The sequence below is a fragment of the Luteibacter sp. TLI7-4A genome, assembly GCF_056754745.1.
The window spans coordinates 4085001-4199584 of record NZ_JBPGWO010000001.1 but is presented as its reverse complement, the minus strand read 5'-3'; the positions used below and the strand labels follow the sequence as shown (position 1 = coordinate 4199584).

The window sequence follows — 114584 nt, the reverse complement described above, 5'->3', positions numbered from 1 at the left end:
CCGGCGGGGTGGTGTCGGCCGGCGGCGTGGCGGCCGGAGCAGCCTCGGGGGCGGCAGCGGCGGTCGAAGCGGACGACGGCGCGGTGGCCGAGGTGTCGTCGGACTTGTTGCAGCCCGACAGCATGGCAGCGGCGACAAAAGCCAGGGCAGTGATGGAAATGACCTTCATGATTTAGGGCTCCTCATTTGTTATGTATAGGGCAAGCGCTGCGGAGCATACCGCCGAAATGGCGAACCTTCCACGGCAATCGTCGCGCTTGCAGACAAAATAAAACTCGCATCCGGGGCGCACCCGTCCAAAGACGGACCCGCCTAGGGTGCAACGGCTATTGTGAAGCGTGGATGTCCGGCGGCGCATCGCAGACGGCGTTCGCAGACATTTTCAGAATAATCGCGTTCCGCCATTTGAAGCCAGTCCCTATCCTGTCACCCCGAAGTTGCTGTTGGGCACCCCTGCCCAGCCGCCTGACATGGAGTGACGCTTTGACCATACAACACCCCTCTCCCCGCCGATACCTCGCCGCCTTCGTGGCGGCGTTTTGCGCCCCGGCGGCCTCGGCCGAGCCCCCGCCGTTCGTGGCCGACGGCACCTGGCTGGATATCGACGCCGGAAGCTACGAAACCAACGAACCATCACGCTACGGGGTGTTGGCCACCCATGGCGGCAAGGCCGAGGGCAAGCACGTCGTCCTGCGTACCCACGGTGAATCCGCGTCCGCCATCCGCGTGACCGGCGCCTTCAGCGAAGTCACCCTCACCGGCGGCGAACTGATCACGACGGGCGATCTCGCCCATGGCCTTTATGTCACGGGCACACAAGGCACCGTCACCGCCCTTTACGGCGTCGACATCCGTACCGAGGGTGGCAGCGCCACGGGCGCCACCTTCGCGCTGGACGGCGCGGCCGGCCGTATCGAGGGTGGCAGCATCCATACGCTGGGCACGGTCGCCGCCGGCATCGTGGCCGAGGATGGCGGCCAGTTCCTGGTCGAGGGAACGAGCATACGCACCGAAGGGAACAACGCCGCCGGCTTGATCGCCCGCGACGGCAGCTCCTCGCTCTCCGCGCGCCGCACGCAGATCGAGACCTTGGGCAGGGAAAGTCATGGCGTCCATACCCAGGACACCGCCACCGCCACACTGGAAGACGTCCAGGTAACCACGAACGGCGAGTGGGCGAACGCGTTGAACGTCAACACCGGCAGCGGCTTGTTCACCGTCACCCGCAGCAACCTCCTCACCCATGGCGAACACGCCGCCGGTGTGAGCGTGGCCAATGGGGGGCCTCTCTCATTGGCCGGCACGCGCATCGAAACCACAGGCGATTTCGCCTCGGGCCTGGACAATCGTGGCGGTTCGGTCGCCGCCGGAAACGTCGACGTCATTACACTTGGCCATCAAAGCCATGGCTTGCTCGCGCAGGGGGGCGATCATCCGGGTCGCCTCCCACAGATCGATGTCCGCGGCTCCCGCGTCTCCACGGCAGGCGCGTCGGCATACGGCGTGTTCGCGACCCTGGGCGGCACCGTGCAATTGCGCGATTCATCGATCGTCACCTCGGGAGCCAGCGCGCACGGCATCCACGCTTCCGGCGGCGACATCCGCAGCACGGGCAGCACGGTCGAGGTTTCGGGCATCGGCGCCTACGGTGCCATCGTGGAGGCGGGTGGCACGCTGCGCATGGATGGCGGCTCCCTGCATAGCCAGAACGGTGCCGCCTTGGGTCTCAACGATCCCGGTATCGTCCGCCTGGGTGGAGGTGCATCGCTGACCAGTGGAAACGGGGTATTCGCGGAAGTGGACCCGGCGTCCACGCAGGCGTTCACCGTGGTGCTGGACGACCGCACCGTCGCCGTGGGGGCTATCCGCCTTTCGGACAAACCGGATGCGCCTCCGTCCGACCAGACGAAGTTCTCGCTTTCCATCAAGAACGCCGCTACCTGGTCCGGCGCCACATCGATCGTGCGCCATGTTTCCCTGGAGAGCGGTGGCACCTGGAACGTCACCGGCGACAGTCGCATCGGCAGCCTGCGCAACGACCACGGCGTCGTCGCCTTCGCACCGAGTGCGCCAGGATCATTCGGGACGCTCACCATCGCCGGCGATTACGAGGGCAACGATGGCCTGTTCCGGATGCGTGGCCAGCTTGGCGACGATCACTCCCCGGCGGACCTCGTCCATGTCACGGGCAATACCTCGGGGGGCAGCCTGATCGCCGTCGACATGCTCGACGGCACAGGCGACCACACCGAGGACGGCATCCCCCTCGTCAGGGTCGACGGCCGCTCGGACGGCAGCTTTAAACTCGCTGGCCGCGCGGTCGCCGGAGCGCACGAGTACTTCCTGTACCAAGGTTCCCTGAGCCAACCCGACGACGGCGACTGGTATCTGCGATCGAGCGTGCGTGAGGTCATCGTCGATCCGCAAACACCGGATCCTGGCGGATGGGTCGATCCTGGCGAGCCACCCGCACCGGTGCTGCGTCCGGAAACAGGTACGTACCGGGCCAACCAGACGGCGGCGCTCGCCATGTTCCAGGCGGGCCCTGGCGCGGGTGAAGACGAGGAAGACGAAGGCTCCCGCCGCAGTGCGTGGGCACGCTTCGAACGCCAGCACACCACGTTCGACCTGCGCGATCAGATCACCACGACAACCTCCACGAACGAACTCACCGTGGGCGCCGACCTGCTTCGCGGCGACGGAGCCGCCGCGTCACACGTGGGCGTCATGGCCTCCGCAGGACAAGCGGATACGCGTGGCCATTCCCTGCTCACGCGGTATTCGGCCAAGGGGCGCGTGCGCGGTGCGGCCGCCGGCGTCTATGGGGGAGTCCGGGCCAACAATGGCATGTACCTGCGCGGCTGGACCCAATACGCGCACGTCAATCAGCGGGTGGAAGGCGACGCCTTGCGGAACGAGCGCTACGGTAGCGGCGTGCTCACCGCCAGCATCGAAGCCGGTCACCGGTGGCGCACCACACTGGGCACGGAATCCGACGCCTACCTGGAACCCCAGGCACAGTTGCTCGCCACCCGGATGCGCGGTGGCAGGCATACCGAAGCCAATGGGACCCGTATCATCCCGGCGCATACCAGCGGGGTCACCAGCCGTCTTGGCGCTCGTGCGGCGGCTCGCTGGAACACGCCGGGCGGGCACGTCGCCTCGCCGTACGTGGCCGCCAACTGGCTTCGCCGCCTCGGCAAGATGGATGCCACGCAACTCGATGGCGAAACCTTCGCAGGTGGCGTGCCGCGCAACAGCTACGCGCTGAAACTCGGCGTCGCCTTCCTGAGACATAGCGGCTGGCGGGTGTGGGGCGACGTGGAAACACGCTTCGGTGCCCGCAACTACCGGCGTGTCGCGGGGACGCTCGGGGTTCGCAAGGCCTGGTAACCGATGGGCGGGTCGCAGGCCGCGACCCGCCTGTCACGCCGCACCCGGTCGACCTCAGCCAACCACTTCCACCGATGGGGGCGCCGCACGCTTCGCCGTCACCGTGCTACCGATCGATGCCAGCACGATGAAGCCGATCGCCAGCCACTGCGACGAGATGAGGTGCTCGCCCAGGAGCGACATCGCCAGCAGGGATGCGACGGCGGGTTCCAGGCTCACCATGATGCCGAAGGTCTCACTGGGCAGGCGCTTCAATGCCATCATCTCCAGCGACATGGGAATGGCGCTGGAGACGATGGCCACACCGAGTCCGGCAGCCAGGATGCCGGGATTCAGCAAACTCGCTCCCGCATGCGCAATCCCATAGGGCACGACGACGAAACTGGCGGCAACGAGCCCCAGCGAGACCGAATGCCCCGCGTGCAGGTGTCCCGCCTTCTTGCCGAAGACGATGTAAAGGGCCCAGCACACGGCGGCGGCCAGGGCCAACGCGACGCCCACGGGGTCGAGCGGGCTGTCATGGCCAAGCGGCAACAACATGACCAGACCTGCGATAGCACAAGCAAGCCAGACGAAATCCACCGGTCGGCGCGACGACCACATCGCCACCGCCAAGGGCCCACTGAACTCGATGGCCACGGCGATGCCGAACGGGATCGTGCGCAGGGCGAGGTAGAACAGCAGGTTCATCACGCCAAGGGTCAACCCGTAACGGATCACCGAGCCCGCATCGCGGCGGCTCAACGGCCAGCGCCAGGGGCGCCACACGATCAGCAGCACCAGTGCGGAAAAACCGACGCGAAGCGCCGACGTGCCCTCGGCGCCGATGAGCGGAAACAGCTTCTTCGCAAAGGACGTGCCGATGCACAACGACGTAACGGAGCCGAGCACGGCAAGCGCCGGCAGCCATAGGGTGGAGCGCGTAGAGTTCATTGCGACACTGTATCCGCTGACCACGCATTTCTATAGGGAGGATGGACCCATGTGGCACATGCTTGGACATTATGTTTATATAAGACATATTGTCTACAAACAGGACCACGCCTGGTCATGACCGCCCTTCCCGACTTCCGACTCGAAAGCTGGTTCTCGCGCTGGGAATTCGCCGCGCGCTACCACCTCACGGCATCCGATGCCCAGAGCATGAGCCTCACCCAATTGCTCGCACTCGCGGAGCCCGCCGATCGCGAGGCCTTCGAGACCTTGCACCTGGGTTACACGCAGACCTATGGCGCCCCCACGCTGCGTGAAGCCATCGCGTCGACATACCAGCAACGCGACGCGGCGGATATCCTCTGCTTCGCGGGTGCCGAGGAGGGCATCTACATCGCCATGCGCGTGCTGCTGGAGCCCGGCGACCATGCCATCGTGGTCACGCCGAATTACCAGGCGGCCGAAACGATTCCCCTATCGATTTGCGAGGTAACCGGTGTCGCGTTGAATCCGGATGACCATTGGTCCCTAGATATCGACGACGTGGCGGCGGCGATCCGACCGAATACCCGCGTCGTATCGATCAACTTTCCGCACAATCCCACCGGCAAGATCCTGGAGCGCGAGCGTTTCGACGCCCTCGTGGCACTGTGCCGCAAACACGGCATCTGGCTCTTCAGCGACGAGGTGTACCACTCCCTCGGCCCCTCGGGATCGGCACACCTGCCCCAAGCCGCCGACGTCTATGAAAAGGGGCTATCGCTCGGCGTGATGTCCAAGGCCTATGGACTGCCGGGACTGCGCATCGGTTGGATCGCCTGTGCGGATCGCGCGGTGTTACAGCGCATGGAGCGCTACAAGCACTACCTGTCGATATGCAATGCCGGCCCATCGGAGGCCTTGGCCTTGATCGCGCTGAAGGCACGCTCGACGATCCTGGAGCGACATCGCAAGCGCATCGACCGCAACCTCGCCACGCTGGACGGCTTCTTCGCACGTTGGCCCGACCGCTTCCAGTGGTATCGCCCTGACGGCGGTTGCATCGCCTATCCGCGGTACCTGGGACCGGAGGGTGTCGACGCATTCGCGGCCGGCCTCGTCGAACAAGCCGGCGTACTCCTGCTCCCCGCATCCAACTACCGATCGGAACTCACGGCCACCCCCACCGACCGCTTCCGCATCGGTTTCGGCCGCGCGGACTGCGCAGAGGCGATCGACGCCCTGGACCGATACCTGGGGGAATAAAGGATGCTTCGCCGAAACTTCGGGGGTACGGCTCGGCTTCGCCATCGCGGATTTTTGCGTCGAGGCAAGGGGAGTCGCCGGGTGCCGTTCTCGTTCGCTAAGTCCTCGTCCGGCCTACGCCTCCCTGCGGAATCGCTCTGAGAACGGCACCCGACGCCTCCCCCTACGAACGACGCGGTTGGATTGCTTGACGAGCGGGGTGAGGGGCTTTGACACACGGCTTTTCCCGCGAACGCCACATGTCGACCGTTAGCGATTTCGCGCAGACCGGTGGCGACTTAAGGTGGGAGCCGACCTTGTCGGCGATGGGTGCTCGCGAAGACCTATCGCATCACACAACGCCGACGGCTCCCCCGGCTCCCCCGCCTCAAGGCAAGCAAAACACGATGGCGAAGCCGAGCCTGAGAGGGAGTTTCGTCACTGACCGCCGCCAGCGTCGTCCTGCGCCATCAACGCGTTGATCTGCGCCTTGTGTGCTTCATAGAAAGCGACGTTCTGCTTGTTCACCTTGGACTGGTCGACGTACGCGGCCATCTGCGGATTGTTCTTCGCTTCCGAAGCGATCGCCGCGTTGGTGACAGCCAGGTTCGCCAGCAGGAACTCACGCGGCGTGAAACCGTACTTCTTGATGAGCGGTTCGATCCGGGGATCGGCGGCGGTCACCTGCGCGGCGAGATCGTCGAGTGAATGGATCTTCGAGAAATCGGTTTTCGCATCCTTCGGCTTGATCCCTTGCTTCTTCGCATCCTGCGATACCTTCACGATACGGTTGAACACGTCGTCGTTGAGGTTGTAGTTCTGGATCGCCTGCTTGTCCGAAGCGGGAATCGCGCTGGCGGGATTCGCGGCCGGGGCGGCTTCCTGCGCAAAGGTGGCGACCGGCGCGACGGAGGCGGCGGCCAGCAGGGCGGCGAGGATATAACGTGACTTCACGGGCAACTCCTGGGTTGTCGGGTCCGTGCCGGACGGTGGACCAGCATAAAGCGCCAATTGTTACGTATGCGTCGGCGCGGTCACGTTTTCTTCAGGAATCTTCGGCGCGTTCCAACCCATCGCGTTATAGAAGTGGTAACGAGCCACGCCGATGTATTCGTGAATGGCGAAGTCCGCGAAGGAGAGGTTTTCCGAGGTGGGCAACCAGTCGTAGCGGGCAGTGACGTAGTCGCCCCTTACCGCTTCGCCACGGATGCCGAAGTGGGCGAAATAGAGCACCGCCCGCTTCAGGTGGACCGCCGAGGACACCAGCACCACCTTGTCCGCGCCGTAGGCCATCAGCAATGGCTTGCTGAACTGGGCGTTCTGGAACGTATTCATGCTTCGCGCCTCGAGCACCAGGTCGGCGCGCGGTATGCCGAGGCGGTCGAGGGTGATCGCGTAGACGTCGGCTTCGGCCTGGTGCAGCTTCATCGCGTCACCACCACTGACTTCCACCTTGCAGTCCGCGCCGGTGGCCTTGCAGGAACGGTAGAGCTCGGCCGCACGCAGGATTCGTCCATTGGCGTAGAGGCTCGGCTCCACGACGCCGGCCCCGCTGCGTACCGTACCGGCGCCCAGCAAGATGATCGCGTTACGCTGGCCCCATTGCGCCACGTCGGGCGCGAAGCCCGCCTGCAGCCGGCCTAGCAACATGCCTGTCAGGGGACCGCAACCGGCAAGGAACAGCCATGCCAATGAAAGGACGGCGAATACCACGCCGCTGCGCGAACGGCGCCTGACCAGGAGGACGAGGCCGACGGCCAGGAGGATGAGGAACACGATGAGGGTCATGGGCGCGGAGCGTAGCAAACCCCGGGGACGAAAAGCCCGTACTTACCGGCTGCGATCCAGTGCCCGTTCCAGGCAGGTGACCAGCTCGTCGCCACTGAACGGCTTGCCGATATAGCAGAAGGCACCCTCTTTCATGGCCCGTTCGCGCAGGCCTCCGTCGGGGAACCCGGTGACGAAGACGATGGGATAGGTATGGCCACGCTCGATGAGCCGCCGTTGCAGTTCGAGCCCATCCATGCCGGGCATGTTCACGTCGGTGACGAGGCAGTCGATGCCGTCGCCGCCATGGCGGAGGAACTCCTCGGCCGAGATGAAACCCCGTGCCTCGTGTCCCAGCGACCGAACCAGACTCACCGTAGCCGCGCGCACGGCCTCGTCGTCATCCACGATCGCCACAATCCTGTTAGCGGCCAACCTCGAGTCCTCGCCCGGGCACCTGCCGGGCCTGCCGACCATACAGTGCGCCGCGCGCCCCGGAATGGGAATCATACGGAAGTGTGCGGCGACCACCGGGTCAGGAGCGAATACCCAGTGCCTCCGCCTGTTTTACCAGTTCCGCCAGGGATTTCGCGCCCATTTTGCGCATGACATTGCCACGGTGGATCTTCACGGTGATCTCGGACAGGCCGAGCAGCCCACCCACCTGCTTGTTCATCAGGCCCGCCGTGACGTGGCCCATCACCTCTCGTTCGCGCGGCGTCAGCGAGGCGTAGGCCTGGCGCAGGGTGGCCAGCGCGTCGGCGTCGCGCCGTGCCGCCGCGTCCCGCTCGATGGCATTGGCCACGGCGTCGAGCATGTCCTGGTCGCGGAAGGGCTTGGCCAGGAAATCCAGCGCCCCCGCCTTCATGGCGCGGACGGACATCGGGATGTCACCGTGCCCGGTCATGAAGATGATCGGCAGGTGGTTATCCATCGACGCCAGCTGCGACTGGAAGTCGAGGCCACTGACCCCGGGCAGGCGTACGTCGAGCACGAGGCAGCCCGGGGCGTCGGCATGCTCGCGGGCGAGGAAATCGGCGGCGCTGCCAAAGCTGGCCACGCTCAGCCCCACCGAGCGGAACAGCGATGCGAGCGCCTCGCGCACCGAGGCATCGTCGTCCACGATGCATACGATCGGCGTCCGCGCGGCATTGGCGATGGGTACCCGTGTCATGCCCGGAGCTCCTCGGCCACCGTGACCGGCAGTGTGAAATGGAAGGTCGCTCCCCCTTCCGGACGGTTGGTCGCCCACAGGCGGCCACCGTGAGATTCGATCGTCGAGCGGCAAATGGCAAGGCCCATGCCCATCCCATCGCCCCGCGTGGTGACGAAGGCATCGAACAGGTGCGGCGCGATGTGTTCCGGAATGCCCGTGCCGCTGTCCTCGACTTCCACCAGCAGTCCATTGCCGCCCTCGGGCCGCGCGCGCACCAGCAATTGCCGGCGCCCGCACACCGCCGACATGGCGCGGATGGCGTTGCCCATGAGGTTCACCACCACCTGCTGCAGCTGCACGCGGTCGCCGCGTGGCATCGGCGCGTCGCGTGCGATATCCACGCGCAGGACGATGCGGTGCAGGGCGATCTCGCCGTCGAGCAACTGCGCGCATTCCTCGATCAGGGTGCCGAGGTCGAACAGCACGTGTTGGCGGGGCTCCTTGCTGGCCAGGCTGCGCACGCGATGCACCACCTCGCTGGCCCGGCGGGCGTCGCGCACCACGCGCTCGATGGCGTCGCAGGCTTCGCCCAGGTCCGGCTCGGGCCGGCGGAGCCAGCGCAGGGCGGCCTCGCCATGGGTGACGATCGCGGCCAGCGGCTGGTTCACCTCGTGCGCGATGGATGCGCTCATCTCGCCCAGGGCGGTGACCCGGGCGGCCTGCGCCAGTTCGGCCTGCACGGCGATCAGGGCGCGCTCGGCGCGCTTGCGGTCGGTGATGTCCACGACGCTCACCAGCACGCGGTCGTATCGGCTGGGACCCAGGGGCATGTTCATGCCGAACAGGACGGTGATCCGTTCGCCGCGCAGGTTCACCAGGTGCGTTTCGCCCTCGGCGATGCCGCCACCCTGGATGATGGTCAGCAGCACCTGGGCGAAGGTGCGTTCGGACGCGGGCAGGAAACGGCTGAGCGGGCCGATCAGGTCCTCGCGCCGCTGCGCGCCGAGCATGCGGACGGTGGCTTCGTTCACATCCGTCACGTAGGTGAGCGCGCAGGCCTCCGAAACGAACTCGGGATGGGCATCGAGGTAGGCGGCCAGATCGGTCACGCCTTCCTCGCGCAGTGCGGCCACCCGTTCCATCACTCGCGAATAGTCTTCTTCCCAGAACGAGAAGCGGGCCGTTTCGAACATGCTCCGGTAGCGGCGCTCGCTCTCGGCCGTGGCGGCGGCCGCGGCACGGCGCTCGGTCACGTCGGTGCCGGCTTCCAGGATGACCCTCGGCTTGCCCTGCTCGTCGCGCAGCAGGGCGCAACGCGCCTCGACGATCACGATGCGGCCGTCGCGATGGCGCTGGATGACCTCGCCTTCCCAGCGACCGGTGCCGGACAATTCGGCATCGGCGGCCTTGCGGTCGCCGGGGATAGCCGTGCCGAGCAGGTCGTTCGCACGGCGTCCCAGGGCCTCATGGGCCGTCCAGCCGTAGAGTTGCTCGGCGCCGCCGTTCCACAACACGATGACGTCGTCCATGTCGCGGACGAAGATGGAGTCGTGGGTCAGTTCGATCAGGCTCGCCTGGCCCGCGATGGTGATCAGGCGTTCCCGGTTGCGCAGCGCCAGCACCGCGGTGATCGCGATAGCGCCGAGGCTCACCGCACAGCGCATCATGGCCGCATCCATAGCGAGCCACCCATGGCCACGGAAATACGCTACGGCGGTGAGCACCATGCAGCCCGCGGCGGCGCCGACGATCGCCCGGCGACTGCCGCTGGCGGCGACCAGGAGCACCACGACGACGTACACCACCGCCACCGCGCTTTGCAGGGGGGTGAACGTGTCGACCAGGAACACGCCCAGCGCCAGGAGCGCGCCGAAACCCATGAGCAATGCGGCCACCAGCCGGCGCGGACGCGTGGCGGGAGCGTAGGCACGGCTTTGCATGGGTGCGAATCGGGACATCGGAAGATGGGACACGGGGTGTCTTGTAGGAATCCGCCCGGATCGTCATGGATAAATGTCATATCAGTCTTGCACGCCGGTGATGGTTTTTGACCGTTACGGCACAGCTCTTACAAGAAATGCGACATGGCGCTCCTATCCTTTGGTATGGAACGCCCTGACCGTATGTAGAATTCAGCCCACCCCGCATCGCGCATACGCTGCCTCCATGGGCAGTCCCGCCCATGAGCCGCCGCCGTGGAGCCGATGCAGATGCGATTCGAAACCAACGCTTACGCCGGGACGGGGGCCACGCTGGCTTCCGAAGCCATGCATGGCATGGCGCCCTCCAACGTCACCCGCCTGCTCGAGCAGGCCCTCACCGCCGCCGAGACCGACCTCGCCACCACCCGTGCCTGTGTCGCCCAGGTGGCCGCGCTGCTGGAACGTGAGCAGGCGCCGCCGGTCGTGGCAAAGGAGCCTGCGACGACGGGCCGTCGTGCCGGCGCGGGCCTGGCGCCATGGCAGGCCCGCCGCGTGGCGGCCCATGTGGACGAGAACCTGGGTTTCCCGATCACCATCGACCACCTGGCGGCGATCGCGGGGCTGTCCAGCAGCTATTTCTGCCGGGCGTTCAAGGACACCTTCGGCGATCCGCCGCACGCTTACATCATGCGCCGCCGCGTGGAACGCGCGCAGTCGTTGATGTTGCAGACCCGTGAACCGCTCAGCCAGATCGCCCTGGCCTGCGGCCTTTCCGACCAGGCGCACCTGTGCAACCTTTTCCGTCGCCTGGTGGGGCAAAGCCCCAGTCACTGGCGGCGCTCGCGCTGGCAGGAAGCCTGAGCCTCAGCCGAAGAGCTTCATGGCGACTTCGGCTATGTGCCTGCCCTGGAAACGGGCGCCGGCGAGTTCGTTTTCGCTGGGTTTGCGGGAACCGTCGCTGGCCGCGATGGTCGTAGCTCCGTAGGGGCTGCCACCGGTGATTTCATCGAGTCTCAACTGGCCCTGGAAACTGTAGGGCAAGCCCACCGGGATCAGGCCCAGATGAAACAGGTTCGTGATGATCGAGAACAGCGTCGTCTCCTGGCCGCCATGTTGCGTGGCCGTCGAGGCGAAGGCACCACCGACCTTGCCATTGAGCGCGCCCCGCATCCACAGCGCGCCGGTCTGGTCGAGGAAGTTGGCCATCTGCGACGTCATCCGGCCATAACGGGTACCGGTTCCGATGATGATCGCGTCGTAGTTCTCCAGTTCTTCCACCCGCGCCACCGGCGCGGCCTGGTCGAGCTTGAAACCGGACTTTTTCGCGACATCGTCGGGGACCAGTTCGGGAACGCGCTTGATGTCGACGCTGGCACCTGCTTCACGAGCGCCCTCGGCGACGGCGTTGGCCATCGTCTCGATGTGGCCGTATGCCGAGTAGTAGAGAACGAGGACCTTGGCCATGAGCGGAATCTCCGTCGGGAAAGGATCAGGACAGGAAAGGTAGGCACGTTGCCGTCTATGCAACGTGTCGGCGCACCATCGCCGCCGTATAGAGGTTGAGCCGTATGCCGCACGCCCGGATCGTCGATATCCATTCCACCGTCGCAGGTGCCGTGCGCAAGTCGCACGCCTGGCAAGTGCTGCGCGAGGCCGCCCGCGTCGAGCCGGACGAATCCGCCCGCATCGCCTGGTACCGCGACGACCCCATCGCCGGACTTGGGCTGCTGACGGCCGAGTCGCTCGTGGCCGCGGGCCGCTACGAGGATGTCCTGGCATTCCTGCGCGGGGTGAAGACGGATCTCGGACTCGAACCCGCCCGGGGCTTCGGCAGCTTCTGAACCTGCCTGGTGGGAGCCGACCCTGTCGGCGATCCCGCGGCAGCGGGCCAGGTCACGGCAAGCACCCATCGCCGCTGAAGCGGCTCCCACAGTAAAGCGGCTTCCAGAGTGAAGTGGCGTCGGCCGCGGTAAAGTCCGGACAGCCAGCAGCCCGGGAACCCGCACCGTGTCGATCGAAGAAGCGATCACCCCCCAACGCGACGAACGGCTCACCGCCGAGCGCGCCTACGAACTCTACTGGGCCGACCTGCTCGGCCACGATGCCACGTTCACCTGTGTCGGCACCGGTTGTTCCGCACCGCTTATCTGCGCCTGCCTGGACAAGCCCGAGCAGAACCTGCGCATTCGCCCGTATTTTCGATCGCGCCGCCTGGAAGACCATGCGGAAAGCTGCGAGGTGGCGCATGGCCGTGGTGAACCGGCCGCCGGCAAACGACCGGATGTCTTCGAAGCGGAAAGACCGGCCGATCATTTCCGCGCCACCACGGCGGCGGCGAAAGCGGACCCGGCTACGGGACCCGCGCGCCGCGTGGCGACCAGCGCCGGCACCGGGCTGAAGCCACGCCCCAGCCACTATTACCGACTGTCCTCGCTGGTGCAGAAGTTCCTCGAGCATCGCCGGGACAAGGACCTGGCCGAGGCCACGGTCGACATCGGCGGCGAGACCGTCACCTATGAAGCCCTCTTTCGCAACATCTACCGGCAGAAGGCGGCCGACCAGCTCGGTACCCGCGCCGTGTGGTGGGGCACGGCGTCGCTGCGCGCCACCAGGGAAGGCGGCTATTACCTGCGCTTCTCGCGCCCCTTCCGCCACGACGACGGCGAACTGCGGCCGACGATCACCCTCACCGCGAAGGACATCGACGCCTATCCCGTGCGCAAGCTGCTGCGGGCGAGGCTCGACAAACTCATCGCGGAATCGGACGGCTATTGCGTCGTCTTCGTCTGGGCGAAGCCATGGATGCCGAAGGACGCGGAAAAGCCTTTCGTGCGGTTCTACGTGAACAACCTGGACCATATCGATGTGCGAGGTCCGGAGATACTCGAGGAACTGAAGAACACCTCGCGGGTAGGTACCTGAATCGGTAGCATGACGACATGCCAGCCAAACGCCGCAACCGCCTGCGCCTGCCTTTCGTCCGCCACCCGCGCGACGCATCGCATGATTATGACGATGCCAGCTACGACGGCGGCGCGTCCGGCGGGGCCTACCTGCGCCATGTGCTGATCGTGGTGCTCGTGCTCGCCGTGGTGGCGGCCATCGCGCGCTGGGTCCTGTGACACGCGGCCAAAAGGCCTAGTTGCGTGACCTACCTCTTAAGGGTGTAGGCTGCATTCCTTGCATGCGCAATCCTTGGCTCGTCATCCGATACCTCGAGAGGATCGGCTCATGTACCGCGCCGAACCAGCAGCCTGCACTACCCGACACGTGGGTTTACCCACCGTCATCGTCGACCTCGCCCAACGATCCGCCGCCGTGGATCGTGGCGACCGGCAGCGGGGGGTCAACCTCATCGCCGACCTGCGCGGGCGCGCCCAACTCACCGAGATCCTGCTCGACGACGCGGACGATGCCGAGGACGACCTGCTCCTGATCTATCGCGCCGCCTATGCGGCCGATACCGAGGGTGCGGGTGCCATCCTGTTTCGCCGGCAGGCGGAAGGCGATGTATGCGCCCAGCACCCGCCTGCCGTGCGCACCCTGGCCCAAGTGCTGTTCGACAGCCTGCGCGCCGAGGCACCCAATGCTCCCCTGCTCGCCCACGTCGCCCTGGCCCTGCGTGCCATCCTGACCTTCCGCCCCTCGCGGGAGGAGGCCACCCCTCGCGGGGGCCTCGCCAACTGGCAGGAACGCCGGGCCATCGCCTATATGGACGAGCGGCTGGACCAGTCCTTCCCGGTGTCCGCCGTGGCCGAGGCCTGCGGGCTGTCCGTCAACCATTTCTCGCGCGCGTTCCGCCGCAGCCTGGGCAAGCCGCCGCACCGCTGGCTGCTCGACCGCCGTATCGAACGCGCATGTGAATTGCTCCGCACCACGGAGATGTCGCTGGCCGACATCGCGCTGGGCTGTGGTTTCGCCGAACAGAGCCATTTCACGCGGGTCTTCACCCGCACGATCGGCATGCCTCCCGGCGCATGGCGTCGCGCGGCCGATTGACATGACCGGCGACGAGACGACGCCCTCGCCCCTGGGCCTGGGCCGTGACCTGATGCTGGCGGGATCGCGCCTGCGCGATGCCGTGCGCCGCCGTGCCCAACGCGAATTCGGGCTCACCGCCTTGCAGAGCGACATCCTGCTGATGCTGGCCTCGCGCGGCAGCATGATCTCCACCGAACTGGCCAGCGCCTGCGGCGTCAATGCCAGCACGGTGACCCACGCGGTCGATGCGGGCGTGGAGCGCGGCCTGGTGTTGCGCGTGCGCAACGAGGCGGACAGGCGCCTGGCCGATATCGCCCTCACTCCCGCCGGCAAGCGCATGGCCGAGCGCGTGCGGGCGCTCATCGCCGAGCTCGCCCGCGCGGCGCTGGAGGGCGTGGATCAACCCGGCCTGCTGGCGGAAAGCCTGGCCCAGGTGACCCGCAACCTCGAAAAGGGCTAGATCGCCCGGCGGCCGAAGATCAGGTGCAGGCCGAACAGGGTGAAGATCGCCCCCGCGCCGCCGTCGATCCAGCGGCTCGCGCGCACATAGCCGCGACGCATCGCAGGCAAGGCGAAGATGCCCGCCACGACGGCGAACCAGAGAAAGGTTTCCAGGGTGACCATGGCCCAGAGGCCCCAGCGCGTCGTGGCGGACATGCCGTCGCCGACAAAGGCCGAGAAGATCGAGGCGAAGTAGATCGCGGCCTTGGGATTGGCCAGGTTGGTGGCCAGCCCGCGCACCATCGCGCGCCACGGGCTGGAGCCACGCACATCGACCACCGGTACGGCGGCGTCCGGTTTCGCCTTCCACGCCGACCTGAGCATCTGGAACCCCATCCAGCAGAGGTAGGCGCCGCCGGCGATGGCGATTCCCCGCTCCAGCCAGGCCAGCCGGTGCAGGAGAATCTGCAAGCCGAGCAAGGCCAGCGCCGCCCAGACCGCCACGCCGAGCGCGATGCCGACCACACCCGCGAAGGCTTCGCGCCGCGAACGGCTGGCGGCGAGTTGGGACACGAAGAAGAAGTCCGGGCCGGGCGTGACCAGGGCCACGATCTGGACCAGGGCGATGGTAAGGAAGAGATTCATGCGTCGAGGGTAAGCCCGGACAGGGGGTGCGCGAAAGACGTCGGCCCGTCCCGATTCCGCAGCGCGCCTTGCCCCACAAGGCCACCTCCCGTAACCTCGCGTTTTTTAAAGTGGTCACGGGGCTGCCCCCGGCCTTCCAAGGGGTAAGTCACGATGCTGGGTCTGCTAGGCCACGTCCTTTTTGGCCTGTTCGGTTTGGCGGTGCTCGTCGGCATCGCGTTCTGTTTCTCCAACAACAAGCGCGTGGTCGACTGGAAGCTGGTCGCCACCGGCGTCGCCTTGCAGATCGCCTTCGCGGCCATCGTGCTCAAGGTGCCGCTCGGCCGCGACGTCTTCGACGCCATCGCCACCGGATTCGTGCGCCTGCTCGACTACGTCGACGTGGGCTCGCGCTTCATCTTCGGCAGCCTGCTCGACAGCAGCAAGTTCGGCGTGATCTTCGCGGTGAAGGTGCTACCGACCATCGTCTTCTTCGCGGCGCTCACCGGCGTGCTCTACCACCTCGGCGTGATGCAGCAGATCGTGAAGGGCATGGCCTGGGTGATCACCAAGGTGATGCGCGTGTCCGGCGCGGAAACCACCAGTGTCTGCGCCAGCGTCTTCATCGGCCAGACCGAGGCGCCGCTCACCATCAAGCCGTACATCGAGCGGATGACCCAGGCCGAACTGATGACCGTGATGATCGGCGGCATGGCGCATATCGCCGGCTCCGTGATGGCGGCCTACGTGGCCATGCTCGGCGGCGACGATCCGGCGCAACGCATGTTCTACGCGAAGCACCTGCTCACCGCGAGCGTCATGGCCGCCCCGGCCACCATGGTGCTGGCGAAGATCCTGGTCCCCGAGACGCAGGAACCGCTCACCCGCGGCACGGTGAAGATCGACGTCGAGAAGACCACGGCCAACGTCATCGATGCCGCGGCCACGGGTGCAGGCGACGGCCTGAAGCTAGCCATGAACGTCGGCGCCATGCTGCTCGCCTTCATCGCGCTGATCGCCCTGATCAACGGTCCGGTCCAGTGGGTCGGCACCGTCGGCGGCGAACACAGCCTCAACGCATGGCTCTCCGCCAGCACCGGCCACCCGGTGGTACTGAGCCTCGAGACCATCTTTGGCTGGGTCCTTTCCCCGGTGGCGTGGCTGATCGGCGTGCCCTGGAAGGACGCGACCCTCGTCGGCAGCTTCATCGGCCAGAAAGTGGTGATCAACGAGTTCGTGGCGTACGCGGACCTCGCCCGGCACCTGCCCGACCTGATGCCGGAAAGCCGCCTGATCGCGACCTATGCGTTGTGCGGCTTCGCCAATTTCTCCTCGATCGCGATCCAGATCGGCGGCATCGGCGGCCTTGCGCCCAACCGTCGAGGCGACCTCGCCCGCCTCGGCCTGCGCGCCGTGCTGGGCGGCTCCATCGCCACCTTCATGACAGCGACCATCGCCGGCGTGCTCGAACGCTTCTGAGCCAGCCGGGAACCCTGGTCTGGTTCCCCCTTGGTAGGGGGAACCAGACCAGGCAGGACCAGACCCTATGGGAGACCCTGTGGGAGCCGACTCTGTCGGCGATCCCGCGGCAGCGGGCCAGATTGAGGCAAGCACCCATCGCCGCTGAAGCGGCTCCCACAACGGCGATCGAGTAGGCCGGTTGGGAAAGACCTGGTGGGAGCTTGGGAGCAGCCCTGTGGGAGCCGACCTTGTCGGCGATCCCGCGGCAGCGGGCCAGGTTGAGGCAAGCACCCATCGCAGCTGAAGCGGCTCCCACAACAGCCAATCGAATAGACCGGTTGGGAAAGACCTGGCGGGAGCCTGGGGGCAGCCCTGTGGGAGCCGACCTTGTCGGCGATCCCGCGGCAGCGGGCCAGGTCGAGGCAAGCACCCATCGCCGACAGGGTCGGCTCCCAACAAAAAAAGCCCGCCGGTCTCGCGACCGGCGGGCCCATCACTCAAACGGTGCCGATCAGCCGTTCTTCTTCAGCCACGCATCGATCGCCGGCAGGCGTTCCTTGCGGACCATGGCGCGGTAGCGGATGTTCGCGATGCTGGTTTCCGCGTCGCGGCGCGAGGTCGCGGCGATGTACTTGTCGGCGAAGGCCTTGATCTTATCGATCGTGGCCAGGTCGAGCGAGCCACCGGCAAGCATCGGGTAGTAACGAGCGGACGACGTCGAGTCGACGAAATGATCGACGGTGTCCTTGTGCGCCACGGCGAAATCGAAGGCCAGCTCCGGATGCGCGCGAGAGACGGCGGAGATCATGCCGGCGCTGTTGGTCGCACCGGGCTCGTCGGTGAGCGCGAGTTCGAGTGCACGCTTCGCCAGCGCCTCGTCTTCCGTCGTTCCGAGCAGGGCGTACAGGCGATCCTTCACCAACGGGGTCTTCTCCGCCTTGGCCTCCGCATGCAGCTTGTCCCAGGTGGCGGCGTCCGCATGCGAAGCGACCACGGCGAGGATCGACTTGCGCAGCTCGGCCGGCATCGTGTTCGTCTCGTAGCGACGGCGCGCCTCGGCGATGACCTTCGCGTCGCCCAGGTGGGCCAGCGTGCCGATGAGGTGCGCACGCAGGACCGCCACCGGCGCTTCCTCGCCCGGCTTCGCTTCCCAGCCCACCTGCTCGAACTTCGGCGAGAGGCGGGAGATCGCGTACTTGCGCAGCGCGGCCTGGCGCTTCGTGTCGCCCTGGTAGTAATCGTCGAGCGTGGAGAAGTCGCTGGCGATGCCGTCCCACAGCAGCGGCGTGGCATCCAGTGGCGCGACCTTGATCAGGTCGAGCACGTCGGACGCGGGCTGCAGGCCACCCATGCCGAGCGCCCAGACGTCGGCGGTGAGGCCGAGCTGGTCGATCGGATCGAGCTTGGCGAACGCGCCCTGCAACGCCTTGATCTGCGCCGGCGCGTAGAGGGTGCGGTAGTAGCCGGTCTGGCCCGCGTTGACCAGCACCGGCGTGCAACCGGCGACAGTGAGCGTGCCGCTGCCGTCGGAAAGCAGCGTGGACGAAGCGGTGCCACCGACCGTCTTGGCGATCACCGGCACATGCCACGCAAGCGCCTTCTTCTCGGGACGGTCGCGGGTGAACTCACCCTGCGTCAGTTTCAGCGTGGTGGAGCCGTTCGCGCACGATACCGATTCCACGCGCACCAGCGGGATGCCCGGCTGCAACGTGAAGTCGTGGGCGATGGTGCTGACCGGCTTGCCCGCCGCCGCGTCGATTTCCTTCCAGAGGTCGTCGGACACCGTGTTCGAATACGCATGCGCCTTGATGTACGCCTGCACGCCCTTCTGCCACGTATCCGCGCCCACATAGGCTTCGAGCATGCGGATGACCGACTCGCCCTTGGAATAGGTGATCGAATCGAAGGCCTGGCTGGCCTGCTCCACGGTCGCCACGTGCTGCACCACCGGGTGGGTGGTGGCGACGGCGTCGCGCGACATCGCGGCTTCGCGGATGAACACCGCTTCGAGGTTGGTATGCCATTCCGGATGCAGGCGCTCGGTGGTGCGCGAGGCCAGCCACGAGGCGAAGCCTTCGTTGAGCCAGAGGTCGTCCCACCAGCGCATCGTCACCAGGTCGCCGAACCACTGGTGCGCCATTTCGTGCGCGGCCGTGTTGAACACTTCCTGCTTGTCGGACTGGGTGGAGATGGACGGGTCGAGCAGCAGCGCGTACTCGAAGGTGTAGATGGCACCCCAGTTCTCCATCGCGGAGAAGAACTGGCTCGAACCCGGCGAGGCGATGTTGTCGAGCTTGGGCAGCGGATACGGCACGCCGAAGTACGCGTTGTATTCCTGCAACACGGCCTTGCCCGTGTCGAGCGTGAACTGCGCCTGCGAGGTGAGGCCCTTCTGCGTGATGACACCGATCTCGACACCGTCGCTCTTCGTGGTGGCGCGATCGAATTCGCCCAGGCCGAAGAACAACAGGTAGGTGGACATCTTCGGCGACGGCTGGAACGAGACCTTGGTCAGGCCGTTACCGAGATCCTTCTTCGACGCGGCGGGCATGTTGCTCACCGCCATCTGGTTGCTCGGCACCGTCGCCGAGAGCGTGAAGGTCGCCTTGTAGGCCGGCTCGTCCCACGAGGGCACGAAGCGGCGAGCGTCGGAATTCTCGAACTGCGTGTACAGCGCGCGCTTCTTGCCGTCGGCCTTGGTGTCGTAGTCGATCGCGAACAGGCCGTTGGCCTGCGTGCCGATCTTGCCGGTGTAATCCATCGACAGCGTATAGCTGCCGGCGGGAACGGCATGGTCGAAGGTGAAGGTCGCCGTCTGCGCGTCCGCGTCGATCGCGACCTTGGGCGCCGTGAACTTCGCCTTGCCCTTCGCCGGGACGAGGGTCACGTTGGCGAAGGTCATGTCCATCGCATTGAGCGTGATGGAAGCGGTGGGTTCCAGCACATCGATGCCGATGGCGACCTTGCCGTCGAAGGCGAGCTTGTCCGCATGCGGTACGACGGAAACGTCGTAATGCGTCGGCCGCACGCTGCGGGGCAGCTGGGTGGTGGCAAGCTGGCTGGCGTCGTCGGCCGGCGCGGCGACGGCCACGGCGGATAGACCGGCGAGCGCGAAAGCGATCGCGCTGACGAGAGGTGTACGCATTCGGATGGGCCCTTGGGTTCGATCGATTCGCCCGATGGTCATCCGAGTCCGGCGGGAAAGGAAGCGCCGGAAGTCACGGCCGCAGGATGTTGCGGCGCGGGCGGAACCTACCAGACCCGCCACCAGGATCGCCGCTCCAGCTTGCGCAACGCCTTCAGGTGTCCGCGCGCGGCCGCCTTGCGGAACCAGGCCCGGGCGATCGCCTGGTTGCGCGGCACCCCGTCGCCACGGCCGTGCAGCACGCCTAGTTCGAACTGGGCATCGGCATGGCCCGCGCCGGCCGCGCAACGCAGCAGGCGGAGCACTTCCTCGATGTTGCGGGGTACGCCGCGACCGGCGTCGATCATGCGCGACAGGGCGTACTGGGCGGCCACATGGCCGCGTTCCGCCGCCAGCGCCAGCCAGCGGACGGCTTCACGGTCGTTGCGCGCCACGCCGTCACCGGACGCCAGGCGTTGGCCGAGCAGGAATTGTCCCGCCGCGTCCTGGGGACCGAGCTGGGCCAGCCGTTCCGGCGCGGGCGCTCCGCTTGCGGGGGTGCCTTCGGCCGGGGCGAGTTCGGTGTCCAGCATGGCGAGGTGCCGGCGCGCTTCCGCGTCGCCCTGCTCGGCGGCGCGGCCGAGCCAATGCCGGGCCTGCTCGCGGTCTTCCGGTTGCGCGCTGGCGTCGAGGTACAGCTTGCCCAGGGTGAACTGGGCGATACCGCTACCCAGTTCCGCCGCACGCCGGTAGTAGTGCGCGCCCATGGCCGGATCGCGGGCCACGCCGATACCGTCGCAATACATGTGCGCGAGGCTGCACAGCGCATCGCTATAGCCACGCGCGCCCGGCGCGCCACGTTCCACCGCCCGGCTGTAGAAGGCGAAGGCGAGTTCGGCGTCCCGCGGAACACCGCGGCCGAAATAATGCGAGACGCCCAGGTTCACGCACGCTTGCACATGGCCCTGCTCCGCCGCGCGGCCCCACCAGCGCAGCGCCTCCCTTCGATCCAGGGCGACGCCATGGCCGCGCGCGTAAAGCGTGCCCAAGGCAGCCTGCGCATCGGCCGAGCCGGCTTCCGCCGCGCGGCGGTACCAACCCGCCGCTTCGAACGGATCGCGCGGCACGCCGAGCCCTTCCGCGTAATGCGCGGCGAGGCGACACTGGCTTTCGAGGTGCCCTTGCTCCGCGGCGCGACGAAACCAGTGGGCCGCGCGCAGCCGGTCCTGGGCGACGTGGTCGCCTTCGGCAAACATCTGCGCCACCACGAATTGCGCCTGCGCATCGCCCAGCTGGGCTTCCCGCTCCATCCTGCCGAACTTCTGCAGGGCGTCCATCTCGGCGACGAAACGACGGTCGCCGAGCACGCTGCCCGTTTTCCCCTCCGACATACCGTTCCCCCTGAAACGCTGTCGATCGTGGGGCGCATCATAGGGGCAGACGTGGAACCTGGGTATCGGCCTTTTTGGCGGGGTCCCCCAGGGGCCTCCGGTGCCACCGGGGGCCCTGAAGCAACCGATCTTCAACGCAACGATGAAACTGATGGCGCGGTTCATGGGTTTTTCGCCCGGGCCGGAGGGAGGACGATGGGGCATTCCCAACGGAGAGCCCCCTGTGAAAGCGATCGTCTACACCCAGCACGGCCTGCCCATCGACGACCCGAACGCCCTGGTCGAGATCGATCTGCCGCAACCCGTGCCGGGCCCGCGAGACCTGCTGGTCGCCGTCCGCGCCGTGTCCGTGAATCCGGTCGACACCAAGGTCAGGAACAACATGCCGGTGACGGCGCCGCGCACCCTCGGTTTCGACGCCGTGGGTACCGTGGCCGCGGTCGGTACCGATGTCACCCTGTTCAAGGAAGGCGACGACGTGTTCTATGCCGGCTCCCTGCTACGCCCGGGCAGCAACGCACGCTTCCAGCTCGTCGACGAACGCATCGTGGGCCGCAAGCCGCGCAGCCTGGGCGACGCCGATGCGGCCGCCCTGCCGCTGACCGCGATCACGGCATGGGAGATGCTGTTCGACCGCCTGAAGATCGCCGAAGGCGGCAACCACGGCGAGTCGATCCTCATCATCGGCGCCGGTGGTGGCGTGGGCTCCATCCTCGTGCAACTGGCCCGTCGCCTGACCGGGCTCAAGGTCATCGGCACCGCTTCGCGCGAGGAGACGGCGAACTGGGTGCGCGACCTCGGCGCGCATCACGTGATCGATCACGGCAAGCCGTTGGCGCCACAGCTGGAGGCGCTCGGCATCGGACAGGTCGACCACCTCGTCAGCCTCACCCACACCGATGCGTACTACGAACAGATCATCGAGATCGTGAAGCCGCAGGGCCAGTTCGGGCTCATCGACGATCCGGCATCGCTCGACGCGACCAAGCTCAAGCGCAAGTCCATTTCATTGCATTGGGAATCGATGTTCACCCGTTCGACGTACCAGACGCCGGACATGGCCAGGCAGCACGACCTGCTCGACCGCGTGGCGGAACTGGTCGATAGCGGCGTGTTGCGCACCACGGTCGGCGAGCACTTCGGCGCGATCACGGCGGAGAACCTTCGCCGCGCGCACAAACTGATCGAAAGCCACAAGGCGAAGGGCAAGATCGTGCTCGAAGGATTCTGATCGCACCCGGGCCGGCGGTGCCGATTCTTGACATCGTATTCACGCGTTGCGGGGCTATGTGCATCGGAGACCTTCTTCCCGCAAGCGAGCGACATGGCCACTGCACGCCCCCTCGTCGTCCTTCTCGTGGAGGACGACGACCTCATCCGCGAACTCACCGCGATGATCCTCGAAAACGAGGGTCATCACGTGCATACGGCGCCCGACGGCGACACCGCCGAACGATGGTTGCAGACGGAAAAAGCGGATGTCCTGTTCACCGACCTGCGCATGCCCGGCTCGCTATCCGGCCAGGACCTGGCCATGCGCCACGCGGACATGGCTGTCGTGGTGACCTCGGGCGAACTGAAGGAACAGCATCCCTGGCTGGGCGAAGGCATGACTTATCTGGCCAAGCCTTACGACCGCAAGTCGTTGTTGGCGGCGGTGGAACGCGTGGTGGATTGATGCCGATGCGGCCCGGCCACGCGTCGTGATTTGAAACTTCCCCTTGCCCCGCTACGGGGAAGCCTTCATGGCCTCGCCGTTCAGGCCTTGTCGATAACCCGGGATATCTTCCCGGCCGCGAAGCGGAATTCCGATGTGCCACGCATTTCGATGACCGTGCCCGCGCCGGGACCGTCGGGAATATCGTCGGCGATCTCGCCATGGAACTGGATGTCCGCGATCACCGCGTCGCCGGCTTCGCCAACCTCGCGCAATTCGGTCACGAACTGCTGGCGCGAAGCGAACATCGCCGCGCCGACCCGTGCCAGCTTCTCGAAATCCGCCTTCCCATCGGTCGCGATGCTCAACTCACCGCCGCTGTGGTGCTCGAAGCGCACGTCGTCGGACAAGGTGGCAAGCATGCCCTCGATGTCGAAGCGGTTGTACGCGTCGAGGTAAGCCTCGATCAGCGCGATATGGGCGGGATCGATCATGCGGGGTGGCTCCGGGGCGGGATAAGTGTCGCCTTCTGGCGGGATAGTACAGGGCGCTGCGCGCCATCGCCGCTGAAGCGGCTCCCACAGAACTGATGGGAACCCTGTGGGAGCCGACCTTGTCGGCGATTCCGCGGCAGCGGACCGGCGGCGGCGAGCCCCAAGCGGCGATCCCCGCCTTGCCGTCACCCCACCCCTGCCCGTATGGTGCCCGCTTCCGTCCCGAGCCGAGCCGAATGCCGATGAGCCACGTGCCTGAGCAGTCACCCGAGCACCTCAGGCGTAGCCTGTCGAACCGCCACCTGCAGCTGATCGCCATCGGCGGTGCCATCGGCACCGGGTTGTTCATGGGGTCGGGGAAGACGATCAGCCTCGCCGGCCCGTCCATCCTTTTCGTCTACCTCATCATCGGCGTGATGCTGTTCTTCGTCATGCGCGCGATGGGCGAACTGCTGCTCTCCAACCTCGGCTACAAGTCCTTCATCGACTTCTCCACCGACCTGCTCGGCCCATGGGCCGGCTTCTTCTGCGGCTGGACCTACTGGTTCTGCTGGATCATCACGGCGATCGCCGACGTCATCGCCATCGCCTCGTACGCGCAATTCTGGTTCCCCGGCCTCGCGCCATGGATACCCGCGGTGCTTTGCGTACTCCTCCTGCTGACGCTGAACCTCACCACGGTCCGGCTCTTCGGCGAACTGGAATTCTGGTTCGCCCTGATCAAGATCATCGCCATCTGCGCGCTCATCGTCACCGGCTTCGGCATGGTCGCCTGGAGCTTCCGCTCGCCCGATGGCCACGTGGCCTCGCTGACCAACCTGTGGAGCGACGGCGGCATGTTCCCGATGGGCATCGGTGGGTTCTTCGCCGGCTTCCAGATCGCGGTGTTCGCCTTCGTCGGCATCGAGTTGGTGGGCACCACCGCCGCCGAGACGGCCGACCCGGAACGCAACCTGCCCAAGGCGATCAACTCGATCCCCGTGCGCATCATCCTGTTCTACGTGCTCGCCCTGGTGGTGATCATGGCGGTGACGCCGTGGCGCCAGGTGCTGCCGGGCAAGAGCCCCTTCGTGGAACTGTTCGTGCTGGCGGGCATTCCCGCCGCCGCCAGCCTGATCAACTTCGTCGTGCTCACCTCGGCCACCTCGTCGGCCAATAGCGGCATCTTCTCCACCAGCCGCATGCTCTACGGCCTGGCCGAGGAAGACCACGCACCGTCGACCTTCAAGCGCCTGTCGAAGGCCGCCGTGCCGTCGCGCGGCCTGCTGTTCTCGTGCATCTGCCTGCTTGGCGGCGCGATGCTGGTGTACGTGATCCCGAACCTGGTCACGGCGTTCACCCTGGTGACGACACTGGCCGCGATCCTCTTCATGTTCGTCTGGTCGCTGATCCTCATCGCCTACATCGCCTACCGGAAGAACCGGCCGGAACTGCATGCGGTGTCCAGCTACAAGATGCCCGGCGGCGTGGTCATGTGCTGGGTGTGCCTGGTGTTCTTCGCCTTCGTGCTGGTCTTGCTGGCCCTGGAAAGCGACACGCGCCAGGCCCTGATCGCCAGCCCGGTGTGGTTCGCGATCCTCGGCATCGGCTACGCGCTACGCCGTCGCAAGGCCTGACCGACAGAAGCATCGGTTTCCAGCGGGAACCGCTCTGATGGGATCAGCTCCGGTGGGATCAGCTCTGGTGGGAGCCGACCTTGTCGGCGATCCCGCGGCAGCGGGCCAGGCCGAGGCAAGCTCCCATCGCCGCTGAAGCGGCTCCCACAAGAGCGGCTTCCCAGGGCCGCAAGAGACAATCCAGTGGACCCAAACGGGTAGGAGGGCCCACGAGGGATAGTCCAGTGGACCCAAACTTGTGGGAGCCGACCTTTGTCGGCGATCCCGCGGCAGCGGGCCTGATGACGGCAAGCACCCATCGCCGACAAGGTCGGCTCCCACCATATCCCGTCAGCCGCCGCGTTTCGAGGGAGCGGCGGCGGCCAATTCGAGCCGCTGCTGCACGGCCGGCAAGCCGGACAGATCGAACGTCAGCGGGAAGAACGACTGCGTGCGCACATGCAACACCTTCCGCTCGGCCAACAACGCCTCGAAAGCGCGTTTCGCCGGTACGTTGCGCGGGATATAGGTCAAGGTGCCACGCACGCACTCCTTGCTGAAAGATATCCGCGTACCTTCCACGTCGTAGACCTGCCCCCGGCCCAGCGTGGCCGGCGCGCAGTTCATGCGTTGCGGGATGTCGCGAAAGCCATAGGTGACGCGATGCGTCGCGGGGTTCACGAAGGCGACGAGCGCCAGCTGCGCGCCGTCCTGCGCCGGCAGAAGAAAGCTGCCGCGGCGTTCCATCCAGGACGGCGATGGCGATGGCGATGCAGCAGGACTCGCCTGCGCGACGGTCGCCAGCAGGAGAGCAGGAACGACGATACGGAACATCCGTGATACGAGGAACATGGGCAACCTCCTTGGCTGGGCGTCACTCGCGGCCCCGCAACCGGGTGACGCCGCCGATATAGCACCAATTTCGAGGGGATGCCATGGAATCCGGGGAAGTAGGGCTTGCCGTGTGCGGCGCCACTTCCGATGGCAGCCGCTCTTGTGGGAGCCGCTTCAGCGGCGATGGGGGCTTGCCTCGATCTGGCCCGCTGCCGCGGGATCGCCGACAAGGTCGGCTCCCACAAGTTTGGGTCCACTGGATTATTTTTCGTGGGGCCCCCTACCCGTTTGGGTCCACTGGATTGATTGTCTCTTGTGGCCCTGGGAAGCCGCTCTTGTGGGAGCCGCTTCAGCGGCGATGGGTGCTTGCCTTACACTTGCCCGCTGCCGCGGGATCGCCGACAAGGTCGGCTCCCACCATGAGCCGTTTCCACCGAGGCTGCGGCGGTCGACGTGCGATCAATGCTGCTCCGGAGGCGGAGGCGGCACGATCGACGACAGCAACAACGGCCCGCGTTTCACCGCGATATAGGCCGAGGCCACCGGTTCCAGCTTGCCGTTTTTCAGGCGCCACGCCGACACCAGCCAGTCGTCGTTGATGCGCCAGCCGATATGGCCGTGGCCGATGAACCCCAGCAAGGACTCGCCGCGGAAGGTGATCGGGAAGAACGTCGCCTCGGGGCCATAGCCGGTCATCTGGTCGGACGCGATGCCGGTGCCGAAGGCCGGCAGGTCGGGATAGCTCGACGTATCTCCCTTCGGGGCGATGCCGGAAGGCGCGCGTGCGGCGGCGACCAGCGCGTCGTACGCCGACTTCTCCGCACCTTTGAGCGGCCGGTCGAGCGTGCCCTGGATCGGACTGCGCTCGTAGCGGGTGACGACCGCCATGGCCGCGGTGCTGAAGTCGTCGCAGGGTGACTGTTTGGGCGCGCAGGCACTGCCAACAGGGGCCAGCGCGTGGTCGAAGCGCAGGGTGAGTTGGGCATCCGGTCCGAACGCATGGCCTTCCCAGCGGCCGACCTCGATGTCCATTTCGTCGGGCGATGGATTGGACAGCACGGTCGCGATGAAGTCGTTGCCGACACGGGCCATGCCATGCAGCGACATGCAGTCCGATGCCCATGCCCCAGGCGCCTTGACCGTGATGGCTTTCTTGCCGTCGATCCGGAACGGCGCCTCCGTCCAGCAATGAGCCGTACCGCCGACGGAGAACAAGGAGCTGACCGGCGAGCCCTGCAGCTTGCGGTAGCCGGAGGACGCGTCGAGCCCGGCCAAGGCTTCACGCAAGCCCGCGTCCGGCTCGTAAGGAAAGGCCTTGGCGTCTTCCACCGGCACGTCGGTGGCGATGGCGACATCCACGCCCGCCTTCGCCAGGTCGCCGAGCACATCGTATGAGCCGGGAGGCAGGCGCGACGATGAAGCCTGGACCAGGTCCAGCGGCTTCGGCGCCTTGCTGTCGAGGCCACGCAAGAAGGCGATGCGCGACGGATACGACGCCACGTCGGCGGACAAAGGCTTGCCGGGGTGATCGCCGAGGAAGCCGGCCACCGCCTCGTCACGCTGGGCGAGCCAATGCCGCTGGTCGAGTTTCAGCGCGTCCGCCTTGGCGGGGTGGTTCGCCAGCGCGGTGCGGAAGGCATCGCCGAGTTGCCCATCGAGGGCGGAAATCTTCGGCGAGGCGCAGATGGCCTTCTCGACCGTCGTGGACGCCTTGGCGCAGTCGAAACCGGCCGCGTGGGACCCGAGTGGAAGCGCCAGGAGCAGCGCCGCGGAAACCGTTCGAACCGTCATCGTCATGGGCAGACCTTCCATTGCGCCGGGTGCCGGCTAGCGGCAGGCATTCTAAGAGTTGTCGATGAATCGCGCGGATTTAGATCGAGATGTAGTCTTTCGCCTACAGGAATCCGTCCGAGGTTTCGATATATTCGGCCGGTTCCGACCAGCCAGCCGGGGGGCCGCGCCGCGTCGGGAAAGGGAGAACCATGGCAGTGCTGACATGCATCCAGCGGGGCCGGCAACCGCTTCACCTGCCGGAAGCCGTCCGATGAGCGGCTTCAAACCGGTCAGCCATCGTCATGACGATGCCTTGAGCCGCGTCTCATGGGAAACCTTCGAGCGGTTGGTCGCCGACCACTACCGCGCCGCCGGTTTTCGGGTGGAGCACGTGGGCACCGGCGGCGCCGGCACGAACCGCACCGACGGCGGCATCGACCTCAAGCTGTTCCGCGACCAGGAAATCGTCCTGGTGCAATGCAAGCACTGGAACTGCTGGAAGGTGCCGCACAACGACGTGCACCAGCTCATCGGCGTGATGCACACGGCGGGTGCCACCGGCGCCATCGTCGTCACGTCCGGCGAATTCACCGCGGCGGCGATCGAGGCCGCGGCGAAGTTCCGGCACATCCGCCTGATCGATGGCAAGACGATACGCGCCATGCTCGGCCCGGTGGAGGAACCGGCCATGCCACACGCCTCGCTGGAGGACATGCCGGCCTGGATTCGCGAGACACGGCGAGCCCGCACATCCCGTACGAACCGCTCGCCGGTCATCGCCGCCGTGGGCGCTGTCGTCACCATGGCGGTGGCACTGGCGGTGCTGTACAGCTACTACATCCGCGAGATCCACGTGGCCCAGGTCGAGGCATTGCGCGCGACGATGGCGCGAACCGCCCATGAGGTGGCACAGGCGCGCCGTGCCCCGGCCACGCTCCCCGCGCTCACCTCGCAACGCCCCATGAGCACGATCAACGGGCGCCCGGCGATCGTCCACGACACACCGATGAACAAGGCCGATATCGCGGCATGGGAAGCGAAGAACGCCGAGTCGATGCGCATCATCGAGAAGACGACGCCTTCGCTTCCACCATGATCGTTAAATCGCTCAGGAGATCAACGCATGCCGCACGGCAGGCACGCGCTGAACGGAGGGCGCGAGGTCGAGCAGGTCTTTCAGTTGCCGCGTCTCGTCCACCGGGCTACGCCCGAACAGGCGCTTGAACTCGCGACTGAACTGCGAGGCGCTCTCGTAGCCGACGCGCTCGGATGCCGTGGCCGCGCTGAGGCCGCTGCGAACCATCAGCAGGCGCGCATGATGCAGCCGCATCGCCTTGATGTACTGAATGGGCGACGTGGTGGTCACCGCCTTGAAGTGCGTGTGGAAGGTCGGCACGCTCATGTTCGCCTCGCTGGCGAGGGTGGCGACATCGAGCGGACGCGCGTACTCCGTGTGGATGCGACGCAACGCCTTCGCGATCCGCCCGAAGTGACCGCCCTGTGTCAGTGCCGCGCGTAAGCCGCCGCCCTGCTCGCCGGTCAATACGCGATAGGTGATCTCGCGCACGATGCCAGGCGCCAGCAGGCGTGCTTCCACGGGATCGGAAAGCACTTCGAGCAGCCGCAACGCGGCATCGCCGAGACGGTCGTCCAGGGGCGTGGCGAACAGGGTGGCCGGCCGCACATCCGCTTGCGGACGAAGGTCGTCCACGGCAAGCACCAGTTCGGCGGTCGTCGCGAGATCGATGCGAATGGCGACACCCAGCATCGGTTCCTCCACGCTGGCCTCCGTCTCGATCTCGAAGGGCAACGGCACCGCCAGTGCGAGGTAGTGCTGCGCATCGTAGACGTAGGTCTGCCCGCCATGGAAACCACGCTTGCGGCCTTGCGCCACGATGACGATGCTCGGCTCGTACAAGGCCGGCGTGCGCACCAGGGGTCGGTTGGAACGCATGAAGGCGACACCGTCCACGGCGGATAGCGTATAGCCCTCCGAGGGCGCCAACCGGACGATCAGGTCGGCCATGCGGGCGCGGCGGGCTTCGGTGGAACCGGGCTGGGACATGACGAGACAGGGTGGTCGGAGGCGATAGGAATGGGATATACGCTCGCGCCATAGGCGAGTCAACCTTTCGCAATCCATAGGAATAGGCAAGAACAGGCAAGGATCCGGTCTTAGCGCCGCATGCCCTCCTGCCTAGCATGGCTCCATCGAAAACCACGGGGCCATCGCCATGAACATGCAAGCATCCAAGGTCATCCTCATCACCGGCGCCAGCAGCGGTATCGGCGAAGCGACCGCCCGCCACCTGGTCCGCCAGGGCCACCGCGTCGTGCTGGGCGCGCGCCGGATCGAGCGCCTGCAAGCGCTCGCCGAAGAACTCGCCAGGGAGCCTGGCCGCGTCGCCTACCGTGCCCTGGACGTTACCCGCTTCGACCAGATGCAGGCCTTCGCCGATTTCGCCGAATCGACCTTCGGCCCCGTCGACGTCATCGTCAACAACGCCGGCGTCATGCCGCTCTCGCCGCTCAACGCCCTGAAGCTGGGCGAGTGGAACCGCATGATCGACGTGAACGTGCGTGGCGTGCTGCACGGCATCGCCGCCGTATTGCCGGGCATGGAAGCACGGCGCCGCGGGCACGTCATCAACGTCTCGTCGATCGGCGGCCATGCCGTCTCGCCGACCGCCGCCGTGTACTGCGCCACGAAGTACGCCGTTCGCGCCATCTCCGATGGCCTGCGCCAGGAAACCGACTGCATTCGTGTCACGGTGGTGTCACCCGGCGTCGTCGAGTCCGAACTCGCCGATACGATCTCCGACGAAGCCACACGCGATGTGGTGAAAGCCTTCCGCCGCGTCGCCATCCAGCCCGATGCCATCGCACGCGCGATCGGCTATGCGATCGAACAGCCCGACGACGTGGACGTGAGCGAGCTTATCGTGCGGCCGACGGCGAGCCCTCATTGAGGTGCTGGCGGCCAGCGACCAATGTATGTACAATGTGTATACAACTAAGGATCTCACATGACCGCCACCACCCGCCAAACCACCATCAATCTGCGCGCCAAGGCGCCCCAGCGCAGTCTGATCGACCAGGCGGCCCGAGTCGCTGGAAAGAGCCGCACCGACTTCATGCTGGAGGCGGCCTGCGAGAAGGCCCAGCAGGTGCTGCTGGACCAAACCGTTTTTGATCTGGACGCCGCCCGCTTCAAGCGCTTTCAGGCTCTGCTGGATGCACCCGTCGAACAAGGTGCTGCTCTCCGTAAGCTGCTGCGCCGCCAAGCCCCGTGGGAGGCGTGAAACGGCCGAGGCTCCAAGCGCCGGCACCGCTTACCGAGACGCACCGGCTGGATAGCTTTCGCTGCGCCGAGCCTGTACTGGATAGTTGGCTTAAACAACGCGCCCGGCGCAATCAGCAGGACGGCGCCTCACGCTGCTTCGTAGTGTGCGCTGGCGAGGATGTGGTGGGTTACTACGCCTTGGCCGCTGGCGCCGTTTCACATGCCCAAGTTCCGGGAAGCGTCCGCCGCAACATGCCCGAGCCAATACCCGTCGTAGTGCTGGGCCGATTGGCCGTGCACGAGGACTGGTCCGGGCAAGGCCTCGGCGCCGGACTACTCAAGGACGCCGTGCTGCGCGCGCTGCGGCTGTCGGAGGAGTTGGGCATCCGCGCCTTGCTGTGCCACGCCCTCCACGACGACGCCAAAAGCTTTTACATGCACCACGGCTTCGTGGAATCCCCGATTGAGCCTATGACGGTGATGCTGAATCTGACAAAGGTGCCGGCGATCAAGTGACCGCCTTTAGTTAACGCGGCAATCCGTTTAATGACATAGACCCTATGCGACCAACGACGAGCCCCGTTAGGGGACTCGTTCTCATGACGGCTACAGAGTGTCATCACGTACTCGGACTCAGTAAATGCTGAACGATGTCGTGGAAGTGCTTTTCGGCCACGCCCACTCCGTGACACGGATGGCGAACGTACCATTTCCCTTACCGGTGGCATCCCATACGCGCTCTTCGCCTTGCGCCGCCTGACCGTTTCTACAAGTGGCCCAGCCGCTGCCGTTTCGGCAGACGAGACGTGACGAGACCTCTCGAAGCTGGGCCCCGTTCATGGTCGCATATGCCTGACCGCGTCCTGCCTCGCGCGTGGTCACAAGAACGGGATTTCCTCCATGGTGTCTCGAAACAGAATTCCCTCCGGCGATAAATTCGTTACCACCCAGGGCAGATTTCACCTGGATGACCTGCACACTAGCCGCACAGGGCAGGGCCATCGCACCGGACAACGCAAGACAGAACATTCGCTTCACGTGTTTCTTCCAAGAACCACAGCCGATTGCTGCGCGTGCACTCTATTAGTCCAAACCGCTAAACAAATTCAGAGATCGTCCTGTTCAAGCAGGAAGCATCGCCATATTTTTGGTAAGCCCGCCCCCACAGGATCACAACACGACGCCTTGGCTTGCCGTCGTGTAGGCCAAGGCCGCGTCGTTCTCTACATACCCCTCGAAGGCATCGCCTTTGCTTCCCTTGGAAGCCGCATAGGCGGCGTCAAGGAGACAACGCGTGTACACGAAGATGCCTGCGTCCGTTCCACCCAGCCCGTCACTCGAACCATCCGCGAACCGGACGGAGAAAAATAATGCAGTTCCGAAAGAAGATGCCACGACATCGGATGGGATCGAGCGCATCGACTTCGCGCACATGACGCTGAAGACAGTGGAAGCGACTGCGAATGACCTATATTTCAGTGGTCGCATTACGTTTGATGAGCTGTCCGCGATCATGCAAGTCGTGGTCCTCCCTATCGATGGGATAGCCGGCTCGGACGAATGGAACGCAACGCCAGCGCATATCAACCGTGACGATATCGATGCGTGGATCGATGCCGCGACCAAGCGGGGTTCACACCAGGAGGCTGCGACGTATCGACGAGCGAGGGCGCTTATCGATGCGCTCGATGGACAACCGCTGCGGTTGTCGGTGACGGCTTGATCGTTCACGGCAGGAAGGCGGCGCCACGCAGGCGCCGCCTTCCTTCGAGTTCAGAACGCCCAGCTAAGGCTCAACCGCGCCGACTGGTCCTTCGCGTCCCCCGCGAACTGCCCGCTATACGTCGCATCGATGGTGACGCTCGGCGCAGGCCGGAACCGCAGGCCCGCGGTGACCACGCCCGCATCGTCGGCGATGGGAACGCCCTGGATGTCGAAGCTCGTGCCGGTGCCGGCGAAGCGCATGCGTGCGGTGGAGTCGACGTCGCCCCAGGCATGGCGCCAGCCCAGGCTGCCGAAGACCGCCGTGCCGGTGTCGCCCAGCTTCGCCTCGCCGCGCAGGCCGAGCGTGCCGAAGGTCTGGTGCGAGCGGTCCGCGTCGACATCGAGGGCACCGATCGAACCGCGCTCATGGACGGTCGGCGTGCGCAGCTGTTGGTAAGCCACATTGACGAACGGCGCCCACGAGCCGCGCGTACCGTCGATGACGTAGGCGCCTTCGACGTAGCCTTGCGCGGCGTGCGCATCGTCATCGCTACCGATGCGGGTCGAGAGATCGCCTATGGTGGCCGTGCGATGCGTGCGGATCTTCTGCTGGCCGTACAAGGCGCCCGCCTGCCACTGGAACGCATCCTCGCGCCCACCGGCATACAACCCGGCGGTGCGCGTGCGTACGTCAGCGGAAGCATCGCGCGCAGGCGTCGAGGCCGATATCTGTCCCGTGCCGAGCGCGAAGCCGACGCGTGCGGTCGACCCCACGACGGTGTCCGCACCTACCAGCAAGCCGCCGCCATTCGTGCTCGTGCGCGCGGCATTGCCATCGCCGTCGTGATGGCCCCAGTGCCCCCAGGCGGATGCCCAGGCCGAGACCCCCTCGCCGTCGCGGGCGGCGTCGGCATCGAGCAGATGGTTGTTGATGGCTTCGCGCTGATAGCGCTGGTCGTCCGCAATGGCCGTGCGCGTGCTGGCGTGGATCTCGCCGGAAAGGCTGTCGAACGCGGCACGCGCACCGGCCGCGTCGAGCCGGAGGATCGCGTCGTAGATGGATGCACCGGCACCGAGCGCTTCCGTCGCGCCCGCCGTGGCACGCTGGTTGCGAGTGAGCGCCACATCCGGGAAGGCCACGGCATTCCGGCTGAGCGTGAGGTTCACGTCGTTCGCCGTATACGCCAGCGACGGGGTGAGGAAAGCGAGGTCCGTGGAGACGGCAGCGAACGTACCGCTTACGCCATCGGCCGCGGAGAGGATCGTATACGTGGTGGACGTGCCCCAGTTGCCACCCGTGCCCAGGCTCACCACCGAGCCGCCCGCGAGGCTGGCATGGCCGGCGACATCGATGCGATCGCCCTGCCCCGCATCCGTGACGTCCACGGTGTAGCGCGTGCCGGCTGCCATGGTGAAGTCACCCGTGAACGAGAGCGTCGCAGGCACGCCTGCACCGCCGGGCGACACTTCGGCACCCGATTGCAATGCGACACTGCCGCCGGTGCCCGTGCCGGTAAGGACGGTACCGCTGGCCATCGACAGGCTACCGCCGAGCTTGCCGTCCAACCGCAGCGTACCGCCAGTGAAGTCCGTGTCGCCGGTGAATGCGCCGCTGTCGCCGGTAAGGTGCAACGCGCCCGCGCCCACCTTGCGGAACGTACCCTCGCCGGACAATGCCCCCGCATACGTCACATCGTCCGAGCGATCCAACAGCAAGGTGCCATGGTCGACGATGTCGCCGACGACCGAACCATGCGTGCCGCCGTCGCCGACGTGCAACGTACCGGCATCGATCGTCGTGATGCCGGTATACGTGTTGTCGCCGGTCAGCAGGAGTTCGCCCGTGCCGGTCTTGGTGAAGCCACCCGCCGTGGTCCCGTCGGCGATGACACCGCCCAGGGTGGCCGTATCCGTTCCGCCAACGTCGATCGACGCGGTACCCGCCACGGTCACGGCATTCGCCACGGCGAGGCCATTCGCCGCGAACGCCAGCGTGCTGCCGGATGCCAGCGACAAGGTGCCGGAACCGATCGCACCGCTATCGCCGAGGCGCAAGGTTCCCGCGCTGACGAGCGTGCCGCCCGTATAGGCATTGGCATGGTCGAGTGCGAGCGTGCCCGCACCCTGTTTCTCCAGCGCACCCGTACCCGTGATGTCGCCGTTCCACGTGAACGTGTTAGAGGCATCGGCGATATCGACAGCGCCGCCGCCGGTCAACGCGAGATCGCGACCGGTCGCCGCATAGGTCGTGCCCGTGACGCGCAAGGCACCGCCATTCAAGGCGATGCCGTTCGCTACGTCACCGAGGTTGCGGTCGTCGCCGACGGACAGCGTGCCGCCATTGACGACCGTATCGCCGGTGTACGTGTTGATGCCGCCGAGCACGAGCGTACCCGCGTCGTTCTTCGCCAAACCCTGCGTGCCTTCCAGCACGGAGTCGATGGTGGCGACGTAACTGGCGCTCGTGGCGCTGCCGTCACCCACGCGGATGATGGGCGTGCCACTGGACGACGTGAGCAGGATCGGATCGCCGCTCAGGCGATAACCGTCGCTGAGAAACTGCATGCCCGTCGCACTCACCTGGCCCGATCCACCGTCGACGGCGACCGCTCCCGCGGCACCACCGAACACGGCGAAACCCGGCTGCGGCGACATGGCGCCGGTGATGCTGCCGTCCTGGTCGGTCCACGTCGGCGAGGTGGTGGACCAGGTGCCGTCACCACCGCCCATCTGCGTGGGACTGGCCAGCCCGTTGGCGTTCCAGAACTGCAAGGTGGTGTTGGTGACATCGAGGATATTGATCTGCTTCGCGCCGGTCAGCGTCTGCAATTGCAGCGCGTGGCCCGCAGGTGTCGTACCGAACGACAGGCCGCCATTGGTCGTCGTCAACGCGCCGGAGTACGCGAAGATGTTGTAGACGCCAGGGCCCATGCCACCGGCATCGGTCACGTCCAGCGTGACGCCGTTCAAGGCCAGGTCGCCGTTCACCACCACCTTGTCACCGTTACCGGCCGCGCCGAGCTCGACGTCCATCCGGGTGCCCTGGGCCATCGTCAGGTCGCCGTTGACGGTGAGCGTGCCGATGGAATTGCCCGGCGAAAGCACCGAGCCGGTGTTCATGGTCACGTCGCCATCGATGCGTCCATGTCCGCCGAGGGTCGCGCCGTTGGCCACGCTCACGTTGCCCGCCAGCACGGCGTTGCTGCCCGCGACACTGCCGACCACCAGCTTGCCGGCCTGCACCTGGGTGCTGCCGAGGAAGGGCGTCGCATCGCCATCGAACCATAGCGTTCCGCTGCCCTGCTGGATCAACTGGCCGTTGCCGCCCAGCGCACCGGTGAAGCTGACGATACCCGAGCGATTGAAGGTCAGGATGCCGTTGTTGGCTACGTCGGACAACAACGTGCCAGTGGCTCCCCCATTGCCGATGGTGAGCGAGTTTCCAGCGGTGATGTCCGTCACCAGGCCCGCATCGATCGAGCCGGTGACCACGACACTCGATGGCGCATCGAACGCGACACGCTGGGCGACGATCGCCCCCGACACCGTCAGTGGCGTCGAACTGGCCACGCGGAAGTCATTCGCGGCCACGTCGCCAATCACTCTGATGACGTTGCCCGCGGACGAGAGCGAGACGTCGCCGATGGTGTCAGCCGTCAAGATGTTGGTCGTGATCGCAGCAGCCGTCTGGGTGACATTACCGAAACTGTTCAACGACACCGATGAGGGCGCGCTGATGTTTCCAGTCAAGACCACGGCACTGTGGGCAGAGAGGGCAACCGAACCGGTGGCGGACACGGTGCCCAGGAAAAGGTTGTTACTACTGGACAGGCTGATGTCGTGGCCTTGCGCAGTGATGTAGCTGCCGAACGAGTTACCCGCGTTGTTCAGCGTCACGTCGCCGTTCGCGATGAACATGCTGTCGCCCGACACGAAGAAGGCACCCGATTGCGTGATACCCCCCGCGGTCGTGGACAGGTTGAGCGACGCGGCATTGATGTTGCTCGCCCCAAGGGTGCCCGAGGACACCGTCAGGTTCGTCAATCCCTGGCTGCCACCGATGTGCCCTGGCAGGGTCACGCCGCCCGGCGTTTGAATCGTCAGGCCATACAAACCATCGATATCGCCCTGCACGTCGATGTCAGCGGCGGTCGACCTGAGAACACTGTTGCCGGCCAGCGTGATGGGAGACACGTAGGTTTGCGATCCCGTGGACTGCACGGTCCCGCTCAGGGTCGTGCCACCGGCATGGCCGAAGGCCAGCAAGCCGTCGACATTGACGTCGTGCAAGCTCAGTCCATTTGCGTCGCTGCTGGTGACGTTGCCGGTACCGATGATCGATGCGATGTCGAGTACGCCGTTGCTGGGCATCAGCGTGATGGACGCGTTGCCAGGCGTGACGCCGTCGAGCTTCACGGCGTCGACCGATACGTCGCCTGCCGCGACGACCTGCGCGCTGCCGCCATCGGCCACTTCGAGGGCGCCGTGGGCGGCCGATCCGGGCTGGAATGTCAGCAGGTTGCCGGTGCCATTGAAGAGGACCGCCGTCGCATATCCGCCACCTGACGTGATACCACCGGCGATCGTTCCGAAGTTCTGGATGTGCGCATCCTGCTGGGTCACCACGCCGATACCTGCGGCACCGTTGCCGGTGGCATTCCCGCCTGCGATGAGTGCGCCGCTGAAGTTGGCAAGCTGGAACCGGACATTCTGGGCACGGATGCCGGCACCTGAAGCACCGTCCAGGCCGCTCGCCTGCGCCGTGCCGCCTGCGCCCCCTGCCCCACCACGGATCGTGCCGCGGTTGGATACCAAGGCGTCTGCGCCGAAGAGCAACGCACCGTCGCCACCGCCACCACCGCTACCGCCGAACGCGATGCCCGTGGCCTGCGATCCACCGGCGCCGCCAGCGCCGCCCACGAGCGACGAACCCGCGGCGACCTGGATCTGGTTGCCGTCACCCAGGATAACGGCGCCCGTGCCGCCACCACCGCCGCCACCGCCACCCGCCGCGCTGTTGGCGGCGGGAGCGCCACCCGTACCGCCCGCGCCGCCGGTGACCGGGGAATTCAACAGCACCGAGTAATTGGCGTTCGTATAGACGCCCGCGCCGCCACCGCCGCCACCGCCAGGAACGTGAATATCGTCGGTGCCGTCTCCGCCGCGACCTCCCACGATGGGCTGCGTGGTGGAAAGGGTACCGACCGCGCCACCGGCGCCACCGGTGACGAAGACCGAGCCGTTATCGTTACCCGTGGCGCCCGCCCCACCCGCGCCGCCGTTGGCCAGGCCACCAGTGACCGGGAGGATGCCGGAACCGCCCGTAATCCACCGCGCGAAGCCGCCTTGCCCATTACCCGCCCCGCCAGCACCCGCCCGGTCGATGATGGCCGCACCACCCTGCGCGCTGCATGTCGTCGTATCGGTCGGCTGGCAGACCTGGGCCATGGCCGGAACGCCCACGGCCCACAGGCCGGTGGCCAGCATCGCACCCCATAGCGGGTGCAGCCGCGGCGGGGCCGAACCACCTCCCTCCGTCCGGCCGGCACGCGACGACGAAAGCTCGGAAGCGACCTGCACGACACGCAGCGTTCCGTTCCACACGAGATGGTAAATGCGGTTCATTGGATTCCCCCATGACGTCAGCACCCCCTGCGGGGCTGGCGCGATGGCGCATCTTACCGTCGTTTGGGGTGCGGGGTGGCTCGGTAGAACGGCAACTTAGGGCGGGCACCATGCCGCATCAGGCGCCGCCCGCGAGACGCGCTGGCGGCGCGCGTGAATAGATCCATGAATAGATACTTCAATCCAATGCACTGAAGTTTCATGAAGTTAGCCAGTTCACCGCCGTTTTCGTGAATAGATTGGTGAATAGATTCTTTTCCTTATCGCTGCGTCACGGGCGGCTGCTCAAGTACCGCGCGCATACCGCGTAGGCGGTACCCCCACGTACCGCGTAAACGCGACACTGAACGTGCTCGCCGAGCTATAGCCCACGCGCTCGGCCACCTCCGCGACATTGCCTTCCTTGTTACGCAGCAGGTTCTTCGCCAAGGCCATGCGCCAGGCGAGCAGGTATTCCATCGGGGCGACGCCGACCGCGCGGTTGAAACGTTCGAAGAACGCCGAGCGTGACAGTGCCGCCTCTTTCGCCAGCTGTGCCACCGTCCATGAACGCGTCGGGCTCTCATGCATCCGCCGGATGGCCGTGGCGAGGCGCGTGTCGGCCAGGCCGCGAAGGAGGCCGGGCGATGCGGAGGTGCCCGCCGTGGATCGCAGGGCTTCGATGAAAAGCACTTCGAGAAGCCGCGCGAGGATCACGTCGCGCGCAGGGCGTTGCGCACGGGACTCTTCGCCCAACAGCCGCACGAGGGTCTCCAACCTCCACTCGCCGCGCACGTGCACGAGTTCCGGCAGGAGCGAGACCAGCAGCGCCGCATCCGGCGAGCCGAAGACGCAATGGCCGACCAGCATGCGCACCTCGGCGGGTACATCCGTATCGCCCAGCCTGTATTCGCCATCGTCCCGTTGAACGGGCACGGCCTGGGCGGCCTCCGGTTCCGGCGGATCGAGGCTCGTCACCGTGAAGCCGTGCGCCGAGGGAATCAGCACGAAATCGCCGTCCTGAAGGACGATCGCTTCACGGCCATCGATCACCAGGCGGCACGATCCGTCCAGGATCACGCAATAGAACGGCTGCCCGTGTTCCGCGCGGCGCACATGCCAACGGCCTGCCCCGCTGCTTACCTTCGAGAGCCGGGCGTCCGGCTGTAGCAGCGAGACGACTTCGGCGAGCGGATCGGTCATGTCCGGACTCCTGCAAACGTTTCGTGGACTTTACATCGTATCCAGTCCGGCGAGGGAGGCCTATCGTTCCAGCCCTGCACACCCCCACAGGAGTCCTCCATGAAAACCGTCCTCATCACGGGATGCTCGTCCGGCTTCGGCCTGGAGATCGCCCGCTACTTCCTCGATCGCGACTGGAACGTCATCGCCACCATGCGCACGCCGCGCGAGGATGTCCTGCCGCGCTCCGAACGCCTGCGCGTCATCGCCCTGGATGTCACCAACGAGGAAAGCATTCGCAAGGCCGTGGAAACGGCCGGACCGATCGACGTGCTGGTCAACAATGCCGGCATCGGCATGTTGAACGCGTTGGAAGGCACGCCGATGGATACCGCGCGGGAGATCTTCGAGACCAATACGCTCGGCACCATCGCCACGACGCAGGCGTTCGTGCCGCAGTTCCGGGAGCGGCAGTCCGGCGTGGTGGTGAATGTCACCTCGACCGTTACCCTGAGGTCGCTTCCCCTGCTGTCCGTCTACACGGCGAGCAAGGTCGCGGTGAACGCGTTCACGGAATCGTTGGCCCTGGAATTGGAGCCGTTCAACGTGCGCGTGCGGTTGGTGCTGCCGGGACGCGCACCGGATACGCGCTTCGCCGAAAACGGACGGACCCGCATGCAGCATGGCTTTCCCGAACCCTATGCCGGCTTCGCACAGCGTATTTTCGAGGGATGGGCGGAGTCGACCGAGATCACCCGATCCGTGGACGTGGCGGAAGCGGTATGGCGGGCGGCAACCGATCCGTCGAGCCCAATGCGCATCCCGGCGGGAGCCGACGCCGTGCGATGGGCTAACGAGGCGTGATGGCCGTGCCGCACGCCATGGCATCGGTTCGCGGAAGCGCCGACAGGCGACGCAGGTGACCCTCGCCCCATAGGCGTACGGATTCGATGATCGGCAGCAGCGTCTGCCCATAGGGCGTCAACTGGTAGATCACCGGCGCAGGGACCGCGCCGGTGGGCGTCCGCACGACGATGCCATCGGCTTCGAGTTCGCGCAGCTGCTCCGCGAGCACCTTGTGCGAGATGGGCGCGGCGCGTCGTTCCAGCCCGGCGAAGTGCAGCTCGCCATGCGCGAGCCAGTACAGGATCGTCAGCTTCCACTTGCCGCCGATGGCCGCGAAGGCCGCCGACAAGGGACAGCCCTCGATCGGTGCACGGTTACCTGAAGGTGCCTTCTTGTTCATGGTCCCCTCGCGCTCGCATCCTTCCCGCATCGCGCCGACCGGGAAGGACCATGCAAAACACCCTGCGAATCCGCTTCGCCAGTGCGTTGTTCATGCTGGCATGGCTGACTATGTACGCGTTCGCGATGCCCGCGCAAGCCGGTTCCGGCGCCACCCAGCCTGACGGCCAGCATGATTTCGACTGGGAAATCGGCACGTGGAAGACCGAACTGCGCCGCCTGGCCAAGCCGCTCTCGGGGTCCAACGAGTGGGTGGAGTACAGCGGAACCAGCGTCATCCGGAAGGTACTCGACGGCCGGGCGAATCTGGTCGAGTTGCGCGTGGAAGGACCCGGCGGGCGAATCGAGGGTGTGAGCCTGCGCCTTTACAACCCGCAGGCCAGACAGTGGAGCCTGAATTACGCGAGCGTGCGTAACGGGACCATGACGCAGCCGGTGTATGGAAGCTTTCGCGAGGGACGTGGGGAGTTCTTCGGGCAGGACAACCTTGATGGACGAATGATCCTCGTGCGATTCGTGGTGTCGAAGGTTTCGAACGATTCGGCGCGGTTCGAGCAGGCGTATTCGGCGGATGGGGGACGGACGTGGGAGACGAATTGGGTGGCGGTGGATACGCGAATCACCTCGCGCAATCCAGATTCGCCGTAAATCCAGGTTCACCGTACAACCGGTTCCTTGACGGGTAGCCAGGGCGCCCACAGAATCCGGAATACGCCCCACCATGGGGTTCATCAGTCGCTGCTCTCATGAAGAACGCCCCACCCGGATACGAGTGTCCGTTCTGCCGTATTGCCGAGACGCTTCCATCGCCGGCTTTAGAAGCCGCTGTTGTCTTGGTGGATGCCAACGTATTCGCCTTGGTTCCGACACACCACTACGCAGGAATAAAAGGCAACTGCCTAGTGGTGCCTCGGAACCACCATGAGAACGTGTTTGACATCCCGGACGACCTTGGCAACGACTTCTTCCGTGCCACGCGTCGCCTGGCACACGCCATGAGGAACACCTTCCAGTGCGAAGGAATCTCCACTCGCCAACACAACGGGCCAGCTGGCAACCAGGATGTGTGGCACTTTCATCTTCATGTATTTCCCCGCTACTCGAACGACGGATTGCATGCGGGACAAAAAGTGCCCTACATCACCGATGAGCGTATCGAGTTGGCAGCGCGTCTCCGGGCTGCCTTGCGGTAGTGCGCGCTTTTTGATCGGGTAGGCGCATTGTTCATGAACCAGAGTCATCGTCGGCGGATTCGACGATGCTTACGGTTACCGCCTTCGCCTGATCAGGTACGGGCAAGGAACTTACGTTATTGGGCGCATGCGGAAGATCTGGCCTCCGCTTAGGCTGTACTGGCAATGGCCAGCGCAATCGTGATCCCAACTCTCTGTATGTAAGCTCGTTGACGATCTCCAGGTCACGTAACAGTTGCTGGCCGTAAAGAGGGTCGCGGGTGGTTAGCTTGTGTACTGGAATAAGTGAGGACGGGGATGCGCCTTCGTCCGTGTTGTCGCCTTCCTTTTGCATGTTCTCTCCATGATTACGGGTGTTTCAGAGACGAACGCCGACCTGCGTTCGTCTCCCTGCTCTTACATCTTCATGACGGGCCCGCTCATGGACTGCGCCTGGTTCTCCGCCTGAGCGCGCTCCAGCGACCGCTGCTGGGTCTGCGCCAGTTCCTGCTCATGCCCCTGGAATTGCTGCATGGCTTCCGGCCACTTCGCGCCGCTCTGTTCCAACGGTGTGTTGGCTTCCGCCGTGGGCACCTTCGTGGTCAGATCGAAGACGTGGTCTTTTCGTCCTGCCGGCGTCTGCGAGGCCCATAGCGCTTTGCCGTCGGCCGATAGAGCGATCCGGTCGACGTGACTGAGACCGTCGGCACGGGCCTGTACGGCCAAGGCCGAGGCGATGTTGTCGGTGTATTGATCCGGGGAGCGGTTGAGGCTCTTGTCCAGTTCGACCACGTGTCCCCGGACTTCCTTGAAGAAGGCATGGTCCGGATGGCTGGGATCGTCCAGACGTGCCGGCAACCGAGGGGCGACGTGCGGATGGTCCAGGGCGGCGGTGTCCACGCCTTTTTTCAACCCCTGGGCGACGCGCTCGGACGCGTCCAGTTCCTCACGCAGATTCTCGTCCGCGGAGCGGCTTCCAAGGAGCGTGTCGCGGGACCACTCGCGGTCACGGCCATGTGTGTAGGTGTGCCCGTCCGATGCGAGGATCTGGTCGGCTGGCCTCGCCACGGCATGCACGACGGCCTCGGGCATCGGCCCATGGCGACTCCAGCCTTCCCGCTCGTAGGCAAGCTGATAGCGCTGTGCGACACCGAGCGACGACTCCGCGACGTTTTGCTGGATCGTCCTTTCGGCAACTCGATCCAGTTCCGCCGCACGCTGGGGATTGGCCACCTCCATGTGGGAGCGGGTCATGCCATGTTCGAGCCGCTGGTCCGTGACCTGCCGGGTCCACTGGTGCGTTTGCGCCTGGTGCGTCCAAGGCGCCTCACGGAGGCTGGGCGTGTCGTTTGGCGACGCCGGCTGGACGAAGGGATCGCGTGCCGGGTATTCATTGCCCAAGGCCAGCTCGACCGCCGTGTTGCTGGCCTGGTACGACAACTGGCTAGACAGGGCGGCATCCGCGACCAGTCGCTGCCCGCGCGGATGATCCGGCAGGGGCGGAACGTCGATCGTCCATCCCTGCCGGTCGTCGTGGTGCCAGGTATTGCCATGCGAATCGTTTTGATTGCGGATGCGGTACTGATCGTAGGCATCGGCGATCTTGTCGCCCGCGACGAACCCGGCCACGCCGCCGATGGCACCGGTGACGAACATGCCCGGGCCGGATTCGATGCCCAGGGCGGCGCCGGCTGACATGAGGGATTGGGCGCCGGCGATGCCGGCAAGGTTGCGGCCGCCGAAGTGAAACAGGGCAGACTGGGCGGCGGGGACGTTCCCGCTGCTCAATTGGGTTTCCGTCTTGTAAAGCGTCTGAGCGGTATCCAACACCATTGTTGCAGCTGCCGTCCAACCAATAGCCTTCGGACCGGACAGAGGCGGACGAGACGCACGCACATCATCGGCCGTCGTGAACGGAATTCGTGGCTCAGTCTGCACAGCGTCGAAAGGCACGAGCTTCGAATCGAATCGCGTGAGACTTTGCATCATGCGTAAGTCCGCAACCTCCGGGCCGTGTGGATGAGCCTTCAAGTTCGCCATGTCATGCGGCGCAAGCCTATAGTTGGTCCCGCTCGACTCACCACGAACGCCTACGCGGGGATCTAAGCGAAAAATATCCGCTCCCTTGTTGGAGTGATGAATCACGTTAAGACGATGATCAGTTGGGACAGCCTCCGTCCGCAAGAAAGGCTCATCGCTTAGTGCATTGCAGTAGTGCCGCATGAGATTGCCACAGCGGATCGACATCCCATCGCGAAGATAGCCCCCACCCACATCTGAATGAGCGCCTGAAACCATCACGTTGAGAAAACGACCATCCGCCGAGAGACCCGGTGGAATAATTTGGTCTGAAGGAAACGATATACGGCGCTCGTCAGCAGCAGTGATTTGAAAGCCGGAGACCACTGATGGCGGAAGCCGGCGGTCGAACTTCATCGGATGGCCGGTTGCGACCGGATCGAATAGGCCCACGGTCTGAACGACCCGTCCAGGGGCGCCAATATATCGTTCGTAGCGCCTAGTTCCGTCGCCGGAGACAAACTCGCTATCAAGATCAGGAATCCCCCGCTCATGAACCAATCTGGCAAAGCCTGGAACCTGGCTAGCTCCCCGACTGAAACCAATGCCATGCACACGAACGACTAGATCAGGATCTTCCCGGGCCCAGCGATTGGCTTGGTTCACCAGGTCGTCGTATGCCTCGCTGATCTTCGATTCATACGAATAACCTAAGGCGGCGTCGCTCTTTGCTACCAAAATATTGCCTTGCGTCCCCGGACCTTCGACATAGCGCGAGTAAATCTTAGCGCCGCCGAACTGATTCATTTCACCAATCTGACTGTCAATCTTTGCGACGTTCGTAGCGTGGTCCGGATCGGTGTATTTATTGTTTCCCGTACCATCGAAGGCCGCGACAAACAGCCTCTCATGGGAATCACTTGCGCGAATCAGAACTGGAATCTTGAATGACCCCAACGCATCTGCGGCTTCTCTGTAGCGAGCCAGGTGTCTCGCACTGACCAGTTCATGACCGACGCGATCGTCGGGAGCACCATCATAACTTGTACGAATATCATTCACTTAGAGCACTCCCTGCTCAGTAGGTTTGGGTCCACGCAAGCATCAGGTCATCTCGAAAATGACTTTTGCTATTCCCAGGGATCTGCTCCGCTTCTGTCGCGACCAGTGCACGCATAAATACATTCACGGTCCGGTCGTTTACTTCGACCAGAATGTCCGGCCTGACGGGGTTGGTCGACTTCGCGTTAAGCCAAGCCTCTTTGACCTCATCCCTGGCAACCCTGTGCAGAATGATTCGATCTCTGAAGACATCGTCAAAGCTCAGCGACAAGTCGTGATCACGCCCATCGAGCGACATCCACTCAATTTCGAGGGGTGTCGAGAACGTCTTACCATCTACCGGGGAGACGCTGTGATGCCCTGTCCAGCGCTCGCGCCATTGTGCGAAAGGCGGCTGCCCTGACGGACCGTCATGGTATTTGCCGTCATAGCCAAGTTTACGGGTACCGAACTGACGCTGACTGTAAATGATGCTGCAGGTCAGCGTATTGAAGCAGACGGCTCCGAATCCATGGGTATGGAATCGCAACGGCCAAGGGTCCTTTCCGTAAAGCGGCCCGACAAGCTCGGGATTTGGTTCGTACGATGTCATTTGCGATCCTCCAGATCAGCGATTCCTACTAGCTTGAGCCATGAATTCAAGCGAACGATCCTCTTGTCGTACTGGCGCTCCTCCCAGCGGAGGCGAGCACCACTTGCCATGGTGATGCCCACCCTACGCCATGTATCCACAGGGCATTCGTACCAGAAAGCCCCTGGATTCATCGCCAATCGATCGAGAAGTCAGCACGATAGACGCCTATAGCAATTCCCGCGGCGAGCCCGATACCGCCACCAATAAGACTACAGAATGACCAAGCGGCATCCACCTCAATACCGATGACTCTACCTATCACAAAACCCAAGAAAAACAGAGGCGCCACGAATCCTAGTACGAGCACCTGCCCCGCGCAAAAGAGAATATAAGCGGTAATCCATAATGCTGATCGCATACCTATCCCGATAATCAAGACGAAAGCCATTCTTGTGGTTCGCTGCACGTACCGGCCTATATTCCGCTTAGGAAACATACACGACCACCAACCCGACAGACCGACAGACGGTTCAATACGGTTTCCACTTCGGCGGGAGTGGTGTCCACTTAACCAACGGGAAGGGTCCCAATCGCAACCTTAGGCAACAACTTCGCCCTGAACCGCGTGTCCTTGTAATACCTGATCTTCTCGCACTTCACCGGATGCGCGATGCCTTCATAGAGGATCACTTCCTTGTCCGTCCCCATCGCCTTGAGCTCCTGCGGCAGCATCAAGGCCCGTCGCTCATCGGACCGACTGCGTGACACGTCCCTGCCCTTCGACACGCTCTCCTTGGACACCGTCGTATAGCCGAGCATGTCCGAGTAGTCATTCGCATCCTGCTGCTCGCGCGGCGCGAAGATGATCTGCAAGGCGTGATTGGTGATGATCGTGCGCGAAACGTCCTTGCCGTAGGTCGCGTCCAGCTGCGCCATGCTCTGGATGATGGGCAACAGGCGAAGGTTGTAACCGGCCATGTATGACACCGAACTCGCCAGGATGTCGACCTTGCCGATGGCGGTGAACTCGTCCATCAGCAGCAGACACTGATGCTTGAGTTTCGGGTTGTTCTGCGGCAGTTCCCGCGTGTTGACGTTGATCAGCTGACTGAAGAAAAGGTTGACGATCAGGCGGCTCTCGGCCAGCTTGTTCGGCTGGATGCCGATGTAGATGGTCATCTTCTTCTTGCGCACGTCCGTGAGCAGGAAATCGTTGCAACTGGTGGCGGCATCGAGCACCGGGTTTATCCACGCGTTCAGTGGCTCCTTGAAGCTGCCCATGATCGAGGCGAAGGTCTCGTCGGCCTGTGACAGCAGGTTGGCGAAGGCGGTCCTGGCGTCACTACTGAGGAAGTCTTGGCTCGACAGACGCTCCAGGTACTCGCGCAAGCTACCGCCGTCGCTGGTCGAAAGCCGGAAGATCCCACCCAGCGTGGGGAAGTGCAGCTCGCCGAAGGGGCTATCGTCCTTCGCGGCGGCGTCCAGGTTCTCGAACAGATAGAGGGCGAAGGCCGTGAACGCATTCCGCGCCTGGCTGATCCAGAACTTCTGGTCGCCGTTGCCATCCGGATACAGCATGGCCGCGATGGACTGGATATCGGATATGCGAAAGGCGGGATCGGACGAGACGTAGTGCAGGGGGTTCCATCGATGGGTCCGCCGATCCTCCGCGAACGGGTTGAACAGGTAGATCTCCTGGCCCTGCGACTTGCGCCATCCACTGGTCAGGTCGAAGTTCTCCTGCTTGATGTCCAGGACCACGATGGAACCCTGGTATTCGAGCAAGTTGGGGATGACCACACCGACGCCCTTCCCCGAGCGGGTCGGCGCGGCGAGAATCACGAACTGCTGGCCGCTGAGCCGGATCAACTTCTTGCCGAATTTACCTACGACGATGCCGTTCGGCGATTCGTTGAGCAGGCCTTCCTTCTCGAGATCACGACGCGTGGCAAAGCGCGCATCGCCGTGCAGGTTGCGCGACTTCGATTTCAGCAACAGGACGACACACGCGATCCACGCCAGCGCAGGCAAACCGAAGCCGACGATGCCACCGCACTTGATCTTCCAGACATAGGGCGCGAACTGCGGGTACGCCATCGCGTTGTAGTAGTCCCACCAGAGTCGCCATGTGAGCGGGGCGTCGACGCCAACCAGCAGGATGGTCAGGTAACCCGAGAGGTAGATGCCACCGCAGAAAGCGGCCAGCAAGATGACCATCGCGAGGATGATCTTGTTCGTTCCAGTCACTTAATGGCGCTCCGTGCCAATGGGAAGGAGGCGGAGTTTAGCCAACTTTTCGTGGTGTGGATCAACGTGAGGAAAGTTCTCACGCGACAGGCAAATCGTGCCCTTCACTACTACGCCTCCATGCGTTCGGAAGCGGTGTTGAAGTGACTCGCGTCCCTTGCCTGTTCCCACGACATTCGCGCATGCGCCTGTGCCGTGCACTGCACACCCATGTGCATCAAGGCGCCGACCGCTTCGAGCGATAGCGCCAGCTGCGCGCAGTCCACGCTATCCGATTCATGCACGAGATCCGCGAGGAAGACGGTGAGACCACGGGCGTACTGCAACCACTCGGTCGCGTCATTGAGCAGGTCGTGTGCCGACGCTTCGGGGTCGATGTAGTGGCGCGCGCGTCCATCCACGCGGGTGGTGTCGTAAGCAGGCATGAGCATTCCTTGGAAGTATTCGCCGCCGCTATCCAGGTGCGGCACGCCACGCACTGCGCAACGTGCCGCGGATCAAACGGACTCGCGGGTTCAGCGGCTGCCCGAGACCGGGCGCCGGGTGGCGTGATTGATGAAGTGGACGCGGCGTCAGCCGGTTTCAGTAGCCCGCACGGGCGCTTGCCCCACAGGTGCGGCCAAGAAACGTCTCAGATGAAGGGCTGAATCCGCGGTTCGTCAACCGTGTCTGCGAGGTCGGCAGACGGCCCGGTGACCGTTGGGGATGTCGCCGGGGGGATTCGGCGGGCGAGCGGGTGCCGTATGATCGGTGGTAGCCACTATCGACTCCTGGTTAGTTGGTTGTGGTCAGCAGGTCAGGGGTGTTGGTAGCACCCTTGGCCTGCGCTTTTCATCGCGTTGAGCGATGGTTGTCTGCGTTCATTGTAGTTGCAGCGCAGGCAACGGCATGACCGTATCAAATCAACACTCGGTTGTCTGTAGGGGTACCTCTGCTTACCTCAACCTGCGACAGCCCCGCCGTGGCGCACCCCCAGAAAGCCATATCTGAGAAACAGCGTCGACACGATCGAGAGGGTCGGATTACGACCACCTTCCATCTGTTCTCTCTTGAGCATATTCTTATCGCCAAGGGGGCTTAGGCCTAAGGATTTTCGTCAAAAGGCGCAGGGGCCGTCGTGGCGTTCTGGTGGGTCAATCACAAACAATCATGGAAGGCTGAGACCAGCCGAGGCGCGTTGTGGTCGCCGTTGACCAAGTCCGACGGAACGTACTATCGCGCCTACGCAAATATGGCGCTGGCTCGTACTGGCGACATCGTATTCTCATTCGCGAAGGGCAGGGTCGGCCACATTGGCGTCGTAGACGCAGAGGCCACCTACGCCGCGAAGCCCGATTACGCCACTGATGCGCCATGGGCCGATGACGGCTGGATGCTCCCGGTGACGTTTTCTGCGCTTGCGCGCCCTATTGATCCTAGGGAACATCTCGACCTCATTCAGCGCTATCGGCCGGAGACACATTCCCCAATTCGTAACAACGGGTACGGGACGATGAACTATCTCTCGGCCATATCCGAAGATTTCGGTAATGCACTTCTCCAAATTGCCTCGCTAGATGTAGATAAGTTAACCACATCGGTGAGCGATAGCACATTACTCGGCGACCTCAAGGAGGTCGACAAAGATTCCGCCATAAGCACAACCGTCAGATTGCAGCTTAGTAGTGCTCGCATAGGCCAAGGCGCGTTTCGAAAACGGGTCCTGGCAATGGAGCCCGCTTGTCGGGTAACAGGTGTTACGACGCCGTCGCTTCTCAGGGCTAGCCACATCAAGCCTTGGCGAGAGTCGACTAATGCCGAGCGACTTGATGGGGCAAACGGCCTCATGCTTGCGCCACATGCCGATCTTCTGTTCGACCGACACCTTATCTCGTTCAGCGATGAGGGGCGTCTTATCGTTTCTACGACGCTCGACATCTCTGTATTGAAGAGATGGCACATCTCAGATTCGGCAATTTCCAGACCCTTTCACGAAATGCAGAAAGCCTATCTGGCTGTACATCGAGCGCGCTTGGCCTAGGCGCCAAAGAGCAAATCGCCTACTTGCCCGGTAGCACTGAACAGAATTGCATCAGGCAAACACCCCACCATTTGCACACGTGAGAGCAAGAATGATAGATCCGGCCAGTCAGCAACAGCTCAAGGAAGCAATCGCGGAATGCATTGGCGCAGACCGAAATGTCCTAGACGACCTCCGGAATGAAATTCGACCTCTACGAGACGCCACACGTCGCATTCAACCGCGATCAACCACCTCAATATCGCTTGTCGGAACCGATGGGGGAAACAACCAGCTTCAGTTTGATCCTTTCCTAGTGCAGCTCATCCGTGTTGTCGACAGTAGCAACAACGAGTATTGCCTTGAGGCCGTATCGCCGACTACACCCATCCAAGTACTCAATAAACGCCAATTCTCCGCTGACCGACAGCCTTGCACCGCGCTAGGGGAAATGATGGCATTTCTCCAGGTGGAATCGCTCTCTGCGCTGTCCCATATGATTAGACCAGCCAGCTCAACAAAACCCATTTCACCAAGCTGGGTACAGGTTTACAGAGAGCTTGTTGAATGGTCCATCCTATTCTCGCTTCTGAAGAAGGATTTCGGAACTGACACACTTATTGTTTGTGACGGCTTGTTGCGAAGCAAGGTATTCGCGAAGGACAATTTTGCGAAGCTTCTTACAGGGATAAAAGATCGAATTGACTACCACTGGAAGAAGAGCCGACGGCGCATATTCCTCGCCGGCGTGGCAAAGCATAGCAAAGTCCTTACACGCTACCGCCTTGCAATGGCTCTCGAAAACGTACTTCAGACGGATTATCCAGCGTACGCCGAAGTTCCGCGAGACGTCGAAGAGAAAGCTTACATCTGGTCGGAGTTCGCGCGCGGAAACGACCGTGCTGCTGAGGGCGCCGAGGGAAACAAATTCGTCGGTGGCAAGATGTTTCTTGTCAAATTCGGCTCGGGCAGCCGTGACCCCGTATGGCCCGTGGATATCTTTGAACCCCAAATTAGTGAATCGCAAGTAATACTTGGTTCGATGCTTGCAGATGCCATCAACGGTTTCCCGGTACCTCATTATCCCCGGTGCCTTCAGAAGGCGCACGAAAATGCCGCATTGGTCGATTTTGACTTTGATGTCCTCCAGGACTTCATTTATGAAGGCGTCCGTGGAAGTCTTGGTGGAGACGCAGAGACGCTGGACGCCTTTCAGCTGCAAGACACTGATCCGGCGCAGCGCCGGTATAGCTAACGGAGATCTATATGACAGGAATTCAGCTCTTTCCCAAGGACCAGGTTGTTGGAATTTTCCGAGGGTTTCAGCAAGGAGGCATGGAATTCCACGCTGATCTGGTGCTTCCATACCGCAACGAATTTCAGAACATACCAATGCACGGGCAATTCTTGCTCGTACAACTAGAGACACCCGACGAAGCAGTCCTTGGACGAATCGCGTCCTTTTCCTCCGAAGGAAAATTATCCTTTGGCTCGGGTGAGGAGTTCAACATTCGAGCGGTACGCGAAGATCGACCTATCCCCGAGGATCTTCGGGAGCAGTACCTAAAATATCGTGTGAACATAAGGGTGCTCGGCGTACTTCGTCGCAATGGCCGGGGATTAACTTTTGTTCCATCGCATCGCCGCCTCCCTCATGTTGGCAGCAAGGTTGCCTTTCCCAATGATGATGTCCTTCGGGAAATCGCCGCGCACAATGTCGAAGGCGCGCCAATCGGCCATCTTGCTTTTGGTGAGTACATTTACGCTTCGGGTAATAAGTCGCTCGAGACGCAGGATTGGATGCAGATCGTTGAACCGGAGGTTCTGGTCAAATTCCCTGTGGAATCGCTTGTTTCACGCAGAAGCTTCATATTCGCTAGAGCCGGCTTCGGCAAGTCGAATCTCAACAAGCTGCTTTTCTCGAAGCTGTACGAAACTACCCCGTACGTCACGAAGCGAGCTGGCAAGAAGGTACCGGTCGGGACGGTCATCTTCGATCCGGACGGGGAGTACTTCTGGCCGGATGACAAGGGACGCCCTGGGCTTTGCGACGTACCATCACTGGAAGACAAACTCGTAGTCTTCACCGACAGAAGAAACCCAAGCCCCTTCTATCAGTCATTTGTGGCTGGCGGGATCAAGCTCGATGTTCGCCGACTACGGCCAGGTGATGTAATTTCAATCGCATTGGGTCCGGAGCGTCAAGAGCAACAGAATGTCCGCAAGCTCAGGGGACTTTCGCAGGAGCGATGGGAGTCTTTAGTTAATCTAATCGACGCAAATGGCAATGCCACACCCATGGATGATGTTTGCCGGCTTCTCGACCTCGATCCGCAGCGGCAAGAAGCCGAAGCTCTCGCGGCGAGAAGCAACATGACCTCAATTGTGCGAATGTTGCACGACAGAAGTAGCCAACTCATGGATATGCTGATACACGCGCTATCCGAAGGCAAACTGTGCGTGATCGACGTATCTCAAATGCGCGGCGGTCAATCGCTGGTTCTTTCCGGCCTCATTCTAAGGAGAGTCTTTGATAGAAACCAGCAAGAGTTCACCGCAGCGGATCCGAGGACGATACCGACGATCGCAGTTGTTGAGGAAGCACAATCGGTACTCAGTGAGAACTCGACTGCCGCGGAGCCTTATATATCTTGGGTCAAGGAAGGGAGAAAGTACGATCTAGGAGCGCTATTAATCACTCAGCAGCCTGGCAGTATCCCTGTCGAGCTTCTGAGCCAAGGCGATAATTGGTTTATCTTTCACCTTCTCTCGGCATCTGACCTGACCTCACTGAAGAGGGCCAACGCTCATTTTAGCGATGACTTGCTTAGCTCCTTACTTAACGAACCAATTCCCGGGCAAGGTGTGTTCTGGAGCTCCGTTGGCGGCAAGCCCTACCCCATCAGCCTGCGCGCGCTCTCGTTCGAGATGCTTTTTGCAATGCGTGACGAGGATTATGCTTTGCAAGCCGGCAAAACTTTTGCGGTTACACTTCGGGAAATTTTTGCCGGCATGCGCTCGCCGTCGGCAGCGAGTGATGCCTCCAAGACTGACGCAGAAGGAGCTCCTTCGGACGAGCAGCCAGGCATCGAGTCGATCGATATCTTAGCCAACATTGAAGAGCGAGCGATTAGAGAACTGAACACCGCGTCAGATCTGATTCAACGCATCGAATCAACGGAGGGGGCCCCCTGGGGCGCAGTGAAAGCTTTCTTCCTTCAACATCTACCAGAACATCTAGATGGCCGAGATGACTTGGCTTTCAAGTTGGTGAAGAAGGCACTTGATAGCCGTTACGGCGTCCAAAATCAGGGATGGGAGCAATATCGCCACACAACTCGGAATACCTCTTACGTCCGGAAGAGGAGCTAACCCGTGGCAACCATTGACAAAGCCCTGAATAGCGTCTGCCCCTACTTCACAATGTTTCCGCTCAGCTTTCCATATGAAATCCTTCGACGCCGTGCCTATCAGGGAGATGTTGTGCTTGATCCATTCTGTGGACGGGGCACTACAAACTTTGCAGCACGCTTACTTGGCCTAAACTCGCTGGGTGTGGACTCAAGTCCTGTGGCGAACGCGATTACGGCATCAAAGCTCGCAACAGCAACAGTAGAGGATATTCTTACTGAAGCGAGGAAGATCCTCGCCGGTCGCGCACCCAAAGAAGTTCCGGCGGGGGAGTTTTGGGAATGGGCGTATCACCCTGATGTCTTGTTTGGGCTATGCAAGCTGCGAGAGGCTCTACTCTTACGCTGCGATTCTGAGGCGCGGGTGGCTCTGCGTGGAATCGTGCTGGGTGCGCTACATGGACCACTTCAAGCTACCGCCAGCTACCTCTCAAATCAGTGTCCGCGGACTTATGCACCCAAGCCTGCATATTCAGTTCGCTACTGGCGCGAGCGGTCTCTCGCACCGTGCGCCGTCAGTATCATCGATGTACTCGCACGCAGAGCACGACGTTATTATTCGACGCCATTCTCTGCAGCAGGATCTGCGCGACTTGCGGATAGCAGAGCCAGCGGCTCACTTACTCCAGGGTCCCCTGAACAACGGTTTCGCTGGGTGATCACGTCGCCACCGTACTACGGAATGCGCACTTATATCCCTGATCAGTGGCTTCGCAACTGGTTCGTCGGCGGACCGAGTACCGTCGATTACAGTGCCCACAGCCAGGTCGCACACTCAAGCCCAGAGGCATTTGCGAATGATTTGCGCAAAGTCTGGATCAATGCAAGTGAGGCGTCGGATTCAGACGCAACGCTTGTCATCCGGTTCGGTGGAATCTCCAACCGCGCCATCGAACCAACAACGCTTATCAAGTCGTCACTGCAGGACAGTGGGTGGCGAATATCTACGATACGGAGCGCTGGCGTAGCTAGTGAGGGCAAACGGCAGGCGGATGCATTTCTTCGCAAACGATCGAATCCCGTTGTCGAATGCGACGTCTGGGCGAAATTGGCTCATTGAACTGGCAAATCCAATCAACCGACAGCCCGGCCGGGCCCCGCGGATCCGACCGTAACCGGATCGGAACTGAAAGCAGCGATGACGCTTGATGCTCTACAGCATCAGCGTCTATCGCCTGCGGCGATTGTGAATTGACCCCGTGAATCGATCCCTATTGATGGCATCGTTCACAGACGAATCACCGGAGCGGATTGCCTCCCAAAGGGACTCCACTATCGATACAACTGAAAGCGCGCAAAATGACGAAATAGCCAAAGGAAAGAACGGCGCGTACTCGTTGTAAAAGGTCAAGAGGAAAAGACATAAGGTGGAGAGACACAAGACGAGCCCCGAGCGATACAGAGACGATAACAGCGCTCGATAGCGATTTCCCTCAACAGACGACGCCGATTCACCACCCTTCAAGCCGTTAGCAAATCCTGGATAGATCACCGCGATCCAGATTCCGAAGACTGTCACGACAACCCCGGCCACAGCGATCAGCGCCCCAACTAATGCTGCAACTTTCGAGCCATCGACAGCTGGAGGCGCAGCCAAGAGCCACGCAAAAACCACCAGGCACTCTACAAAACGCTTTACGGTCCGACTACTGCACCCGTCGAACAATCTCCGCAAGGCGATCATTTAGCACCTCGACTAAGCTATCGATGTCAGCCATATCTGCGGCTGCATTCTTAACGGACAGGTCGAGCTTCTCTCTACAAATTGCACCACTCAGCCAATGCTTCTTTTGAGAGTCCCGCGCCATGATAAGCCCTACGTCGGTCCACGCATCATCGACACCCCGCGTCTCGAACTTTGAGATAATCTTCTCTAGCTTCTCTTCGTTCAAACGAATCTTAAAGTCATACTCAAAATCTATGTCTGCCTTGAGCCGCTTGTTTGGCTTGAGACCCAGCAATACAAATGTGCGATCTAGAAAGTCTCGATGCTCCTCGATCACCGGCCTTATTAGTTTCCGATGTACGATCTTTCGCACATCGCCGACATTTGCGCGAAGCCAGTCCAGGTTTGTTTGCCGACGCGATAAGCCTGTCTGGAATTGCGGCACATAACTTCCCTTAACACGACGGGCATCCTCCGCATACCCTGCGAGATCGCCATTTTTCTTCCACACGGCCCAGCGTGCGCCCTCCTGCATGAACCCGAGGACGTAGCGTTGGAAAGGTTGGGACCCATTGAGTCGATGTGATTTAAATCGCAAATTAAGTATCAGGTTTTGCGATGGGATCATCACAAAGAATGAAGGATATCCAGGAACCGACAACGCGTCGATTTCAGTAGTTGAGACTTCTGCCTCTCCGATCGCCGCGTTTGCAGCGACGACCTGAATACCCTCATCAGTGCCCGACACCTCGTTCCATGTAACCAAGAGCACTGCCCCTAGAACGCTAAGATTACGAACGTCGAGACAAAAGGTACGAAGAAACGTGCTGCCTTCGGACGGATCGTATGTACACGTTTCCCCGATTGTTGCCTGCTGACCAATCCATCGCTGAAGGTCAGCCACGACATCGGCGAAGCGGCAAAATGACTTATTCGAAGCTTCATCGTAGTACCGACACACAGAAACGCGATACAACGTTGCCGTTATTTCTGACATCCCTTCGCCCCCATCCCTTATCGCCACTCAATATAAGCAACGACGTCTAGCTCACCCGCACTTCGAATACCCACAATTCAAACAAGTCTGGCACCCATCCATCAACACCAGCGCCTGCGTATTGCACTTCACGCACAGCGTGGCGCCAGGCGGGAAGCCGGAGGCTTCGGTGGAGGCTGAGGCGGACTGGCTTTCGCCGGCGGAGCCGGCTCCCACAGGAGCGGCGGACTTGGCGGCGGGCTTGGCGTTCGCGTTTTCGTAGGCGGCGCGCTTTTCCGCGATGAGCTGGCGGGTGGCGTCGCTCATTTCGGGGTCGTGGATCAGGCCGATCGACTTCATGTGCTGTTCGATCACGCCGCCGATCTCGGCCACGATGCTGGGCATGTAGATGCCGCCGGCCTTGAAGTAGCCGCCGCGCGGGTCGAAGACGGCCTTGAGCTCTTCGACGATGAAGGTCACGTCGCCACCCTTGCGGAAGACGGCGGACAGGATTCGGGTGAGCGCCACGATCCACTGGAAGTGGTCCATGTTCTTCGAGTTGATGAAGAGCTCGAAGGGACGGCGCTGCTCGTGCTGGGTACCGGCGTTCAGGACGATGTCGTTGATCGTCACGTACAGCGCGTGCTCGAAGAGCGGCGACTTGATCTTGTACGTATTGCCGACGAGGGTCTCCGGTCGCTCCAGGCTTTCGTGCATCTGGATGACTTCGGCCACCGGCGCGGCTTCTTTCACCGGCGACGGGGCGGGGGCCGGGTTGGCCTTGTCCTCGGGCTTAACGACGTTGTAGCCCTTGATCTTCTTTTCGATCTTGATCGCCATGACTTTTCTCTCTTGGATATCCGGCCCGGCGCGTACGCCGGGCCGGATGGGTACTACTTACTTACGACGGCCACGGCCGGCGCTCTTGCGCGCCGACGTCCGGCCGGTCTTGCTGGCAGTGGACCTCTTTACCGCCTTGGAGGCGGCTTTCTTACCGACAGCCTTGCGGGCGGTCGTCTTGCCGGCGGCCTTGCGGACCGTCTTCTTCGTAGCCTTCTTGGCGACGCGGCCGGCGGTCTTGCGACCGGCTACCTTCTTCGCCACGCCCTTGCGGGCCGTCTTCTTGACGGCGACCTTGCGGCCGGCCGACTTCTTCACCGCGGCCTTGCGGCCCGCCTTCTTGGCGGCGACCTTGCGGGCCGGCGCCTTCTTGACGGCTTTCCTGGCAGCCTTCTTCGTCGCCTTCTTCGCGGCGACCTTCTTCACCGGTGCCTTCTTGGCCGCCTTTTTCGCAGCAACCTTCTTCGCCGGCGCCTTCTTGGCCGAAGCCTTCTTGGCGGCCGACTTCTTCACCGTGGCCTTCTTAGCCGCCGACTTCTTGGCGACCGACTTCTTGGCGACCGACTTCTTCGCGGCAGCCTTCTTGGCCGAAGCCTTCTTCGGCGCAGCCTTCTTGGCCGGAGCCTTCTTGGCGGCGGCCTTCTTCGTGGCCTTCTTGGCAGCCTTCTTCGCCGGGGCCGGAGCGGCCGGCTCTTCAGCCACGGCCTTCTTCGCCGGAGCCTTGCGAACCGCCTTCGTGGCCTTGGCCGCGGGCTTGCTGGTGGCGTCGGTGGACGGGGTCTCGCTGATCGGGGCCGGAGCCTCGATCACCTTCTTGGCGACCGGCTTGCGCTTGACGACTTTCTTGGCGACGACCGGTGCAGCTGGCGTCACGGGAGCGGCGACTTCCGTCTCCGCTGCCGGCGTGCTGTCGGTATCGATGGCGTCGATCGAGGGCAGTTCACCCTCGACGATCTGGTTTTCACTCGACATACGTATTCCCTCTCCGCGGGGTCAGAACTTGCCGTAATAGCCTTCCTTCAAGGCATCGAAGAGGTTCGCGGCGGTGTGCATTTCACCGTCGTACTCGACCTCGTCGTTGCCTTTCAGTTCGACAACGCTACCGTCTTCCAATTCGAAGCGATAGAGGGTGTTCTCAAGGTCGGTTTCCTTGACCAGCACACCCTGGAACGCGGCGGGGTTGAACCGGAAGGTGGTGCAGCCCTTCAGACCCTGCTTGTACGCGTAGAAATAGATGTCCTTGAAGTCTTCGTACGGGTAGTCCGTGGGGACGTTGGCGGTCTTGGAAATGGAGGAGTCGATCCACTTCTGCGAGGCCGCCTGGATGTCCACGTGCTCCTTCGGGCTGATGTCGTCGGCCGAGACGAAGTAATCCGGCAGGCGGGTCTTCGGGTCTTCGGAGAACGGCAGGGCGTCGCCGTTGATGAAGGCACGGTAAGCCAGCAGCTCGTAGCTGAAGACCTCGACCTTCTCCTTGGACTTCTTGCCCTCGCGGATCACGTTGCGCGAGTAATGGTGCGCGAAGCTGGGCTCGATGCCGTTGGAGGCATTGTTGGCCAGGCTCAGCGAAATGGTGCCGGTGGGGGCGATGGACGAGTGGTGGGTGAAGCGTGCGCCGGTCTCGGCCAGGGCCTCGACCAGGTTCGGGGCCACCTCGGCCACGCGCTGCATGTAGCGCGAGTACTTCGCGTGCAGCACGCTGCCCTTGATGGTCTGGCCGACCTTCCAGCCGTCCTTCACCATCTCCGGGCGCTTGCGCAGCATGTCGCCGGTGACTTCGTAGTCGCGGGCCAGGACGGGCGCCGGGCCCTTTTCCTTGGCCAGGTCCAGCGCCACTTCCCAGCCGGCCACGGCCATCTCGCGGGAGACTTCTTCCGTGAAGGCCACGGCATCGGACGCGCCGTAGCGCATCTTCAGCATGGTGAGGGTGGAACCCAGGCCGAGGAAGCCCATGCCGTGGCGGCGCTTGGACATGATCTCCTCGCGCTGCTGCGGCAACGGCAGGCCGTTGATCTCCACCACGTTGTCGAGCATGCGGGTGAACACGCGCACCACTTCGCGGTACTCGTCCCAGTCGAAGCGGGCCTTCGGGCCGAATGGGTCGCGCACGAAGGTGGTGAGGTTCACCGAGCCCAGCAGGCACGAGCCGTACGGCGGCAGGGGCTGCTCGCCGCAGGGGTTGGTGGCCCGGATGTGCTCGCACCACCAGTTGTTGTTCATCTCGTTGACGCGGTCGATGAGGATGAAACCCGGCTCGGCGTAGTCGTACGTCGAGACCATGATCATGTCCCACAGATGCCGCGCACGGATGTGGCCGTAGATCTTGCAGGCCACCAGGCCGTCGTCACGGGTGACGTAGTTTTCCTTGGTGGGCCACTCGCGCCAGATGACCTTGGCCGGATCGGTCAGGTCGATCTCGTGCTGTTCCTTCACGTGCACCGGGAAGACCGTGGGCCAGTCCTGGTCGTTCTCCACCGCGTCCATGAAGCCGTCGGTGATCAGCAGCGACAGGTTGAACTGGCGCAGGCGGCCATCCTCGCGCTTGGCGCGGATGAACTCCTTGGCGTCCGGGTGGGCGATGTCGAAGGTACCCATCTGCGCGCCGCGGCGGCCGCCGGCGGACGAGACGGTGAAGCACATCTTGTCGTAGATATCCATGAACGACAGCGGGCCCGAGGTGTGGGCACCGGCGCCGGACACGTAGGCGCCGCGCGGACGCAGCGTCGAGAATTCATAGCCGATGCCGCAGCCGGCCTTCAGCGTGAGGCCCGCCTCGTGCACCTTCTCCAGGATGTCGTCCATCGAATCGAGGATGGTGCCCGACACGGTGCAGTTGATCGTCGAGGTGGCGGGCTTGTGCTCCAGCGCACCGGCGTTGGACGTGATGCGGCCAGCGGGGATCGCACCGCGGCGCAGGGCCCAGAGGAATCGCTCGTACCAGTGGTGGCGCAGTTCGTCGGTGGCTTCCACGTCCGACAGGGCGCGCGCGACGCGCTTGTAGGTCTCGTCCACCGAGCCGTCGACGGGCTCGCCCGACTTGGCCTTCAGGCGGTACTTCTTGTCCCAGATGTCGTACGAGGCGGGCTGAAGCGGAATCGCCGCGGTCTCAAGCCCCATGGCTTGCGCACGTGCAGTGCTCATGTATGTCGTCCTCGAGTCTCGGCCCTTGTAGGCCTTCTTATAGGTATGCGATGGCGCAACCTGCCGGTGCCCCTCCCCCGGAGGTCTCACCGACCATCCTTGTACCCTCGCCGGCTCCGAAAAGCCTTTGCCGACGATGGTTTGACGCTTGTACCTGACGATCCGCAGCACCAGCACTTGGTAGATAGCGAACTTCGGAACACAAGATGTTGTGGTTGCGGCCGGAGTGAACCTTAAACCCGGAGGGTGTCGATGTAAAGTGTCGGCGAAGGCAATCTCAAGGATTGAAACCCGGGGGCGCGGTTGTGGTCGAATGCCCCCGAGAACGTGCCCGGAGCACACCAGACAAGGAGCTTTTCAATGCCTGCCAGCAGTTACCGGCGAACCACTTTGTTCACCCTAGGCGCCGCCCTGGCCTTGAGCCTGGCCTCGCCCGCGTTCGCTTCCCTGCCGCCATCCGTCGATGGCCAGCCGATCCCTTCGTTGGCACCGATGCTGGCCAAGGTTACGCCCGCGGTGGTGAACATCTCGACGAAGACACACGTGCGCGCACGCGATCCCTACTTCGACGATCCGCTGTTTCGCCAGTTGTTCGGCAACCAGGGGTTCCAGCGCGAGCGCGTGGAGCAGAGCCTGGGCTCGGGCGTGGTCATCGATGCGGCCAAGGGCTACGTGCTGACCAACAACCATGTCGTGGGCGGCGCGGACGACATCACGGTGACCCTGCAGGACGGCCGCGACTTCAAGGCGAAACTGCTCGGCAGCGATCCGGACACCGACGTGGCGGTGCTGCAGATTCCCGCCGACCGCTTGCAGGCCCTGCCGATCGCCGATTCCTCGCAACTGCGCGTGGGCGATTTCGTCGTGGCCGTGGGCGATCCGTTCGGGCTCGGGCAGACAGCCACTTCGGGCATGGTCTCGGCGCTGGGCCGTTCGGGCCTGGGCAAGGGTTTCCAGAACTTCATCCAGACCGATGCCTCGATCAATCCTGGTAATTCCGGCGGCGCACTGGTGAACCTGCGTGGCGAGCTGGTCGGCATCAACTCGATGATCTTCACGCCCTCGGGCGGCAACGTGGGCATCGGCTTCGCCATCCCCACCGACCTCGCCACCGGCGTGATGAAGCAGTTGCTGGCCTACGGCAAGGTGCGCCGCGGCAACCTCGGCATCGAGGTGCAGGACATCACGCCGCGCATCGCCCAGGCGCTGAACCTGAAGGACACCAATGGCGCGGTGGTCACCCGGATCAACGACGGCTCGCCGGCCGAGGGCGCGGGCGTGCAGGTCGGCGACGTGCTGACGGCGGTCGATGGCAAGCCGGTGCGCGCGGCGCAGGATGTGCGCAACGCGGAGGGCCTGCTGCCCCTGGGCGCGAAAGTGAAGCTCACGGTGAAGCGAGACGGCGCCACGCAGGATGTGCAGGCGACCATCGCGGCGGTGAAGCTCGCCACACTGGACGGCGCGGAGGTAGATGCGCGTCTGGCGGGGGTCACGCTGAGCGATCTCACACCGGAGCAGAAAGCGCAGGGCTTGTATGGGGTGGCGTTGAGCAGCGTGCGGCGCGGGTCGGCGGCGGCTTCGGCGGGGCTGCAGGACGGGGATATCGTGATCGGGATCGCGCAGCGGCGGGTGGCGGGGGTGAAGAGCCTGCCGACCACGGGGTCGCTGGGTGGGCGGCAGTTGTTGCTGACTGTCGTGCGGGACGATGCGGTGTATTACGTGGTGTTGTGAGGGCATCGCCGCTGAAGCGGCTCCCACAATGGCAGCGGCGACTCTGGGGAACCTATCGCCGACAGGGTCGGCTCCCACCGGGTTGCGGTAGCCTGCCACCGGGTTGCGGCTGCCTGGTGGGAGCCGACCCTGTCGGCGATGGTGGGAGCCGCTTCAGCGGCGATCGCGGAGACCCGCCTGCGCAGCGATCCGCCCTACAGCCTACGTTCCGTTTACCAGCGGCAGGATGCTGAACGACGTCAATGGTGCGCGCGGGCCCCCGATGGCCCACAATTGCGGCCTTGTTTGCCTACCCCGTCCCATCCCGAGGTTCTTGCCGTCCATGTCTCTTCGTTTCGCGCGACTGTTCACCGCCACGCTGATCGGCCTTAGCGCCTCCGCCACCGTTCTTGCCGCGGGACCGCAACTGGTCTGGCGCGGAGACATCACCACGGCCCGAGGCGTGGTCACCGACGTCGCCAAGGCGTGGGAAAAGGCCGGCAAGGGCAAGATCGAACTGCAGCCCTTCAACACCGCCTCCGGCATCGACGCGGTGGTCAAGGGCTCCGCCGACCTCGCCGGTTCCGCCCGCCCGGGTGTCGGCGGCGCCGAGCAGTCGCTCACCTTCACCCCGGTCGCATGGGATGCGCTGGTGATGGTCACCTACCCGTCCAACCCGGTCAGCAACATCACGCTCAAGCAGCTCCATGAGATCTACATGGGGCACATCACCAACTGGAAGGAGCTCGGCGGCAACGACGCCCCGATCAACCTCTACGCGGTGGCCAGCCCGGGCGACGGCGTGGAATACAGCCTGCGCAAGCTGCTTTTCGGCCGCGGCAACCAGCCGGTGGCCGCGCCGCGCCTCTACGTGAACGTGGCCAAGCTCGAAGAGGGCGTCACCCTCGACAAGCAAGGCCTCGGCGCCACCACGCTCGCCGGCGCATCGTCGAACAAGAAGGTGAAGATCCTCTCCATCGACGGCGTCGCCCCCTCGATGTCGACGGTCGGCAGCGGCACCTATCCGCTGTACACCGAGCTCTACCTGGTCAGCAACGAGTCCGGCCCGAAGGCCGCCGAGGTGAAGGAGTTCATCGCCTTCCTCACCTCCAGCCAGGGTAGTTCGCTGTTGCGCTCGCACAGCCTCATCCCGTACGCCGACGGCATGGCCCTCGCCTCGAAGGATGCCGCGCGCCGTGCCGCCATCGCTTCCACCGTCGGCACGCGTGCCAACGTGGGCCAGGCGATGACTACGCCGACCGCCGTCGCCGCCGCGCCTGCCGCCGTCGCCGCGAAGGAAACCGCGCTGGCCAAGGCACAGATCGCCGGCAAGGGCGCCAAGGCCGCGAAGGAGACCAAGGCATCGGTCGCCACCACGGCCGAGCCCTCGCAGTTCGCCAAGGTGGTCGCCAGCGTCAGCACCACGGCGCACATGGGCTTCGCGGGCGTGCGTTCGGATGCCTTCACCGTGTCGGACAACGCCAAGGTGGGTGGCAAGTTCGCCAAGGTGCTGGCCGACGCGGTCACCGTGAAGGGCAAGCCGGTGGCGAAGCCCGTCGCCGCCGCGCCGGCGGATGCCTCGGAGAAATCCACGGCCATCACCACGCCGAAGGTCGCCGAAGCCAAGCCGGCCGCGAAGGCCGCCAAGCCGATGGCCAAGGCCGCGGAAGAGAAGAAACCGGCCACCGCGCGCACCTACAAGGTGGCGCCGGGCGACACGCTCTATTCCATCGCCAAGAAGAACGCGATCGACGTGAACAAGCTGCGCGCCATGAACGGCCTGAAGGACAACAACGTCCGCCTCGGCCAGGTGCTCAAAGTGGGCGCCCGCTAAGCAGTGCCCGTTCGCGCCGTATCGCTCGACCTCGACGACACCCTGTGGCCGGTGCTTCCGGCCCTGATCGAGGCCGAGCACTGCGTCGACCGCTGGCTACGGCAACACCACCCCGATGTCGCAAACGCATGGCCGATCGAGGCCATGCGTGAGCTCCGCGAGAAGATCGCGCGGGAACACACCCATCTCTCCCACGATTTCAGCGAACAGCGCCGACTGACCATCCGTCACGCCTTCGCCGCCTGCGGTATCGACGACGCACCCGTCGACGAGCTGTGGCGCATCTACTTCGCCGCCCGCAACAACGTGGAGTTGTATCCCGACACCCTGCCCGCGCTCGAGCGCATCGCCGGGCACGTGCCCCTGGTGAGCATCTCCAACGGCAATGCCGATCTGGAAGTGATCGGCCTGCATCACCTCTTCCATACCCGCCTCAACGCCAGCGGCGTGGGCGTGGCCAAGCCGCATCCACAGATTTTCCTGGCGGCGGCGGAAGCGCTGGGCGTCCCGCCTGCCGACATTCTTCACGTAGGTGACGATCCGTTGCTCGACGTGATGGGCGCGCGCGAAGCAGGCATGCGTACGGTATGGCTCAACCGCACGGGCGAGCGCTGGTCGCATGGCCCTGCGCCGGATCTCGAATTCCCCGATATGACATCCCTTGCGGATTGGATTGAAGCGTCGGCTTTGACTGACGGCTAGAATAGGCGTCCACCGATAGCAACAATCCATTGACGCGGTTGCCAGCGACCGCGAGGCACGGGAGCCCTGATGTCGCCGCTGATCGAACGCAAGTCCGGAAAACGTACCGCCATCCCCATCGAGATGGTCGATATCGCCGGCATGCTCGCCACCGAAGCGCGCCTGGACGATGCGCAACGCCAATGGCTGGCGACGACCGGATTCCGCCCGATGCCCGGCGCACTCACCGTATTGCCGGATGCACGTGGCGGCATCACGCGCGTGCTGGTCGGCGTGGATCGCGGCAATCCGATGGCCGCGCTCGGCGCCCTGCCCTATCGCCTGCCCCAGGGCACCTATGAACTCGCGCCGGAAGGCGTGATCGACGACCGCGACCTCGTCGCCCTCGGCTGGGCGCTCGGCGCTTATCGCTTTGACCGTTACCGCGCCAGCGATCGTCCGCCCGCGCAGCTGGTGGTCGATGCCGCCACGCTGCGTACGTTGCAGCCGGTGATCGACGCCACCTGGCAGGTGCGCGACCTCGTGAACACTCCCACCGAGGACATGGGCCCCGAACACCTCGCCCAGGCCATCCACGCGCACGCCGCCGAGCACAAGGCGAAGGTGCGCGAGTGGGTTGGTGACGAACTGCTCGAAGCCAACTTTCCCACGATCCATGCGGTAGGCCGCGCAAGCCATCGTCCACCACGCCTGATCGAGCTCACCTGGGGCAAGAATTCCAATCCGAAGCTCGTGCTGATCGGCAAGGGCGTGTGCTTCGACACCGGCGGCCTGGACATCAAGCCATCCGACGGCATGCGCTGGATGAAGAAGGACATGGGCGGCGCGGCGCATGCCATCGCGCTGGCCGGCCTGGTGATGAAGGCGAAGCTGCCCGTGCGGCTCACGCTGCTGGTGCCCGCGGTGGAGAACGCCATCGCCGGCAACGCCATGCGCCCGGGCGAGGTCATCCGCACGCGTGGGGGTCACACCGTGGAAGTGGACAACACCGACGCCGAGGGACGCCTGGTGCTGTGCGACGCCATCGCCTACGCCGCCGAGCAGGCACCCGACCTGATCGTCGATTTCGCGACCCTCACCGGCGCGGCCCGCGTGGCGCTGGGCCCTGAATTGCCGGCACTGTTCACCAACCGCGACCAGCTCGCCGACCACGTGATCGGCGCCGCCGAATTCACGCAAGACCCATTGTGGCGCTTGCCGCTGTGGCGCCCGTACCGGCGCATGCTCGAATCGTACGTGGCCGACTTCGCCAACGCGGGGCCTTCGCGCCACGCGGGCGCGATCACGGCCGCGCTCTACCTCGAGCGCTTCCTACCGGACAGCCAGAACTGGATGCACCTGGATACGTATTCGTGGAACGACGGCGATCGCCCCGCGCATCCGCGTGGCGGCGAGGCGCAAGGCCTGCGCGCGTTCTTCCGCTTCCTCTCCGAACGCTATTCCTGACCCCAAGGAAATGGTGGAGCGGTAAGGTGGGGTGGGCATCGCGGCCCAGGCCGCTTCCCACCCGTTCCTCGTGTCTATTGCACGAACGGGATCTCTCGTTGCACCGGGCGGATGACATAACCGACCGGTAGCCATCCCGTGCCGCCCGGTGCCAGCGACACCGTTTCGAAGAGCACCGCGCGGGTGTAGTGGGCCACGAAGATCACGTTGAGGTAATCGCCGGCGGGGAGACCCACCGGATCGCGCACCCGCGTCACCTCGAACCATTCGCGGCCGACGAGGAGTCCACGATCCACCCGGATCTTGCGCAGATACCGCACCCATTCGGGCCGCGAGACCAGCTTCTGCATCATGGCACCTGCTTCGAGCCACATGGCGTCCGCGCGACGGCCGTCGGACATGCGGACCCAATGGGTGGCGCAACTCACCGCGTTGTCCAGCGAGTTCGGCTGCGGGCCGAGGCGCGGCGAATTGCTGATGCTCAGCAACGAGGCGAAGGGCTTTGCGCCGGAAATGCCAGCCACGGGAATTTTTCGTGCGGGTGCCGGCACCGAGGACATGGCGCGTTCTCCGTCATGGGATCTCAGCTTCCAGCGCCGCGCGGCCGGTGCCAAGTCAGCCGGATGGGATACGCGGTTGGTGGGGGGCGGCGATAGCTCGCTTGTGTGGGAGCCGACTTGTCGGCGATCAGCGCCGCCCGAAGGCGAGGACGTCGGACGTATAGGTCTCCACCACAAGGCTGAAAGGCTGGTTCGCCTCCGTATACAGCACTGCCCGGTGCCGCAGTACCTCGTGCGGAATGGCCAGCGCCGCCTTGTGCGACGGTGGCAGCGGCGCATCCATCTCCCAACCCGCGGGCAACGGCGACCACAACAGGTCGGCGCTGATCGTCTGCCGGCGGAAATGCAGCGCCTGGACCACCTTCCCGAACGGCTGGTCGGTGGTGTCGAGGATCTGGTTCATTTCCGGGGTGAGCCGCGCAGGCACGTACCAGTTGTCCGCCTCGGACAGCACGTGCTCACCGCAGGCCAGCTGCACGCGGCGATAGCGCACCGGCTCGTCCGGACCGATGCCAAGCGCCGCCCGTTCGTCGTCGGGCAGCGGCTTGTCCTGTCCCTTCACGCGACGGGCGACGATCTTCACCTCCGGCGCCAGCGCATGCGCGCCGCACCAGCGTTCCAGCGTCAGCGTGGCGCTGGGGTGGCTGAGCAGGTCGGCATTGAGCGACTGCAAGAGCGCCAGCGCCTGCGTGCGCGAGGTGACATCGTCCGTCCACGGCTCGCGCGCCTGCGCGGTGGCCGCCATGACGGCGAGGGAGGTGGCGGCGATGATCGTTCGGGTATTCATGGAAAAACAGGGACCTTGGAGGGAAGGCATCGCCGCCGAAGCGGCTCCCACATGTTGGTTTCGTGACGTGTGCGGGTCAGAGGCCCTTGGCTGCCTGGGCGACGGCGCGGAAGAGCGCGCGGCCCTTGTTCATGGTTTCTTCCCACTCGGCGGCCGGATCGGAATCGTAGACGACGCCACCGCCCGCCTGCACATGCAAACGGCCGTCCTGGATCACCGCCGTGCGGATGGCGATCGCGGTGTCCGCGTCGCCCCACCAGCCGAGGTAGCCGATGGCGCCGGCGTAGATGTTGCGCTTGAACGGTTCGAGTTCCTGGATGATCTCCAGCGCGCGGATCTTCGGCGCGCCGCTGACCGTGCCCGCCGGAAACGCCGCTTTCAGGACATCCATGTACGAGAGGTCGTCGCGGATATCGCCTTCCACCTGGGAGACGATGTGCATCACATGCGAGTAGCGCTCGACCACGAAGGAATCGGTCAGCTCCACCGTGCCGGTCTTGCTCACGCGGCCCACGTCGTTGCGGCCGAGGTCGATCAGCATGAGGTGCTCGGCGCGTTCCTTCGCGTCGGCGAGCAGTTCGGTTTCGAGGGCGAGGTCTTCCGCTTCGTCCTTGCCACGGCGACGCGTGCCGGCGATCGGACGCAACACCACGCGGCCATCCTTCAGGCGCACGAGGATCTCCGGCGACGAACCGACGATCTGCGTCGAGCCGATGTCGATGAAGTACATGTACGGCGACGGGTTCATCGCGCGCAACGCGCGATACACGTCCACCGGACGCGCGTTGAAGCCGATGCTCAGGCGCTGCGAGGGCACCACCTGGAAGATGTCGCCGGCGCGGATGTATTCCTGCGCCTTGCGCACCGTCGCTTCGTATTCCTCGCGCGTGAAGGAGGATTTGAAATCGGACTCGTCGAGCGCTTCCGGCTGCAGCATCTGCGGGTACGAGACGCCGCTCTGGCGCAGGCGGAAAGCCAGCGCGTCGAGGCGGCGCGACGCTTCGGCATAGGCTTGCGGTTTCGCCGGATCGGCGTGGACGATGAGGTAGAGGCGGCCCTTGAGGTTGTCGAAGACGGCCACTTCATCCGCGAGCATCAGCAGGACGTCGGGCGTGCCCAGCTCGTCCTTCTTGTCCCACTGCGCGAGGCGTTTTTCGATGTAGCCGATGGTCTCGAAACCGAAGTACCCGACCAGGCCGCCGGTGAAGTCCGGCAGGCCGGGCAGCTTGGGCACGTCGTACTGCTTGCGCAGGACCTCGATCTCGGCGAGCGGATCGTCGAGGTGGCGTCGTTCGACCACTTCGCCGTTGTCCTCGACTTCGAGTTCGTGCCCGCGCAGGCGATACACGCGACGCGCCGGCAGGCCGATGATCGAATGGCGTCCCCAGGTGGCGCCGCCTTCCACGGATTCGAACAGGAAGGTGTACGGGCCATCGGCGAGCTTGAGGTACACCGACAGCGGCGTGTCGAGATCGGAGAAGACCTCGCGCACCAGCGGAATCCGGGTATGGCCCTGGGCGGCGTAGGCGTCGAACTGTTCGCGGGAGATCATCGGGCGATGGGGGCATTGGAGTGATCGCCGATTGTAGCCGCTTAAGGTGGGAGCCGACCCTGTCGGCGATGGGTGCTCGCCGCGAGCTGGCCCGCTGTTGTGGGAGCCGCTTCAGCGGCGATGGGTGCTTGCCTCACCTGGCCCGCTACCGCGGGATCGCCGACAAAGTCGGCTCCCACAAGGCTCCTACAAGGTCGGCTCCCACCAGGGCAATGGCCACCCGAATGGGGCAACGGAGGACTCCCACCGCTCAGCCCAGGCGTTGGCGGGGGAGGCCCTTGAGGTGCAGGGTGAAGGCGACGCCGTCTTCGAGGTTGCGGGCGCTGGCGCTGCCCTGGTGGCGCTCGGCGACCAGGCGCACCACGTACAGGCCGAGGCCCAGGTGCGGCGCGTCGCCGGGTGTCGCCTTGTCGCGCAGGCTCACCAACGAATCGAACAGGCGCCCCTGCATCGCCGCGGGCAGCGGCGGGCCCTGGTTCGACAGTTCGATGTCCGCGCCCTCGGCCGTGGGTCGCAGGGCGATGCGTAGCCAGCCCCCGGGCGGCGTGAACGACAGCGCGTTGTCGAAGAGCTTGTCGAGCGCCTGCGCGATCAACTCCGGCGAGACGTGCATGAAGACCGGCGCCGACGGCAACTCGGCCTCCAGGCGACGGTCGCCGGCTAGTCCGCGATACCCCTCGGCGCAGCCGCGCACGATGTCGGCCAGATCCACGTCTTCGGCCTCCGCCGAGGCGATGGCGCGCTCCATGCGGCTGGCTTCGCTCATCGCGCGGACCAGCGCACCCAGCCGTGCCACGCCATCGCGTGCGCGGGCCAGGTAAGGCTCCGCCTCGGCGGGCAGGCCGGCGTGGTCGAGGTTGTCCAGCGACGACTTCACGATCGCCAGCGGCGTGTTGAGCTCGTGCGAGAGCTTCGAGGCCAACGTGCGCAGGTAATCGGTGTATCCGCCGACCACCTCGAACAGGCGCTCGAAGCTGCGCGCGAGATCGCCCAGTTCGTCGGTGGCGTCGGTCAACGGGAACGGGCCGTCCAGGCGGCCATCGTTGTCCTGCGCGCGTTCCGCTGCGTTGCGCAGGCGGCGCAGGCGGAAGGTGAGCCGCGTGGCGAACAGCAACAGCACGCTGCCGGCGATGAGCAGCACGGCGAAGCTGGTGAGCAGCAACCCGAACAAGGCGCGGTTGGCGAGCAGCGGCACCGCGCGGCTAGGCTGTTCGAGCAGCACCACGCCATGCAGCGCGCCACGCATCTGGATCGGCATCGCCGCGGCGAGCACCACGCTGCCGCGCGCCTCGCCCGCGCGCCACGCCGTGGCCGGCTTGCCCTGCAGCGCTTCGCGCACCTCGGGCAGGTCGATGCGCGGGGCGTCTTCGGCCCATGCGCTTTCGTCGTCGAGGCGTGTCGCCAGCAATGAGCGGTACACCAGGGAGGCGAACCAGCCCGGTCGTTCCGTCGCGGGGAGATCGGGCAATTCGAGCTTGCCGCTTTGCGCCACCAGCCATGCGTCGGCCGAGAGCACGCGTACGCGCACGCCGTCCGGCGCCAGCCTCGCCACTTCCTGCGAGAGCGAGGGAGAGAAGTCCAGCAACGGCCGGCTCTCGGCGGTGAGCGGTTCGTTGTCGCCGTCGGCGACGACGTGCACGCCCAGGCCGAAACGGTCGAGGCGCAGGCCACGCGGCAGGCGGAACTCCACGCGGAAACCGCTGCCGTCTTCCTGCCACTGCGCATTGATGCGGTCGGGCAGCACGCCTGCTTCCGCATCCAGTGCGATGGCGGTGGTAGGGCCGGGCGCGGCGCTGGCCATGAGGTAACGCTGCACGTCCTCGCCGCTGGCGATCGACACGATGAGGTGATCGGCGTTGAGGACGAGGCGGTCGCCGGCATCGGCGCGTCGACGGTGCGTGGCGCGCACGTCGACGTAGAAGTAGAGCCAGTGGTCGTCTTCGGCGAGCATCACGCGCGCGTTCTTGCCGAAGGCCTGCGCCCAGGGGCTGAGCGACGCCCAGTCGTCGGCGTAGCCATCGACGGTGATCGGCACCGGGGTGTGCTGGAGGTACCAGGCGGCACCGGCGGGCGGCAGCGGGGCGTCGACCACCACGAGGCTGCGTGCCATGGCGCGCGCGGAGGCGACGAGGGCCTGCGCCTGGCCTTCGCGCAGCAGCGTTTCCATCTGGCGCACGTAGAGCCACCCGGCGACGGGCAAGGCCAGGGTGCAGAGGGCGACGAGGAGGAGTTTCTGGCGGAGGGTCATGGGGAGAGCATCGCCGACAAGGTCGGCTCCCACCAAGTCGGTGGTGGATAAACTGCTTCGGCGATGTGTGTGGGAGCCGCTTCAGCGGCGATGGGGTGTATCACGGCGTCCAGCGATACCCCACGCCGTGCACCGTCTCGATGGCATCGAAATCCGGCGCCAGCGCCACGAACTTCTTGCGGATGCGCTTGATGTGCGAGGTGATCGTCGCGTCGTCCACCACCAGTTCCGCCTCGCGCATCAACTGGTCGCGGTTCTTCACGTGGCCGGGGAAGCGCACCAGCGTATGCACCATCCAGAATTCCGTGACCGTGAGCGGAATCTCGATGCCGTTCCACAGCACGCGCATGCGCTCCGATTCCAGTTTCAGCGGCCCGTGCTCGATCACCGTCTCGCTCGCGGCGGGCGCCTTCAACGACTCGATGCGGCGGAACAGCGCCGCGATGCGCGCGGCCAGCTGGTGCAGGCTGGTGTCCTTGGACAGGTAGTCGTCCGCACCCAGGCGCAGGCCCGAGATCACGTCGAAATCCGAATCGCGCGCGGTCAGGAAGATGATCGGCAACGTGGCCGACTTCGCGCGCAGTTCACGGCAGAGGTCGAAACCGCCCTCCGGCTCGTCGCCCAGGCCGATGTCGATGATGACCAGTTCCGGCAGGCGCATGGCGAAGGCCAGCGAGGCCTCCGCGCGCGAGCCATAGCCACGCGTTTCGTAGCCGAAGCGGTTCAGCGCCTCCACGTAGTTGGCGCGGATGAGCGGTTCGTCTTCGACGATGGCGATGCTGCGGGCCATGGGGCATTCCGTGGGAGTGTGGATCGGCGTGCGCAGCGTGCTATGGGGGCGCCCGCTCCGCAAGGGCGCGGGCGCGATTGCCCGCGTTTTGCCCCTTCTTACGCCGGTGGCTAGCCGTAATGGGCGCCCGGCCGGGCGTGGACGGAATTATTCCACCCGGTGAAATGATGAAGTGTCGAACCAGGTGATTCTCATCAGGAGCGGGGTACCGCAGTCTGGCCACGCGGTGCGGGAATTGGCCCGGCCGGACTCTCTCAGGACACCGACATGAAGCTCTATCACCATCCCCTGTCAGGCCACTCGCACCGCGCCCGGCTGTTCGTCTCCCTGTTGGGCCTCCCCCATGAACTGGTCGAAGTCGATCTCATGGCCGGTGCGCACAAGACCCCGGAGTACCTGAAGCTCAACCCGTTCGGCCAGGTGCCGCTGCTGGACGACGCCGGTGTCGTCGTCGCCGATTCCAACGCGATCCTGGTGTACCTGGCCAAGAAGGCCGGCCGCACCGACTGGCTTCCGGAAGATCCGGCGGGAGCCGCCGCGGTGCAACGCTGGTTGTCCGTGGCGGCTGGCGACGTCGCTTACGGTCCCGCTGCGGCACGACTCATCACGGTGTTCGGGGCGAAGTACGACGCCAATGAAGTGATCACCCGTGCCCATGTCCTCCTGAAACGGTTGGAAGCACGGTTGTCGACGCAGGACTGGCTGGCCAGCGAGCACCCGACGATCGCCGATGTCGCCATCTACAGCTACGTCGCGCGGGCGCCGGAAGGCAACGTCGACCTCTCGGACTATCCCTCCGTCAACGCGTTCCTACGCCGGATCGAGGATCTTCCCGGCTTCGTCCCCTTTGCCCGGAGCCCGGTCGGCCTCGCCGCCTGAGCTCGCCTTCTCGCCCCACACAGGACATCGCCATGACCGCGTCACTGAAAAAGCTGCCGACATGGCACGAGGGCGAGACATTCCTCCAGGAGAAGGTGGGCGTCGCCGAACGGATGGCGGCAGTCGGTCAGCGCGTGGTGCGCGACTTCATGCCGGAGCAGCACCGCGAGTTCTACGAACAGTTGCCCTTCGTCGTGCTGGGCAGCGTCGATGCGCACGGTGATCCCTGGGCCACGCTCCTCGCAGGCATGCCGGGTTTCATGTCGTCGCCGAATCCCACGACGCTGGATATCGACCTCCGCCCCGATCCGAGCGACCCCGCCGCGGAAGGCGTGCGCGCTGGCGAGGCCATCGGCCTCCTGGGTATCGAGATGCATACGCGGCGCCGCAACCGCATGAATGGTTTCGTCGCCGCGCCAACGGCGGGGTCGGGGTTCCGGGTCGACGTCGACCAGAGCTTCGGAAACTGCCCCCGTTACATCCAGCTACGCGACGCCAGATACGTGCGTGACCCTGCCCTGCCTTACACGGGCGTCGTGGAAGAGTCGACGCAACTGGATGCCGCGGCGCGCGACATGATCGAGGCGGCGGACACGTTCTTCGTCGCGACCTACGCCGACCGTGAGGACCGGCGGCAGGTCGACGTGTCGCATCGCGGTGGCAAGGCGGGCTTCGTCCGCGTCGACGCGGACGGCATGCTCACCGTGCCCGACTTCAATGGCAACCTCTTCTTCTCGACGCTCGGCAACATCGTGCTCAACGGCAAGGCGGGGCTGGTCTTCGTCGACTACGAAAAAGGCGACATGCTGCAGATGACCGGCGATGCCGAGGCGATCCTCGACTCGCAGGAGATCGCTGCGTTCCAGGGCGCGGAGCGGCTGTGGACGTTCCGGCCCCGTCGTATCGTGCGCCGCACCGGTGCCTTGCCGCTGCGCTGGTCGTTCCGCAAGGATGGCTGGTCGCCCAGTTCACTCATGACCGGCGATTGGGACCAGGCGGACGCGCGTTTGCAGGCGGCCGCGCTCGCCACGCGCTGGCGCCCCTACAAGGTGACGCGGATCGTGGAGGAAAGCCCGTCGATCCGCTCGTTCCATCTGCAACCGGACGACGGCGTGGGCCTCCTTTCCCATTCGGCCGGGCAACACCTGCCCGTGCGCGTGACCGTGACAGGCACGGACAAGCCCGTTATCCGCACCTATACGCTGTCCGTCGCGCCATCGGACGGCGCGTACCGCATCAGCGTCAAACGTGACGGCGCGGTGTCGCGCCACCTGCACGACACCGTGAAGGTCGGCGACATCATCGAGGCACGCGCGCCCGATGGGGGCTTCACCATCGATCCCCACGAGGCGAGGCCGGCGGTGTTATTGGCGGGAGGCATCGGCATCACGCCGTTGCTCGCGATGCTCCGGCACATCGTCTACGAAGGTTTGCGCAAGCAACGGATGCGTCCGGTCTTCCTCATCCAGGCGGCGCACTCGAAGGCCGAAAGGCCATTCGACAAGGAGATAGCGACACTCGTCGAAGCAGCGCAAGGCGCGGTGAAATGGGTCCGCGTGCTGAGCGATACCAGCGGCGCCGAAGAAGGCACCGACTACGACGTGGCCGGACGCATCGACATGGCCCTGCTGACACGCGTGCTGCCATTCAACAACCACGATTTCTATCTCTGCGGACCGCCCGCCTTCACGCAATCGCTTTACGACGGCTTGCGCACGTTCGGCATCGATGACACGCGAATCCACGCGGAGGCATTCGGACCATCGTCGTTGAAGCGAGTGATGGATGCTGGCGCCACCGCACCCGTTCGTCCTCCGGTGTCGACCCAGCCGGTGCCTGTCGCCTTCATGGATTCACTGAAGGAAGCACGTTGGACGCCGGCATCCGGCAGCCTGCTGGAACTGGCGGAGGCGCGTGGCCTGGAGCCGGAATTCAGCTGCCGCGAAGGCACCTGCGGCACCTGCCGGACGAAACTGCTCAAGGGTGCCGTCACCTATGTCAAGGAACCGACGGCGCGCGTCGCCGACGACGAGGTGTTGATCTGCTGCGCGGTTCCCGCCGAGCGCGAAGGCGACGAGGAAAACCGCATCCAGCTCGCGCTCTGATGCTTCTGGCACGGGTGCTATCATCCCCGCGCAACGGCCGAGGGGAACGGATGGATCGCTGGCAAGCCATGCGCATCTTCGTAAAGGTGGCGGAGACGGAGAGCTTTTCCGAGTCCGCGCGCCAGCTGCGCATGAGTGCGCCAGCGGTGACCCGCGCGATCGCCGCGCTCGAAGAACTCATCGGCGCACGGCTCTTCATACGCACGACGCGTTCGGTGAAGCTGACCGAACCGGGCAGTCGCTATCTCGACGATTGCCGCCGCATCCTGGCCGACATCGACGAGGCGGAAGCCGCCGCCGCGGGTTCGTACGCCACGCCCACGGGCACGCTCTCCATCACGGCGTCTTTGTTGTTCGGGCAGATGTACGTGCTGCCGGTCATGCACGAATACCTGGAGACCTATCCCACGGTGTCCGGCAGCCTTCTGTTCGTGGACCGGCCGGTGAACATCGTGGAGGAAGGCATCGACGTGGCGATTCGCATCGGCCACCTTCCGGACTCGGGGTTCTCCGCGATCCAGGTCGGCTCGGTGCGGCGCGTGGTCTGTGGATCGCCGGGCTACTTCGAACAGCATGGCGTTCCCGCCACCCCCGCCGATCTCAGGAATCACCGCATCGCCGTGTCGACCAGCGCATGGACGTCGCCACACTGGCGCTTCGCGAACGATCAGCGGGTGACGATCGACGCCTGGCTCCAGTGCAATACCAACGATGCCGCGATCGCGACGGCCACGGCGGGCCTCGCCTTGACCCGGGTGCTTCACTATCAGGTCGGCCCCGCCCTGCTCGATGACCGTCTCCGGGTCGTGCTCGCCGACTACGAAGAGCCGCCGCTGCCGATCCACGTGCTTCATCCGGAAGGCCGCCATGCGCCGGCCAAGGTACGGGCCTTCGTCGACCTGGCCGTATCGCGTCTTCGCGGGAACCCGCTGCTCAATTGAGCGAGGGTTTCGTCCCTGCACGAAGTCTTTGCCCGCGATTTGCCATAAACGATCCGCGGATTGCCCCACCGGGGACGCTCCGCCCGCCGCGCATGCCCTTCAAATGGCCATGACGGCGCGCCACCCGGCGCCGGAGGAGACACCATGAAAACCAAGCCCGACGCCGACAACACCGAACTGGACCGCGACTTCGAGCCGCTGCGCGTCGCCCTCGCCTTGGGCGCGCTGGTCCTGGGCCTGCTGTTCGGCCTGCACTGACGGGAGACGCACGCATGGATCTCTTCGACGACTTCGTGGAACCGGCCATGGAAGGCCTTGGGGCGATCGGCACGCACGGAAGCGCGCCGATCGCCGGGCCGGCGGAACCCGACCCGAACTGGCAACCCGTGTGATCGATTGACCCTCCTTCACTCCCCCGGCCCGATGGCCCGGGGAGCTTTTTCGTGCGTCTCGTCAGTCGGCCCGCGACTTGAGCGAGGCGACCTGGCCGATGGGCACCAGTTCCGCGTCGCCGACGAACACATGGCTGTCGTAGCCGTAGAAGTACATGGCCTTCTGCGTCTGCAACATGCGGCCGAGCGAGAAGCCGCTCTGCAGCGGTGCGCCTTCGACAAGGCCCGACGCGCCATAGGGCACGGTCACGCCGTCGATGAACACGCTGCCGCCGAAGTTGGTGGCCCAGGCGATCTGCTGGTATTCCCGGTCGAAGCGGCGTTCGGCGCGCGGAGCGGCGACGTCGTCGGCGTAGCTGGCCTTCAGGTCCTTCCAATAGGCATTGGCCTGGGCCAGTTCCTCCGGCGTGACCTGCTTGTACGCGGAGATGAAGGTGGGCTCGTACGACGGATCGTGCCGTTCGGCGGCCAGCGCCAGCCAGGCGAGGCCCAGCGGACGGTTCTTTTCGGCATGGTCGCCATTGAAGTACATGACGCCGAGCGCGTATTGCGCGGGCTTGCTGGCCCATCGCGCGGCGTTTTTCAGGCTTTCGCGGGCCAGGCCGTCATGGCCGCTCCAGTAGTTCCGCGCGGCCGAGCAGAAGTAATAGTCGCCGGGCAGGAAGCGCTCCAGGCCCCCGGGGCACGGCAGCAGCGACTTGGACACGACGCTTTGCTGGTCCGGCAGCGGCTGCGGGCGATCGCCCGCGGTGGCGGCGAGGGGCGCGGCGAGCGCCAGGGACAAGGCAACTACGGACAACGTCTTCATGAGCGCATCCTCCATCAGTTCCACCCCGAACGGCATTACAATACTACAGAGTTTGCTTTATTGCCGTGAAACCTTGTTTAGACGGCTGGCCGCTTACTTGCCGTCGATGGCCGCATGCATCCGGCGGATCACGTCGGCGTAGTCCGGAGCGTTGAAGATGGCCGAACCCGCCACGAAGGTGTCCGCACCAGCCGCCGAGATCTGGCCGATATTGTCGGCATTGACGCCGCCATCCACCTCGAGGCGGATCTTCCGGCCGCTGGCGTCGATGCGCTCACGCACATGGCGGATCTTGTCCAGCGCGCCCGGGATGAACTTCTGCCCGCCGAAACCGGGATTCACCGACATGATCAGCACCATGTCGATCTTGTCCATCACGTAGTCGAGCCAGTTCAGCGGCGTGGCCGGGTTGAACACCAGGCCGGCCTCGCAGCCCTCGCCCTGGATCAGCTGGATGGTGCGGTCCACATGCTCGCTGGCCTCGGGATGGAAGCTGATGCTGCGCGCGCCGGCCTTGGCGAAGTCAGGCACGATGCGGTCCACCGGCTTGACCATCAGATGCACGTCGATGTGCTCGGTGATGCCGTAGTCGCGCAGTGCCTTGAGCACCATCGGGCCGATGGTGAGGTTGGGCACGTAGTGGTTGTCCATCACGTCGAAGTGCACCCACTGCGCGCCGGCATCGAGGACCTTGCGCGTGTCCTCGCCCAGGCGGGCGAAGTCGGCCGAGAGGATGGACGGTGCGATGACGGGGGACTGCTTGGCCATGATGGGTACCGTGGTGTGACGGAAGGTGGTCAGGGTATACGGTTGTCGCTAAAGCTGGCGTGGACGGGAGTGCTTTGTGTCGCTGCCGCGACATCGCCGACTTGTCGGCGATGCTCTTACTTGAAGCCCCTCTCCGCCTTGATCCGCTCATACGCCGCGTTGATCTCGCTGGCCCGTGCCTCCGCACGCCGGCGCATGTCGTCCGGAAGGTCGCCCAGGCGATCGGGATGGTGCTCCGAGATCAGCTTGCGATAGGCACGCTTGATCGCACGGTCATCGGCGTCGCGCTGGATGCCGAGGATCGCGTACGGGTCCGGCCCCTGCGTGTTCCGCTGCGGCGGCGTGTAGCCGCCACCGCCACCGTACGAGCGGCCACTGGCGCCGGCGTTCCAGGCGTAGCCCTTCATCGCCATGAGCGCCATCAGTTCCATGTCGCTGACGCGAAGGGCGAAAGCGAGCTGGCGCAGGATGGCCATCTTTTCCGGCGACGGGTTGCCCTCGGCGAGCACCGTTTCGATCACCACGTCGATCACCGGGAAGGCATGGTCGCGGCGATGGCCGACCCATTGGCGCAATTCGTCGATGACGGCGGTGGCGTTGAATTCGGGCTGCTTGCCTTCGTTGAACGCATCGATGGCGACGCGCCGGGCTTCCTGGTCGAGGCCCATCCGCGCCATCAGGCGCTCGGCGATGGCGATTTCCTTCTCGGAAACGCGGCCGTCGGCCTTGGCCACGGCGCCGATCAGGGCGAACAAGGGGGCGACGTACCCGCCTTGCGTCGGCGTGCGGCGCCGTTGCTGCTGGCGGCTGGCGTCGAACATGAAGCCGAGCGCGCCGCCGACGAGGGCGCCGAGCAGGTTGTGCGTCAGCCACATGCCGAGCACGGCGCCGATGAGAGTGCCGGTGAAATTCATTGAACGGCCCTTGGAGGGTGCGGGGCGGCGGGATTCTGCGCGGAGAACCACTGCGCGAGCTGGTCGAGTTCGGCGTCGGAAAGCGGGCCGGTGGCGGCGCGCATCACGGGAATGTCGCGGCGGCCGTCGCGGTACTGGCGCAGGGCCTCGCGCAGGTAATCGAGCTTCTGGCCCGCGAGGTTGGGAGCGCCCGGGATCCGCGCCATGCCGTCTTCGCCATGACAGGCCGCGCACAGGCCCAGCCGCGCCGGCTTCGCGGGCGGTGCGGCAAGGACGGGGGCGGTGAAGGCCAGGGCTAATGCCGCGGTCGTGAGGATTCGCATGGCGAGGCAATGGGGGCGGTAACCTAAAATTCTAGCAGGCCGACCCGGCCACCACCGCTACAATGGGCGGATCGATCGCCTACCGGAGTCCCCGCCGTGCCGACCACCCTCTCGCAATCCGACCTGCCAGGCCTGGAGCTCATCCATCGCGGCAAGGTCCGCGACGTCTACGCCCTGTCCGGCAACCGCCTGCTGATGGTGGCGACCGACCGGCTGTCGGCCTTCGACGTGGTGCTGCCCGACCCGATCCCCGGCAAGGGCGAGATGCTCACGCAGATCTCCAACTTCTGGTTCGCCCGCACCGCGCACATCATTCCGAATCACCTCACGGGCGAGGATGTCGCCTCCGTGCTGCCCGCGGGCGTCGATCCGACGCTGTACGCGAAGCGCGCCGTGGTCACCAAGCGGCTGAAGCCGGTGCCGGTGGAAGCCATCGCGCGCGGCTACCTCATCGGCTCGGGCTGGAAGGATTACCAGGCCACCGGCGCCCTGTGCGGCATCACCCTGCCCCCGGGCCTGCAGCAGGCGCAGAAGCTGCCGGAGCCGATCTTCACGCCGTCGACCAAGGCCGCCGTGGGCGACCACGACGAGAACGTGAGCTTCGACGCCGTGGTGGCCGCCGTGGGCGAAGACCTCGCCAACGCCGTGCGCAAGGCCACGCTGGAGATCTACGCCTTCGCCGCCGCCTTCGCCGCGGAGCGCGGCATCATCGTCGCCGATACCAAGCTGGAGTTCGGCACGGACGAGAACGGCGTGCTGCACGTGATGGACGAGATGCTCACCCCCGATTCCTCGCGCTTCTGGCCTGCCGACGCGTACAGGGTCGGCATCAGCCCGCCCAGCTACGACAAGCAGTTCGTCCGCGACTATCTGGTGGACATCGGTTGGAACAAGTCGCCGCCCGCCCCGAAGGTGCCGGAAAACGTCATCGCCGGCACCGCCGCGAAGTACGCCGAGGCGCTCGACAAGCTGGCCGGCATCCGAGTGGACTAAGCTTCCCCCATCGAGGCATCACGGAGGGGAGCGCCATGCGCGACGCAGCCACCTGGTTCGGCAACTACAGCCGCGACCACCAGAACCCGACCAACCAGCTGATCCACTGGATCTGCGTGCCGGCGATCACCTGGACGGTGGTCGCGCTGGTCTGGCTGATCCCCGTCCCCGGTTGGCTGGGGCGGCCCGGGCTCTGGGCCGTGCTGGCGATGTTCCTGGCCTTCTGCTTCTACTACTACCGGCTTTCGCGAAAGATCGGCCTGGCCATGGCGGGCGCCTTCATCGTGCTGGCCCTGGTCACCGATACGATCTACCAGGCCATCGGGTCCACTGGCTTGCTGCGCCTGGCCATCGGCGTGTTCGTGGTGGCCTGGATCGGCCAGTTCATCGGCCACAAGATCGAAGGCCGCCGCCCCTCTTTCTTCACCGACATCCAGTACCTGCTGATCGGCCCCGCCTGGCTGATGAGCAAGGCCCTCGGCCGCTTCGGCGTGTCGTACTGACGGACACGCCGTGACCCAGTCCCTCCTGACCTTCCTCTCCGCCGCCATCTGGTGGGTGATCTATTCCAGCGCCGTCGCCGTCGTCCCCGCGCTCATCGTATGGCTCGCCCTGCGCTGGCTGGAGAAGACGCCCGTGGTCTTCAACCGGGCCTACATGGCCAGCCTGGTCTGGTCGCTCGCCGCCGTGTTGATGGGCGGCCTGGCGATCGCCGCGCAACACGGCCAGGCGCCGGGGCAATCGATCTTCGTGCTGCCATGGGTCCGCGCTTCGCTGGTGGCCGACATGCTGCTCGGGGCCTGGCTGATCTGGTGGCTGGTGCCCCGGGTCGACGCCCGCCGGGTGAAGCCGACCAGCGCGTGCATGGCCGTGGCCCTGGTGATGGTGGTAGCGATGGTGGTCGGAACGGCCATTCGTCGATAGAGACTTTCTATCGAAGCCATCCAGACGATCACTTGGACTCATGGCGCGGCGTCCCCATAATGAGATGCATTCCCATTGGAGGGTCCGGCCATGGCCAGAAAGATCAAATACGCCGCGACGCACTTCAGCATCGCGTTTTCCATGAGTTATGCGGTGAACCAGAACGTGGCGCTCAGCACGATCGTCGGCATCGCCGAGCCGATCGCCTTCGCCATGGGCCGGGGCGCCTCACGCGAGGCTCGACGCGGCCTTCCCCTAGCGCGCGCCGCCTGATCCACCGCCTGTGCGAGCGTTGGCATCGGTGACGGCGCGGGTAAACCCCTCGAACGGGATGTCGGTGATGCCGACCAGCCCGATATGTGCGTTCTCTCCGTCGAGGATGCGTCCGGTCACCGGCTGGTCCACGTACTGGAACCAGTGCGTTCCCACGATCACGCCCGACGCCACCGCGGCGTCGACGAAGCGCGCATAGGCCTTGCCGCGTTCCTCCTCGCTGGCGACCGCGGCGACGCCGTTGCCGAAGGGACCGCGATCCGCCGAGCCGAAGTGGAATTCCGTGATCAATACGGGCTTGTCCATCTTGCGGAAGGCGGCCACATCGAAGCCGTGCTCCGGCAGGTCGGTATAGGTGTTGATGCTGGTGACGTCGGCATGGGCCGCGCTGGCTTCTTCCACTTCCGGCGTTCGGACGGCCAGACGGCCGCCGAGGAACAGATGGTGCGGGTCGGCCTTCTTCAAGGTCTGCGCGACGGTGCGGAAATACTGGTTCGCATAGAGTTTCAGGAAGGCGATGTAGTCGGCCGCGATCGCCGGGTGCGCTTCGTCGGGGTCCGGCGCCTTGAATCCCTTGGCGGCCACCTGCTCCCAATTCGCCACGGGCACGCCCCAGGCTTTCGCGAACGTGGCGGCGTCGCCATGCGTCTTCTTGAGGTAGTCGAGGAACGCTTGTTTTGCCGGGCTTTCCGGACCCTGCGCGAGGCTGCCCGTGGCGAGCGCCCAGCGGCCTTGCGGCCCCCTTCCCGCCCACGAGAGTTCGTTGTCGGCGAAATAGCCCAGCAACCAGGGGTCATCGCGCACGCCCTTGGTCGCATGGGCGACTGCCGCTTCGGTGGCCTTGGCGAAACGCGGATCGAAAGGATCGGGCATGCGGCCCCAGTAGTCGAAGCCGGTGCCCACGGTGTTGAAGTCGCCATGGATCAGGATGGGCACCGTATAGGCGATGCGGTGATCGCCGGCGAAGGCCGGATCGCTCCAGTTGCCCAGGGTGTTGAACCGCCAAGCCTTGAGCCGGTCGACCGTGCGCTTGCGCCATGCGGATTCGTCTTTGTCGCCGCCGAACGAACGCGCGACGTTGTTCGCATAGACATCCCACCAGCGCCCGTGATTCATGCCGTTGTCGCGCTGCGAGCCCTGGTCGCTACGGCTGTCGGCCGTGCCGCCGAACGGACCGTTGGCGGCACCGGGGTCCGTGAACATGAACTCGCGGCCTTGCACGTAAGTACGTCCGTCGGTGAGGTTCACGGCGTTGACGCCGAGCGAGAAGAAGGCGTGGCCTTCGGGCGTCACCAGCCACCAACGGCCGCCTTGCTTCTGCGTGTGGAACCAGCCGGTGGCTTGCATCGCCGGGAGGTCGGTGCGGCCGCCGTATCGGTCGAGTCCTTTCGGCTCGACGACTTTCGGCGCGGCGTTGGCACGGGTTTTCAGGTCCGCGTCGCTGGCGATCTTCTCGGGCCAGTCGGCCCGCGTGTACTGGCCGTAGCGATCGACAATCGCCGTGTATGCGTGGCGCAAGTCGTCGTTACCGGCGACATCGTCGAGCTTGCCGAACAGCACGGTCTGCGGGGCGCCGGGCTGGGGCATGGAGAGCGTGACCGAGGTGACGGCGTGTGCGTCGATCGCGCCCTCGACCGAAGTGGCGACGATGTGGGCGTCGAACGGCATCGGCGGCCCTACCTGCATGCCGAATGCGCGAGGCGAGGTGGCTTGCAGCGGTAATGACAGGGTCTGCGGCGGTCCAGGCGGCACGCCCACCGTGGCCGTGAGGTGCTTCGATGCCGCGGCCACGTCGATCGTGAGCGTGACCGGCCACGGCATGCCGTTCTGCACGCGCAAGCGCAGGGTCCCGTCGGCCAGCCACGACCATGTGGTCTTCGCAGGAGTGAGCACGAGCGACGGCTTCGCCGCCGGCTTGAACGTCACCGCCACCAGCTCCTCCCCTGCGCTCTTGCGCACGGTGGGATCGAGCACGGCGTCCTGCGCGGCGATGTGCACGGATGCGCCAGGATGGACGAGATCGACAGCTGCCGCGGCGGCTACGCTCGTCGTGAAAACAGTCGCGGTGGTCAGCATGAAAAGAATGATTGGACGCATAGCCACAATCTGCCACGCCAGACATGAATATGTCCTCATCCCGCTCGGTGGGAGCCGATCCTATCGGCGATAGCCAGGTCGCCGCACCACCCATCGCGGACAAGGTCCGCTCCCACCAAGCAGGGCCTCCCTCAAGCCGCCGCCCGGCGGCGCCACAGGTAATACACCGGCACGCCGATGGCGATGATCACCAGGCTCATCCCCGCGTCCGCAGGCGCCGTCACCGCGGTGGCGGCGATCACGCAAAGCACCGTCGTGGTGAACACCAGCGGTAGCCACGGATAACCCGGCACCAGATAAGGCGACGGTTCCGACAGCAATTTCTTGCGATACCAGAAGATCGTCGCGATGCCGAACGCATGCGACAACCACTCCCCCACGGTCGTGTAGTTGAGCAAGGCATTGAAGCTGCCCGAAAGGATCAACACGATCGCCCAGGCGCCGAGCGCCACCAGCGCGAATTGCGGCGCGCCCGTGCGCGCGTCGATGCGCGCGATGGGGCGGAAGAACATGCCGTCGGCGCTCATCACCTGTAGCACGCGCGCGCCGCCCGCGATGGCGATGCTGCAGTAGCCGAAGGTGGAACAGGCGATGCCGACGGCGATGATCGTGGCGCCGGATTCGCCGAACACGCGACGCATCAGGTCGGCGGCGGGCGCGGTGCTCGCGGCGAGACCGTCATGGCCCAGGCCCGCCATGTAGGCGATGTTCACCAACACATAGCAAACCACCACGCTGGCCATGCCGAGCCCCAGCGCGCGAGGCAGCGTGCGTTGCGGATTGCGCACTTCGCCAGCCAGGTCGTTGAGGTAGTGGAAGCCGCCATACGCGAACATCGCCGGCAGCAGCGCGCCGATCACCGTGCTTGCCGGTACGTCGTGGGTCGGATCCGCGACGAAGGCCAGGCCGAGGTGTCCTCGGGCGAGGAACAGGCCGACCACGATCAGCAGCGCGACGGCGGCGAGCTTCAGGACGGTGAAGGTGTTCTGCACCCAGGCGCCAGCGCGGATACCGAACAGGTTCACCGCCACGATGAAGCTGATGGCACCGACCGCCAGCGGCTTCACCCATTCGTGCGGAAGGCCCATGGCGCGGCACGCGTAATCGGCGAAGGTGGTCGCCACCGCGGCGACGCTACCCGGGTAGTTGATCAGCGCCATCGTCCAGCCGAACAGGAAGGCCGGTAGCTGGCCGAATGCCTCGCGCAGGTAGACGTAAGTACCGCCGGCTTGCGGACGCCTGGCACCGAGTTCGGCGTAACAGAGCACCCCGGCGAGGGTGAGCAGGCCACCGAGCGTCCACAGCACGATCACCTCGGTGCCGGAGCTGGTCAACTGGGCGACGGTGGCCGGCGTGCGGAAGATGCCCGCGCCGATGACACCGCCAATGACGATCATCGCGGCATCCCAGATGCCGAGGCGACGGAGGTAATGAGCTGGCTGAGGGGCTGGCATCCGCCGACCATGCCATAACCGGCGATGCAGGGCGATATGGCCGTGGTCACGGGCCGGTTTGCGGGTCGGCTACCCCTCGCGGAAGCCGCTTCCTTGTGGGAGCCGCTTCCTAATGGGAACTGCCTCCCTGTGAGAACCGCCTCCCCTGTGGGAGCCGCTTCAGCGGCGATATCGCTCCAGGTTTACCTTTTTCTTTATCCGGCAGGCTATCGCCGGCATAGCCGGCTCCCACACAAAGCGGACTGGCATACGGGGTGGGCTGGCATCCATGCAGGCACACAACCGGGCAATCTATAACCAGACGGCATTCCAGTAGGGGTAATCGCCGATTCGGTCGACCAACCCGGCGCGCAACGGATTCGCGACGATGTATCGCGCCGCCGTCTTTATGTCGTCATCCTTGCGAAGCGCCCGGTCCTGGAAGGCCTTCTGCCAGACCGGGGAACGACGCCCCGTCGAACGCTTGATCGAGCTGGACACCATGGCCTTGTATCTCGCCATGACCCGCGAAATATCCCCATCGTGAAGTTCGATCAGTCCATGCCAGTGATCCGGCATCAGTACCCAGGCAAGGCAGCGGGCACCTTTCCAGGCCTCGGTGGAATGACAAATACGGGAGGCACGCCGCGCGCACGCGACATCGCGGAACAGCGGAGCGCGATTCCACGTCGTGGTCGTGATGAAGTAGATGCGGCCGGGTTCCGATAACCTGCCGTGGCGAAGATCGCGGGAATGAGGTGGTGAAGACATTCACCGACCATGCCCGGCCGCGACGGCCCGCGATGCCGTATGGCACCGCGGGCGTCGGTAGGTTATTTCTTCTTCGGGATGTACAGGTCGGTGATCGTGCCTTCATACACCTCGGCCGCCATGCCGACGGATTCGCCGAGCGTGGGGTGCGGGTGGACGGTACGGCCGATGTCGCCGGCTTCGGCGCCCATCTCGATCGCGAGGGCGAGTTCGGAGATGAGGTCGCCCGCGTGCGGGCCGACGATGCCGGCGCCGACGATGCGATGGGTTTCCTCGTCGAACAGGAGCTTGGTGAAGCCTTCGGTGCGGTCGATGCCGATGGCGCGACCGGAGGCCGCCCAGGGGAACTTGCCCACGCCGATCTTCAGGCCCTTTTCCTTCGCCTCGCGCTCGGTCACGCCGACCCAGGCGATTTCCGGATCGGTATAGGCCACCGACGGGATCACGCGCGCGTCGAAGAAGCTCTTCTGGCCGGCGGCCGCTTCGGCGGCGACCTTGGCTTCGTGCGTGGCCTTGTGCGCCAGCATCGGCTGGCCCACGAGGTCGCCGATGGCGAAGATGTGCTTCACGTTCGTGCGCATCTGGCGATCGACGGGGATGAAGCCGCGCTCGCTGACTTCCACGCCGGCCTTGTCCGCGCCGATCTTGTTGCCGTTGGGCGAACGGCCCACGGACACCAGCACGCGGTCGTACACGGTGGTCTCGGGGATGCTCTCGCCGTCGAAGGTGACCTCGATGCCCTTCTTCGTGGCCTTCGCCTCGACGACCCTGGTCTTGAGGTGGATGCCCTTGTAGCGCTTGGCGATGCGTGCCTGCAGCGGCTTCACCAGGTCGAGGTCGGCACCCGGCATGAGCTGGTCGGCCAGTTCGACCACCGTGACTTCCGAGCCCAGGCCGGCGTACACGGTGGCCATTTCCAGGCCGATGATGCCGCCGCCGACGACGAGCAATTTCTTCGGCACGTCGCGCAGTTCGAGGGCGCCGGTGGAATCGATGACGCGCTCGTCGTCCCACGGGAACGAAGGCAGCTTCACCGACTGCGAACCGGCGGCGATGATGGCGTTCTGGAAGCGGATGAGCTTCGTGCCTTCGGCCGTCTGGACTTCCATTTCGTTCGGCGAAATGAACATGCCGACGCCGGTGACGGTGCGTACCTTGCGCGCCTTCGCCATCTGGGCGAGGCCGCCGGTGAGCTTGCCGACCACCTTTTCCTTGAACGAGCGCAGCTTGTCCAGGTCGATCTTCGGCTTGCCGAACGTGATGCCGTGCGCCTCGATGGAGGCGGCCTCGTCGATCACGGCGGCCGCGTGCAGCAGCGCCTTCGAAGGGATGCAGCCCACGTTGAGGCAGACGCCGCCCAGCGATTCGTAGCGTTCGACCAGCACGGTATCGAGGCCGATGTCCGCGCCACGGAACGCCGCGGTATAACCGCCAGGGCCCGAGCCGAGCACGACCAGCTGGCACTCGATGTCCGCCTTGCGTCCCGAATCGCCCGCCGCCTTCACGCTGGCGGTGGACGCGGGAGCCGGCGCCGCGACGGCCTGTTTCGGCGGAGCCGGAGCGGGCGACGGTACGGCGGGCGCGGGCGCGTCCTTCGCCACGGACTGGCCGACGACCTTGCCGGCGGCCGGCTTCCCGGCGTCGCCTTCGGCTTCAATCAGGGCGATGACGCTGCCGTCGTTCACCTCGTCGCCGACCTTGACCTTCAGTTCGACGATCTTGCCCGCCTGCGTGGCCGGCACGTCCATCGTGGCCTTGTCGGATTCGAGGGTGATGAGGCTCTGGTCTTTCTCGACGGTGTCGCCGACCTTGACCAGGATCTCGATGACCGGCACGTCGTGCGAGCCGCCGAGGTCGGGAACCTTCAATTCGATGGTGTTAGCCATGGTCCGCCCCCGTCAGAGCAACAGCCGGCGGATGTCGCCGAGCTGGTTGGCGAGGTACACGGCGAAACGCGCGGCGAGCGCGCCGTCGATCACGCGATGGTCGTATGACAGCGACAGCGGCAGCATCAGGCGCGGCGCGAATTCCTTGCCGTTCCAGACGGGCTTCGTCTGCGCCTTCGATACGCCGAGGATCGCTACTTCCGGCGCGTTGATGATCGGCGTGAACGCCGTGCCACCGATGCCGCCGAGCGAGGAGATGGAGAAGCAACCGCCGGACATGTCGTTCGCGGTGAGCTTCTTGTCGCGCGCCTTCTTCGAGATCTCGCCCAGTTCCGCGGCGAGTTCGAGCAGGCCCTTCTTGTCGGCGTCGCGGATGACCGGCACGACGAGACCGTCGGGCGTGTCCACGGCGATGCCGATGTGGAAGTACTTCTTCAGCGTGAGCTTTTCGCCGGAGGCGTCGAGCGAGGCGTTGAAGGTGGGGAACTTCTTCAGCGCCGCGACCACCGCCTTGATCTGGAATACCAGCGGGGTGATCTTGAGATCCTTGTTCTCTTCGCCCAGCTTCTTGCGGAAGGCTTCCAGCTCGGTGATGTCGGCGTCTTCGTACTGCGTGACGTGCGGGATCATCGCCCAGTTGCGGGCGAGGTTCGCGCCGGAGATCTTCTGGATGCGCGACAGCGGCTTCTCGTCCACTTCGCCGAACTTCGAGAAATCCACCTTCGGCCACGGCAGCAGATTGAGCCCGCCACCCGCGGCGACGGTGCCGCCGGCGGCCACCGGCGCGCCGGCGGTCATCACCCGCTTCACGTAGGCGGACACGTCTTCGCGCTGGATACGGCCACCACGGCCGCTACCCTTGACCTGGGCCACGTCGACACCGAGTTCGCGCGCGAAGGCACGCACGGCCGGGCTCGCGTACGGGACGGCGTCGGGCATGACGACCGATGCATCGAACGACACCGGCGGCGTGCGCGGCGCACCGCCCACCGGCACGTCGGCCGACGGCGCGACGGCGGCTTCGCGACGCGGCGCCTCGGCCGGGGCTTCGGAAACGCCGGGTTTCTCGCTGGACGGTGCCGGCTGCTCGTCGGCGGCAGCTGCTTCGCCGCTCTCGCCTTCGAGAATCGCGATGACGTGGTCGTCGTTGACCTCGTCACCGACCTTGACCTTCAATTCCTTGATCACGCCCGCCGAGGGCGCGGGAATATCCATCGTGGCCTTGTCGGACTCGAGCGTCATGAGACTCTGGTCCTTTTCGACGCGGTCGCCGGCCTTGACCATGATCTCGATGATCGGCACCGGCTTGCCACCGATGTCGGGAACCTTCACCTCGACCGGACCGGAGGACTTCGACGCCGACGGCGCCTTGGCCGCGGCGGGCGCGGGCGCCGGAGCGGCTGCCTTCGGGGCCTCGGCCTTCGGGGCTTCGACCTTGGGCGCCTCAGCCTTCGGCTGCGCGGCCGGGGCATCGCCCTCGGCTTCCACCAGGGCGATGACGTGGCCTTCGTCGACTTCGTCGCCGACCTTGACCTTCAGCTCCTTGATCACGCCTGCGAACGGCGCCGGGACTTCCATCGTGGCCTTGTCGGACTCGAGCGTCACCAGGCTCTGGTCCTTCTCGACGCGATCGCCGACCTTGACCATGATTTCGATGACGGGGACCGCGCTACCACCGATATCGGGGACGCGGGCTTCTTTGACGTCGGCCATGGAACCTCCTAAAAACAGGCGCTTGCGGGCGGACGAACCCGCTGGCGGGGGAATGACGGGCGCCGTGCTGCGGCGCAACCGGTCGATTGTAATCCCTCGGGCCCGCCGGATGACCCGTTTTCGCTCGATTCAAACGGTCGTTCGGGAGGATTTCTGGTTTGCGGGACGGTTCTGGATGGCTCCGAGACGCACCGCTAACTGCTCATCGAAGGCCAATCCATCCTGTGAGGGCAGACTCCGCCCCTACCCTGCAGGGAGCCGACTCCGACCCGAACCTGTGGGAGCCGACTGTGTCGGCGATCCCGCGGCAGCGGGCCAGGCTACGACAAGCACCCATCGCCGACACAGTCGGCTCCCACCAGAGCGGCTCGCGGTACCTGAGCATCCCTATCCCGTTTTATTACCTCGCGGGCTGTAGCGGATTGCGATCGCCCTCGGACGGAGGGCCCACGAGGCGGATCTCGCTCTGCGGGTAGGGAATGGTGATGCCGGCCTCGTCGAAACCTTCCTTGATCCGGCGCAGGAGCGTCGTCTGTGCTTCCCAAAGGTCACCGGTGGTGGTCCATCCACGGATGACGAGGTTCACGCTGGAATCGCCCAACGCCTCGGTCCACACGCCGGGCGCGGGGTCCTTGAGGATGCGCGGGTCCGCGGCGAACAGGTCCTGCACGACCTGCATGGCCTTGCCGATGTTGTCGCCATAGCCGATACCCACCTTCAACTCGAAGCGGCGCGTGCCGCGCACGTTGTAATTGATGATCGCGTCGCCACCCACCTTGGCATTCGGCACGACCGCCTGACGGTTATCCGGCGTGATCAGGTAGGTGTGCATGAGGTTCACGCTTTCCACCGTGCCGTCGATGCCGCCCAGGCTGACGAAATCGCCCACGCGGAAAGGACGGAACAGGATCAGCAACACGCCCCAGGCGATGTTCGACAGCGAACTGTTGAGTGCGAGACCGATGGCGAGGCCGGCGGCGCCCAGCGCGGCGATGAACGATGTCGTCGGGACACCGACCGTACCCAGCACGTTGATGAAGAGCAGCGCCAGCAGCACGCCATAGATGAGGTTGCGCAGGAACAAGGCCAGCGTGATGTCGACGCGCGCGCGTTCGAGCGCACGGCGTCCGAAGTTGGCGATGCGCGCGGCAAGCCAGAAGCCCACGACCAGGAGCAGCAAAGCCAACCCGATGCGAATGGCGTAAGCGACGATCAGGACGCTCATGGCGTGTTCGATGCCGAGTCGATCGAGGAGATCCGTCATTTCCCTGCCCTTGTGCGATGAAAAAACGCATCGAGGCTATCAGGAAAAGGATGAATGCGTGCTCTGGTCTGGTGGGTGCCGCATAAAAAAAGGCGCCTTGCGGCGCCTTCTTGTTACGGGGTGGTGTCGGTCGGTGGTTTTGCCGGCACCTGCGCCGTTTGCGGGGCGTCGATCTTGCGGCCGCCGTAGGGGAGCACTTCCGCGGCGATCTTCGGATCAGCCTTGATCATCGCGACTTCGTCGCCGACGATGTGGGCGGCTTCGTCCAGCGGCGTGTCCTTGGCTTTCTTCGCCTCGGCTTCCTGCTTGATCTCGGACTTGATGCTGCGCTCGTTGGCGTTGAGGCCGTCGTCGGCCGTATTGCCATCGTCGCCCAGCTCCGCCGGGCTGCCGTCGCCGCCGAAGATCGCCTTGCGGCGGTTGCGGAAGTCGGTCTGGATGGCGTCGTACTGCTTGCGCTCGGCCTGACGCGCCGCGAAGTTCAGCGAGATATCGGTCTTGTCGCGCAGCTTCTGGTACTGCGCCAGCTCGTCGAGCATCAGCTTCCACGCCGGCGAGGTGGCCACGCGCGCCTGGTGCTTCTGGTTGAGCGGGCCGATGATCGGCTTGAGATCGGCCACCGGCTTGTAGTCGGCCGGATCGATGTGACGCCACGGCAGTGCGTTGTCGTAGGTGGATTCGCCGAATTCCTTGGCGTCGCCATTCTGCGGGAACTGCACGTCGGGCGTGACGCCATGCAGCTGCGTGCTGTCGCCGTTGATGCGGATGAACTCGGCGATGGTCATCTTGAGTTCGCCGTACTTGGCGTCCTCACCCGTCGTGGCCTTGCCGAAGCGGTCGAGGTCGACCAGGTTCTGCACGGTTCCCTTGCCGAAGGTGGGCTCGCCGATGATGATGCCGCGGCCGTAATCCTGGATGGCGGCGGCGAAGATCTCCGACGCCGATGCCGAACCACGGTTGACCAGCACGGCCATCGGACCGTCCCACGCCATGCCCGGCGCGTCGTCGCCCTGGGCGTCGACCTGGCCGCGAGCGTCGCGCACCTGCACCACCGGGCCGGTATCGATGAACAAGCCGGTGAGTTCGGTGGCTTCGTTGAGCGAACCGCCGCCGTTGTTGCGCAGGTCCATGATCACGCCTTCCACCTTCTGCGCCTTCAGCTCGGTGAGCAGCTTGGAGACGTCGCGGGTGGCGCTCTTGAAGTTGGCGTCGCCGTTACGGCGCGCGCCGAAGTCCTGGTAGAACGTGGGCAGTTCGATCACGCCGATCTTGCGCGTGACGTCGCCGTCCTTCACGTCGATGACCTTCGACTTGGCGGCCTGCTCTTCCATCGTGACCTTCTTGCGCACGAGGGTGACGATCTCGTGCTTGCCGTCCACGCCGGCATCGGCAGGAAGGGTCTCGATGCGGACGGTGGTGTCCTTCTTGCCGCGGATGAGCTTGACCACGTCGTCCTGGCGCCAGCCGACGACATCGACCATGGGCCCGGTCTCGCCCTGCCCGATGGCGACGATGCGGTCGCCGGGCTTCATCTTGCCGGACTTGATCGCCGGGCCGCCCGGGACGAGTTCGCGGATGGTGGTGTAGTCGTCGCGCGCCTGCAGCACCGCGCCGATGCCTTCCAGCGACAGGCGCATGGCGATGTCGAAGGCATCGGCGGCGCGGGGACCGAGGTAATCGGTGTGCGGATCGGTGGAGTTGGCGTACGCGGTCATGAAGGCCTGCGTCGCGTCCTCGTCGTCGAGCTGGCGCACGCGCGAGATGTACGTGGCGTAGCGCTTGTCGAGCGTCTTGCGGATGTCGTCGTCGTTCTTGCCGGCCAGCTTCAGGCGCAGCCAGTCGTTCATCGTGCGCTTGCGCCACACGTCGTCCAGCTCCGCCTGATTCTTCGGCGCGGCGGCCTTCTTGCGGTCGAAGTTGAAGCTCTCGTTGCCGCTGAAGTCGAAGCCCTGCTTGAGCAGGCTGCGCGCATAGTTCATGCGGTCGACGGCGCGAGTGACGTACAGGTTGAACACCGAGAACGGACCGGAGAGGTCCTGGTTCCAGATGGCATCGTCGAACTGCGTCTTCAGCGGTTCGAACTTGGCGAGGTCTTCCTGCGTGAAGAAGACTTTCTCGCTATCGAGCGATTCGATGTAGGCCTTGTAGATCTTGGCCGACATGGCATCGTCGAGCGGCTGGGCCTGGTAGTGGAAACGCGTGAGGAAGCGGGCTGACAGCTGCGACGCCTGCGCTTCGGCCTGGGTCGGTTTCAGCGGCAGGCTGGATTCCTTGCGCTGTGGCTCGGGCGAGGTCGCCGCTTCCGAGGCGTCTTTCGGTTGCGGCGCCGACTTGCCCGCCGGCGCGGTCGTGCCGGGCTGCTGCTGCGGCGCGGCAGCCTGTGCCTGGACACCCGCGGCCGACAAGGCCAGCAGGAGAGCGATCGCGGGGCGAAGAGTCATGTAATCGGAGCCTCGGAATGCGTTGGGGCGTTTATTCGACGACGCCGGCGGCGTGAGCCATCAGGTCGGCATGGTAGGAGGATCGCACCAACGGACCGGAAGCGACATGGGAGAAGCCCATTTCATCGCCAGCGACGCGCAGCGCCTCGAATTCGTCCGGCGTCCAGTAACGGACCACCGGATGGTGGTGCGCCGTTGGCTGCAGGTATTGCCCGATGGTGATCATGTCGACGTCATGGGCACGTAGATCCCGCATGGTCTCCAGCACCTGCTCCAGCGTCTCGCCCAGGCCCAGCATGATGCCGGACTTGGTCGGCACCGTCGGATGCTGTGCCTTGAAGTTCTTCAGCAGGTCCAGCGACCACTGGTAGTCGGCGCCCGGACGGACCTCGCGGTAGAGGTGCGGGACCGTTTCCAGGTTGTGGTTGAAGACATCCGGCGGGAAATCCTTGAGGACTTCCAGCGCACGCTCCATGCGGCCCTTGCCGCGGAAATCCGGGGTGAGGATCTCGATGCGGATATCGGGGCTGGCATGGCGCACGGCGCGGATGCAGGCCGCGAAATGGGCGGCGCCGCCGTCGCGAAGGTCGTCGCGATCCACCGAGGTGATCACCACGTACTTCAGGCGCATGTCGCGGATCGTCTCGGCCAGGCGAGCCGGCTCGAGCGGATCGGGCGCCAGCGGACGACCATGGGCCACGTCGCAGAACGAGCAGCGGCGGGTGCAGACCTCGCCGAGGATCATGAAGGTGGCGGTGCCCTTGGAGAAGCACTCGTGGATGTTCGGGCAGCTGGCTTCCTCGCACACCGTGGTCAGCGAGTTCTCGCGCAGGCGCGCCTTCAGCTGCTGCACGGCGTTGCCCTGGGGCAGGCGCACGCGGATCCAGCTCGGCTTGCGCAGCACGGGCTGATTGGCGTCGAAGCTCGCGCGGTTGAGCGCGATCTTGTCGTTGCCGAGCATCTTCTCGCCGGGCTTGTCGACGACGGCGATGGGGATGCTGCGGGAGGGGGAAACGGAGGATTGGCTCATAGGGCTACTGCCTCAGACCGCAAGGCGGGCGGGGAGTTCGGGGAGGATGGGCGCGGCGTCGACGGCGTGGAAACCGAACTGCTTGCAGAATTCCTGTACCAGGACGTCTTCCACGTCCGCCAACCGCGACGGACCACCCAAGTCTAGCACCTGGGTGACCTCCAAACCCTTGTAGCCGCAGGGATTGATGCGGTGGTAGGGCTCCAGGTCCATGTCCACGTTGAAGGCCAGCCCGTGGAAGCTGCAGCCGCGGCGGATACGCAGGCCCAGGGCGGCGACCTTGGCCCCCGCGGTGTAGACGCCGGGCGCGCCCTCGCGGCGCTCCGCGCCGATGTTCCATTCGCCGAGGGTGTCGATGATGGCCTGCTCGATGCGGTGGACCAGCTCACGCACGCCCACGCCCACGCGGCGCAGGTCGATCATCGGGTAGGCCACGATCTGGCCGGGGCCGTGATAGGTGACCTGGCCGCCGCGATCGACGCGGACGACGGGGATGTCGCCCGCCGCCAGCACGTGTTCCGCCAGGCCCGCCTGGCCCAGCGTGAACACCGGGTCGTGCTCCAGCAGCCACAACTCGTCGACGGTATCGTCGGTGCGGTTGTCGGTGAAGGCGCTCATGGCCTTCCAGGTGGACTCGTAGGGCACGCGCCCCAGCCGGCGGACGTTGAGCGGGAGGGTCATGGGAGGGAGGTCGGAGGGGATTCGGGGGAGTTGTGGGCGGGGGTCTGGGGTTACAAGAGTAACGCTGTGGCGGCCGGGTCGCCGGCATAGCCGGCTCCCACACGGACTGCTGATGCAGGAGGGCGGGGTCTTGCCGGGCTTCGCCCGGATCGCCGGCATAGCCGGCTCCCACAAGGGCTGCTGAGTGGGAGGGTGGGACCTGCCCTGCCGGGCTTTGCCCGGATCGCCGGCGTAGCCGGCTCCCACAAAATCGCCGACAGGGTCGGCTCCCACCAAGGCTCGATCCACCAAGCTCGGCTCGACCCACGAAGCTCGGCTCGACTCTTGTGGGATCGGCTCGACCCGCCGGGCTCGGCTCGACTCTTGTGGGATCGGCTCGACCCGCCGGGCTCGGCTCGGCCCTTGTGGGAGCCGGCTGGGCCGGCGATCCCGCGGCAGCGGGCCAGACCGCCGCGGCGATCCGGCCCCTCAACGACCTACATCGTGAAACGAATGTCCCGGTCGGCCCGCAACGTGCTGTGGGCTTCAAGGTACTTCTCGCGTGACGGGGCGACGAAGCTCACCGTCACCGACTGGTAGTTGCCGGCCGGGGTCAGCTTCGTGGAAAGCGTCTCGTGGAGCACCTCCAACCCGATGCCGTGCAACAACGCCGGCACGTGCTTGTCGAGGCCCGCGTTGGCATTGCCGATCGCGGTGATCTCGAACTCACCAGGAAACTGGAAGCCCTTCCCTTCCTTCTGCGCATCGCTGAAGTCGATTTCACGCATCGTCTCGCCCTCTTACTTCTTGTCGCCGTCGCTGTGGAACCACAGCATGATCGTGTCCCACAGGCGCGAGAAGAAGCCGCCTTCCGGCGCATCTGCCAAGGCCACCAGCGGTGCGGTGAGTACCGGCTGGCCGTCGAGGGTGACGCGCAGCGTGCCCACCTGCTGGCCCTTCTTGAACGGGGCGATCAGGGTGGCGGGGATATCGAGGTTGGCCTTGAGCTTGTCGTAGTCGCCGCGCTTGACCGAGACGAGGGCGTCTTCGGTGAGGCCCAGCGCGATGGTGTTCTCGGCGCCCTTCCAGAGCTTCGGCGTGGCCAGCGGCTTGTTGGCTTCGTAGAGCTTGTGCGATTCGTAGAAACGGAAACCGTAGTTGAGCAGCGCCAGCGCGGCGTCGGCGCGGCCCTTTTCGCTATTGGCACCCATGATGATGGCGATCATGCGCGCGTCGCCCTGCTTCGCCGATGCGGCAAGGCAGTAGCCGGCCGCGGCGGTGTGGCCGGTCTTGATGCCGTCGACGGTGTTGTCGCGCCACAGCAGCAGGTTGCGATTGTGCTGCTTGATGCCGTTCCACTCGAACTCCTTCACGGCCGAGATCGCGTAGTCCTCGGGGAAATCGTGGATCAGCGCACGCGACAGGATCGCGATGTCGCGGGCCGTCGTGTAGTGGTTGGCCACCGGGTAGCCGGACGCGTTCTGGAAATTCGAATGCGTCATGCCGAGTTGCTTGGCATACGCGTTCATCAGGTTGGCGAAGGCGGGCTCGGAGCCGGCGGTGTGCTCGGCCAGCGCGATGGCGGCGTCGTTGCCCGACTGGATGATCATGCCGTAGAGCAGGTCCTTCAGTGGCACCTGGCTGTTGAGCTTGAGGAAGCTGGTGGAGCCGTCGGTGCCCGCACCGCCGCCGCGCCACGCGTTCTCGCTGATGGTGACCGGGTCGGTCATGTGGATCTTGCCGTTGCCGACCTCGGCCGAGACCACGTAGTCGGTCATCACTTTCGTGATCGACGCCGGCTCGACCTGGAGGTCGGGATCCTTCGAGGCGATGATCTGCCCGGTGTTGTAGTCCATCAGCACCCAACTCTTGCCTTCGACATCCGGCGGCGGCAGCACCGGCGCCTCGGGAACCACCGGGCGCGGCACGGACGGACGGGGCGGCGTCTGCTGCGCCACGGTCACACCGGCGACGAGCGCGGCGGCGGCGAAAGCGAACAGGGAACGGGGCAAGAGCTTCATCGTTTCAACGGTCCAGTTCAAAGCAGGAAAAAGAAGGTCAGTCTACCGCGACCTGCGGCCTGGGCAGGCCCATGCCGGCAATCTGGTCGGTCACGCGGTCGGCCGTGTCCACGTCGGCCAACGGTCCCACGCGCACACGGCGCACGCTGCGGCCGCCGATCGTGGCCTCGACGACACTGACCGGCCCAAGGCCCGCACGGTTCAATTGATCGGCCACGCGATTCGCGTTCACGACATCGGAGAAGGCGCCGACCTGGAGGTAAATGCTGGGCTTGCCGGCCGAAGGAGCGGTGATCGGGCCCGGGTTGGCGGCGATGCCTTGGCTGGACGCCGCGCCCGGCGTGGACGGCGGTGCTTGCCGGACGGCCGCGGCCTGGGCCGGGACGGGAGCCGAGGCCGTGGTCGTGGTCGTGGCTGGCATCGTTGCCGGAGTCGAGGCCGGGACGTTCGCAGCGGCGGCCAGCGGCGGCAACGCTTCGCTCGGCGAAACACCGGTCATCCCGGGCACGTGACCATCATCGTCGACGGCGACGTCCTGGCGGGAGCCAACCCTGTTGGCGATGGGAGCTTGCCGCACGCCGTCATCGCCAACAGGGTTGGCTCCCACCGGGTTGGCCCGCACCGGGCCGGTCCCCACCGAAGCCGTGACCGCACGCTGCGGTGGCGGAGGCGACGCGGTGATCGGAGCCGGCTTCGGCGCCGTGTTCACATACGGTGCCCCGCGATCGCTACCCGGGTCGTTGGGGTCGATCGCCCGCACCTCCACCAGCCCCGTGCCCTTGGGCCACACGCCGATTTTCACGGCCGCGGCGAACGAGAGGTCGATGATGCGGTTTTCGTGGAACGGGCCGCGATCGTTGATGCGCACGATGACGCTCTTGCCGTTCTCGAGGTTGGTGACACGGGCATAGCTCGGCAGCGGCAAGGTCTTGTGCGCCGCCGAGAACTGGTACATGTCGTATTCCTCGAGGCTCGAGGTCTTGTAGCCGTGGAACTTGTTCCCGTAGAACGAGGCGATGCCGCGCTCCACGTACCCGCGCGGACTCGGCAGCACGTTGTAGGTCTGGCCGAGCACCGAGTACGGCGACTTGTTGCCGTAAAGAGAGCGCGGTTCCACCTTCGGCACCGGCTCCGGAAGCTTGTTCACGTCCGGGATATCGGTGGGAACGCTGTCCGAACGAGAGCGATAGCGCGAGCCTTGCGACTTGCGGATGTCGTCGTAGCGGCCGCCGCTGGGTGCCGTGGAGCTGCCGCCGCGCGACGAGGGGCGCGCGTTACGGGAGCCACCGCAGGCGGTGAGCAGCAGCGCGATGAGGACGATCGCGAGGAGCGAAGCGTGGCGTTTCAGCCTGGTGGGAGCCGACTCTGTCGGCGATTCAAGGTTGTCGCGAGCTCCCATCGCCGACAGGGTCGGCTCCCACCAGGCAGGGCAAATCGACAGGGTCGGCTCCCACCGAACCCGGGCATGCAGAAGCGGCTTCGGCCGAGCCGCGGGGGTCATCGTTCGCCGGGCCCGTGCGTGCGGGCGCGGATCTCGCGCGCCAGCTGGTCCACGGCCATGGCGTACATGGGGCTGCGGTTGTACGTGGTGATCACGTAGAAGTTCTGGAACACGAACCAGTATTCGTCACCCGCCGGCCCGTCCAGGCGCACCAGTTGCGCATCGCGGCCGGGATTGAGGTGTTGCAGCGGCGCGAAGCCGTCCGCGACGAACGATTCCACCGGCGCCACCGGCTTCCAGTCCTTGGGCACGGCCGGAGCCACGGCGCGCGCGTCGGGCTGGGCGCGCGCGGCGACCGGGCCACCGGCTTCCCAACCGTGCTGGGCGAAATAATTGGCCACGCTGGCGAAGATGTCGCCCATCGAGCCCTTCATGTCGATGCGGCCGTCGTGGTCGTAATCCACGCCCCAGTCGCGGATCGACGAGGGCATGAACTGGCCCCAGCCCTGCGCGCCGGCATACGAGCCGGTCAGCGTGTCGAGCGGGCCGCCCAGGTGGTTCTGCGGCAGTTCGAGCAAGGCCTTCAGCTGCTCGCGGAAGAACGGCGCGCGCTTGGGGTAGTAGAACGCCAGCGTGGTCAGCGCATCCAGCACCTTCCATTTGCCCGTGTTGCGGCCGTAGAAGGTTTCCACGCCGACGATGGCGACGATGTATTCGGGCGGCACGCCGTACTTGCGGCCGATGCCGTCGAGCAATTGCCGGTGCTGGCGATAGAAATCCGCGCCCGCCTGGATGCGCTGCTCGGTGAGAAAAATCGGACGGTAGTCGCGCCACGGCTTGCCCTCGGCCGGACGGCTGATCGCATCGAGGATGGCCTGCTGTTTCTTCGCGCCGTCGAGCAGCGCGTTCAGCGAGGCCTTGCTCTTGCCGGTGTCCCTGGCGACTTCGCGCACCAGCTGCTCCTGTCCCGGATGGGTTTCGGCGGAGGCCGCGGAGGCGAACATCAGGGGGAAGGCGATCATCGCGCCGGCAAGGCGCGGGAGGTGACGTGCGGGTCGTGCGCGGCGCGCGGCGAGAACTTCATCCATGCGTGGAAGCGTAGCACGCGCATATGGCGTATCCCGGGCGACCTTGTACCTGCGTTCAGCGATGGCACCTCGCCCGGTGGGAGCCGACCCTGTCAGCGACGGGGGAGGCGCGGCAAGCTGGCTATCGCCGACAGGGTCGGCTCCCACCGGGCACTGGCTCGTCCCGCTAGTCGTGCAGTTTCCGGTTCGCGTGGATCGACATCAGCACGCCGAATCCGGTGAGCAGGGAAACCGCCGAGGTGCCGCCATAACTCACCAATGGCATCGGCACGCCCACCACCGGCAGGATGCCCGCGACCATGCCGCCGTTCACCGCCACGTAGACGAAGAAGCTCATGCCGATCGCCCCGGCGAGCAGGCGCGAATACGTGTCGCGCGCGTTCATCGCGATCCACAGGCAGCGGCCGATGATGAAGGCGTAGAGCAGCATGATCGCGATCACGCCCACCAGGCCGAATTCCTCGGAGAACACGGCGAAGATGAAGTCGGTGGTGTGCTCGGGCAGGAACTCCAGGCGCGATTGCGTGCCGTGCTGCCAGCCCTTGCCGAACATGCCACCGGAGCCCACCGCGATCTTCGACTGGATGATGTGCCAGCCGTTGCCGAGGGGGTCGGATTCGGGGTCGAGCAGCGTGCGCACGCGATTGCGCTGGTATTCGTGCAGGAACTGCCACGCCACGGGGATCACCGCGCCCACGCCACCCACGAGCAGGCCGATGCGCCACCAGGCCATGCCGGAAAGGAACAACGCGAACGCACCGGCCCCGGCCACGAGCAAGGCGGTACCGAGATCGGGCTGCTCGGCGATGAGTCCGGCGGGCACCGCGATCAGCAGGCCGACCACGATGATGTCCTTCCAGCTCGGCGGCAACTGCCGTGGATGCAGGTACCAGGCGACCATCATCGGCATGGTCAGCTTGAGCAACTCGGACGGCTGGAAGCGCATGAATCCCAGGTCGAGCCAGCGGTATGCGCCGCGGCCTTCGCCGAGCACGGCCACGACCACCAGCAAGGCGGTGCTGCCGAGGTAGAGCCACGGCGTCCACGAGCGCAGCACCGGCGGCGGGATACGCGAGATGACCAGGAGCAGCACGGCGCCGAGGACGAAGCGCGCGGCCTGTCCGGTGACCAGCGAGAAGTTGCCGTTGCCCGCGCTGTAGAGCGTGGCGAGCCCCGCGCAGCCGAGCACGAAGAGCGCCAGCAAGAGCGGCAGGTCGAGCCGTGGCCGCGTGAGCAGGCGAAGGCCGAAGCGCTTCATGCGCATGGTGAGCTTCTGGAACATGGCTACTGGTCCTCCCCGTTGTCCTGGGGCGGCAGGTCGGTACTGGCGGCTCCGGCGGGCTGGGCATCCTGCACGGACGAGGCTTCGCCCGGCGCGGATTCCGGTACCGCGTCGGAGGTGACGATCTGGCCGGGCGTCGGGTCTTCCGGCCGTTGGCCGCCTTCGTCCACCACCCATTGGTCGAGGACCTTTCGTGCGATCGGGCCTGAATCCTGCGCACCCCAGGCACCGGCTTCCAGCACCACGGCCACGGCGATCTTCGGATCGTCGGCGGGCGTGTAGGCGATGAACAGCGCACGATGGCGGCTGGCGAGGTACGCGGTGTTCTTGTTGGTGTCGTAGGCGTCGGTCTTGCGCGAGAAACGCTCGGCCGTGCCGCTCTTGCCCGCGATGATGTACGGGAAGCCGGTGCCCAGGCGCTTGCCGGTGCCCTTGCCGGAGTTGATGACGGCTTCCATGCCTTCGTTCACGGCATCCCAGTCGGCCGCCTTGCGGATCACCGACGGGCCGGACGGCGGAAACGATTGCGGCACGCGTGGGCTGTCGACGCCGTCCTGTGTGTCGAGCAGGAAATGCGGGGTATAGGGGATACCGCGGCCGGCGAAGGTAGCCGTGGCGTGCGCCAGCTGGAGCGGCGTCACCGCCCAGTAGCCCTGGCCGATACCCGAGATGATGGTCTCGCCAGGGAACCAGCCCGCCTTGCTGCGCGTCGCCTTCCACTCGCGCGAGGGCAGCACGCCCTCCACTTCGCCCACGAGGTCGATGCCGGTCTTCTTGCCGAAGCCCAGCTTGCCCATCCAGTCGGAAAGGCGGTCGATGCCCATGTCGAGCGCGAGCCGGTAGAAATAGGTATTGGTCGAGAGCTCGATGGCCCGGATCATGTTCACCGTGCCGTCGCCACCGCGCTTGTCGTCGCGGTAGCAGCGCGACTGGCCCGGGATACAGAACTCGCCCGTGGACAGCACCGTGTCGGACGGCCGGCGGATGCCCATGGTCAGGCCACCCAGGGCGAGGAACGGCTTCACCGTCGAGCCCGGCGGATAGACGCCACGCAACGCGCGGTTGTACAGGGGCTTGTCGGGGGCGGTGGTCAGCGCCTTGTAATCGGCGGAGCTGATGCCGTTGACGAACAGGTTGGGATCGAAGCTCGGCACGCTGGCGAACGCCAGCACCTGGCCGTTGCGCGGATCGATCGCGATCGCCGCCCCGGAGCGGCCGTTCATCGCCTCCTCGGCCGCCTTCTGCAGGCGCACGTCGATGGAGAGGTAGATGTTCTTGCCCGGCGTGGGCGGCGTCGTGTCGAGCACGGCCTGCGTGCGTCCGTCGGCGTTCACTTCGACCAGCTCGTAGCCTGGCGCACCGTGCAACAGCTTTTCGTAGTAGCGCTCGATGCCGATGCGGCCGATGTGCGTGGTGCCCTTGTAGCTGGCTTCCTCGTCGTCGTCCATGCGATCGAGATCGTCCACGTCGATACGGCTGACATAGCCGATGACATGGGCCAGCAGCGGACCCATCGGATAGCGCCGGGTGAGGTACGGCACCACGTCCACGCCCGGGAACCGCCAGCGGTTCACGGCGAAGCGGCCGATCTCGTCCTCGGTGAGTTTCAGCTTGAGCGGAATCCCCTCGAACCGGCGTCCCTGTTTCACCTGTTTCTTGAAGGTGGCGATGTCCTCGTCGCTGAGCGGCACGACGGTGCCGAGCTTGCCCAGCATCTCGTCCATGTCGGTGACCTGTTCCGGGATCACTTCCAGCCGGAACGCCGGCACGTTGTCGGCCAGCAGCACGCCGTTGCGGTCGTAGATGAGGCCGCGCGCCGGCGGTATGGCACGCGGCTTCACGCGGTTCTGGTCCGAGCGTGCCACGAACTCGTCGTGGTGCAGCACCTGCAGGTATACGTAGCGTGCGCACACGGCGGCGAGGCCGAGCAGGATCAGCGCGAAGCCGGCCATGGCGCGGCGGCGGAACAGCGCCACCTCGCCACGGACTTCCTTGATCGAGGCGCGCCGCCGGCTCATGCCTCGTGGATGCGCAGGCGCGCGCGCAGGTCGTCGAGGATGAGGAACACGAACGGCCACAGCGCCGCGCCCACCAGGGGCGATATCCAGTACTCGGGCGGCGGCAGCGGATCGCCGCCGAACACGCGCACCAGCAAGAGCAGGATGCGGTCGTTCACCAGCAAGCCGAGGACGGCGAGCGATTGCTGCCACATCGGGAAGAAGCGCAGCCGCGAGCGGAAGCGCAACGCGATGAAGACCATCGCGGTGAGACGCAGCGCCTGCTCGCCCAGCAGGACGCCGTCGAAGAGATCGGCGGCCACGCCGACGCAGAACGCCAGGCCGAGGGTGACCCTGTCGCCGGATTGCAGGCACCAGTAGAGCAGGATCAGGGCGGGCCAGTAGGGCTTGAACGGCGTGAGCGGCCCCGGCAACGGGACCAGCATCAGGAACAGTGACATCAGCAAGGTGGCGGCGAACCACAGCTGGCGAACGCGAACCTTGTTCACGGCGTGCCCCCCGTCGATGGCGCGGCGGTGGACGGGCGCGCCGGGATCGGCGTCGCGGTCGGCGAGGTCACGGAAGGCAAGGCCTGCGCCGGCGGCGCACCCGGCACGGGCGCGAGGTCGGCGGGTGGCCCGACGTTCGGCGCGGGCGCCGGTGGTCCGGCGGGCTCGGCCAGGTCGTGCAGCAACAGGACGTCCTCGCTGCGATCCAGGTCGGCGGCTGGTTTCGCCTGCGCGGAAAGGAAGGTGCCGGAGGGCGTCTGTGCCACGTCGCGGATCTCGCCCACGGGAAAGCCCGGCGGGAAGCGGCCACCCAGGCCGGACGTGACCAGCTTGTCGCCCGCCTGCACGTCGGCGGAGACGGGGATATTGGGCAACGTGAGTGAATCGCCCGTGCGCGAGCCGTAGGCGATGGTCCGCAGGCCGGTGCGTTCGACGGTCACGGGAATCGCGTGGTTGGGATCGGTGATCAGCATGGCGACCGAGGTGGTGGGCATCACCTCGACGATCTGGCCCATGACGCCGCGCGCATCGATCACGACCTGCCCCGGCTGGACCTTGTCGCGGGCGCCCACGTTGAGCACGATGCGGTGACGGAAGCTACCCAGGTCGACGCCGATCAGGCGCGCGAGCTGCACGTTGAGCGAAAGGCTGTGCTGGGTATCCAGCAGTTCCTTCAGGCGCTGGTTCTGCTCGGCCACGGACGCCATGCGGTTGAGCTTGGCGTTGGCCAGGAGCAGGTCCTCGCGCAGGCGCTGGTTCTGCTCGGTGAGGCGCTGGCGGTCGGCGAACGCCACCGTCGCCGCCTGGAATCCCTGCGATGGCAGGCCGGCGATGCGATAGACGGGCTCGACCACGAGCGACAGGCCGTAGCGGACGTTGCCCAGCCAGCCGCCACGGTGGTCGAGCACCATCAGCACGCAGGCGAGCGCCAGGTAGACGATGAGACGCAGTGTCCCCGCCACGCCGGGCGCGAACAGCGGCGACGTGTCGTCGCGATTCAGGGCCATGGATCAGCGCGCTCCGGCCAAAGCGCCGCGCGCGCGGCCATCATTCGAACGCGAAGAAGTCGCTGCCGTGCTGGTCGATCATCTCCAGGGCCTTGCCACCGCCACGCGCCACGCAGGTGAGCGGGTCGTCGGCCACCTGCACGTGCAGGCCGGTTTCCTCGGAGATCAGGCGATCCAGATCGCGCAGCAGGGCGCCACCGCCGGTGAGCACGATGCCGCGCTCGGCCACGTCGGAGCAGAGCTCCGGCGGGGTCTGTTCCAGCGCCGCCTTCACCGCGGCCACGATGCCGGACAGCGGCTCGTGCAGGGCTTCCAGCACCTCGTTGGAGTTGATCGTGAACATGCGCGGCACGCCCTCGGCCAGGTTGCGGCCGGAGATCTCGATCTCGCGGACCTCGCTCTGCGGGAAGGCGCAGCCGATCTCGAGCTTGATCCGCTCGGCGGTGGACTCGCCGATCAGCGTGCCGTGGTTGCGCCGCACGTAGTTGATGATGGCTTCGTCGAAGCGGTCGCCGCCGACGCGGACCGACTGCGAATAGACGATGCCGTTCAACGAGATGACGGCCACTTCCGAGGTACCGCCGCCGATATCCAGGACCATCGAGCCGCGGGCCTCGTGCACCGGGATGCCGGCGCCGATCGCGGCCGCCATGGGCTCCTCGATCAGGAAGACGTCACGGGCGCCGGCGCCTTCGGCCGATTCCTTGATGGCGCGGCGCTCCACCTGGGTGGAGCCGCAGGGCACGCAGACCAGCACGCGCGGGCTGGGCCGCAGCATGCGCGAGCGGTGCACCTGCTTGATGAAGTGCTGGAGCATCGCCTCGGTCATGGTGAAGTCGGCGATGACGCCGTCCTTCATCGGGCGGACGGTGGCGATGTTGCCCGGCGTGCGGCCGAGCATGCGCTTGGCGTCGCCACCCACGGCCGCGACGGCGCGGGGGCCACCGGGGCCACGGTCCTGGCGGATCGCCACGACCGAGGGTTCGTTGAGGACAATGCCCTGCCCACGCACATAAATAAGCGTATTCGCCGTGCCGAGATCGATGGAGATGTCGTTCGAGAAAAGTCCGCGGAACTTCTTAAACATGATGCGGCGGGCGCCCATAGCGGGAAAAAGTAAGCGTGCGAGTCTAGATTGGCGCCCTCCCCCACGCAAGGGCGCATACGTTAAGAAAGCCTTGTAACTCCGGGTGATGCGAGCGGAACCCCCTCCCGGGCGGGAGGAACGCCGGATCGGTGGAGGTCGCCTCGGGGCCTGAATTTGGGTACGATCCGCAGGTTTGCCGGACCCGTCGCGGGCGGCGTTCGCGGCGGCCCTTCATGGCCGCGCCACTTACCATCCTCCAGGGTCACCCAACGCATGACTGCCGTTATCTGCGGATCGCTCGCCTACGACACGATCATGGTCTTCCAGGACCAGTTCAAGAACCACATCATCCCGGATCAGGTGCACATCCTGAACGTGTCGTTCCTGGTGCCGGCCATGCGCCGCGAGTTCGGCGGTTGCGCGGGCAATATCGCCTACAACCTGAAGTTGCTCGGCGGCGAGCCGATGCCGGTGGCGACGGTCGGCCAGGATTTCGCGCCGTACCGCGCGCACCTGGAGAAGTTCGGCATCCGCCTCGACGGTGTGCGCCAGTTCGATGACCAGTTCACCCCGCAGTGCTTCATCACCACCGACCTGGACAACAACCAGATCACCGCCTTCCATCCGGGCGCGATGTCGAGCGCGCACGAGAACCACGTGCGCGACATCAAGCACTGCGAGTTCGGCATCGTCGCGCCGGACGGCCGCGACGCGATGTTGCAGCATGTCGATGAATTCGCCGCGCGCGGCGTACCCTTCATCTTCGATCCGGGCCAGGCGATGCCGCTGTTCACCGGCGACGAGTTCCGTTCGATGATCGAGAAGTCAACCTATGTCATCGTCAACGACTACGAGTCGCAGCTGTTGCAGCAGCGCACCGGCTGGACCGCGGCGGACATCGCGTCGAAGGTCGATGCGTACATCGTGACGCTGGGACCGCGCGGCTCGCTGATCCACGTGAAAGGCGAAACGCTCGAAGTGCCGCCGGCACGCGAGCACAAGGTGGTCGATCCCACCGGCTGCGGCGACGCTTATCGCGCCGGCCTCATCTTCGGCATCATGAAGGGCTACGACTGGCCGACCGTCGGCAAGATGGCATCGCTCATGGGCGCGCTGAAGGTCGAGCATCCGGGCACGCAGAACCAGTACTTCACGTACGAGCAGTTCGCCACGGAATTCAAGGACCAGTTCGGCTACGCGCTGGCCTGATCCGTTCGCGAAACGCATGAAAAAGGGGGCGGCGCATCACTGCGCCGCCCCTTTTCATTGGCACCGACCTCATCGGCACCAACCGCCCGGTGTTCCGCAGCCCGGTGGGAGCCGACCTTGTCGGCGATGGGTGCTTGCCCCGACCTGGTGGGAGCCGACTTCGTCGGCGATGGGTGCTCGCCTCGACCTAGCCCGCTGCCGCGGGATCGCCGACAAGGTCGGCTCCCACCGGGCTACGGCAAGTTCAATCGCGGTTCGCTCCCACCAGGCCGGCCCGAACTAATTGCGCGGCTTGAAGCCCATCGTCGCGCTCACCGCCTGCTGCCAACCTTCATACAAGTCGTCGCGACGTTCCTTCGTCATCTGCGGCTTGAACTCACGGTCGACCGCCCAGCGCGTGGCGATTTCCTTCTTGTCCTTCCAGAAACCCACCGCCAGGCCGGCGAGATACGCGGCACCTTGCGCCGTGGTTTCCTGCACTTTCGGACGCAACAGCGTCACGTCGAGGATGTCGGCCTGGAACTGCGCCATGAAGTCGTTGGCGATGGCGCCACCGTCCGCACGCAGCTCCTTCAGCTGGATGCCGGAATCGGTCTGCATCGCTTCGAGCACGTCGCGTGTCTGGTACGCCATCGACTCCAGCGCGGCGCGAATGAACTGCTCCTTGGTCGTACCGCGCGACAAGCCGAACACGGCGCCGCGCACGTCGCTTCTCCAGTAAGGCGCGCCAAGACCTACGAACGCCGGGACGAAGTACACACCGTCATTGTCCTTGGCACGCTCCGCATAGGCCTGCGAGTCGGAAGCCTTGCCCAGCATGCGCAGGCCATCCCGCAGCCACTGGATCACGGAACCGGCGACGAAGATGCTGCCTTCCAGCGCGTACTCCACCTTTCCGTCGACACCCCAGGCGATGGTGGTGAGCAGGCCGGTCTTCGAGCGCACGGCCTTCTCGCCGGTGTTCATCAGCATGAAGCAGCCCGTGCCGTAGGTGTTCTTCGCCATGCCCTGCTCGAAGCATGCCTGGCCGAACAATGCCGCCTGCTGGTCGCCCGCGATGCCGGCGATCGGCACCTCGCGGCCGAAGAACTGCTTCGCCTGCGTGTTGCCGTAGATCTCGCTGGAGGATTTCACCTCCGGCAGCATCGCGCGCGGCACGTTGAGCATCTTCAGCAACTCGTCGTCCCACTCGCGCTTGTAGATGTCGTACATCAGCGTGCGCGAGGCATTCGTGTAGTCGGTGACGTGCACCTTGCCGCCGGTGAGGTTCCAGATCACCCAGGTATCGATGGTGCCGAACAGCAGGTCGCCCGCCTCGGCCTTCGCCTGCGCGCCTTCCACATGATCGAGGATCCAGCGCACCTTGGTACCGGCGAAGTAGGCGTCGATCAGCAGGCCGGTCTTCTCGCGGACCATTTCGTCGTAACCGTCGGCCTTGAGCTTGTCGCAGATCTCGGCGGTCTGACGCGACTGCCAGACGATCGCGTTGTAGATCGGCTGGCCCGTGTGCTTGTCCCATACCACCGCGGTCTCGCGCTGGTTGGTGATGCCGATGCCCTCGATGCAGGCGGGGTCGATCTGCGAGCTGCTGATGACCTCGGTCATGGTCGAGAGCACGCTGGTCATGATCTCGCGCGGATTGTGCTCGACCCAGCCCGGCTGCGGGAATATCTGCGGAAATTCCCGCTGGGCGGTGCCGGCGATGTTGCCGTCATGGTCGAACAGGATCGTGCGCGAGCTGGTGGTGCCCTGGTCGATGGCCAGGATGTATTTCTTCTTGGTGGTCACGATGAATCCTCGAGTCAGGCCGCGAGGGCGGTATAGGCGAAGGCGGCGAGCAAGGCGCCGATGATCGAACCGACGATGGGCACGGGCGCATAGGCGAAGTCGGAACCGCCCTTGCCAGGGATGGGCAGCAGCGCGTGTGCAAGACGGGGACCGAAGTCACGCGCGGGATTGATCGCATAGCCGGTGGGGCCACCCAGGCACATGCCGATCACCACCACGAGCAGCGCGACAGCGATCGGGGCCAGGCCCTTGGAAAGATCGTTGCTACCGATGGCGAGCACGCAATACACCAACACGAACGTGCCAATGACCTCGGTGACCAGGTTGGCCGGGATCGAACGAATCGCCGGAATCGTGCAGAAGATGCCGAGCTTCTTGGCCGGATCGGCGGTGCCTCGCCAGTGAGCCAGGTAGGCGAGGTAGACCAACACCGCGCCGGTGAAGGCACCCGCCATCTGCGCAGCGATATAGCCAGGAACGAGCGACCACGAGAGCTTGCCGATGGAGGCCATCGCCAGCGTGATCGCGGGATTCATGTGGGCACCGCTTTTCGCGGCGACGAAGATGCCCATGAGGACGGCGAGGCCCCAGGCCCAGGTGATCACGCCCCAACCCGCGTTCTCCGCCTTCGAATCCTTCAGCAGCACGCCGGCGACGACGCCATCGCCTAACAGGATCATCACCATGGTTCCGAGGAACTCACTCAGGTAGACCGACATGCTGAGTACTCCTATGTGTTGTGGGGCGCGGGCCGGTCAGCAGTACGGCACGCGTCTTGGAAATGCCCCGTGGCGCCTCAGCGCTTCGTGGACAGGTAATCGGAAAGGCGTTGGACATCCGGCGGGGTGACCCGCAGGCCGAGCTTGCTTCGACGCCAGAGGATGTCCTCGGCTTCGGTGGCCCATTCATGGCGCACGAGGTAGTCGACTTCCGCCTGGTAGAGATCCGCGCCGAAATGTTCGCCCAGGGCGTCCAGGCCATCGGCCTCGCCCAGCAGGTCGCGGGCCCGGGTGCCGTAGCTATGCACGAGCCGCCAGGCGAAGGTTTCGGGTAGCCAGGGACGCGACGCGCGGATATCGGCGAGCAACTCGTCGATATCGCGTTCGCCACCACCTGGAAGCGGGCGGGCGTCGGCGGTCCAGGCCGGCTGGTGGTTGCCCAGCAACGGGGCGAGCTTGTCCACGGCCTCTTCGGACAGCTTCCGGTAGGTGGTCAGCTTGCCGCCGAAGACGTTCAGCAGCGGCGGACCGTTCTGGTCGATGTCCAGCAGGTAGTCGCGCGTGACTTCGGAGGCGCTGCCCGCTTCGTCCTGCAGGAGTGGACGCACGCCGCTATAGCTCCAGACCACGTCGTTCGGCGTCAGCTGCTTCTTGAAGTAGCGGTTCGCCGCATCGCAGAGATAGCTCGTTTCCTCTGCCGTGATCGTCGGATGCGAAGGGTCGTCCTTGTACTCGATGTCCGTCGTGCCGATCAGGGTGAAGTCGCGCTCGTAGGGGATGGCGAAGACGATGCGGCGGTCGGGCTGCTGGAAGATGTAGGCGTAGCGGTGTTCGAAGATCTTCGGCACCACGATGTGACTGCCCTTGATCAGGCGCAGCGAGTGCTGGTGCTTCACATGGGCCACGTCGTCGAGAAAGCTGGCGGCCCACGGGCCGGCGGCGTTCACGAGCGCGCGGGCCTTTACGAAGTGGCGGCTGCCGTCGCGGGCTTCGAGTTCCGCGGTCCAACCCTCGCCGTCGCGTCGGGCGCTGACGCAGCGCGTGTGGGTCTCGATGTGCACGCCCCGTCGCGCGGCATCCATCGCGTTGAGGACGACCAGGCGGGCGTCCTGCACCCAGGCATCGGAATAGACGAACCCGACGCTGAAGTCAGCGCGCAGGGGCTCGCCGGTGACGTGCTTGCCGAAACGCACGCGGCGCGATCCCGGTAGCGTGCGGCGTCCACGGCCCAGGTGGTCGTAAAGGAACAATCCCAGGCGGATCATCCACGCCGGACGCAGATGTGGCTGGTGCGGCAGGACGAAGCGCAGTGGCCAGATGATGTGCGGCGCGGCACGAAGCAGCACTTCGCGCTCGGCGAGCGCCTTGCCCACGAGGGCGAATTCGAATTGCTCCAGATACCGCAAACCGCCGTGGATCAGCTTGGTGCTGGCACTGGAGGTATGCGCGGCGAGATCGTCGCGCTCGCAAAGCCAGACACTCAGCCCGCGCCCCGCAGCATCACGGGCGATGCCGACGCCGTTGACGCCACCACCGACCACCAAAACATCGACCTGCTCGACCATCGGGAACTCCGCTTATCGGGAGGCGAGGCCTGCTGAAGGGTGAAACCCTACGCTCGGGTATGTTCGTTTTAACTTGCGACGCGCGGGATCATTTGCGCTTACGAACATTTCACGGATCAGTCAGGCTTCGCCTGCGTGGAAATGAGCATATTCGAACACAAACGAACATCGCACGCTGCAGTGCAGCGTAGTCCGGGACATCGGGACCGGATGGAGGCTGTGGATGGGGCTGTATCGCCCTCAGGCTTCCGCGATATGCAGCTGGGTGCCGGCGGCTTCCAGGACGGGCAACAAGGCGTCCGGCGGCCGCCGATCGGTGAACCATGCATCCACGCGTGAGAAGTCGCCGAGGCGGACCATGGCGTTGCGGCCGATCTTGCTGTGGTCGGCACCCAGGAAGACCTGGCGGGAATGTTCGATGATCGCCTGGGCGACACGGACCTCGTGGAAATCGAAATCCAGCAGCGTGCCGTCGAGTTCGATGCCGGAGATACCGATGATGCCGAAGTCGACCTTGAACTGGCGGATGAGTTCGATCGTGGCCTCGCCCGTCACCCCGTGATCGCGTCCACGGACGACGCCGCCCGCGACGATCACCTCGAACGTGGGATTGTCGCTGAGCAGGATCGCGATGTTGAGATTGTTGGTGATGACGCGCAGGTCGCGATGCTCGAGCAACGCGCGGCCGACGCCTTCATTGGTCGTACCCAGGTTGATGAAGAGCGAGGAGCCGTCGGGGATCGATTTCGCGATCGCCGTGGCGATGCGGTTCTTCTCCGCGGTCTGCAGCGACTGGCGCGCGGCATAGGCGACGTTCTCGACGCTCGACGAGGACGCGCTCACGCCGCCGTGGTAACGGCGGATGAGGCCTCCATCGGCCAGGAGATTGAGATCGCGACGGATCGTCTGCGGGGCCACGTCGAAATGCGTGGCCAGTTCGTCGACACCGACGAAGCCTTCCCGCTGGACGATGGCGATCAGTTCTTCCTGTCGCCGGTTGAGTCGTGGATCCATCGATCGTTCCCATTGCTACATGTCGCTTGAGCATGATGACGCGTTGCCACGCGAGTGTCATGCCGCAGGCGCGAATACAGCGTTCCGGTGGGGCCGTCCAGCTCCGGGCACTGATGTCCTCTGGTGGCCCTGGTGGGAGCCGACCGTGTCGGCGACCGCGACAGCGGGCCGGGTTGAGGCGATTCCCATCGCCGACAGGGTCGGCTCCCACCGGCAAAGAAAAAACCCGCCACGATAGCTCGTGACGGGTTTTTGGGATAAAGCCCCTGGCGGTGACCTGTTGCGGGTCGCGCTGCGCGCAAAGAAAAAACCCGGCCTCTGACGAGACCGGGTTTTTGGGATAAAGCCCCTGGCGGTGACCTACTCTTGCATGGCTTGAGCCACACTACCATCGGCGCATGCGCGTTTCACTTCTGAGTTCGGGATGGGATCAGGTGGGACCACGCCGCTATAGCCGCCAGGGAAGGGGTGGGAGCAGCGCAGATGCGCCGGCTCCACAGAGGGTGTAAACGAGTGACAAGCGTCCGGGTTTTCATCGAACCGCGAGTAAGCGATAAAGACGGTGAAGCGTCTTGGGGTTATATGGTCAAGCCTCACGGCTCATTAGTACGCGTAAGCTCAATGCATTGCTGCACTTCCACACCGCGCCTATCAACCACCTAGTCTTGATGGTGCCTTAAGGAGAGTCAAGCTCTCGGGAGATCTCATCTTGGGGCGTGCTTCCCGCTTAGATGCTTTCAGCGGTTATCACTTCCGTTCGTAGCTACCGGGCAATGCCATGGGCATGACAACCCGAACACCAGCGGAACGTCCACTCCGGTCCTCTCGTACTAGGAGCAGCCCCCCTCAAATCTCCAACGCCCACGACAGATAGGGACCGAACTGTCTCACGACGTTCTGAACCCAGCTCGCGTACCACTTTAAATGGCGAACAGCCATACCCTTGGGACCGGCTACAGCCCCAGGATGTGATGAGCCGACATCGAGGTGCCAAACACCGCCGTCGATATGAACTCTTGGGCGGTATCAGCCTGTTATCCCCGGAGTACCTTTTATCCGTTGAGCGATGGCCCTTCCATACAGAACCACCGGATCACTAAGACCTACTTTCGTACCTGCTTGATCCGTCGATCTCGCAGTCAAGCACGCTTATGCCTTTGCACACAGTGCGCGATGTCCGACCGCGCTGAGCGTACCTTCGTGCTCCTCCGTTACTCTTTGGGAGGAGACCGCCCCAGTCAAACTACCCACCATACACGGTCCCCGATCCGGATTACGGACCTAGGTTAGAACGTCAAGCACTTCAGGGTGGTATTTCAAGGATGGCTCCACCGAAACTAGCGTCTCGGTTTCATAGCCTCCCACCTATCCTACACAGAAGAACTCAACGTTCAGTGTAAAGCTATAGTAAAGGTTCACGGGGTCTTTCCGTCTTGCCGCGGGAACGCTGCATCTTCACAGCGATTTCAATTTCACTGAGTCTCGGGTGGAGACAGCGCCGCTGTCGTTACGCCATTCGTGCAGGTCGGAACTTACCCGACAAGGAATTTCGCTACCTTAGGACCGTTATAGTTACGGCCGCCGTTTACTGGGGCTTCGATCAAGAGCTTCGCCTTGCGGCTGACCCCATCAATTAACCTTCCAGCACCGGGCAGGCGTCACACCCTATACGTCCACTTTCGTGTTTGCAGAGTGCTGTGTTTTTGATAAACAGTCGCAGCGGCCAGGTTACTGCGACCCCTCGATGCTCAGTCACGCACGTGACCACACCAAGAGGCGCACCTTCTCCCGAAGTTACGGTGCCATTTTGCCTAGTTCCTTCACCCGAGTTCTCTCAAGCGCCTTGGGATTCTCACCCTGCCTACCAGTGTCGGTTTACGGTACGGTTTTTCTACAGCTGAAGCTTAGTGGCTTTTCCTGGAAGCGTGGTGTCAGTCACTTCGTCCTCATAGGACTCGTCTCGGTGCTCGGCATAGAGATTCCCGGATTTGCCTAAGAATCATGCCTACCGCCTTTCCCCAGGACAACCAACGCCTGGTAGACCTAACCTTCTCCGTCCCCACATCGCACTGTAGAAAAGTGCAGGAATATTAACCTGCTTCCCATCGACTACGCATTTCTGCCTCGCCTTAGGGGCCGACTCACCCTGCGCCGATGAACGTTGCGCGAGGAAACCTTGGGCTTTCGGCGGGGGGGCTTTTCACCCCCCTTATCGTTACTCATGTCAGCATTCGCACTTCCGATACCTCCAGCAAGCCTTACGACTCACCTTCACAGGCCTACGGAACGCTCCTCTACCGCGCACACCTCAAAAGGTGTGCACCCCGAGCTTCGGTGCATAGCTTAGCCCCGTTAAATCTTCCGCGCAGACCGACTCGACCAGTGAGCTATTACGCTTTCTTTAAAGGGTGGCTGCTTCTAAGCCAACCTCCTGGCTGTCTATGCCTTTCCACATCGTTTTCCACTTAGCTATGACTTTGGGACCTTAGCTGCGGGTCTGGGTTGTTTCCCTTTTCACGACGGACGTTAGCACCCGCCGTGTGTCTCCCGTGTATCACGTGTTGGTATTCGGAGTTTGCCATGGTTTGGTAAGTCTCAATGACCCCCTAGCCATAACAGTGCTCTACCCCCAACAGTGTTCGCACGAGGCGCTACCTAAATAGCTTTCGAGGAGAACCAGCTATCTCCGAGTTTGTTTAGCCTTTCACTCCGATCCTCAACTCATCCCCATCTATTGCAACAGATGTGGGTTCGGTCCTCCAGTGCGTGTTACCGCACCTTCAACCTGGTCAAGGATAGATCACTCGGTTTCGGGTCTACTGCCAGAGACTATTCGCCCTATTCAGACTCGGTTTCCCTTCGCCTCCCCTATACGGTTAAGCTTGCCACTGACAGTAAGTCGCTGACCCATTATACAAAAGGTACGCAGTCACCCTTGCGGGCTTCCACTGCTTGTACGTATACGGTTTCAGGGTCTATTTCACTCCCCTCTCCGGGGTTCTTTTCGCCTTTCCCTCACGGTACTAGTTCGCTATCGGTCAGTCAGGAGTATTTAGCCTTGGAGGATGGTCCCCCCATGTTCAGACAGGGTTTCACGTGCCCCGCCTTACTCAATTTCATGCCATGCACCCTTTCGTCTACCGGGCTATCACCGTCTACGGCCCGCTTTTCCACGCGGTTCGACTAGAATGTACGACACTTTTGGGCTAGTCCGCGTTCGCTCGTCGCTACTGACGGAATCTCGGTTGATTTCTTTTCCTCCGGGTACTTAGATATTTCAGTTCCCCGGGTTCGCTTCGTACAGCTATGTATTCACTGCACGATACCGCCGAAGCGGTGGGTTTCCCCATTCGGACATTGCCGGATCAAAGCTTGTTGCCAGCTCCCCGACACTTTTCGCAGGCTGCCACGTCCTTCATCGCCTCTGACTGCCAAGGCATCCACCGTATACGCTTAGTCGCTTGACCATATAACCCCAAGTCGCCTCAGGGCTTACGATCCAAGCCACTTCGTTTCGCCTTAACACTTATCTCGGTTCGGTTTGAACCAAGACGCTTGTCACTCGTTTACAGGTTTTCAAAGAACACCACGCCGGCCTCAGCGCCGGTTGGCTTCAAATCAATCTTCGTGTGCGCTACACATCCGCTACCGTGAACTGGTGGAGCCTGTCGGGATCGAACCGACGACCCTCTGCTTGCAAAGCAGATGCTCTCCCAGCT

General features: G+C 64.7%; 95 protein-coding genes, 1 tRNA gene and 2 rRNA genes (2 of these 98 cut by a window edge). 37 read left to right on the top strand and 61 right to left on the bottom strand.

Annotated features, from left to right (window positions below):
• Positions 1 to 176 carry the 3' portion of a hypothetical protein gene (locus tag ACR9Y6_RS18390; RefSeq protein WP_481282589.1) on the top strand. 184 nt of this gene lie to the left of the window's left edge, so the window shows 176 of its 360 coding nt (coding positions 185-360); its start codon lies off the left edge, out of view; its stop codon occupies positions 174 to 176.
• 307 nt (positions 177 to 483) lie between these two features.
• Positions 484 to 3393 carry an autotransporter family protein gene (locus ACR9Y6_RS18385; RefSeq protein WP_481282588.1) on the top strand — a complete coding sequence of 970 codons (2910 nt, stop codon included), beginning with the start codon at positions 484 to 486 and terminating at the stop codon, positions 3391 to 3393.
• Positions 3394 to 3447: 54 nt separating this feature from the next.
• Here ACR9Y6_RS18385 and ACR9Y6_RS18380 read toward each other — a convergent pair whose 3' ends face one another.
• Positions 3448 to 4326, bottom strand: a complete 879-nt coding sequence (locus ACR9Y6_RS18380; protein ID WP_481282587.1) for an EamA family transporter — start codon at positions 4324 to 4326, stop codon at positions 3448 to 3450.
• Positions 4327 to 4443: 117 nt separating this feature from the next.
• Here ACR9Y6_RS18380 and ACR9Y6_RS18375 point away from each other — a divergent pair, with 117 nt between their 5' ends.
• Positions 4444 to 5571, top strand: a complete 1128-nt coding sequence (locus tag ACR9Y6_RS18375; RefSeq protein ID WP_481282586.1) for an aminotransferase class I/II-fold pyridoxal phosphate-dependent enzyme — start codon at positions 4444 to 4446, stop codon at positions 5569 to 5571.
• Between the two features lie 417 nt (positions 5572 to 5988).
• Here ACR9Y6_RS18375 and ACR9Y6_RS18370 read toward each other — a convergent pair whose 3' ends face one another.
• The 5 genes from ACR9Y6_RS18370 to ACR9Y6_RS18350 all read right to left on the bottom strand — a co-directional run bounded on the left by ACR9Y6_RS18370 (position 5989) and on the right by ACR9Y6_RS18350 (position 10413).
• A complete protein-coding gene (locus ACR9Y6_RS18370; protein ID WP_481282585.1) occupies positions 5989 to 6504 on the bottom strand; it encodes a hypothetical protein in 516 nt (171 codons plus the stop codon).
• Positions 6505 to 6564: 60 nt separating this feature from the next.
• Positions 6565 to 7338, bottom strand: a complete 774-nt coding sequence (locus ACR9Y6_RS18365; RefSeq protein WP_481282584.1) for a YdcF family protein — start codon at positions 7336 to 7338, stop codon at positions 6565 to 6567.
• Positions 7339 to 7380: 42 nt separating this feature from the next.
• Positions 7381 to 7725 (bottom strand): response regulator transcription factor, encoded by a 345-nt coding sequence (locus ACR9Y6_RS18360; protein ID WP_481282583.1) that lies wholly within the window; start codon positions 7723 to 7725, stop codon positions 7381 to 7383.
• 127 nt (positions 7726 to 7852) lie between these two features.
• Positions 7853 to 8491 (bottom strand): response regulator transcription factor, encoded by a 639-nt coding sequence (locus ACR9Y6_RS18355; protein ID WP_481282582.1) that lies wholly within the window; start codon positions 8489 to 8491, stop codon positions 7853 to 7855.
• Positions 8488 to 10413: a PAS domain-containing sensor histidine kinase gene (locus ACR9Y6_RS18350; protein ID WP_481282581.1), complete on the bottom strand. Its 1926-nt coding sequence runs from the start codon at positions 10411 to 10413 to the stop codon at positions 8488 to 8490. The genes ACR9Y6_RS18355 and ACR9Y6_RS18350 overlap by 4 nt, the downstream gene beginning before the upstream one ends.
• A gap of 270 nt (positions 10414 to 10683) precedes the next feature.
• Between ACR9Y6_RS18350 and ACR9Y6_RS18345 the strand changes: the two genes are divergently transcribed.
• The gene (locus tag ACR9Y6_RS18345; RefSeq protein WP_481282580.1) at positions 10684 to 11256 is read left to right on the top strand and encodes a helix-turn-helix transcriptional regulator; all 573 of its coding nucleotides are present in this window, start codon (positions 10684 to 10686) and stop codon (positions 11254 to 11256) included.
• 3 nt (positions 11257 to 11259) lie between these two features.
• Here ACR9Y6_RS18345 and wrbA read toward each other — a convergent pair whose 3' ends face one another.
• Complete coding sequence (gene wrbA, locus ACR9Y6_RS18340) at positions 11260 to 11859, bottom strand: NAD(P)H:quinone oxidoreductase (protein ID WP_481282579.1); 600 nt, start codon at positions 11857 to 11859, stop codon at positions 11260 to 11262.
• A gap of 104 nt (positions 11860 to 11963) precedes the next feature.
• On the opposite strand from wrbA, the gene ACR9Y6_RS18335 reads away from it, so the two are divergent.
• The 5 genes from ACR9Y6_RS18335 to ACR9Y6_RS18315 all read left to right on the top strand — a co-directional run bounded on the left by ACR9Y6_RS18335 (position 11964) and on the right by ACR9Y6_RS18315 (position 14836).
• Entirely contained in the window at positions 11964 to 12236 is a 273-nt protein-coding gene (locus ACR9Y6_RS18335) for a hypothetical protein (RefSeq protein WP_371024511.1), read from the top strand.
• 166 nt (positions 12237 to 12402) lie between these two features.
• Positions 12403 to 13317, top strand: a complete 915-nt coding sequence (locus ACR9Y6_RS18330; RefSeq protein ID WP_481282578.1) for a hypothetical protein — start codon at positions 12403 to 12405, stop codon at positions 13315 to 13317.
• 17 nt (positions 13318 to 13334) lie between these two features.
• Positions 13335 to 13517, top strand: a complete 183-nt coding sequence (locus ACR9Y6_RS18325) for a hypothetical protein (RefSeq protein ID WP_481282577.1) — start codon at positions 13335 to 13337, stop codon at positions 13515 to 13517.
• 109 nt (positions 13518 to 13626) lie between these two features.
• Complete coding sequence (locus ACR9Y6_RS18320; protein WP_481282576.1) at positions 13627 to 14394, top strand: helix-turn-helix domain-containing protein; 768 nt, start codon at positions 13627 to 13629, stop codon at positions 14392 to 14394.
• A 1-nt stretch (position 14395) separates the two neighbouring features.
• The gene (locus tag ACR9Y6_RS18315; RefSeq protein WP_481282575.1) at positions 14396 to 14836 is read left to right on the top strand and encodes a MarR family winged helix-turn-helix transcriptional regulator; all 441 of its coding nucleotides are present in this window, start codon (positions 14396 to 14398) and stop codon (positions 14834 to 14836) included.
• Here ACR9Y6_RS18315 and ACR9Y6_RS18310 read toward each other — a convergent pair.
• On the bottom strand, positions 14833 to 15462 hold the full coding sequence (locus ACR9Y6_RS18310) for a homoserine/threonine efflux transporter (RefSeq protein ID WP_481282574.1): 630 nt from the start codon (positions 15460 to 15462) through the stop codon (positions 14833 to 14835). The genes ACR9Y6_RS18315 and ACR9Y6_RS18310 overlap by 4 nt on opposite strands.
• 153 nt (positions 15463 to 15615) lie before the next feature.
• Between ACR9Y6_RS18310 and ACR9Y6_RS18305 the strand changes: the two genes are divergently transcribed.
• Positions 15616 to 16920: a NupC/NupG family nucleoside CNT transporter gene (locus ACR9Y6_RS18305; protein ID WP_481282573.1), complete on the top strand. Its 1305-nt coding sequence runs from the start codon at positions 15616 to 15618 to the stop codon at positions 16918 to 16920.
• 493 nt (positions 16921 to 17413) lie between these two features.
• Here ACR9Y6_RS18305 and ACR9Y6_RS18300 read toward each other — a convergent pair whose 3' ends face one another.
• Positions 17414 to 20047: a M1 family metallopeptidase gene (locus ACR9Y6_RS18300; RefSeq protein WP_481282572.1), complete on the bottom strand. Its 2634-nt coding sequence runs from the start codon at positions 20045 to 20047 to the stop codon at positions 17414 to 17416.
• A gap of 107 nt (positions 20048 to 20154) precedes the next feature.
• Positions 20155 to 21417 (bottom strand): tetratricopeptide repeat protein, encoded by a 1263-nt coding sequence (locus ACR9Y6_RS18295; RefSeq protein ID WP_481282571.1) that lies wholly within the window; start codon positions 21415 to 21417, stop codon positions 20155 to 20157.
• Positions 21418 to 21640: 223 nt separating this feature from the next.
• Between ACR9Y6_RS18295 and ACR9Y6_RS18290 the strand changes: the two genes are divergently transcribed.
• Complete coding sequence (locus ACR9Y6_RS18290; RefSeq protein ID WP_481282570.1) at positions 21641 to 22648, top strand: zinc-binding alcohol dehydrogenase family protein; 1008 nt, start codon at positions 21641 to 21643, stop codon at positions 22646 to 22648.
• Between the two features lie 93 nt (positions 22649 to 22741).
• A complete protein-coding gene (locus tag ACR9Y6_RS18285) occupies positions 22742 to 23095 on the top strand; it encodes a response regulator (protein WP_481282569.1) in 354 nt (117 codons plus the stop codon).
• 80 nt (positions 23096 to 23175) lie between these two features.
• On the opposite strand, the gene ACR9Y6_RS18280 is transcribed toward ACR9Y6_RS18285, so the two are convergent.
• Positions 23176 to 23568, bottom strand: coding sequence for a nuclear transport factor 2 family protein (locus tag ACR9Y6_RS18280; RefSeq protein ID WP_481282568.1), 393 nt, complete (start codon positions 23566 to 23568; stop codon positions 23176 to 23178).
• A 236-nt stretch (positions 23569 to 23804) separates the two neighbouring features.
• Between ACR9Y6_RS18280 and cycA the strand changes: the two genes are divergently transcribed.
• Positions 23805 to 25184, top strand: coding sequence for a D-serine/D-alanine/glycine transporter (cycA, locus tag ACR9Y6_RS18275; RefSeq protein WP_481282567.1), 1380 nt, complete (start codon positions 23805 to 23807; stop codon positions 25182 to 25184).
• A 330-nt stretch (positions 25185 to 25514) separates the two neighbouring features.
• Here cycA and ACR9Y6_RS18270 read toward each other — a convergent pair whose 3' ends face one another.
• Positions 25515 to 26015 (bottom strand): hypothetical protein, encoded by a 501-nt coding sequence (locus ACR9Y6_RS18270; RefSeq protein ID WP_481282566.1) that lies wholly within the window; start codon positions 26013 to 26015, stop codon positions 25515 to 25517.
• Positions 26016 to 26456: 441 nt separating this feature from the next.
• Complete coding sequence (locus tag ACR9Y6_RS18265; RefSeq protein ID WP_481282565.1) at positions 26457 to 27794, bottom strand: lysozyme inhibitor LprI family protein; 1338 nt, start codon at positions 27792 to 27794, stop codon at positions 26457 to 26459.
• A 247-nt stretch (positions 27795 to 28041) separates the two neighbouring features.
• On the opposite strand from ACR9Y6_RS18265, the gene ACR9Y6_RS18260 reads away from it, so the two are divergent.
• On the top strand, positions 28042 to 28866 hold the full coding sequence (locus ACR9Y6_RS18260) for a restriction endonuclease (RefSeq protein ID WP_481282564.1): 825 nt from the start codon (positions 28042 to 28044) through the stop codon (positions 28864 to 28866).
• A 12-nt stretch (positions 28867 to 28878) separates the two neighbouring features.
• On the opposite strand, the gene ACR9Y6_RS18255 is transcribed toward ACR9Y6_RS18260, so the two are convergent.
• Positions 28879 to 29835 carry an AraC family transcriptional regulator gene (locus tag ACR9Y6_RS18255; RefSeq protein ID WP_481282563.1) on the bottom strand — a complete coding sequence of 319 codons (957 nt, stop codon included), beginning with the start codon at positions 29833 to 29835 and terminating at the stop codon, positions 28879 to 28881.
• 175 nt (positions 29836 to 30010) lie between these two features.
• On the opposite strand from ACR9Y6_RS18255, the gene ACR9Y6_RS18250 reads away from it, so the two are divergent.
• From ACR9Y6_RS18250 to ACR9Y6_RS18240, 3 genes are read left to right on the top strand one after another with little or no spacing between them, the layout of a single operon-like run.
• Positions 30011 to 30739 carry an SDR family oxidoreductase gene (locus ACR9Y6_RS18250; protein ID WP_481282757.1) on the top strand — a complete coding sequence of 243 codons (729 nt, stop codon included), beginning with the start codon at positions 30011 to 30013 and terminating at the stop codon, positions 30737 to 30739.
• Positions 30740 to 30796: 57 nt separating this feature from the next.
• A complete protein-coding gene (locus tag ACR9Y6_RS18245; protein ID WP_481282562.1) occupies positions 30797 to 31072 on the top strand; it encodes a type II toxin-antitoxin system TacA family antitoxin in 276 nt (91 codons plus the stop codon).
• Entirely contained in the window at positions 31060 to 31569 is a 510-nt protein-coding gene (locus tag ACR9Y6_RS18240; RefSeq protein ID WP_481282561.1) for a GNAT family N-acetyltransferase, read from the top strand. The genes ACR9Y6_RS18245 and ACR9Y6_RS18240 overlap by 13 nt, the downstream gene beginning before the upstream one ends.
• A 117-nt stretch (positions 31570 to 31686) precedes the next feature.
• Here the strand turns inward: ACR9Y6_RS18240 and ACR9Y6_RS18235 are convergent, their stop codons facing one another.
• Positions 31687 to 32055: a DUF4879 domain-containing protein gene (locus ACR9Y6_RS18235; RefSeq protein WP_481282756.1), complete on the bottom strand. Its 369-nt coding sequence runs from the start codon at positions 32053 to 32055 to the stop codon at positions 31687 to 31689.
• Positions 32056 to 32347: 292 nt separating this feature from the next.
• Between ACR9Y6_RS18235 and ACR9Y6_RS18230 the strand changes: the two genes are divergently transcribed.
• Complete coding sequence (locus ACR9Y6_RS18230; protein ID WP_481282560.1) at positions 32348 to 32776, top strand: hypothetical protein; 429 nt, start codon at positions 32348 to 32350, stop codon at positions 32774 to 32776.
• 50 nt (positions 32777 to 32826) lie between these two features.
• Here the strand turns inward: ACR9Y6_RS18230 and ACR9Y6_RS18225 are convergent, their stop codons facing one another.
• Both ACR9Y6_RS18225 and ACR9Y6_RS18220 read right to left on the bottom strand, forming a co-directional pair.
• Positions 32827 to 38382: an autotransporter domain-containing protein gene (locus ACR9Y6_RS18225; protein ID WP_481282559.1), complete on the bottom strand. Its 5556-nt coding sequence runs from the start codon at positions 38380 to 38382 to the stop codon at positions 32827 to 32829.
• Positions 38383 to 38667: 285 nt separating this feature from the next.
• Positions 38668 to 39564 carry an AraC family transcriptional regulator gene (locus ACR9Y6_RS18220; RefSeq protein WP_481282558.1) on the bottom strand — a complete coding sequence of 299 codons (897 nt, stop codon included), beginning with the start codon at positions 39562 to 39564 and terminating at the stop codon, positions 38668 to 38670.
• Between the two features lie 99 nt (positions 39565 to 39663).
• On the opposite strand from ACR9Y6_RS18220, the gene ACR9Y6_RS18215 reads away from it, so the two are divergent.
• A complete protein-coding gene (locus ACR9Y6_RS18215; RefSeq protein ID WP_481282557.1) occupies positions 39664 to 40407 on the top strand; it encodes an SDR family oxidoreductase in 744 nt (247 codons plus the stop codon).
• On the opposite strand, the gene ACR9Y6_RS18210 is transcribed toward ACR9Y6_RS18215, so the two are convergent.
• Positions 40394 to 40789, bottom strand: a complete 396-nt coding sequence (locus ACR9Y6_RS18210) for a winged helix-turn-helix transcriptional regulator (protein ID WP_481282556.1) — start codon at positions 40787 to 40789, stop codon at positions 40394 to 40396. The genes ACR9Y6_RS18215 and ACR9Y6_RS18210 overlap by 14 nt on opposite strands.
• A gap of 50 nt (positions 40790 to 40839) precedes the next feature.
• On the opposite strand from ACR9Y6_RS18210, the gene ACR9Y6_RS18205 reads away from it, so the two are divergent.
• Positions 40840 to 41436, top strand: coding sequence for a hypothetical protein (locus ACR9Y6_RS18205; protein WP_481282555.1), 597 nt, complete (start codon positions 40840 to 40842; stop codon positions 41434 to 41436).
• A gap of 98 nt (positions 41437 to 41534) precedes the next feature.
• Positions 41535 to 41981, top strand: a complete 447-nt coding sequence (locus tag ACR9Y6_RS18200; RefSeq protein ID WP_481282554.1) for an HIT family protein — start codon at positions 41535 to 41537, stop codon at positions 41979 to 41981.
• A 396-nt stretch (positions 41982 to 42377) separates the two neighbouring features.
• Here ACR9Y6_RS18200 and ACR9Y6_RS18195 read toward each other — a convergent pair whose 3' ends face one another.
• The 5 genes from ACR9Y6_RS18195 to ACR9Y6_RS18175 all read right to left on the bottom strand — a co-directional run bounded on the left by ACR9Y6_RS18195 (position 42378) and on the right by ACR9Y6_RS18175 (position 48287).
• Positions 42378 to 45041 carry an XVIPCD domain-containing protein gene (locus tag ACR9Y6_RS18195; protein ID WP_481282553.1) on the bottom strand — a complete coding sequence of 888 codons (2664 nt, stop codon included), beginning with the start codon at positions 45039 to 45041 and terminating at the stop codon, positions 42378 to 42380.
• A gap of 16 nt (positions 45042 to 45057) precedes the next feature.
• Positions 45058 to 45633 (bottom strand): hypothetical protein, encoded by a 576-nt coding sequence (locus tag ACR9Y6_RS18190; protein WP_481282552.1) that lies wholly within the window; start codon positions 45631 to 45633, stop codon positions 45058 to 45060.
• 169 nt (positions 45634 to 45802) lie between these two features.
• The gene (locus tag ACR9Y6_RS18185) at positions 45803 to 46063 is read right to left on the bottom strand and encodes a hypothetical protein (protein ID WP_481282551.1); all 261 of its coding nucleotides are present in this window, start codon (positions 46061 to 46063) and stop codon (positions 45803 to 45805) included.
• 119 nt (positions 46064 to 46182) lie between these two features.
• Entirely contained in the window at positions 46183 to 47832 is a 1650-nt protein-coding gene (locus ACR9Y6_RS18180) for a type IV secretory system conjugative DNA transfer family protein (protein WP_481282755.1), read from the bottom strand.
• Positions 47833 to 47972: 140 nt separating this feature from the next.
• The gene (locus ACR9Y6_RS18175) at positions 47973 to 48287 is read right to left on the bottom strand and encodes a hypothetical protein (protein ID WP_481282550.1); all 315 of its coding nucleotides are present in this window, start codon (positions 48285 to 48287) and stop codon (positions 47973 to 47975) included.
• Positions 48288 to 48979: 692 nt separating this feature from the next.
• Between ACR9Y6_RS18175 and ACR9Y6_RS18170 the strand changes: the two genes are divergently transcribed.
• The 4 genes from ACR9Y6_RS18170 (at position 48980) to ACR9Y6_RS18155 (ending at position 54331) form a co-directional block, all read left to right on the top strand.
• On the top strand, positions 48980 to 49882 hold the full coding sequence (locus ACR9Y6_RS18170) for an HNH endonuclease (RefSeq protein WP_481282549.1): 903 nt from the start codon (positions 48980 to 48982) through the stop codon (positions 49880 to 49882).
• Between the two features lie 430 nt (positions 49883 to 50312).
• Positions 50313 to 51116, top strand: a complete 804-nt coding sequence (locus ACR9Y6_RS18165; protein WP_481282548.1) for a hypothetical protein — start codon at positions 50313 to 50315, stop codon at positions 51114 to 51116.
• Between the two features lie 11 nt (positions 51117 to 51127).
• Complete coding sequence (locus ACR9Y6_RS18160; RefSeq protein ID WP_481282547.1) at positions 51128 to 53233, top strand: ATP-binding protein; 2106 nt, start codon at positions 51128 to 51130, stop codon at positions 53231 to 53233.
• Positions 53234 to 53284: 51 nt separating this feature from the next.
• Positions 53285 to 54331 (top strand): DNA methyltransferase, encoded by a 1047-nt coding sequence (locus tag ACR9Y6_RS18155; RefSeq protein ID WP_481282754.1) that lies wholly within the window; start codon positions 53285 to 53287, stop codon positions 54329 to 54331.
• Between the two features lie 586 nt (positions 54332 to 54917).
• On the opposite strand, the gene ACR9Y6_RS18150 is transcribed toward ACR9Y6_RS18155, so the two are convergent.
• Genes ACR9Y6_RS18150 through ACR9Y6_RS18135 form a run of 4 tightly spaced genes read right to left on the bottom strand, consistent with a single transcriptional unit; the run spans position 54918 to position 59894 of the window.
• Positions 54918 to 55934, bottom strand: a complete 1017-nt coding sequence (locus ACR9Y6_RS18150) for a hypothetical protein (protein WP_481282546.1) — start codon at positions 55932 to 55934, stop codon at positions 54918 to 54920.
• A 51-nt stretch (positions 55935 to 55985) separates the two neighbouring features.
• Positions 55986 to 56753 (bottom strand): TSCPD domain-containing protein, encoded by a 768-nt coding sequence (locus ACR9Y6_RS18145; RefSeq protein WP_481282545.1) that lies wholly within the window; start codon positions 56751 to 56753, stop codon positions 55986 to 55988.
• A gap of 57 nt (positions 56754 to 56810) precedes the next feature.
• Positions 56811 to 57725 carry a hypothetical protein gene (locus tag ACR9Y6_RS18140; RefSeq protein ID WP_481282544.1) on the bottom strand — a complete coding sequence of 305 codons (915 nt, stop codon included), beginning with the start codon at positions 57723 to 57725 and terminating at the stop codon, positions 56811 to 56813.
• Between the two features lie 21 nt (positions 57726 to 57746).
• Positions 57747 to 59894 (bottom strand): adenosylcobalamin-dependent ribonucleoside-diphosphate reductase, encoded by a 2148-nt coding sequence (locus ACR9Y6_RS18135; protein ID WP_481282543.1) that lies wholly within the window; start codon positions 59892 to 59894, stop codon positions 57747 to 57749.
• A gap of 360 nt (positions 59895 to 60254) precedes the next feature.
• On the opposite strand from ACR9Y6_RS18135, the gene ACR9Y6_RS18130 reads away from it, so the two are divergent.
• From ACR9Y6_RS18130 to ACR9Y6_RS18115, 4 genes are all read left to right on the top strand, one after another.
• Positions 60255 to 61625, top strand: a complete 1371-nt coding sequence (locus ACR9Y6_RS18130; RefSeq protein WP_481282542.1) for a Do family serine endopeptidase — start codon at positions 60255 to 60257, stop codon at positions 61623 to 61625.
• Positions 61626 to 61947: 322 nt separating this feature from the next.
• Complete coding sequence (locus ACR9Y6_RS18125; protein ID WP_481282541.1) at positions 61948 to 63438, top strand: substrate-binding domain-containing protein; 1491 nt, start codon at positions 61948 to 61950, stop codon at positions 63436 to 63438.
• 3 nt (positions 63439 to 63441) lie between these two features.
• Positions 63442 to 64140, top strand: a complete 699-nt coding sequence (locus tag ACR9Y6_RS18120) for an HAD family hydrolase (RefSeq protein WP_481282540.1) — start codon at positions 63442 to 63444, stop codon at positions 64138 to 64140.
• Between the two features lie 69 nt (positions 64141 to 64209).
• Entirely contained in the window at positions 64210 to 65586 is a 1377-nt protein-coding gene (locus ACR9Y6_RS18115; protein ID WP_481282539.1) for a leucyl aminopeptidase family protein, read from the top strand.
• A 74-nt stretch (positions 65587 to 65660) separates the two neighbouring features.
• Here ACR9Y6_RS18115 and ACR9Y6_RS18110 read toward each other — a convergent pair whose 3' ends face one another.
• The 5 genes from ACR9Y6_RS18110 to pdsR form a co-directional block, all read right to left on the bottom strand.
• Positions 65661 to 66146 (bottom strand): DUF4019 domain-containing protein, encoded by a 486-nt coding sequence (locus tag ACR9Y6_RS18110; protein WP_481282538.1) that lies wholly within the window; start codon positions 66144 to 66146, stop codon positions 65661 to 65663.
• A gap of 127 nt (positions 66147 to 66273) precedes the next feature.
• Positions 66274 to 66933 carry a chorismate--pyruvate lyase family protein gene (locus tag ACR9Y6_RS18105; protein WP_481282537.1) on the bottom strand — a complete coding sequence of 220 codons (660 nt, stop codon included), beginning with the start codon at positions 66931 to 66933 and terminating at the stop codon, positions 66274 to 66276.
• Positions 66934 to 67009: 76 nt separating this feature from the next.
• A complete protein-coding gene (gene trpE, locus ACR9Y6_RS18100; protein ID WP_481282536.1) occupies positions 67010 to 68485 on the bottom strand; it encodes an anthranilate synthase component I in 1476 nt (491 codons plus the stop codon).
• Between the two features lie 250 nt (positions 68486 to 68735).
• Complete coding sequence (locus tag ACR9Y6_RS18095) at positions 68736 to 70733, bottom strand: ATP-binding protein (RefSeq protein WP_481282535.1); 1998 nt, start codon at positions 70731 to 70733, stop codon at positions 68736 to 68738.
• 100 nt (positions 70734 to 70833) lie between these two features.
• On the bottom strand, positions 70834 to 71523 hold the full coding sequence (gene pdsR / locus ACR9Y6_RS18090; RefSeq protein WP_448098839.1) for a proteobacterial dedicated sortase system response regulator: 690 nt from the start codon (positions 71521 to 71523) through the stop codon (positions 70834 to 70836).
• 267 nt (positions 71524 to 71790) lie between these two features.
• Between pdsR and ACR9Y6_RS18085 the strand changes: the two genes are divergently transcribed.
• The 3 genes from ACR9Y6_RS18085 to ACR9Y6_RS18075 all read left to right on the top strand — a co-directional run bounded on the left by ACR9Y6_RS18085 (position 71791) and on the right by ACR9Y6_RS18075 (position 75448).
• Positions 71791 to 72402: a glutathione S-transferase family protein gene (locus tag ACR9Y6_RS18085; RefSeq protein WP_481282534.1), complete on the top strand. Its 612-nt coding sequence runs from the start codon at positions 71791 to 71793 to the stop codon at positions 72400 to 72402.
• 32 nt (positions 72403 to 72434) lie between these two features.
• The gene (locus ACR9Y6_RS18080; protein ID WP_481282533.1) at positions 72435 to 74507 is read left to right on the top strand and encodes a 2Fe-2S iron-sulfur cluster-binding protein; all 2073 of its coding nucleotides are present in this window, start codon (positions 72435 to 72437) and stop codon (positions 74505 to 74507) included.
• A 68-nt stretch (positions 74508 to 74575) separates the two neighbouring features.
• Complete coding sequence (locus ACR9Y6_RS18075) at positions 74576 to 75448, top strand: LysR family transcriptional regulator (protein ID WP_481282532.1); 873 nt, start codon at positions 74576 to 74578, stop codon at positions 75446 to 75448.
• Positions 75449 to 75901: 453 nt separating this feature from the next.
• Here the strand turns inward: ACR9Y6_RS18075 and ACR9Y6_RS18070 are convergent, their stop codons facing one another.
• The 4 genes from ACR9Y6_RS18070 to ACR9Y6_RS18055 all read right to left on the bottom strand — a co-directional run bounded on the left by ACR9Y6_RS18070 (position 75902) and on the right by ACR9Y6_RS18055 (position 78653).
• Positions 75902 to 76648 carry a hypothetical protein gene (locus ACR9Y6_RS18070; RefSeq protein WP_481282531.1) on the bottom strand — a complete coding sequence of 249 codons (747 nt, stop codon included), beginning with the start codon at positions 76646 to 76648 and terminating at the stop codon, positions 75902 to 75904.
• A 93-nt stretch (positions 76649 to 76741) separates the two neighbouring features.
• A complete protein-coding gene (gene rpe, locus ACR9Y6_RS18065; RefSeq protein WP_306849465.1) occupies positions 76742 to 77416 on the bottom strand; it encodes a ribulose-phosphate 3-epimerase in 675 nt (224 codons plus the stop codon).
• Positions 77417 to 77532: 116 nt separating this feature from the next.
• Positions 77533 to 78330: a co-chaperone DjlA gene (gene djlA / locus ACR9Y6_RS18060; protein WP_481282530.1), complete on the bottom strand. Its 798-nt coding sequence runs from the start codon at positions 78328 to 78330 to the stop codon at positions 77533 to 77535.
• Positions 78327 to 78653, bottom strand: coding sequence for a c-type cytochrome (locus ACR9Y6_RS18055; RefSeq protein ID WP_448098845.1), 327 nt, complete (start codon positions 78651 to 78653; stop codon positions 78327 to 78329). The genes djlA and ACR9Y6_RS18055 overlap by 4 nt, the downstream gene beginning before the upstream one ends.
• A gap of 96 nt (positions 78654 to 78749) precedes the next feature.
• Between ACR9Y6_RS18055 and ACR9Y6_RS18050 the strand changes: the two genes are divergently transcribed.
• The 4 genes from ACR9Y6_RS18050 (at position 78750) to ACR9Y6_RS18035 (ending at position 80843) form a co-directional block, all read left to right on the top strand.
• Positions 78750 to 79646, top strand: coding sequence for a phosphoribosylaminoimidazolesuccinocarboxamide synthase (locus ACR9Y6_RS18050; protein WP_481282529.1), 897 nt, complete (start codon positions 78750 to 78752; stop codon positions 79644 to 79646).
• Between the two features lie 35 nt (positions 79647 to 79681).
• The gene (locus ACR9Y6_RS18045; RefSeq protein WP_371024443.1) at positions 79682 to 80149 is read left to right on the top strand and encodes an Mpo1 family 2-hydroxy fatty acid dioxygenase; all 468 of its coding nucleotides are present in this window, start codon (positions 79682 to 79684) and stop codon (positions 80147 to 80149) included.
• A 10-nt stretch (positions 80150 to 80159) separates the two neighbouring features.
• Positions 80160 to 80570, top strand: coding sequence for a hypothetical protein (locus ACR9Y6_RS18040; RefSeq protein ID WP_481282528.1), 411 nt, complete (start codon positions 80160 to 80162; stop codon positions 80568 to 80570).
• A 90-nt stretch (positions 80571 to 80660) separates the two neighbouring features.
• Entirely contained in the window at positions 80661 to 80843 is a 183-nt protein-coding gene (locus tag ACR9Y6_RS18035; RefSeq protein WP_426285645.1) for a DUF2061 domain-containing protein, read from the top strand.
• Here ACR9Y6_RS18035 and ACR9Y6_RS18030 read toward each other — a convergent pair.
• From ACR9Y6_RS18030 to ACR9Y6_RS17945, 18 genes are all read right to left on the bottom strand, one after another.
• Entirely contained in the window at positions 80826 to 82940 is a 2115-nt protein-coding gene (locus ACR9Y6_RS18030; protein ID WP_481282527.1) for a beta-agarase, read from the bottom strand. The two genes, ACR9Y6_RS18035 and ACR9Y6_RS18030, sit on opposite strands and share 18 nt — an antisense overlap.
• A gap of 131 nt (positions 82941 to 83071) precedes the next feature.
• On the bottom strand, positions 83072 to 84394 hold the full coding sequence (locus ACR9Y6_RS18025) for an APC family permease (RefSeq protein ID WP_481282526.1): 1323 nt from the start codon (positions 84392 to 84394) through the stop codon (positions 83072 to 83074).
• Between the two features lie 291 nt (positions 84395 to 84685).
• Entirely contained in the window at positions 84686 to 85144 is a 459-nt protein-coding gene (locus ACR9Y6_RS18020) for an REP-associated tyrosine transposase (protein WP_481282525.1), read from the bottom strand.
• 62 nt (positions 85145 to 85206) lie between these two features.
• Positions 85207 to 87030 (bottom strand): dihydrolipoyl dehydrogenase, encoded by a 1824-nt coding sequence (gene lpdA / locus ACR9Y6_RS18015; protein ID WP_481282524.1) that lies wholly within the window; start codon positions 87028 to 87030, stop codon positions 85207 to 85209.
• A gap of 12 nt (positions 87031 to 87042) precedes the next feature.
• Positions 87043 to 88743, bottom strand: coding sequence for a dihydrolipoyllysine-residue acetyltransferase (gene aceF / locus ACR9Y6_RS18010; protein ID WP_481282523.1), 1701 nt, complete (start codon positions 88741 to 88743; stop codon positions 87043 to 87045).
• A 400-nt stretch (positions 88744 to 89143) separates the two neighbouring features.
• Positions 89144 to 90007 carry a mechanosensitive ion channel family protein gene (locus ACR9Y6_RS18005; protein WP_481282522.1) on the bottom strand — a complete coding sequence of 288 codons (864 nt, stop codon included), beginning with the start codon at positions 90005 to 90007 and terminating at the stop codon, positions 89144 to 89146.
• 113 nt (positions 90008 to 90120) lie between these two features.
• On the bottom strand, positions 90121 to 92448 hold the full coding sequence (locus ACR9Y6_RS18000; protein ID WP_481282521.1) for a carboxy terminal-processing peptidase: 2328 nt from the start codon (positions 92446 to 92448) through the stop codon (positions 90121 to 90123).
• 31 nt (positions 92449 to 92479) lie between these two features.
• On the bottom strand, positions 92480 to 93478 hold the full coding sequence (gene lipA, locus ACR9Y6_RS17995) for a lipoyl synthase (RefSeq protein ID WP_481282520.1): 999 nt from the start codon (positions 93476 to 93478) through the stop codon (positions 92480 to 92482).
• Between the two features lie 12 nt (positions 93479 to 93490).
• Complete coding sequence (gene lipB / locus ACR9Y6_RS17990; protein WP_481282519.1) at positions 93491 to 94159, bottom strand: lipoyl(octanoyl) transferase LipB; 669 nt, start codon at positions 94157 to 94159, stop codon at positions 93491 to 93493.
• Positions 94160 to 94635: 476 nt separating this feature from the next.
• Positions 94636 to 94926 (bottom strand): DUF493 family protein, encoded by a 291-nt coding sequence (locus ACR9Y6_RS17985; protein ID WP_306849434.1) that lies wholly within the window; start codon positions 94924 to 94926, stop codon positions 94636 to 94638.
• A gap of 12 nt (positions 94927 to 94938) precedes the next feature.
• Entirely contained in the window at positions 94939 to 96159 is a 1221-nt protein-coding gene (locus ACR9Y6_RS17980; RefSeq protein WP_481282518.1) for a D-alanyl-D-alanine carboxypeptidase family protein, read from the bottom strand.
• A 37-nt stretch (positions 96160 to 96196) separates the two neighbouring features.
• Positions 96197 to 97558 (bottom strand): septal ring lytic transglycosylase RlpA family protein, encoded by a 1362-nt coding sequence (locus tag ACR9Y6_RS17975; protein ID WP_481282517.1) that lies wholly within the window; start codon positions 97556 to 97558, stop codon positions 96197 to 96199.
• Positions 97559 to 97656: 98 nt separating this feature from the next.
• Positions 97657 to 98688, bottom strand: coding sequence for a lytic murein transglycosylase B (mltB, locus tag ACR9Y6_RS17970; protein ID WP_481282516.1), 1032 nt, complete (start codon positions 98686 to 98688; stop codon positions 97657 to 97659).
• A gap of 166 nt (positions 98689 to 98854) precedes the next feature.
• Complete coding sequence (gene rodA, locus ACR9Y6_RS17965; protein WP_481282515.1) at positions 98855 to 99970, bottom strand: rod shape-determining protein RodA; 1116 nt, start codon at positions 99968 to 99970, stop codon at positions 98855 to 98857.
• A gap of 2 nt (positions 99971 to 99972) precedes the next feature.
• Positions 99973 to 101988, bottom strand: coding sequence for a penicillin-binding protein 2 (gene mrdA, locus ACR9Y6_RS17960; RefSeq protein ID WP_481282514.1), 2016 nt, complete (start codon positions 101986 to 101988; stop codon positions 99973 to 99975).
• Positions 101985 to 102476, bottom strand: a complete 492-nt coding sequence (mreD, locus tag ACR9Y6_RS17955; protein WP_481282513.1) for a rod shape-determining protein MreD — start codon at positions 102474 to 102476, stop codon at positions 101985 to 101987. The genes mrdA and mreD overlap by 4 nt, the downstream gene beginning before the upstream one ends.
• Complete coding sequence (gene mreC, locus ACR9Y6_RS17950; protein ID WP_481282512.1) at positions 102473 to 103483, bottom strand: rod shape-determining protein MreC; 1011 nt, start codon at positions 103481 to 103483, stop codon at positions 102473 to 102475. The genes mreD and mreC overlap by 4 nt, the downstream gene beginning before the upstream one ends.
• A gap of 40 nt (positions 103484 to 103523) precedes the next feature.
• A complete protein-coding gene (locus ACR9Y6_RS17945; RefSeq protein WP_072322142.1) occupies positions 103524 to 104570 on the bottom strand; it encodes a rod shape-determining protein in 1047 nt (348 codons plus the stop codon).
• Between the two features lie 273 nt (positions 104571 to 104843).
• Here ACR9Y6_RS17945 and ACR9Y6_RS17940 point away from each other — a divergent pair, with 273 nt between their 5' ends.
• Positions 104844 to 105779 (top strand): carbohydrate kinase family protein, encoded by a 936-nt coding sequence (locus ACR9Y6_RS17940; RefSeq protein ID WP_481282511.1) that lies wholly within the window; start codon positions 104844 to 104846, stop codon positions 105777 to 105779.
• 279 nt (positions 105780 to 106058) lie between these two features.
• On the opposite strand, the gene glpK is transcribed toward ACR9Y6_RS17940, so the two are convergent.
• The 7 genes from glpK to ACR9Y6_RS17905 form a co-directional block, all read right to left on the bottom strand.
• The gene (gene glpK / locus ACR9Y6_RS17935; RefSeq protein ID WP_481282510.1) at positions 106059 to 107567 is read right to left on the bottom strand and encodes a glycerol kinase GlpK; all 1509 of its coding nucleotides are present in this window, start codon (positions 107565 to 107567) and stop codon (positions 106059 to 106061) included.
• Positions 107568 to 107581: 14 nt separating this feature from the next.
• Positions 107582 to 108286 (bottom strand): MIP/aquaporin family protein, encoded by a 705-nt coding sequence (locus ACR9Y6_RS17930; protein ID WP_481282509.1) that lies wholly within the window; start codon positions 108284 to 108286, stop codon positions 107582 to 107584.
• A 77-nt stretch (positions 108287 to 108363) separates the two neighbouring features.
• Positions 108364 to 109851, bottom strand: a complete 1488-nt coding sequence (gene glpD / locus ACR9Y6_RS17925) for a glycerol-3-phosphate dehydrogenase (protein WP_481282508.1) — start codon at positions 109849 to 109851, stop codon at positions 108364 to 108366.
• Between the two features lie 240 nt (positions 109852 to 110091).
• The gene (locus ACR9Y6_RS17920; protein WP_481282507.1) at positions 110092 to 110865 is read right to left on the bottom strand and encodes a DeoR family transcriptional regulator; all 774 of its coding nucleotides are present in this window, start codon (positions 110863 to 110865) and stop codon (positions 110092 to 110094) included.
• Positions 110866 to 111212: 347 nt separating this feature from the next.
• Positions 111213 to 111327: ribosomal RNA gene (gene rrf, locus ACR9Y6_RS17915) — 5S ribosomal RNA — on the bottom strand.
• Between the two features lie 120 nt (positions 111328 to 111447).
• Positions 111448 to 114332: ribosomal RNA gene (locus ACR9Y6_RS17910) — 23S ribosomal RNA — on the bottom strand.
• Between the two features lie 189 nt (positions 114333 to 114521).
• A tRNA-Ala gene (locus ACR9Y6_RS17905) sits at positions 114522 to 114584 on the bottom strand (it continues 13 nt past the right edge of the window).

What these genes read in the sequence shown, in the direction of transcription:
- ACR9Y6_RS18380 (WP_481282587.1), bottom strand. Translation starts at nt 4,326, where the DNA reads ATGAACTCTACGCGCTCCACCCTATGGCTGCCGGCGCTTGCCGTGCTC.
- ACR9Y6_RS18375 (WP_481282586.1), top strand. Translation starts at nt 4,444, where the DNA reads ATGACCGCCCTTCCCGACTTCCGACTCGAAAGCTGGTTCTCGCGCTGG.
- ACR9Y6_RS18365 (WP_481282584.1), bottom strand. Translation starts at nt 7,338, where the DNA reads ATGACCCTCATCGTGTTCCTCATCCTCCTGGCCGTCGGCCTCGTCCTC.
- ACR9Y6_RS18355 (WP_481282582.1), bottom strand. Translation starts at nt 8,491, where the DNA reads ATGACACGGGTACCCATCGCCAATGCCGCGCGGACGCCGATCGTATGC.
- ACR9Y6_RS18350 (WP_481282581.1), bottom strand. Translation starts at nt 10,413, where the DNA reads ATGCAAAGCCGTGCCTACGCTCCCGCCACGCGTCCGCGCCGGCTGGTG.
- ACR9Y6_RS18345 (WP_481282580.1), top strand. Translation starts at nt 10,684, where the DNA reads ATGCGATTCGAAACCAACGCTTACGCCGGGACGGGGGCCACGCTGGCT.
- wrbA (WP_481282579.1), bottom strand. Translation starts at nt 11,859, where the DNA reads ATGGCCAAGGTCCTCGTTCTCTACTACTCGGCATACGGCCACATCGAG.
- ACR9Y6_RS18335 (WP_371024511.1), top strand. Translation starts at nt 11,964, where the DNA reads ATGCCGCACGCCCGGATCGTCGATATCCATTCCACCGTCGCAGGTGCC.
- ACR9Y6_RS18325 (WP_481282577.1), top strand. Translation starts at nt 13,335, where the DNA reads ATGCCAGCCAAACGCCGCAACCGCCTGCGCCTGCCTTTCGTCCGCCAC.
- ACR9Y6_RS18320 (WP_481282576.1), top strand. Translation starts at nt 13,627, where the DNA reads ATGTACCGCGCCGAACCAGCAGCCTGCACTACCCGACACGTGGGTTTA.
- ACR9Y6_RS18315 (WP_481282575.1), top strand. Translation starts at nt 14,396, where the DNA reads ATGACCGGCGACGAGACGACGCCCTCGCCCCTGGGCCTGGGCCGTGAC.
- ACR9Y6_RS18310 (WP_481282574.1), bottom strand. Translation starts at nt 15,462, where the DNA reads ATGAATCTCTTCCTTACCATCGCCCTGGTCCAGATCGTGGCCCTGGTC.
- ACR9Y6_RS18305 (WP_481282573.1), top strand. Translation starts at nt 15,616, where the DNA reads ATGCTGGGTCTGCTAGGCCACGTCCTTTTTGGCCTGTTCGGTTTGGCG.
- ACR9Y6_RS18300 (WP_481282572.1), bottom strand. Translation starts at nt 20,047, where the DNA reads ATGCGTACACCTCTCGTCAGCGCGATCGCTTTCGCGCTCGCCGGTCTA.
- ACR9Y6_RS18295 (WP_481282571.1), bottom strand. Translation starts at nt 21,417, where the DNA reads ATGTCGGAGGGGAAAACGGGCAGCGTGCTCGGCGACCGTCGTTTCGTC.
- ACR9Y6_RS18285 (WP_481282569.1), top strand. Translation starts at nt 22,742, where the DNA reads ATGGCCACTGCACGCCCCCTCGTCGTCCTTCTCGTGGAGGACGACGAC.
- ACR9Y6_RS18280 (WP_481282568.1), bottom strand. Translation starts at nt 23,568, where the DNA reads ATGATCGATCCCGCCCATATCGCGCTGATCGAGGCTTACCTCGACGCG.
- cycA (WP_481282567.1), top strand. Translation starts at nt 23,805, where the DNA reads ATGCCGATGAGCCACGTGCCTGAGCAGTCACCCGAGCACCTCAGGCGT.
- ACR9Y6_RS18270 (WP_481282566.1), bottom strand. Translation starts at nt 26,015, where the DNA reads ATGTTCCTCGTATCACGGATGTTCCGTATCGTCGTTCCTGCTCTCCTG.
- ACR9Y6_RS18265 (WP_481282565.1), bottom strand. Translation starts at nt 27,794, where the DNA reads ATGACGATGACGGTTCGAACGGTTTCCGCGGCGCTGCTCCTGGCGCTT.
- ACR9Y6_RS18260 (WP_481282564.1), top strand. Translation starts at nt 28,042, where the DNA reads ATGAGCGGCTTCAAACCGGTCAGCCATCGTCATGACGATGCCTTGAGC.
- ACR9Y6_RS18255 (WP_481282563.1), bottom strand. Translation starts at nt 29,835, where the DNA reads ATGTCCCAGCCCGGTTCCACCGAAGCCCGCCGCGCCCGCATGGCCGAC.
- ACR9Y6_RS18250 (WP_481282757.1), top strand. Translation starts at nt 30,011, where the DNA reads ATGCAAGCATCCAAGGTCATCCTCATCACCGGCGCCAGCAGCGGTATC.
- ACR9Y6_RS18245 (WP_481282562.1), top strand. Translation starts at nt 30,797, where the DNA reads ATGACCGCCACCACCCGCCAAACCACCATCAATCTGCGCGCCAAGGCG.
- ACR9Y6_RS18235 (WP_481282756.1), bottom strand. Translation starts at nt 32,055, where the DNA reads ATGGCCCTGCCCTGTGCGGCTAGTGTGCAGGTCATCCAGGTGAAATCT.
- ACR9Y6_RS18225 (WP_481282559.1), bottom strand. Translation starts at nt 38,382, where the DNA reads ATGAACCGCATTTACCATCTCGTGTGGAACGGAACGCTGCGTGTCGTG.
- ACR9Y6_RS18220 (WP_481282558.1), bottom strand. Translation starts at nt 39,564, where the DNA reads ATGACCGATCCGCTCGCCGAAGTCGTCTCGCTGCTACAGCCGGACGCC.
- ACR9Y6_RS18215 (WP_481282557.1), top strand. Translation starts at nt 39,664, where the DNA reads ATGAAAACCGTCCTCATCACGGGATGCTCGTCCGGCTTCGGCCTGGAG.
- ACR9Y6_RS18210 (WP_481282556.1), bottom strand. Translation starts at nt 40,789, where the DNA reads ATGAACAAGAAGGCACCTTCAGGTAACCGTGCACCGATCGAGGGCTGT.
- ACR9Y6_RS18205 (WP_481282555.1), top strand. Translation starts at nt 40,840, where the DNA reads ATGCAAAACACCCTGCGAATCCGCTTCGCCAGTGCGTTGTTCATGCTG.
- ACR9Y6_RS18200 (WP_481282554.1), top strand. Translation starts at nt 41,535, where the DNA reads ATGAAGAACGCCCCACCCGGATACGAGTGTCCGTTCTGCCGTATTGCC.
- ACR9Y6_RS18190 (WP_481282552.1), bottom strand. Translation starts at nt 45,633, where the DNA reads ATGACATCGTACGAACCAAATCCCGAGCTTGTCGGGCCGCTTTACGGA.
- ACR9Y6_RS18185 (WP_481282551.1), bottom strand. Translation starts at nt 46,063, where the DNA reads ATGGCTTTCGTCTTGATTATCGGGATAGGTATGCGATCAGCATTATGG.
- ACR9Y6_RS18180 (WP_481282755.1), bottom strand. Translation starts at nt 47,832, where the DNA reads ATGGTCATCTTGCTGGCCGCTTTCTGCGGTGGCATCTACCTCTCGGGT.
- ACR9Y6_RS18175 (WP_481282550.1), bottom strand. Translation starts at nt 48,287, where the DNA reads ATGCCTGCTTACGACACCACCCGCGTGGATGGACGCGCGCGCCACTAC.
- ACR9Y6_RS18165 (WP_481282548.1), top strand. Translation starts at nt 50,313, where the DNA reads ATGATGGCATTTCTCCAGGTGGAATCGCTCTCTGCGCTGTCCCATATG.
- ACR9Y6_RS18160 (WP_481282547.1), top strand. Translation starts at nt 51,128, where the DNA reads ATGACAGGAATTCAGCTCTTTCCCAAGGACCAGGTTGTTGGAATTTTC.
- ACR9Y6_RS18155 (WP_481282754.1), top strand. Translation starts at nt 53,285, where the DNA reads ATGTTTCCGCTCAGCTTTCCATATGAAATCCTTCGACGCCGTGCCTAT.
- ACR9Y6_RS18150 (WP_481282546.1), bottom strand. Translation starts at nt 55,934, where the DNA reads ATGTCAGAAATAACGGCAACGTTGTATCGCGTTTCTGTGTGTCGGTAC.
- ACR9Y6_RS18145 (WP_481282545.1), bottom strand. Translation starts at nt 56,753, where the DNA reads ATGGCGATCAAGATCGAAAAGAAGATCAAGGGCTACAACGTCGTTAAG.
- ACR9Y6_RS18140 (WP_481282544.1), bottom strand. Translation starts at nt 57,725, where the DNA reads ATGTCGAGTGAAAACCAGATCGTCGAGGGTGAACTGCCCTCGATCGAC.
- ACR9Y6_RS18135 (WP_481282543.1), bottom strand. Translation starts at nt 59,894, where the DNA reads ATGAGCACTGCACGTGCGCAAGCCATGGGGCTTGAGACCGCGGCGATT.
- ACR9Y6_RS18130 (WP_481282542.1), top strand. Translation starts at nt 60,255, where the DNA reads ATGCCTGCCAGCAGTTACCGGCGAACCACTTTGTTCACCCTAGGCGCC.
- ACR9Y6_RS18125 (WP_481282541.1), top strand. Translation starts at nt 61,948, where the DNA reads ATGTCTCTTCGTTTCGCGCGACTGTTCACCGCCACGCTGATCGGCCTT.
- ACR9Y6_RS18115 (WP_481282539.1), top strand. Translation starts at nt 64,210, where the DNA reads ATGTCGCCGCTGATCGAACGCAAGTCCGGAAAACGTACCGCCATCCCC.
- ACR9Y6_RS18110 (WP_481282538.1), bottom strand. Translation starts at nt 66,146, where the DNA reads ATGTCCTCGGTGCCGGCACCCGCACGAAAAATTCCCGTGGCTGGCATT.
- ACR9Y6_RS18105 (WP_481282537.1), bottom strand. Translation starts at nt 66,933, where the DNA reads ATGAATACCCGAACGATCATCGCCGCCACCTCCCTCGCCGTCATGGCG.
- trpE (WP_481282536.1), bottom strand. Translation starts at nt 68,485, where the DNA reads ATGATCTCCCGCGAACAGTTCGACGCCTACGCCGCCCAGGGCCATACC.
- ACR9Y6_RS18095 (WP_481282535.1), bottom strand. Translation starts at nt 70,733, where the DNA reads ATGACCCTCCGCCAGAAACTCCTCCTCGTCGCCCTCTGCACCCTGGCC.
- pdsR (WP_448098839.1), bottom strand. Translation starts at nt 71,523, where the DNA reads ATGGCCCGCAGCATCGCCATCGTCGAAGACGAACCGCTCATCCGCGCC.
- ACR9Y6_RS18085 (WP_481282534.1), top strand. Translation starts at nt 71,791, where the DNA reads ATGAAGCTCTATCACCATCCCCTGTCAGGCCACTCGCACCGCGCCCGG.
- ACR9Y6_RS18080 (WP_481282533.1), top strand. Translation starts at nt 72,435, where the DNA reads ATGACCGCGTCACTGAAAAAGCTGCCGACATGGCACGAGGGCGAGACA.
- ACR9Y6_RS18075 (WP_481282532.1), top strand. Translation starts at nt 74,576, where the DNA reads ATGCGCATCTTCGTAAAGGTGGCGGAGACGGAGAGCTTTTCCGAGTCC.
- ACR9Y6_RS18070 (WP_481282531.1), bottom strand. Translation starts at nt 76,648, where the DNA reads ATGAAGACGTTGTCCGTAGTTGCCTTGTCCCTGGCGCTCGCCGCGCCC.
- rpe (WP_306849465.1), bottom strand. Translation starts at nt 77,416, where the DNA reads ATGGCCAAGCAGTCCCCCGTCATCGCACCGTCCATCCTCTCGGCCGAC.
- djlA (WP_481282530.1), bottom strand. Translation starts at nt 78,330, where the DNA reads ATGAATTTCACCGGCACTCTCATCGGCGCCGTGCTCGGCATGTGGCTG.
- ACR9Y6_RS18055 (WP_448098845.1), bottom strand. Translation starts at nt 78,653, where the DNA reads ATGCGAATCCTCACGACCGCGGCATTAGCCCTGGCCTTCACCGCCCCC.
- ACR9Y6_RS18045 (WP_371024443.1), top strand. Translation starts at nt 79,682, where the DNA reads ATGCGCGACGCAGCCACCTGGTTCGGCAACTACAGCCGCGACCACCAG.
- ACR9Y6_RS18035 (WP_426285645.1), top strand. Translation starts at nt 80,661, where the DNA reads ATGGCCAGAAAGATCAAATACGCCGCGACGCACTTCAGCATCGCGTTT.
- ACR9Y6_RS18030 (WP_481282527.1), bottom strand. Translation starts at nt 82,940, where the DNA reads ATGCGTCCAATCATTCTTTTCATGCTGACCACCGCGACTGTTTTCACG.
- ACR9Y6_RS18025 (WP_481282526.1), bottom strand. Translation starts at nt 84,394, where the DNA reads ATGCCAGCCCCTCAGCCAGCTCATTACCTCCGTCGCCTCGGCATCTGG.
- ACR9Y6_RS18020 (WP_481282525.1), bottom strand. Translation starts at nt 85,144, where the DNA reads ATGTCTTCACCACCTCATTCCCGCGATCTTCGCCACGGCAGGTTATCG.
- lpdA (WP_481282524.1), bottom strand. Translation starts at nt 87,030, where the DNA reads ATGGCTAACACCATCGAATTGAAGGTTCCCGACCTCGGCGGCTCGCAC.
- aceF (WP_481282523.1), bottom strand. Translation starts at nt 88,743, where the DNA reads ATGGCCGACGTCAAAGAAGCCCGCGTCCCCGATATCGGTGGTAGCGCG.
- ACR9Y6_RS18005 (WP_481282522.1), bottom strand. Translation starts at nt 90,007, where the DNA reads ATGACGGATCTCCTCGATCGACTCGGCATCGAACACGCCATGAGCGTC.
- ACR9Y6_RS18000 (WP_481282521.1), bottom strand. Translation starts at nt 92,448, where the DNA reads ATGACTCTTCGCCCCGCGATCGCTCTCCTGCTGGCCTTGTCGGCCGCG.
- lipA (WP_481282520.1), bottom strand. Translation starts at nt 93,478, where the DNA reads ATGAGCCAATCCTCCGTTTCCCCCTCCCGCAGCATCCCCATCGCCGTC.
- lipB (WP_481282519.1), bottom strand. Translation starts at nt 94,159, where the DNA reads ATGACCCTCCCGCTCAACGTCCGCCGGCTGGGGCGCGTGCCCTACGAG.
- ACR9Y6_RS17985 (WP_306849434.1), bottom strand. Translation starts at nt 94,926, where the DNA reads ATGCGTGAAATCGACTTCAGCGATGCGCAGAAGGAAGGGAAGGGCTTC.
- ACR9Y6_RS17980 (WP_481282518.1), bottom strand. Translation starts at nt 96,159, where the DNA reads ATGAAGCTCTTGCCCCGTTCCCTGTTCGCTTTCGCCGCCGCCGCGCTC.
- ACR9Y6_RS17975 (WP_481282517.1), bottom strand. Translation starts at nt 97,558, where the DNA reads ATGGGAGCTCGCGACAACCTTGAATCGCCGACAGAGTCGGCTCCCACC.
- mltB (WP_481282516.1), bottom strand. Translation starts at nt 98,688, where the DNA reads ATGGATGAAGTTCTCGCCGCGCGCCGCGCACGACCCGCACGTCACCTC.
- rodA (WP_481282515.1), bottom strand. Translation starts at nt 99,970, where the DNA reads ATGTTCCAGAAGCTCACCATGCGCATGAAGCGCTTCGGCCTTCGCCTG.
- mrdA (WP_481282514.1), bottom strand. Translation starts at nt 101,988, where the DNA reads ATGAGCCGGCGGCGCGCCTCGATCAAGGAAGTCCGTGGCGAGGTGGCG.
- mreC (WP_481282512.1), bottom strand. Translation starts at nt 103,483, where the DNA reads ATGGCCCTGAATCGCGACGACACGTCGCCGCTGTTCGCGCCCGGCGTG.
- ACR9Y6_RS17945 (WP_072322142.1), bottom strand. Translation starts at nt 104,570, where the DNA reads ATGTTTAAGAAGTTCCGCGGACTTTTCTCGAACGACATCTCCATCGAT.
- ACR9Y6_RS17940 (WP_481282511.1), top strand. Translation starts at nt 104,844, where the DNA reads ATGACTGCCGTTATCTGCGGATCGCTCGCCTACGACACGATCATGGTC.
- ACR9Y6_RS17930 (WP_481282509.1), bottom strand. Translation starts at nt 108,286, where the DNA reads ATGTCGGTCTACCTGAGTGAGTTCCTCGGAACCATGGTGATGATCCTG.
- glpD (WP_481282508.1), bottom strand. Translation starts at nt 109,851, where the DNA reads ATGGTCGAGCAGGTCGATGTTTTGGTGGTCGGTGGTGGCGTCAACGGC.
- ACR9Y6_RS17920 (WP_481282507.1), bottom strand. Translation starts at nt 110,865, where the DNA reads ATGGATCCACGACTCAACCGGCGACAGGAAGAACTGATCGCCATCGTC.